Source organism: Nonomuraea sp. NPDC003560 (assembly GCF_042878785.1).
In the GTDB taxonomy this organism is placed as follows: Bacteria; Actinomycetota; Actinomycetes; order Streptosporangiales; family Streptosporangiaceae; genus Nonomuraea.
The window spans coordinates 1-103,003 of sequence record NZ_JBIAOF010000005.1 but is presented as its reverse complement, the minus strand read 5'-3'; the positions used below and the strand labels follow the sequence as shown (position 1 = coordinate 103,003).

The following is a 103,003-nucleotide window of genomic DNA, read 5'->3' as shown; positions in this document are numbered from 1 at the left end:
GTGCTCGTGCTCGCCGTGCTGGCCGCGGTGATCGTCGCCGGGCTGGCGGGGGACCGGCCGTCCGGAATGCCGGGCGCGGGGCTGCCCGGCGCGGGCCCGTGGGGCGTGCTCCAGGGAGCCGGGCTGCTGTTCTTCGCGTTCGCCGGATACGCCAGGATCGCCACGCTGGGGGAGGAGGTGCGCGATCCGGCCCGTGCCATCCCGCGGGCGATCGGCATCGCCCTCGGCGTCACGCTCGTCGTCTACACGCTGGTGGCGGTGGCCGCCCTGCGCACGCTCGGGGCGTCCGGGCTGGCCGGGTCCCCGGCGCCGCTGGCCGACGTCGTGCGCCGGGCGGGGGCGGAGTGGCTGGTGCCGGTCGTGGGGGCGGGGGCGGCGGTGGCCTCGCTCGGGGCGCTGCTCGCGCTGCTGCTCGGCGTCTCCCGCACCGTGCTCGCCATGGCCAGGGAGCGTGACCTGCCGGGCGTGCTGGCCGCGGTCGACCCAGAGCGCCGGGTCCCGCGCCGGGCCGAGGCGGCGGTCGGGGCCGCGGTGGTCGTGCTGCTGCTGGTGGCCGACCTGCGCGGCGCGATCGGGTTCTCCTCGTTCGGGGTGCTGGTCTACTACGCGATCGCCAACGCCTGCGCGCTGACCCTCTCGCGGGCCGAGGGCGCGCCGGTCAAGGCCGTGCCGGTGCTCGGGCTGGTGTTGTGCCTGGTGCTGGCGTTCACGCTGCCGGTCGCCTCCGTGCTCGCGGGGGTGGCCGTCTTCGCCGTGGGGCTGGCCGTCTGGGCCGTACGCCACCGCGCGAGCGGCTCACGGGCGTAGACTGGGCGTGATTCCTCTCGACGATGGCCCGGGCGTGCCGACGAAAGCGCCCTTCCCGTGAACGTTCGCGTAAGGAACCTCCGCCCGGCCGCATGAGCGGCATCCGGGTGCGCACCCCCAGAGAGCTCCGGGCCCAGCGGCGGCGCAGGCGGCCCCGATGCCTCGGCCATCTCACCGTCGCCCCTCTGTGGCCCATGCACGGCGTCAACCTCGGCACCCTGCTGCGCACCTGCGACGCGGCCGGCGCGTGCCTGGCCGTGCCCCGCCTGCCCTGGGTGCCCGAGGCGCTGGCCAGGGGGAACACCCTGCGGGCCGGAGCATGCGTCCACTGGGTCGATCCGCTGCCCTGGCTGGCCTCCCGGCGCGACCGCGTGCTGGGCGTCGAGCTGGCCGAGAACGCCATCAGGCTGGCCGACCTGCCCATGGCCCGCGAGCCGACCGTCGTCGTGCTCGGCCACGAGGCCACCGGCATCCCCGGAGAGGCGCTCGACCTGCTCGACGCCGTGGTCGAGATCCCGATGATCGGCACCGGGGCCAGCCTCAACGTGGCGGTGGCCGGGTCGCTGGTGCTTTACAAGCTGGCCGGGCTGGCCTGACGCCGGATACGATGGCGGACATGACGATCAGCGCGGTGATGATGACCCCGTAGGGGGTTTCACCGACGACGTCCTGTTGAGGCCCTGCGACCCGGGGCCTCTCGTCGTGTCGGGGCCCCTTTCGGGAGGCGACCGATGTACGTCACGACGACCATCCCCTACGTCAACGCCCGCCCGCACCTCGGGCACGCGCTGGAGCTCGTCCAGGCGGACGTGCTGGCCAGGCACCACCGGCGGCGGGGCGAACCCGTGCGGTTCCAGACCGGGACCGACGACAACTCGCTGAAGAACGTGCTGGCCGCCGAGGCCGAAGGGCTGCCGGTACGGGAGTTCGTGGACCGCAACGCGGCCGCGTTCGAAGGGCTGCGCGAACCGCTCGACCTGTCCTTCGACGCGTTCGTCAGGACGAGCAGCCACCCCGCCCACCGCGCCGGGGTCGAACGCATCTGGAAGGCCGTCGAAGGCGACCTCTACCAGCGGCACTACGAAGGGCTCTACTGCGTCGGCTGCGAGCAGTTCTACCCCGAGGGGCCCTGCGCGGAAGGTCACGAGGCGCCCCTGCAGGCGGTCTCGGAGCGGAACTGGTTCTTCCGGCTCTCCCGCTACCAGGACGCCCTGCTCGACCTCATCCGCGGCGGCGGCCTGCGCATCGAGCCGGCCGCCCGGCGCAACGAGGTGCTGGCGTTCGTCGAGGCGGGGCTGGCCGACATCAGCGTCTCGCGGTCGGCGGCGCGCGCCCGCGGCTGGGGCATCCCCGTGCCGGGGGATCCCACCCAGGTCGTGTACGTGTGGTGGGACGCCCTCGCCAACTACGTCACCGCCCTGGAGGGGGCGGACCACGACCGCTGGTGGGTGCGCGAGCCGGACAAGGTGCACCTGGTCGGGAAGGGGGTGATCCGCTTCCACGCCGTCTACTGGCCGGCGATGCTGCTGGCCGCCGGCGAGCCGCTGCCGTCGCAGATCTTCGTGCACGACTACCTCACGGTGAACGGCCGCAAGATCAGCAAGTCGTCCGGGACGGCCGTCGACCCGGTGGCCCTGGTGGACGCGTACGGCGTGGACGCCGTGCGGTGGTGGCTGCTGCGCGAGGTGCCGCGCGTGGGCGACGCCGACTTCACCGAGGGACGCCTGATCGCCAGGGCCGACGAGGACCTGGCCAACGGCGTGGGCAACCTGGTCAACCGGGTGGCCACGATGGTCCACCGGTTCCTGGACGGAAACGTGCCGGAGGTGCGCGAGGAGTTCGGGCCGGGCGACGTGCACGGCGCGCTGCGGGACTTCGACTTCCGCCGGGCCGCCGGAGCGGTGTGGCGGCTGGTGGAGGAGGCGAACAGGTACGTCGAACGCGTCCGTCCGTGGCAGCAGGCCGCCGGCGAGCGGGAGGCGTCGCTGGGCGTCCTGGTGGGGGCGTGCCGGACGCTGGCCGTCCAGCTGGAGCCGTTCCTGCCTACGGCGGCGGCGCGGGTGGCGGCGGCGGTGTCGGGGGAACGGCTGCCGCGGCCGGAGCCCCTGTTCCCGCGCCTGACCCGGTGAATCCCGACATGTGCCGACGCGCCGATCGGGGCTTCGCCGTGGACGGTTGACGGTGCGGCAGGGGCGGCCTACGTTGGGCGCACTTACTGACCAGTTGGTATGGAGGTCCCATGCCCACCGTCGAGACCGTCCGGGGCCCGATCGACGTCGAACGGCTCGGCCAGACGCTGATGCACGAGCACGTGTTCGTCGTGGCCGCCGAGCACGTGGACAACTACGGCCAGGGCGCCTGGTGGGACGAGGAGTTCCGGGTCGCCGACGCCATAGCCAAGCTCGGGGCGGTGGCGGCCAAGGGCGTGCGGACGATCGTCGACCCGACGGTCTGGGGCCTCGGCCGCCACATCCCGCGCATCCAGCGGGTGGCCGCCGAGGTGCCCGGGCTCAACATCGTCGTCGCCACCGGCCTGTACGCCTTCGAGGAGCTGCCCCACCAGTACGAGCACCGCGGCCCCGGCCTGTTCCTCGACATGCCCGACCCGATGATCGACGACTTCGTCCGCGACCTCACCGAGGGCATCGCCGACACCGGGGTGAAGGCCGCGCTGCTGAAATGCGTGGTGGAGCACAAGGGGCTGACGCCCGGCGTCGAGCGCATCTGCCGGGCCGTCGCGCGGGCTCACGTGCTGACCGGGGCGCCGATCACCGTGCACACGAACGCCTTCACCCAGAGCGGGCTGCTCGCGCTGGACCTGTTCGCCAAGGAAGGGGTGAACCTGGAGAAAGTAGTCGTCGGGCACGCGGGCGACAGCAACGACCTCGACTACCTGATGCGCCTGGCCGACACCGGCGCGACGCTGGGCATGGACCGGTTCGGGCTCGACGTCTACAACCCGACCGAGCAGCGCGTGGCCACGATCGCGGCCCTGTGCCGGCGCGGATACGCCGACCGCATGGTCCTCAGCCACGACACCGCCTGTTTCATGGACTACTTCGGCGGCGCGTGGGACGAGGCCAGAAACACGCTCGCGCCGAACTGGCGCTACGATCACATTCACGATGACGTTCTGGCCGCACTGCTCGGCTCTGGTGTCACCGATGACCAGATCGAACAGATGCTGGTGTTCAACCCGAGACGCTACTTCTCGTAAAGTGGTCGAGAAGTGACGACAAGTGGGAAACAACGCGGGTAGGTGGAGCTGGGTGACTTCGGAGCAGGCTTTGTCGATCAGCCTCGGACTCCAGGGCCCCTGCGTCATCGCACGCCTGACCGGGGATTTCGACTTCGGGTCCGCGGCCGAGGTGCGCGACCGGGTCACCAAGGCGCTCGACCTCACCCAGCCGCCGCTCCTGGTCATCGACATGCAGGCCGTCAGCGTCTGCGACTCCTCCGGCCTGTCCGTGCTGGTCTACCTGCACAAGGCCGTCACCGCCTCCGGCGGCAAGCTGCTGCTGTCCGGCCTGAACGGCCGGTGCAAGCACCTGTTCGCGATCACCGCGCTGGACAAGTTCTTCGACATCCGCAGCACGGCCGAGCTGGCCATCGCCGAACTCAACGAAGCCGGGAATTCGCCGCCGTTTACCGGGTAGTTGCCGGTGCATGTCGGCCGCAGAGCCCGACCTGCTCGGCATGTACCTGGAGCAGATCGGAAAGAACCCCCTGCTCTCCGCCGCGGACGAAGTCGACCTCGCCCGGCGGATCGAGGCAGGACTGTACGCGGGCCACCTGATCGAGCGCGGCGCCGCGACCCCGGAGCTCGAAGCCGTCGTCCGCGACGGGCGGCGGGCCAAGGACAAGCTGATCAGGTCCAACCTCCGCCTGGTCGTCGCCGCCGCCAGGCGGTACGCCTTTCGCGGGCTGCCGCTGCTCGACGTCATCCAGGAGGGCAACCTCGGGCTGATCAGGGCCGTGGAGAAGTTCGACTACACCCGCGGGTACAAGTTCTCGACGTACGGGATGTGGTGGATCCGTCAGGCCATCGAACGCGGCATCCACGACAAGAGCCGCACCGTACGGCTGCCCATCCACGTGGCCGAGGACCTGTCGCGGCTGCTCAGGGCCGAGCGGCGGCTCGCCGCCGACCTGGGCCGCGAGCCGACGGACGGCGAGCTCGCCGCATCGGCGGCGCTCACCGCCGGCCAGGTCGCCGCGTTACGCAGGCTCGGGCAGGAGGTGGTCAGCCTGGACCTGCCGGTCGGCGAGTCCGGCGAGAGCCGCATCGCCGACCTGATCGCCGACGAGGACGGGGCCGGGGTGCAGGAGATCGCCGAACGCCGCGCCATGAGCGCCGACGTCCGGGACGTGGTCACGTCGCTGCCGCCGCGCGAGGCGGTCGTCATCAGGCTCCGGTACGGCCTCACCGGGCAGAAGGCGGAGAGCTACGGCGAGATCGCGGACCGCCTCGGGCTCACCAGGGAACGCATCAGGCAGTTGGAGAAGCAGGCGCTGAAACGCCTCCGCCAGTACAGCCCTCTCCTGGCCTGGGCCTCATGACCTCTCACCGCGCCCCCTGCCACCCCTCTTACCTCGCCTTTTCATCCGCCGCCCCTGGACAGGGGGCGTCGTAGCGCGGTCATCCGGTCGGCCCCGGACAGCGGACGGGGGCCGAGCGCGTGCTCGGCCCCCGTTCTCCTCGGGTCTTGGGTCAGGCGGTGACGAGGAGCGCGACCCCGATCAGCACCGCAACCGGGACGAGCCACATGACGGCCTCGACAGCGAACTCCTTGTACATCGCGCAAGTCTCCCTCGAAACGCCCAAGTGGGGCACCGCTAAACGTCACTGCGCAGCATAGCCGCCCCCACCCCCGACTCGATCCACCCACATCCCGGCCGCCGCCCCCACGCCCCTAGGAGGCGCTCACAGCTGCCGGCGGGCGATGCGTTTGCCGAGCCCCGCCAGGGACTCGTCGGCCATCAGCGCGGGCAGGCGCGGGGCGTCCACGTCGATCTGGTGCAGTACGGCGGGATGGGCGCCGTTGAAACGGCTCCACGCCCGGACCACCTCCGGCATCGCCGCCACCGCCGTGTCCGACAGGATGGCCTCCCTCGGCAGCCACGACGTCAGGAACTGGCTCACCCGCGCCGGACTCCACCAAAGCGGACGCTCACCCACGAATTCCGCCAACTTCTCGAACGCCTCCCGCGCCCCCGGCACGTCGGGCAGATCGTGGAAATCGGCCATCGTGCCGTCGGGCGCCTGCCGTACGAGCCCGGGCACGGCCAGGGCCCGCGCGATGGCCAGCGCACGGACGGCGGGCAGCGTGTCGGCCACCTGAGCCCCCATGATCCGGTCGCCCAGCTCGAACGCGTCCAGCACCCGTCCGGCCACCACCCCGGGCTCGGCCGGGCTCAGGCCCAGGTCGTCGAGGAACTTGACCTCCTCGACGACGGCGTCCACCGCGAGGCCGCCGTTGGGCTGGTCGATGCCGACGACGAGGATGTGCGGCTCCTTGCCGTTCGCGTACCTGAAGGACAGGACGGCCAGGGTCTGCTCGCCGTACGGGTCGGCCTTGCCGTACCAGGCTCCTTCGCAGGTCACCTGCCCCATGCGCCGCACCCATCCGGGCAGCCCGAGATCGGCCTCCGCCGTCCCGGGAACCTCCACCCCCAGAACCCGCAACCCTCCTGCCCCGGGCTCCGCCCCCGCTGCCGCCTCCGCTCCCGTCTCGGACTCTGAAGAGGATTCCGCGCCGGGCCATCCGGGCCTGTCGACCGCGGCCAGGGCGGCGAGGGTGAGACGCGACTCAGCGCTGCCGTCCTCGGCCAGCTCGCGCAGGAACGGCCTCACCTCATCGGGCTCCAGAGCGGCGGTGAGCCGGGCCGCCCAGAGCTCGGTCCGCAGCGGCGAACGCCAACGAAGCAGGTCGCGGGCTTGGCCGACAGCCATGGAAAACACAGTTGTCCTCACCCTCCGACCGTATCGCCCCCCACCGGCAACCCCCCGCCCAGTGGGTGGCCGGGCAGCCCTGCCAGGGGGCCGGGTGTGGGGCCGGGCAGCCCTGACGGTGGGCCGGGTGTGGGACCGGCCCGCCGTCAGGGGGTGAGGTCAGCGGTTGTCGTTGCCGAGGCCTGCCTTGCGGAGGGCTTCGGCCATCGCGCCCATGGGAGCCGGACGGTCCTGGCGGCGCTGCCCGCCGCGCTGACCGTCGCCGCGGCCCTGGCCACGACCGCCGTCGCCACGACCACCCTGGCCGCGACCGCCGTCACGACCGCCGTCACGACCGCCACCGCTGCGAGCACCGTCACCCCGGCCACCGTCACCCCGGCCACCGTCGCGGCCGTCGCGGCCGCCCTCGCCACGGGGGGCGGAGCCGTCACGAGCGCTGCCGTCGCGGCGGGGCTCGTTGCGGGAGCCGTCCGAACGGGCGCCCGACTTGCGGGGCGGGCGGCCCTCCGAGGACGGCTGGGTGACGTCGTCCTCCAGGCGGAGGGTCAGGGAGATGCGCTTGCGCGGGATGTCCACCTCAAGGACCTTGACGCGCACGATGTCGCCCGGCTTGACCACGTCGCGCGGGTCCTTGACGAAGGTGCGGGACATGGCCGACACGTGGACCAGGCCGTCCTGGTGGACGCCGATGTCGACGAACGCGCCGAAGGCGGCCACATTGGTGACCACGCCCTCCAGGATCATCCCCGCCACCAGGTCGGAGATCTTCTCCACACCCTCCTTGAAGGCCGCCGTCTTGAACGCCGGACGCGGGTCGCGCCCCGGCTTCTCCAGCTCGCGCAGGATGTCGGTGACGGTCGGCAGGCCGAAGGTGTCGTCGGTGAAGTCCTGCGGCCGGATGGTGTGCAGGGCCGAGGTGTTGCCGATCAGCGACTTGAGGTCGGTCTGGACCGAGCTCAGGATGCGCCGGACCACCGGGTAGGCCTCCGGGTGCACGCTGGAGGCGTCGAGCGGGTCGTCGCCGCCCGGGATGCGCAGGAAGCCGGCGCACTGCTCGAACGCCTTGGGCCCGAGCCGCGAGACGTCCTTCAGCGCCGTGCGAGTGCGGAACGGACCGTTCTCGTCGCGGTGGCGCACGATGCCCTCGGCCAGCGTCGCGCCGATGCCCGACACCCGCGTGAGCAGCGGCGCGGACGCCGTGTTGACGTCGACCCCGACCGCGTTGACGCAGTCTTCGACGACGGCGTCGAGCGAGCGGGAGAGCTTGGACTCGGCCAGGTCGTGCTGGTACTGGCCGACGCCGATCGACTTGGGGTCGATCTTGACCAGCTCGGCGAGCGGGTCCTGCAGCCGGCGCGCGATGGAGACCGCGCCGCGCAGCGACACGTCGAGGTCGGGCAGCTCCTGGGAGGCGTAGGCCGAGGCCGAGTAGACCGAGGCGCCCGCCTCCGACACCACGATCTTGGTGATCGACGGCATGAGCTTGACCAGGTCGCCGGCCAGCTTGTCGGTCTCGCGCGAGGCGGTGCCGTTGCCGATGGCGATGAGCTCGACGCCGTGCTTCTGGGCCAGCGCGCCGAGCACGGCCAGCGACTGGTCCCACTGGCGCTTGGGCTCGTGGGGGTAGATGGTGGCGGTCTCGACGACCTTGCCCGTGGCGTCGACCACGGCCACCTTCACGCCGGTGCGCAGCCCGGGGTCGAGGCCCATGGTCGCGCGGGTGCCGGCCGGGGCGGCCAGCAGCAGGTCGCGCAGGTTGGCGGCGAACACGCGGACCGCTTCGTCCTCGGCGGCCTGCCAGAGGCGCATGCGCAGGTCGATGCCGAGATGCACGAGGATGCGGGTGCGCCAGGCCCAGCGCACGGTCTCGGCCAGCCACGTGTCGGCCGGACGCCCCTTGTCGGAGATGCCGAACCGGGCGCCGATGCGCAGCTCGTAGTCGGCGGTCTCGTCGGGCTCCAGCGCGACGTTGAGCACTTCCTCCTTCTCGCCCCTGAACATCGCCAGGATGCGGTGGGAGGGCAGCTTGGTGAACGGCTCGGTGAAGTCGAAGTAGTCGGAGAACTTGGCCCCCGCCTCCTGCTTGCCCTCGCGCACCTTCGACACGAGCCGGCCGCGGCTCCACAGCCGCTCGCGCAGGTCGCCGATCAGGTCGGCGTCTTCGGCGAACCGCTCGATCAGGATCGCCCTGGCCCCTTCGAGGGCCGCGCCGGCGTCGGCCACGCCCTCGGTGACGAACTCCGCGGCGACCGTGGCCGGGTGGAGCGTCGGGTCGCCGAGCAGCTTCTCGGCCAGCGGCTCCAGGCCGAGCTCGCGGGCGATCTGCGCCTTGGTGCGCCGCTTGGGCTTGTAGGGCAGGTAGATGTCTTCGAGCCTGGCCTTGGTCTCGGCCGCCATGATCTGCGCGCGCAGTTCGTCGTCGAGCTTGCCCTGAGACTCGATCGACTCCAGGATCGCCGACCTGCGCTCGTCGAGCTCGCGGAGGTAGCGCAGCCGTTCTTCGAGCGTGCGGAGCTGCGCGTCGTCGAGGGCGCCGGTGACCTCCTTGCGGTAGCGCGCGATGAACGGCACGGTGGCGCCGCCGTCGAGCAGATCGACCGCCGCCTGCACCTGCCCGTCGCGCACGCCGAGCTCTGCCGCGATCCGCTGGTGAATAGAGAGCACTTGCCTGCCTTTCGATGGTCCCGCCGGTCAATTGTGCAGGACTACGCCGTCTTTCATGACCAGAGTGCGCCGAGGGTGAACGACCACGGCCTCTCCGGGGCCGCTCGCGGGCACCACGACGAGGTCGGCCCGGTCGCCCGGAGCCAGACCGTAGCCGGGCAGCCCGAGGGCCAGCGCGCCGCCCACGGTCGCGGCCTCCAGGGCGAGCTCGATGTCCTCGTCGCGGCGGAACGCGCTGCGGTAGGCGAGGTGCATCGCGCGCTCCAGCATGTCGCCGGAGCCGTAGGGGCCCCACAGGTCGCGGACGCCGTCGTGGCCGCAGGCGACGGTGACGCCCGCGGCGCGCAGCTTCTTCACCGGCGGCACCGGGTAGCTGTAGACGGCGGCGGTGGCGATGGCCACGCCCGCGTCGACGAAGCCCTGGATCAGGCGATCCTGGGCGGCCTCGCCGAGCTCGCCCAGCGCGTACGCGTGGCTGACCGTGACCCGGCCGCCGAGCCCCAGCGCCTTGGTGCGCTCGGTGATCAGCTCCAGCTCCCAGCCGCCCAGCGAGCCGCCGTCGTGGAGGTGGAGGTGGATGTCGATGCGCGCGCCGAACCGGTCGGCCAGGCCGAAGATCAGGTCGAGGTGGCGCACGGGATAGCGGTCGACGCCGGCCGGGTCGAGGCCGCCGATCGCCTCGACGCCGCCGCGGAGCGCCTCGGCCAGCAGGTCGGCGGTGCCCCGGTTGGTGAGCACGCCGTGTTGCGGGAAGGCGACCTGCTGCACGTGGACGGGGGAGCGGGCGGCGGCCTCGCGCACGGCCTCCACGCCCCGCAGGCCCACCGACGGGTCGATGTCGGTGTGGGTGCGCACGTGGGTGGTGCCGGCCTCGCTCATCCGGGTCAGCAGCGCGGCGGCCCGCTCGGCGCTCGGCACCCCCAGCTCGGCGCGGCGGCCCAGGTCGTTGGCGATGCGGCCGGCCAGCGAGTCGTCGGCCGAGTGGGGGATCCAGGGGCCGCCGTAGAGCGTCTTGTCGAGATGGCAGTGGGCGTCGACGAGACCGGGCAGGACGAGCTGACCGGACACGTCGAGGACGAGGGCGCCGGGCGCGTCGAGGGACGGGCCCACCCGGTGGATGCGGCCGTCGCGGACGAGCAGGTCGGCGGGGGACGCGAGCCCCCAGGGCCGCCCGCCGCGGATCAGCACGTCGGTCATGCCCAGCACCCTAGAGGGCGGCACCGACGATTTCCGTGCCCCCGGACGTGAGGATCGTGAGCCGCCCGCGACGGCGGGACGGGCTAATCGGGGCGGGTGGCGAACAGTTCGAGGTGGTGGCAGGAGCGGCAGCGGTAGGCGTCGATCTCCCACTTGGGACGGCCCATCAGCCGGGCGCCGCCGAAGATCCCGCGTGACAGCGCCCCCTCGACCCAGCGGGCGTACCCCCGGGAGTGCTCACCCTGGTCCGCGACGAACCCGGGTTCGAGCCCCTCCGCGCCGCAATGCGTGCACCGTAAGTTGTCCATGCCGAAGAGCCTAGATCTCCGCGAGGTGCGCCACGTTGGCCACGTCGGCCGGATCGGTGCTGGGCCGCCCGCCGAACCAGGCGTCGAGGATCTCGCCGAGCACGACGTCGGAGGTCAGGCGGAGGCTGAGGGCCAGCACGTTGGCGTCGTTCCACCTGCGCGCCCCGTCGGCGGTGTAGGCGTCGGCGCAGAGCGCGGCCCGCACGCCGGGCACCTTGTTGGCCGCGATGGAGGCGCCCGTGCCCGTCCAGCAGCAGACCACCGCCTGGTCGGCCCGGCCCTCCGCGACGTCTCTGGCGGCCAGCTCGCAGGCCCACGCCCAGTCGTCGCGCTCGCCGTCGTCGAGTGCGCCGTGGGTCAGCACCTCGTGACCCCGCCCGCGCAGCTCGGCCACGATGCGCCCGGCCACCCCGTCGTTGCTGTCCGCCGCCACCGAAATCCGCATGGGCCCATCTCTACCAGCAATGTGGTGACGGGTGCGGGGATCGAACCCGCCTGGAGCGGCTTATGAAACCGCCGGGCACACCAGCGCCCCCACCCGTCTGGAACGGGCCGGGGGCCGCCGATCTCAACGGCGGGAGCCCCCGGACGGGTGCGGCATGCGCATTCGCCGGATGACGAGCCGGCTGACCAGCTGGATGACCATGGGCACGAGCATGCCGCCCGCGCCCCCGGCCCCGCAACGCGTTTTCTCAGGTGTACCGGGCGCGCATGCGCTCGCAGAAGTCGTCCGACAGCTTGGTCATCAGCCTGGACAGCTCGGCCCGCTCGGTCTCCGGCCAGTCGGACAGCACCTCCTCGAACCACTCGGTGGTGACCCGGCGGCACCTGCTCGCCACCTCGGCCCCCTCCTCGGTGAGCGCGATGCGCCAGGCCCGCCGGTCGTCGGGGTCGCGTACGCGCTCGACCAGCCCGCGCTGCTCAAGGGCCGCGACGTGCCTGGTCACGTGCGGGCTCTCGACCTGCAGCCCCTCGGCGATCATGCCGATCCTGCGGGGCTCGCCCGCGTCGAGCAGGTAGACGATGATCTGCACGTCGGGCCGGTCGAGCCGGATGCCGGCCGCCTCGGTGAGCCATTCGTGGGTCTTGGCGCGGTTGAGCGTGACGACCAGCCGCCGGAAGGCCGACACCGTCCTGTTGAGATCTTCGCCCATCTGTTTGCTTACCTAACTTACGTATGTATCATCGGTGCTCGGTTACTTACCTAAGTTATCTAAAGGAGCCGACATGGCGACAGCCGTCGTACCCGCGGCGCGTGAGACGTCGATGCGCAATCCCTGGCCCACGGTGGTCTCCCTGGCGTTCGCGGCCTCCATCGCCGCCCTCCAGAACACCGCGGTGGTCCCGTTGCTTCCCGTGCTGCAGCGGGAGCTGCACGCCTCGCTCTCGGCCGTGAGCTGGACGCTCACCATCAGCCTCCTGGTCGCCGCAGTCTCCACGCCGCTGCTGTCGCGCTTCGGCGACATGTACGGCCGGCGCCCGATGATCCTCGGCGCGCTGGGCCTGCTGGTGGTGGGTTCGGTCATGGCGGCGATGGCCACGTCGCTGACCTGGTTGATCGTCGCCCGGATCCTGCAAGGGGCGGTGTCCGCGCTGGTCCCGTTGTCGATCGGGGTGGTCCGCGACCTGCTGCCCAGGCAGCAGCTGGCGACCGGCATCGGCGTGCTGAGCGCGACGATGGGGTTCGGCAGCGGCGGCGGCATGATCCTGGCCGGGCTGGCCGCCGGTGACTATCACCTGGTGTTCTGGATCACTGGCGGGATCTCGGCGGTGGCCGTCGTGATCCTGGCCTTCCTCGTGCGGGACGTGGCGCCGGCCGGCAAGGGCCGTCCCGACCTCGCCGGGGCCGCGCTGCTGACCGCCTGGCTGGTCGCGCTGCTGCTGGCGATCAGCGAGGGCGGCTCGTGGGGCTGGACGTCGCCCGGCGTGCTCGGCCTGTTCGCCGCGGCCGCCGTGCTGGCCGCGGTGTGGGTGCTGGTCGAGCGCAGGGTGGCCGAGCCGCTGGTCGAGATGTCGATGCTGGTGCACAGGGGCACGATCGGGGCGACGGTCTCCTCGATGCTGCTCGGGTTCTCGTTCTTCACGATGCTGACCGGCATGTCGCAGTTCGCCCAGGTTCCGAAGGCGACCGGCTTCGGCTTCGGCGCCTCCACCCTCCAGGTCGGGCTGTTCCTGCTGCCGAGCACCCTGTTCATGCTGGTCATCTCCCTGTTCGCGGGGCGGATCATGCGCCGGTTCGCCGCCTCGTTCATGGTGGCGACGGGCGCGGGCGTGACCGGGCTCGCGGGGGCGTGGCTGGCGTTCGAGCACGGCAGCCCGGCCACCCTGTACGTGGCCTCGTCCCTCATGGGCGTCGGCCTCGGCGTCGGCTACGCCGCGCTGGGCACGATGGCCGTCGAGCACGTCGAGCCGTCCAGGACCGCGCTGGCCGCGGGCGTCAACGCGCTGGTGCGCATCGTCGGGGGCAGCGTGGCGGGCGCGGCCATCGCCGCGATCCTGGCCGCGCGCCCCGGCGTCCTGGGCTTCCAGTGGGTGTTCGGCACCGCCGCGGCGGCCGGGCTGGTCGCGGCGGTGTTCGCCACCGTCTACGGAATGCTGAACAGCCGGGCCGTCACAGCGCCTTCAGCCCACTGATCACTTCCAGCAGCACCTTGGCGTCCGGCGCGGGGGGCGGCAGCTCGACCTGGACGAGCTGCCGCGCGTGCAGGTCGCCGACCAGCACCCGGACCACGCCGATGGGCAGGTTCAGCTCGGCGGCCACGTCCACCAGCCGGGTCGGCTTGGTGCACTTCTGCATGATGATCAGGTGCTCGGGCCCGAGCCCCACCGGGGGCGTCAGCCCGCCGGCGGTGACGATGACCGCGATGAGGTCGATGGCCTCGCTCGCGGGCACCGTACGGCCCCTGGTCAGCAGGTAGGCCGGGACGATCGGACCGGCGTCCTCGTCCAGCCATCGCTCGTCACTCACTTGGCACCACCCGCATCACAGGACGGGCGGGCTCCTTCACGTCGGCCTCCGGTTCCGGATCGGCGACGTGCTCAGCCGGGATCAACACGATCGCGGTGGTCCCTCCATATGGTGAACCGCGTAGCGTCACGCGGATGTCGTGCCTGGCGGCCAGGCGCGAGACGACGAAAAGCCCCAGCTTGTCGCTGTCGGCCAGGTCGAACTCGGGTGGGCTGGCCAGCCGCTCGTTGAGTTCGGCCAGCTCCTGGGCGCTCAGCCCGAGCCCGCGGTCCTCGACCTCGAAGGCGAAGCCGCGGGCGGTCTCCTCGCCGCGCACGATGACCTGCGTGTGCGGCGGCGAGTAGACGGTCGCGTTCTCGATGAGCTCGGCGACCAGGTGGATCACGTCGCCGACCACCGGCCCGGCCAGGCGCTGGCCGGACATCGGCTCGACGGTGACCCGGCGGTAGTCCTCCACCTCGGCCGTCGCGCCGCGGGCCACGTCGAGCAGCGGCACCGGCTTGCTCCAGCCGCGGCCCGGGGTGGCGCCCGACAGGATGATCAGGCCCTCGGCGTGGCGGCGCATGCGCGTGGTCAGGTGGTCGAGGCGGAACAGGTCGTCCAGGGCCTCGGGGTCGGTGGCGCGGTGCTGCATGTCCTCCAACTGGATGCGCTGGCGGTGCAGCAGGGCCTGCGACCGCCTGGCGAGGTTGCGGAAGACGTGCCCGACGCCCTCGCTGAGCTGCGCCTGGCCGATCGCGGCCTCGACGGCGGTCTGCTGGACGGTGGAGAATGCCTGGCCGACGTCGCCGATCTCGACCGTGCTGGTGGCCACCGACAACTCCGGCATCTCCACCCTCTCGCCCTTGCGCAGCTTAGCCACCACGTGCGGCAGCCGCTCCTGGGCCACCTCCAGCGCGGCGAGCCGGAGCGCGCCCAGCTCCTTCGACAGCCGGTTGCCCATCCGGATCGAGAACACGATCGACACGATGACCAGCAGGAAACACGTCCCGGCCAGGATGAACGCCCGCGACAGCACCTGGTCGGCCACGGGGTCGGCGCGCGCGTTGAGCAGCGTGCTGGCCCGCATGAGCGACTCCCCGTACGTCTTGGAGATCGACTCGGTGGTGCTCAGCCAGCCGCGCGGCGGCACGGCGCCGGCGATGATCCGGTCCTCCATCAGCCGCATGCGCTGGTAGACGGGGGAGGTGACGAGGGAGACCTGGGTGTCGCGCAGGCTCGGGTCCAGCTCGCCGAGTCCCTGGTCGATGAGGAAGCGCCGGTTGCCGACGATCTGGGTGAACTGCCGGCGTTCCGACGGCGTGACCGGGCCGAGCGCGATGGCCTGCTCCCTGGTCAGCAGCTCCTTGGCGTAGCCCAGCTCGATGATCACGCGGGACTGCTCGTAGATCGGGATGTCGTCGATGAGCGCGACGCGCCGGTGCAGGCCGTAGAGGGAGTCGATCACGGTGTTGTACGCCTCGCCGGCGAGCAGACGGTCGGACAGGCCGTCGTCGATCTCACCCCGGATCGCGTCGAGCCTGCCGAGCTGCGTGTACACCGCGTCCACCTGCGTACGGATCTCTTCCGATCGGTCCTTGGAGTTGCTGGAGAGCCTTCTGAACTCGTCCCTGGCGGCGTCGGTGCGGGTGCGCTGGTCGGCCACGTCCTTCTGGGAGGCGGCCCGGCGCAGCAGCTTGGCCGAGGAGAGACGCTCGTGCTGGAGCTCGCTGATCAACTTGTACGCCGGATGGCGGAGGTTCGTCCAGAGTGTCTTGTACTGACGCAGCTCCAGGCTCTCGCCGGCGGTGACGGCGGTGATCACGCCCCACAACACGACCATGGAGGTCAGAGGCACGAGTAGTAGTCCGATGATCTTCATGCGGATCGTCCGGCTACGACCCATGGCACCTCACTCCGGTCGGTCCCCTGCTGGCAACCCCGGACGGGACAAGCCCAGAGGATAGCAATTCGATCACCCAATTGCCCAATTTTTCGGGACTTTTGGACATGTGTCCGTGATCTTGCAGTAGGTTTCCCCCAAATCGGTTACAGAGGGAGATGCGTTGCGCCGTCGTCTCGCAGCGGCCGCCGCGCTGGCGCTTCTGTCGGCCTGTTCCGGGCCCACGGAGGTCCCCCGGCCCCCCGCCGCCGAGTCGGTCTTCGTGTACGCGCAGAACCTGGACGTCATCTCCGACTGGGACCCCGCGAGCTCCTACTCCAACGAGCTCATCGCCTTCCAGAACGTCTACGAGACCCTGACCCTCTGGAACCCCTTCACCAAGAAGTCGGCCCCCCGCCTGGCTACCTCCTGGCGCTCGACGCCCGACGGCCGCACCTGGACGTTCACGCTGCGCCAGGGCGCGACCTTCCACACCGGCCGGCCGGTGGACGCCGCGGCGGTCAAGGCGTCGATCGAGCGCACGATGAAGACCGGCGCGGGCGCGTCCTACATCTGGGACGCCGTCTCCTCCGTCAAGGCCGAGGACGCGAGCACGGTCACGTTCGCCCTGAAGTACGCCGTGCCGCTCGACCTGGTGGCCTCCTCCGGGTACGCGGCCTACATCTACGACACGCAGGCGGCGCCCGACCTGCGCTCATGGCTCGGCGCGGGCAGGGACGCCGGGTCGGGGCCGTACACGGTGGCGGCCTGGCATCCGGGCCAGGAGGAGGAGCTGACGCTCAAGGCGTACCCCAAGTACTGGGGCGGATGGGACAAGCCGCACTACAGCACGGTCAAGTATCGCGTCGTGCCCGACCCCGACCGCGCGTGGCGGATGCTGGCCCGCGGCGAGGTGAGCTTCGTGGACCGGCTCAGCCCCCGGCTGTTCGCCAGGGCCGCGGTCACGCCCGGGGTGCGCACCAGCGAGCGGGACTCGTACCAGACGGCCATGCTGCTGTTCAACACCGTGAGCGGCCCGATGAAGGACGTGCGGGTGCGCCGCGCGGTGCAGCAGGCCGTCGACTACCGCGGCCTGGTCAGGGCGCTCAGGGGCGCGGTCGCGCCGGCCAGCGGCATCGTCCCTGAGGGACTGACCGGCCACGTCGCCGGCCGCGCGCCCCGGCAGGACCTGGCGGGCGCGGCGGCCCTGCTGGGCCGCGCCGGGTACGGACCCGCGGGCCGGCCGCTGCGGCTGCGGCTCACCTACGCGCAGGGCGACCACGACCAGCGGCTGCTGGCCACCAGCCTGGCGGCGGAGCTGAAGCCGCTGAACGTCACGCTCGACGCCCGCGCCATGCCCTGGAACGCCCAGTGGCAGCAGGGCAGGAAACACGGCCAGGACATCTTCGTCATGTACTGGTGGCCTGACTACGCCGACGGCTACTCGTGGTTCGGCAACGTCTTCCGCGCCGGCGACCCGCCGGTGTTCAACCTGGCCTACCTGCGCGACAGGACCCTGGACGAGCTGCTCGAAGGGCTGCCCGAGCTGAGCGTGACCGACAAGGAGGCCGCGCAGGCGGCGTACGAGCAGGCCACCGGACGCGTGCTCGACGTGCGGGCCGCCGCGGCGCTGCCCTGGGTGGTGCGGTACCAGCGGGCCTACCTGGGCGGCGTCCAGGGGTACGACGACAACCCGGCCTACCCCGACGTGGTCTTCGCCTACGAGCTGCGCCCGTCCGGCTGAGCCGACTCCGACGCCGACTCCGACGCCGACTCCGCCTCCGCCGCAGCCTCGACGCGCGCACGCAGCCGCGTCCTGATCTCCTCGGGCGTGTATGCCCGCCGCCTGCGTTCGGCGCGCGCGATCACCACCCCCGTGGCCGCGACCCCCGCGATTCCCGCCAGACCGAGCATCTTCCACCAGCGCATGTGCCTAGGCTAGCGATGTGCTGACTCTCGACGAGGCCGTCAAGGTGACCAGGACCGGCGATCTGTGGATCTTCCGCGGCAGGTCCGTGCCCGACCGGGCCATCCAGACGATGACCAACAGCCCGGTCAACCACGTGGGCATGGCGATCGTGATCGAGGACCTGCCGCCCATGATGTGGCACGCCGAGCTGGGCAAGTCGCTGCTCGACCTGTGGGCGGGCACCCACCAGCGCGGGGTCCAGCTGCACGACCTGCGCGACGCGGTCACCGTCTGGGCCGACCGTTACGGCCAGCGTCCCTGGCTGCGCCAGCTCGAACCGCAGGCCACCCCCGAGATGGAGGACGCCGCCCTGCGCGTGGTCGCCCGGCTCGACGGCACCCCGTTCCCGTCCACCGCCCGGCTGGCCGCCCGCTGGGCCAGGGGCCGGGTGCCGCGGCGGGCCAGGAAGGAGGCCACGCTGGAGAGCGCGTACTGCGCGGAGGTCGTGGCCGTCACCTACGAGGAGATGGGCCTGCTGCCCGGCGGCCGGCGTCCCAACTGGTACGACCCGGGCAGGTTCTGGAGCGGCGACGACCTGGAGCTGCTGGCCGGCCGCCGCCTCGGCCGCGAGATCACCGTGGGAGTGCCGCGTACGCGGGCCTGACCCTGGCCAGCGGGATCGCCGCCACGACGAGCGCGGCCACCAGCACGAACCCCAGCCGGTAGCCGGTGTGCCCGAGCACCAGCCCGAACCCGGTCGCGCCCACGCCCATCCCGGCGTCGTAGGCCAGGTTCCACAGGGCGCTGACGCGGGCCGGCTCGCCGCGCTGGAGCATCACCGTCAGCGTCGCGTTCTGCAGCACCCCGAACCCCGCCCCGAACAGCGCCATCCCGGCCACGACCGCGACGGGAGCGGCCGTCCACGCCTGAAGCGCGGTGCCCGCGGCGGCGGCGAGCAGGCCCGGCACGAGCAGCCTGGCCGGTCCGTGGCGGTCGCCGAACCGGCCCGCCCACCAGCGGGCCGCCGGTGTGGCGAGCGACTGGGCGAGCAGGGCCGCCGAGGCCAGCCCCGGCGAGCCCGCCAGCGGCAGGAACGTCACCAGCACGCCGACGGAGAGCGTGACCGAGGCGAAGACCAGCATCGGCGCGGCCAGCCCGCCGGTCCGCCCGCCCGTGCCGGTCGTGACGGGCCGGCCGGCGGGCAGGCCGGTCACCGCCACGAGCCCGGCCAGGGGCAGCAGCCCGGCGATCACGAGGACGGGCGCGAACCCGAGCACGTCGGACGCCCACAGGCCCAGCGGCAGGCCGGCGACCGAGGGCACGCCGACGGCCAGGCCGTACAGGCCGAGCCCTTCGCCGCGGCGCTCGGCGGGCACCAGGTCGGCGGTGAGCGCGGTGCCGGCGACCACGAGCACGCCGAGGCCGGCGCCGCGCAGCAGGGACACGGCCAGCACCACGGGCAGCTCCGCCGACAGCGGCAGCAGCAGGGCGGGCAGGCCGAGCAGGACCAGGCCGAGCGCCATCGCCGCCCGGTAGCCGTACCGGGACAGCAGCCAGGGGACGGCCAGCTCGGCGAGCACCGTGGACAGCATCATCGCGCCGGTGGCCAGGCCCGCGCCGGACGCGCCGGAGCCGCCGGTCGCCGCGTACAGGGGGACGGTGGAGAACAGCAGGAAGAAACCGAGCATCCCGGTCACCGAGGCGGCCATCATCAGGCTTAACGAACGCGTCATCACGCCTTCGACGATGACAAATCCCGTTCTGGGCGGGATCGGGCATGATGCGTAGCCGCCTCTTCATAATGAGGGGTGTGTTCGTGGGACGTGAGGCCGAACTGGACCGGCTGGCCGCCGCGTGGGCCCGTACCCCGAGTGCGGTGCTGGTCGTGGGCGAGGCGGGGATCGGCAAGTCCAGGCTGGTCGCGCGGTTCGCCGGTGACGTGGACGCGCTGGTGGCCGAGGGCGGGGCCGATCCGGGCGGGCCGGCGTACGCCCCGTTCGTGCCCGTGCTGCGCCGCCTGGTCAGGGAGTACGGCGCCGGGCTCGTGCCGGGCGGCGGTCGCAAGGGGCTGGCCTGCCTGCTGCCCGAGCTGGGGGAGCTGGACGACACGCCCGACCTGGGCCGGGCCCGGCTGTTCGAGGAGGTGCTGCTGCTGGTCGAGCGGGCCGCCGAGCGCCGTCCGCTGGTGATCGTGCTGGAGGATCTGCACTGGGCCGACCAGGCCGCCCGCGACCTGCTGGCGTACCTGCTGCGCAACCTGACGCGGCCGGGCGCGATGGTCGTCGCGACCTCGCGGGAGCCGCTGCGGCTGCCCGGCGCCGAGGTGGTCAGGGTGCCGCCGCTCGGCCGCGACGAGGTGGCCCGCCTGCTCGGCCGCGACGACGTCGACGCGATCGTGGCGCGCAGCGAGGGCAACCCGCTGTTCGCCGAGGCGCTGGCCGAGGCGGGCGACACGACCCCCGCCTCGCTGCGCGAGCTGCTGCTCGCCGGGGCCGAGAAGCTGCCGGGGCCCGGTCTCGACGTGCTGCGGATCGCCGCCGTGGCCGGGCGCAGGACGCCCCACGAGGTGCTGCGCAAGATCGCCGGGCTCGACGACCTCGCGCTCGACGAGGCGCTGCGGCCGGTCGTCCGGGCCCGGCTGCTGCTCGTGGACGGCGACACCTACGTCTTCCGGCACGCGCTCATCCGCGAGGCCGTCTACGACGACCTGCTCCCCGGCGAACGCCGCCGCCTGCACGCCCGCTGCGCCCCCGCCCAGCCCGAGCTGGCCGCCGACCACTGGCACGCGGCCGGCGACGGGCCGCGCGCCTTCGGAGCCGCCTGGCGGGCCCGCAGATGGGACCTGGTGCTGGAGCTGTGGGCGCACGCGGACGGCCAGGACCACGCCCAGGTGCTGGAGGACGCCGCCAGGGACGCCCTGCGCGCCGGCGACGCCCACCGCGCCGACGACCTGGCCGGCCGGGCGCTCGCCGAGGTCGCCGACCCGCTGCGCGCGGCCCACCTGCTGGAGCTGCGCGTCGCCATCCGCGACCTGCACGGCGAGGAGGGCCTGGACGACCTGCGCGAGGCCGTCCGGCTGGCCCCCCGCGAGTCCCGGCTGCTCGGCGCCCTGGCCTGCACGCTGGCCTGGCACGGCCAGGACGACGAGGCCCGCGCCCGCGCCGAGGAGGCGTACGCGCTGGGCGACGCCAGATCCCTGGTCACCCTGGCCGCGCTCGCCGCGCTCGACGACGACCTCGCCACCGCCTCCGCCCTGTACGCCCGCGCCCGGATCAGCGCGCCCGACGACGACACGCTGCTCGTCTCCTACGCCGGCGAGGCCGACGCGCTGGAGGCCGCCGGCGAGCACGCCAGGGCCGAGGCGGTCGCGCGGCGCGGCATCGCCGAGGCCGCCCGGCTGGGCCTGGCCCGCTCGCGCGGCGCCCACCTGGCCGCCAACCTGGCCGAGCCGCTCGCCTCGCTGGGCCGCTGGACGGAGGCCCGCGAGGTCGCCGCCCCCGCGCTCGCGCTCGACCCGCCGCCGATCTACCGCGCCTGGATCCTGCTCGTGCTCGGCACGGTCGCGGTGCAGGAGGGCTCGCTGCCGGCGGCCGGCGCGCTGCTCGCGCAGGCCAGGCCGCTCATGCGCGGGCGTTCCCGCGGCTACGACTCCTGCCTGGAGCCCGACCTGCTCGAATGCCGCCTGGCCGAGGCCGGGGGAGACCTGGACCGGGCGCGCCGGCTGGTCGACCACGTGCTGGCGGAGCACGACCTGAGCCGCAGCCGCCGCTACGCCTGGCCGCTGCTGGCCCTCGCGGCCCGCATCGGACGGGTGCGCGCCGCGCCCCCGGGCCTGCCCACCGTCGGGCGGCTGCAGGAGGCGTACCGGGCCACGTTCGAGGCCGAGCTCGGCGGCTCGTGGGCGGACGCGGTCGCCGCCTGGCGGTCGGTGGGGCAGCCGTACGGGCTGGGGCGGGCGCTGGTCGGCGCGGCCGAGCGGGACCCGGCGCGGGCCCGCGAGCCGCTGCGCGAGGCCCTGGCCATCGCCACCGCGCTCGGCGCGGAGCCGTTGCGGCGGCAGGCGGAGGCGGCGGCGGCCACCGCCCGGGTGACGCTGTCGGCGACGCCGGGGCTGTCGGCCCGCGAGCTGGAGGTGCTCGGCCTGGTCGCCGAGGGCCTGAGCAACAGGCAGATCGCCGAGCGGCTGTTCATCTCGGCCAGGACCTCCGGCGTGCACGTGTCGAACATCATGGCCAAGCTGGGCGCCGCCTCCCGCGTGGAGGCCGCCGCCCTCGCCCGCCGGACCGGCCTGATATGAACTCCGGCATGACCACCGTGAACGTCGCCCTCATCGGCGTGGGCAACTGCGTGTCGTCCCTCGTGCAGGGCGTCGAGTACTACCGCGACGGCCAGGCGCCCGGCCTGCTCAACCCCGTGTGCGCCGGATACGCCGTCTCCGACCTGCGGTTCACCGCCGCCTTTGACGTCGGCCGGGCCAAACTCGGCCTGGACCTGTCGCAGGCGATCTGGGCGCGGCCGAACAACTCCCGCCGCTTCGCCGACGTGCCGCACCTGGACGTGCCGGTGCGCGAGGGCATCCTGGCCGACGGCGTGGGCGAGGGCTCGGCCGAGCTGGTCGAGCCGAGCGGCGCCGCGACCGTCGCCGACGTGGCCGCCCACCTGCGCGAGACCGGCTCCCAGGTCGTGGTGAACTTCCTGCCCACCGGCGCTCAGCGCGCCGCCGAGCGGTACGCCGAGGCCGCGATCGAGGCCGGCTGCGCGTTCGTCAACTGCATGCCCGCCGTGCTCGCCCGCTCGCAACGGTGGCGCGACCGCTTCGCCGCGGCCGGGCTGCCGCTGCTCGGCGACGACCTCAAGAGCTCCTTCGGCGCCACGCTCGTGCACCGGGCGCTGGTCGACGCCCTCACCGCGAGCGGGGTGCGGCTGCGCGCCGGCCACCAGCTCCTGGCCGGGGGCAACATGGACTTCGTCAACCTCCAGGACCCGGCCAGGATGGCCGGCAAGCGGGCCACCAAGGCGTCCGGCGCCGGCACCTCCACCCACGTCGGCGCCCAGTACCTGCCCTTCCTCGACGACCGCAAGATCGCCTTCATCCGGCTGGAGGGCGAGGGGTTCGGCGGCTCCCCGCTGGAGGTCGAGCTGCGCATGGTGGTGGAGGACTCGCCGAGCGCGGCGGGGAACGTCCTCGACGCCGTGCGCCAGGCCAAGGCGGCGCTCGACGCGGGCGCGGGCGGCTTCCTGCGGGACGTCTCGGCCGTCCTCATGAAGGCGGTCTGACCACGGACGACGGGACCGGCCGTGGCAGGCTGGGAGGATGCGCCTGGCGACCTGGAACGTGAACTCGATCAAGGCACGGCTGCCACGCCTGCTCGACTGGCTGGCCGCGACCGAGCCCGACATCGTCTGCCTGCAGGAGACGAAGTGTCCCGCGGAGTCGTTCCCCGTGGCGGAGGTGGGCGAGCTCGGCTACGCCGCCGCCGCCCACGGAGACGGCCGGTGGAACGGCGTCGCCGTGTTGTCGAGGGTCGGGCTGGAGGAGGTGACGCCGAGCTTCCCCGGCGAACCGGGCTTCGCCGGGCTCGACGGGGTGGGCGCCGCCCGTCCCGAGGCCCGCGCGCTCGGCGCGACCTGCGGCGGCCTGCGGGTCTGGTCCCTGTACGCGCCGAACGGCCGCGCGGTCGACTCGCCGCACTACGCCTACAAGCTGGAGTGGTTCGCCGCGCTGCGGGACGCGCTGGCCGAGGAGGCCGGCTCGCCGCTGGTGGCCTGCGGCGACTACAACGTGGCGCCGACCGACGCCGACGTCTGGGACCCCGCGCTGTTCGCCGGCTCCACGCACGTCACCCCCGCCGAACGCCGCGCGCTCGCCGAGCTGCTCGCCCTCGGCCTGCGGGACGTGGTGCCGACGCCGATGAAGGGGCCGCACCCGTACACGTACTGGGACTACCGGGCCGGGATGTTCCACCAGAACAAGGGCATGCGGATCGACCTGGTCTACGCCAGCGCCGACGTCGCGGAACGGGTGCGGGGGGCGTACGTCGACCGCGAGGCGCGCAAGGGGAAAGGCCCCTCGGATCACGCTCCCATCGTGGTGGATCTCGACCCGATAAATTAATCAACAAACAGCTGCCAGACGAGTATCGTGAGTAACCAAATGTGCGGGGGCACGCTTCTTCTTCAAGACCGAAAAAGGGGGCCGTGTCGTGGAACCTGCCGATGGTCGTGTCATCCTGTTCGTCCTCATCGGGCTGGCCCTGTTCGCGCTCGGACGCCGCTTCCAGAACATGATCATGCTCAGGCAGGTCTGGAAGCAGACGCAGCGTCAGGTGACGGTGCGGCGGGAGACCGCGCACCATGCGGTGAAGGGTCTGGTCGCCGTCACCGCCGTCGCCGCATTCGTCATCTGGCTGGCGATCAATCTCAATCGGATAATGAGTTAACCGCCATTTAGCTGATTACCGCGATTATCCGGAATGGCGGCGGCGCAGGCCCCATGCGGTGAGCACGGCCAGCCCCGCCGCCGCCAGTCCGACCGCGCGGGTGAGCCGGGCGGCGCGCCGGATGTCCTTGACGTCCGGCTTGGGGCCGTCGCCCATCGTGGGGCGGTGTTCCGTCCTGCCGCCGTACACGTTCGTGCCGCCGAGGGTGACGCCGAGCGCGCCGGCGAAGGCGGCCTCGCACCTGCCCGCGTTCGGGCTGGGGTGGCGGTGGCCGTCCCGTCGCAGCATCCGCAGCGCCCGGACGGGGTCGTCGGCCAGCGCCGCCGTCAGCAGTCCCGTCACGCGTGCCGGTACGTAGTTCGCCACGTCGTCGAGCCGGGCCGCGGCCCAGCCGAACCGTTCGTAGCGGGGGGAGTGGTGGCCGATCATGGCGTCCAGCGTGTTGACCGCCCGGTAGGCCAGCAGCCCCGGCACGCCCGCCACCGCGCCCCAGAACAGCGGGGCGACCACGGCGTCGGAGGTGTTCTCCGCCAGCGACTCCACCGTCGCCCTGGCCAGCTCCGGCGCCTCCAGCCCCGCGGGGTCGCGGCCGCACAGGTGGGGGAGCCTGGCCCGGGCCCGCCGGAGATCGTCCTGCTCCAGGGCCTCGGCCATGTGCACGCCTTCGCGGGCGAGTGTCGTGCCGCCGAGCACGGCCCACGTGGCGAACGCCGTCACCGCCGTGCGGACGGCCCGGTCGCCGCTCCTCTGGGCCAGCACGCCCAGGGCGGCCGCGCCCCCGACGCAGATCCCGACATGGACCACCCCGCGCCACCTCGTGTCGCCGTACGACGACTCCTCCAGCTTCGCCGCCGCCCGTCCGAACAGGGCGACGGGGTGGGCCGAGCTTCGCGGATCACCAAGAACCTGGTCGAGTGCGACACCGAGCGCGAGACCTAGCGGGTCATACCAAATGGGCATGAAGCTCATCTTCGTGCACATCCAGCCACGCTGCCGCCCGGCGGATGCGTTCCCCGGCGCCGCCCGTCCACATCTTGGCCCAGTTCCCGCCCGCGCGGGCGCGGGTGCGCATGACGTCGTAGGAGCGGTGGAAGCGGAGCCTGGACAGCTCCAGCAGCCGCCGGCGTTCGCGGGGCGCGAGGCCGTAGGCGTCGCAGAACAGGCGGATCCTGGCCCCGACGTCGGTGTCGCGCTGGAGGGGGTGGCGGTCGACCGGGTCGGCGATCGGGGCCCAGTGGCGGAGGGTGGTGACGATGTCGAACAGCCGGGTGGTGGGCCGGGCGAGGTCGAAGTCGATCAGCGCGACGGGGGTGGCCGCAGCGGTGTCGGTGTCGTGACGGAAGATCACGTTGTCCGGCGTCAGGTCGCAATGTCCGATGACCTCCGGCGCGCGGTCGTCGTTCGACCCGCCTTCCCATCCGCCGGCGTCGAGCGGGAACCCGGCGGTCGCGTCGTGGAACTCCCTGACCAGTCGCGCCAGGTCGACCAGGAACGCGTCCGTCGAACCGGCCCGGCACAACCCGCTCCGCCCAGGGACGTACGTGAGGATCTCGCGTCCTAAGCCGTCCGTTCCCAGGACCCGCGGCGCACCCCCGAACCCGGCTGCCTCAAGGTGTCTGAGCAGGGCGTGCACGGCGGGCGTGGCCGGACCGACCGGCCTGCGCACCGTGTCACCGACGCGCACCACCCCGTCTGTCACGTCCCCGCCCTGCAGGGGAATCTCATGCAGGAGCGTCGCGACCATGCCACAACAGCTTAGCCCCATTTGCCCCACGGCCGCCTGCCCTTTACCCCGCCCCCTCCCTCCCCGCCCTGCCCCTCTTCCTCCTGCTTCCGGCAGGCCCTTCTCCTGGCTACGGGCCGCCCTGCCCAGCCGTACCGGTCTCCTCACCTTCGCTTTTGTCCCGAACCCACCCCCCGACGCCTGGCACCCGTCGGACGCTGACCGCGCAGGATCCTGAACCCGTGCCCTTTCGCGAGCCTGTGCAGTGTCGCGAGCCTGTCCCGAACGCGTGCCCTTTCGTGAACCTGGGCTGTGTCGCGAGCCTGTCCCCGAGCCCGTGCCCTGTCCCCGGGCCCGTGCCCTGTTCCCGAACCTGGGCTGTGTCGTGAGCCTGCCCCCGAGGTCGCCGGGTCCCTCCAATTCCGCGGCCGAGTGTCGTACCGCTCCCGCCCCCCAGCCACCCCCTAGCCTGAGGAACCGTGCCCATCCTGCTCTCCTTGGCGGCCTTCCTCATGACGCTGCTGGGCGGGCTGGTCGCCGACCGCGTCAAGAACAACCGCCACCTCGTGCTCGGCGCCGCCGCGGGCGTGATGCTCGGCGTGGTGGCCTTCGATCTCCTCCCCGAAGCCCTCACCCGGGACGCCGTCGACGTGCTCGGCGTCCCGCTCCCGATGCTCATGTTCGCCCTGGCGTTCCTCGGCATCCACATCGTCGAACGCTCCATGGGCATGCACGACGCGCACGAAGGCGACTACGCCGCCCACCGCCACGCGCGAGCCGGCGTAGGCGTCACGGCCGGATCCGCCCTGGTCGTCCATAGCCTCCTGGACGGCGCCGCCATCGGAGCCTCCTACCAGACGGACGCCTCGCTCGCCGTCGCCGTGGCCATCGGTGTCATCGCCCACGACTTCACCGACGGCTTCAACACGTACACAATCACGTCGCTGTACGGAAACGCCCGCCGCCGCGCCCTCACCCTCCTGGCCCTGGACGCCCTCGCCCCCGTGATCGGCGCCACCCTGACCTTCCTCATCGCCATCCCGGCCCACGTCCTGACCGCCTACCTGGGCCTTTTCGCCGGATTCCTCCTCTACCTGGCCATCTCCGACATCCTCCCGGAGGCCCACACAACCAGACGCGCCACCGGCTGGACCCTGGCCGCCACGGTCACGGGAACCCTCTTCATGTGGCTGGTGATCGCCCTGTCGGCCTGACACGACCAGAACGTGTGCGTGACAAGTCGCCGGATCATGCACAATAAGGCAGGAGCGCCCTTAGCTCAGCTGGATAGAGCACCGGACTTCTAATCCTGTTAACCGATCTGTGTGTGCCGACCTGCGTGTTCGCAGGTCGGCATTTCTGTGTCTGCAACGAATCCGATGCTGTAAAAGTTGGCTGGTCAGAGGCTGTTGGGTGATGCAGATGTGCCTCTGGCGTCAGAGGGGTTCACGGCGCGTCTGATGGGGCAGTGAGGAAGATTCGCGCTGACCAGTGACAGCAAGCGATCTTTTGGCTACGATCCGAGCTTTATGTCGCTCTCTGTGGCGAGGCAGAGGCCCGGACGTCGCACCGGTCCCGGGCGTCCTCCCCCCGGGAGACGCGGCAGCAACCGGGCCGGTGCGGCCCCGCAAGGGGGCGGGGACCCCGACAGGGTAGATGTCGGGGTCCCCTGTCCCTCTTGGGCGCACCGTCGCCCTTCCCCCTACTTCGCCGGATCGTCAGATGCGGGCGCCGGCTTGTCGGCCACGAAGCTGCCGAGGTGAGGCACGGTAGTGATCAAGCCTTCATCTCGCAACGCCTTGACCGCTTTGCGGATGGTGTTACGGGCTACGCCGAACTCCTCGACCAGTGTCGTCTCGCTGGGCAGCACTTGACCAGACCTGTATCTCCCCGCCGCTATGCGGGCTCGGAGTTCGTCTCTGACCTGCGCCCATACGTAGGCGTTGGGCTTCCACTCGATCACGGGAGAACCGTAGACGATCATGGTTGACCCTGCTCATGCGGCGACGTGCATGGACGTGCGTGAACGTGCATGCACAAGCGTGAACAAGCGGCTCGAACGTAGTTCCGAGGAGTGGTGGGGATACTGTCCGGAAAGGAAGGCTTTCGTTACCTTTACGCCGACCTGTCTACGTGTGTAGATCTACATTTAAACTATATTCCCAGGTAAACGCGTGGATGCGTCCTGTCAGGAATAATGACCCGTCTGTAATGATATTGGGCGGCAAAAAACATCCCTCGTGTCCTGTTCCATACAGTTGCGAACCTGTCCTACAGTCACATGGCTGCCGCGAATCCTGGGGAACGAAAGAATGTCGCAGTTGGCCGCCGCAGCTGCGTCATGCCACAAAGGGGTGGATGTGAAAGAACGCACCATGCGCTGGATCGCGACGAGCGTGGCCGGAGTCACTTGGGGGACGTTCATCGTCACGGCCACGATGATTCAGCCACACATCCAGGTGTACCAAGCCGTCTGGCTGGCGACTCTGCTCGTCAGTCTCGTAACTGTCGTCCTCTGGTTCACCCGGCCTGACCACGGGCGACTCGCCCACCTCCGCCTGAGCGGCAAGCTGCAGCGGCTCGAAGAGGCGATCAAAGAGGAGGCTGCTGGCCAGGCCGGCACGGACAAGGAATCGAACACCGCACAGGCGCGACTGAAGTCTGTCGTCTGAGAAGGGTTCGAGGTTTACGCGTCCCCGCCGATTTCTTCGCGAATTCTCTGGAGTCCTTCAGCGGCCCGATCCTCGATTTGCCGTCGCTGTCGCGCAGAAAGATGCGGGGATGCGATAATCCCCTCAACTTCACTCTGAAAAAGCGCTATTGCGTCTCTCGTGGGACTGTGGTCGCGGACCTGTAGCTCGTCTCGTTCGACCAGCCCCGATTCCAGGAGAAGTTCGGCGAGAGTCTGACCATGATGTTCAGCGATCACCCGTAGAGCGTTGATGGACGTGGTGAGATCTGCCAGCGAGATCCTGCGGCGACGGAGCTCCGTGAGGAACCATCGTTGGATTCCCGGCTCGGGAACGCTTGGGATGTCCGGCTCTGGCGTCGAGGTGGGCGAGGTGGCGGCGCCGGCCTCTACGGGAGGCTGGCCGGCAAGGATCAGATCGATACTGCCCGCTTGCCATGCGAGGGCGTCTTCGATGCCTCGCTTGGTGAGGGGCATCATGCGCCGGGTCTCAGTGCGGACGGACCGGAGTCCCTCCTTGGTGAGGCCTGCCTGCTGCGCTACCTGATTCCAGGTAAGCCGAAGCTGCTCACGGCGCTCGTTGATCGCTTCGGAGAGGCGCGCGCGGGCCTCGGGATCGGTGTCACTCGTCTGTGGCACGTACGCATCATGCCTGACTCTTGATGGCAGGTCTAGGCAGATCTGGTAAGAGCGGTGCAGGTCAGATCCCCCATGAAGCATTGACAACAGGAGTAACAGGGGCAACTAGAGGCAGACAGGGGGCAGATAGAGCCAAATAGGTCTTGTGATCTGCCTTGATCTGCCCTAGCTTCTTGCCATGGCCCAACTCACACAGGCCGACGGGACCAAGATCCGTCGCGAGCGCGAACGTCAGGAGCTCACCGTCGATGAGCTCGTGGCGAAGCTTCGTGAGCAGGAGGGGATCCAGAGGCACCCCGACTACATCCGCAACATCGAACTCGGCTACAAGCAGCCCTCCGTGCGCCTCCTCGGCGGCATTGCCCGCGTTCTCGGAGTGCCGCGCGAGCAGCTGGAAGGCGCGGAGAACCCCAAGCTGGTCCGGCGCGCCAGGCGGGTGACCCGATGAGCACCCGTTCCGAGCGCAGCACCATCGCCCGCATCGCCGCCAACACCCGGTGGGCCAACGAAGACGACCGCATCGGCGCGACCGCCAAGGCGCGGAACAACTCGCCGGCATCCATCGAGTACTGGATGAAGAAGGTGGACCCGGGCAACGAGATGCCCCGGGACCAGCGTCTCCGCCGGGCCGAGAACGCCAAGACCGCCTACTACCAGCAGAGGATGCGCGCAGCTCGCGCGGCCAAGGCTCGCAAGGCGGCGGGGGAGGCGGCGGCATGAGTGACATGCAGCTCTTCGACAACGGCGAGTTCGAACTCCGCATTCAGCCGGTCGGCGACTCCTTCAAGGTCGAGGCGCCCGGCCTGGCGCGGTCGCTCGGCATCCGTGACGCCTACCGCCTCACTGAGTCCATCCCGGACGAGGAGAAGGGGTACACGACAGCGTGTACCCCTGGCGGTGACCAGCAGGTTTGGTTCGTCACCGAGGCCGGCTTCTACCGGGCGCTCGGCCAGCGGCAGACCGCCCGGATCAAGAACGAGGCGACACGCTCTCAGGTGGCCCGCTTCCAAAGCTGGGTGTACCGGGAGGTGCTGCCGTCTATCCGCAAGACGGGCAGCTACACCGTCCCCTCCCAGCCACAGCAGTTCCAGATCCCGCGCGACTTCGCCGAGGCGCTGGAACTCGCGGCACAGCAGGCACGAGCCATCGACGCAGCCAACAAGCGGATGGCCGAGCTGGAGCCGCGCGCCGCTCAGGCTGACCTTCACCGGGCCGCTGACGGCCTGATGGCGGTGGGCGACTTCGCCAACAAGTTGAAGGCGTGGGCGAAGGATGAGCACGGCGTCCGGGTGCTGCACGAGGAGGTATGGGACTTCCTCGGAGAGATCGGCCTACTGATCCGCGGCAACACGATCCGCAAGAACCAGCGGACTGCGTTCGCCGCCGAGAAGGACTTCGTCCGCATGAAGGAGACGGAGTACCCGACCGCCTCCCACGGCATGAAGACCAGCTCGTCCCCGCGGCTCACCCCGGCAGGGGAGGGCTGGGCGTGGGATCGCGCAGTCCGCCGCATCGCCGATAACGGCACTCTCCGCCGGCTTCGCATGATCAGGGGCGCGTCGTGACCGCCGTCGAGCGGTGGGGAGCCGCCTACCTGACTCTGGGCCTGTCGATGCGGGTTTCGGAACTCGCCGAGATCGACCGGGACGACGCCAGGGACTGGTTCGTCCCCGCTCAGCGCACCCCTACCCCCTGACATGCCGCGAGGCCCAGCAACGCCATGCCGGACCTCGCGTTCGACCACCCGCTCCAGAACCTAGCTGACTGATCAGACAAGAGAGCGAGCAAGTCATGAACAAGATACCGCCCACGCTGAAGGACTGGCAGCGCCAGATCGAGTTCTTCGAGTGGATGAAGCGTGAGACGCCCGGCGTCTACCAGGCCGTCGTCACGGTGATCGAGCAGCGCCCGGAGCAGGCCCGATGAGCCCCGCCCTGGAGGCGCTCGCCGCCTTTGTCTACGAGCACCAGTACGACGCCGGAGGTCCTCGCCTGCGCACGTCGCTGCTCACCGCGATCCTCGCCGACCGGTACGGCCTCGACCCCGCCAAGGCGGTCCGTGTCGCTGACGGCGTCGAGGACGACGACAACGTCGACGCGGCGGGCGACCTGCGGGACCACCTGATCGAGCAGGCGCGGCGCGCTGGCCTGGCCGCCCAGATGGGCGAGGAGGTGCCCGCGTGAACGCCGAGACGATCCTGAACGCCGCGATCAGCGTCCTGAAGCAGAAGGGACGCCACCTGGGCGACTACGAGTGCGACGGCAAGGTCTGCGTGCTCGGCGCGATGGGCGTAGCTGCCGGGCTCACGCCGGACTACTGGTCTGAGGTCGAGGACGCCGACCTGGACGATCTGGAGCCTGTCGATGACGTCCTGCTGGACGCTGGACGCCTCCTCGTCCATGTGATCGCCCCGCACCGGGCGGACTACGACCACCTCCACCCGGCCGCGGTGATCGACCTGGTCGGCCGCTGGCATGACGGGCCGACCGAGCGTGCCGCTGACCAGGTGCGGTTCTTGGACCCGCCTTCGGACACGGCAGTGTTCGAGGCGCTGGCAGAGGCTGTCCGTCTCGCCGAGCAGGCGGGAGCGAGCGCATGAGCTTCGAGATCCGCTTCGAGGACCCTCCACGGTCCACCAGAAGGTGGGCGAAGGCTCTCCCGTTCGACTACGAGCAGGTAGCCGCCACCTTGTGCGCACGTCCGGGGGAGTGGGCGTTCATCGGCGCGACTGCCACGCCTACGCGGGCGGGCGGCGTAGCCCAGCGCATCCGCGACGGGGTGGTCGAGGCGCTGGCCGCACGCGGGAAGTTCGACGCTGTCTCCCGGACGGTTGATGGCGAGTACCGCGTGTACGCCCGGTTCCTGGGCGAGGCCGGCGAGGTGGCGTCATGACGGGCGTCTGGTTGACCCGTACCGCCGTCGCGAGACGGCTCGGCATCACGCGTGACCAGGTCGAGGACCTGATCGCCGCCGACGTGCTGCACCTGGAGTCGATCGCAGGCGACCACGAGGTGATCTCCGAGCAGTCCGTCGCCGACTACGAGCGCACCCGCGAGCGCCGGCCGTCCGTGCGCGGTGGCGATCCGCTCCCGCTGGAGATCGAAGACGAGTACTGGAAGGGGCAGGACACGTGACCGAGCCGATGGAGCCCGTGTTCGTTGACCCGCCGCCGGCTGGGAATGGCTCGCCAGACACCTCCATGTGGGCGGCAACCATCGCCGTCCTGATCGAGAACACCAGCCAGTGGGCGAAGGTCTTCGTCGGCGACTACAAGGACGCCAACCGCCTCGTGGGCCAGGTCCGCAAGAGCCGTGGCGCCTGGGCTGGCCACGAGTGGGAGGTCACCGCTCGGAACACGCTCTCGTCCACAGACGCCACGGTCTACATCCGTCACATCAAGCCCCTAGACACCCCCAACAACGAGAGAGACGAGCAGCAGTGAGCGAGTCCACCGAATTGGAGCGCCGACAGGTCAGCCTTGGGGCTCCACTGACCGATCTGGATGACGCCTACCGGCTCTCCAAGGCGCTGGCCATGGCCGCGCTCATGCCGGACGCGGTGCGCGGCAAGCCTTCGGATGTGCTGGCCCTGCTGCTGTACGGACAGGACCTCGGCCTGTCGCCAATGCAGGCCATCCAGGGCATCTACGTGGTGAAGGGCAAGCCGCAGCTCTCTGGCACTACCTGGATCTCTCTGGCGCGTAAGGCCGGCCACCGGGTTCGGATCATCGAGTCCACCGACGAGCGGTGCACGGTTGAGATCGTCCGTGCTGACGATCCGTCCAGCCCGCACCGAGAGACCTTCACCCTTCAGGACGCTGCCCGTGCGGGGTTGTGTGCCATCAAGGACGGCAAGGCGCACGCGCGCAGCAGCAAGGGCGATCCGCTGCCGTGGGAGTCCTACACCCGGACCATGCTGCGCAACCGGGCCATCTCCAACTGCGCCAAGTTCGCCTGCCCTGAGGTTGCGCTCGGCTTCGGTGTCGAGGGCGACTACGACTACATCGCCGACGCCGTGGTGGAGGTCACTCAGCCTGAGGTGGTCGAGGCCGAGACCGTGGTCGACCCGGAGAAGGTGGCCGAGGAGATCGGCAACTTGGCCGAGGAGTTCAACTTCGCCGACACGGTGGACGCCGAAGTGGTCGAGGGCCCATCCGAGGACTACCGGTGCGAGACGTGCGGCCTGGTGGGTGACCACTTCGAGGACGAGTGCCCAGGTGGTTCCCGTGCCTGACCTGCGAACCAAGGTGCTCGGCTATCTGCGTGACGAGAAGGTCCGCATCCTAGAGGCGGCCACGGTCAAGCCCGCGCTACGTCCCCATCTGGTGACCGCGCTCGTGCAGGGCTTTAACGGCCGCTACCTGGTTCTCTTCCTTCAGGACAGTTGGTCGTGCTCCTGCACGGGCGGCGACGGGTGCGCCCACATCGCCGCTGTTCAACTCGTCACCGGCTGGCCATCGGCGGCCAGCCGGACCTCCGCGGCGGTGGTGGCTACCTCATGAGGACGACATCGGAGCTGCTGCTCATCGCCGACCAGCGTCGGCCCCGCACCCAGCAGAAGGATATCGGCGTCTCCGACCTCGGCTCCTGCCGCCGCAGGGTCGGCTACAAGTTGGCCGGCGCTGAACCCGTCAACCCGTCGGGCAACATCCAGGCTGTCATCGGTTCGGCGATCCACGACATGGTCGCGCAGATTATGGAGAAGGTCGCCGAGCCGGGGGACCTGGTCGAGCATGAGGTGCGCTTCGCCGGCATCCTCGGCCACCTGGACCGGTTCGAGGCATCCACCGGCACGGTGGTCGACACCAAGACGACCGGGTCGCGCTGGCTGGAGCACATCAAGCTCCATGGTCCGGAGCATGCCCACCTGTGGCAGGTGTCGGTGTACGCCGCCGCGCTGGTCACGATGGGCTACGACGCCAAGCGGGTGCGGATTGAGTACCTGGCGCGCGACACGGGCGAGGAGTACCTGTGGCCCGGGCCGGACGGGGCGCCGCTCAACCCGCGCAACGTCCGCGACGCGATGGAGTGGCTGCAGCAGGTCCGTGACACGTCGCTGGACATGCTGCCGCGTGACTACGACCCCGACAGCGTGTTCTGCCTCGGCTGCCCGTTCGGCGGCCCGGATGGCGGCATCTGCTGGGAGGGCCACGTCCCGGAGCGGGACCGCAGGTCGGTGCTGTACTTGGACGACCCGAACGCCCAGAAGTGGGCTGACGAACTCTTCGACCTGCGTAAACAGATCAAGGATCTGCAGGACAAGGAGAAGCGCGCCAAGGGTGCGCTTGACGCGATCCGGCCCGAGATGGGCGGACACGTTCGCTGCGGCAACAAGACGATCGACTTCCGCCGCAACCCCAAGGATCCCACCAAGTTCTCGCTCTACTTCGTCGCCGGGGGTGAGTCGTGAAGTCGCCCGCGTGCGGATGCGGTCGGAAGGCGTTCCTGTCGGAGAAGGACGTCACCGCCCGTTTCGAGAAGATCCGGCGGCTCAACCTGCCAGGTGAGCAGCCCACGGGTTTCACGCAGTGCCATGGCGGCGTGTGGCATCTGAAGTTCGCTGAGTCGGACACCGGCCCGTCCCCAAAGCTCCGCTCTCTGGTGGAGGCACGCGACCAGGTGTGCGTCCGCTGCGGCCTCCAGGTGCCGCGGGATGAGGACTCGATCCACCACCGGATCCCGCGGGGCCGCGGCGGCGAGAACACGGCGGAGAACCTGCTGCTGCTGTGCGGGTCGGGGACGACGGGCTGTCACGGCTGGGTCGAGTCCCACCGGGCCGAGGCGTACAACGCCGGCTACCTCGTCCACACCGGTATCGACCCGCTGGACGTGCCTGTGCTGCTGCGCGGCACGAACTGGGCCTACCCAACCCCGGACGGCAAGTGGGTGATCTCCGGTCACGTCACCGGCCCGCACGGCAGCCCTTCGGACCTCTTTCCCGCCTGACCTCTGATCTTCCGCTTCCCTCGCCCCGACCGTATCGGGGGACGGGGCGAGGGGGCGGCTCTCCCAAGACCTCAACACACCCCAGGAGCTCAAGTGAGCAACAACGTCGCCGTCATCGAACCGCAACGCCTGGCCTACCGGCCGAAGGTCGTCGAGCTGATCTCGCAGGTGACTGAGCCGCAGATCCAGCAGGCCAACGCCGAGATCACCAATATGCAGGAGCAGGTCAACGCCCTCCAGGTGCAGATCGCAGACAGGAAGCGGTTCATCGCCGAGCTGAGGCAGGCGCAGAGCGACATAGAGGCAAGCGCGGACCTGCCGTTACCTCACCTGCCGCTGCAGGGGCAGGGCGATCCCGCGCAGCACGCGGAGTGGTTCGGCGGCCCACAGACGGGCGCGGTCCTGCCGAAGGGGTCGTTCCCGGAGACGGAGCCGGACGGCTACTGCATCCACTGCGGCAAGGCCGCCTGGCGGGTCGAGGCGTCCACGGTCTGCCCGAAGGGCGCCAAGCACTCCTACGGCGCCACCTGCAACCCCGACGACCCGGCCAGCAACGTGGCCGAGCTGGGGCCTGAGTCGTGAGCGCCGCCCTGGAGCTGGTGTGCCGGCTCGTACTGCCTGCGAAGGGCCGCCACGGCAAGCACCGCCGTCCCGCTCCGCTGGCCGTGTGGCCTCTGGCCGACGTCGAGGAGTGCCGGCCCACCGACCTGATCCCGTTCGCCCCTGAGCCCAACTCCCCGAAGGACGCCGCGTGAACGCCCTCGACAAGATCGCCCCCTCCCCGAAGGCGGCCGAGGAAGCCACCGCTGAGGCAATGGCCCGCCACTTCGCTGCCTTCGCCTCCCTTCACTGGCGGCTCGGGATGGACCACCCTGACGCGGCTCAGGCCCGCCACTCCACCAATCTGGCGATCGCCTATCACGGGCTCACCTGCCTGCTGCGTGAGATGCCCTCCCGAGAGGGCGACCGGGTCGCCAAGGAGTTGTGGGAGACCTGGGACTCCGATGGCGGTGCGGGTGTGGACCTGTGGAACTGGCTGGAGGAGTACGGCATCGACCACAAGGCGATCGACGCGATCGCCCGGCAGGTCACGGCCGCCAACCCCGAGGCCGGTACCCAGGCTGGGATGGGTGGTGCGGCATGAGCGAGATCACCCCCGCTGAGAACCTGCTCGGTACGGTCCGCCGCAAGCCGAACGGCTGTGTCCTCGCCGTGCTGTGGCCGTCCCCGCCGAGCCCCGCCCGCTGGATGGTCACCGACATGTGGGGGTCGTGCGGCTACGAGACCGACGAGGTCGTCAAGGACTGGCCGGTCGTGGGCGCTGTTCCGTTCAGTCCTGCTGCTGGGTTCCCTCTGGCGGCTCCCGAGAAGCAGGAGACCTCCCGATGAGCGAGATCACCCCCGAGAAGGTCGCCGCCACTCCTCCCACCCCGGAGAACGTCGCCGCCATGCTGACGTCCGGCGACAACGACTACCACGACGGCAACTACTGGCACCCGTCGATCGGTTCCATCGGCAATGTCGTCCACATCGGGATCACGCCGTACGCGGATGACGACGAGGGGACAAAGCTCCCCGAGGTGCACTTCCGGGCGGTCGTCGTCGAGGGCGAGACGGACCCGATCGTGCTGCCCCGCCCGGACACATCGTTCCTCGGGCTGGACTTCGAGGGAGGCGCGTTCGGCGACGACGATGCCGAGGGCTGGCAGGTCGTGCCCTACTCCACGCAGCGGAGGTGGACGTGCTCCGTGCAGGAAGCGAACTGCGTGGAGTTCAGGGGCGCTCCTGGCCGCATCTCCTTCGCTGAGGCTCGCCGCTTCGCTGCCGCTCTCGTGGCCGTAGCTGACGCCGCTGAGGCCGCTCAGGCAGAGAAGGGCGGCACCGATGCCTAAGCCGCTCACTTCCAACCAGTTGGAGAACGCCGTCCGCATGGCGGCGAAGGTCGTCGAGGTGTTCGGCGACGACTGGCAGCTCCACTATGACCCGGACGGCGACGAAGTCTCCTGCCGGACCGACGACGAGGGCCCGATCGAAGGCTCGTACGTGGAGGTGTTCTCCACCTCGCAGTGGCCCAGCGACCTCGACCATTCCCCGGTCGCCGAGTTCCTGTGCGCGTCGATCGTGATGGTGCCGGCGCTGGTCGGCGAGGTGGAGCGTCTCAAGGCTCTCCTCGCCGCCTCCGACTCAGAGCCGGGCGGTGAGTGATGGACGCTCTCCGCAACCTCGCCGACTGGATCGAGGTCGTGAACGTCGCCTCCGGGGGGACGTTCCTCCCGGTCGTCGCTGGCCTCCTGCTCGTGATCCTCGTCGCCGCGATCTCGTGGATGTGGCGCCGCTCCCGCCCTGTGGAGGAGATGGCGGACCCGTCCTACAACCCGGGCTTGGACCGCCACCAGAGGATCCTGCGCGAGGTGTTCCACGGCGAGGCGGAGCGCTACCCGGCCGACCTCTACGACGTGTTCGAGGAGGACGACCGTGGCTGACCTGACCGTGGACCTGTTCGCCGGCCCCGGTGGTTGGAGCGAAGCCATGCGCCAGCTCCGGCTGCGCGAGGTGGGTCTGGAGTGGGACACCGCGGCCTGCCTGACCCGGCGGGCTGCGGGTCATGCCACGATCCAGTGCGACGTGGCCGCCTACCCGACCGAGCCCTTCAAGGACCTCATCGCAGGGTTGGGCAGCTCGTCCCCGTGCCAGCCGTGGTCCCGAGCCGGCAAGGGGCTGGCCCGCAAGGACCAGCCACTCGTGCACGAAGCCGTCCAGGAACTGTCCCGAGGCCACGACACCCGCGCCAAGCTGCTCGGCGCCTGCCGGGACAAGCGCAGCCTCCTCGCCGCCGAACCGGTGCGCTGGCTGTACGACCTGCGGCCCGCCTGGACGGTCATGGAGCAGGTACCCGACGTTCTGCCGCTCTTCCAGCACATCGCAGACATCCTGCGCGGCTGGGGATACAGCGTGTGGGTCGGCATCCTCAACGCTGCCAACTACGGCGTTGCCCAGACGCGCCGGCGGGCCATCCTCCTCGCCTCGCGCACCCATGAGGTGGCCGCCCCCTTGCCGACTCACACCGAGCACGACCATGGCGTCGACCTGCTCGGCGAGCGCCGCCTCGGCTGGGTTTCCATGGCGGACGCGCTCGACCTGCCCGCCGGGATGCGGATCAACACCCGCGGAGACAGGAAGACGTCGGGCGGCAATGAGTTCTCCTGCGATGGCCCGTCCTGGGCGCTGACGGAGAAGGCCCGCTCCTGGTGGGTGCTGAGGCACAGCAAGCGCGCCAACGCCACCGAGCGCCGCCTGGACCAGCCCGCCGCCACGCTCGTCGCCGGCCACGCCCGCCACGACTTCCAGTGGGTTCGCGTGGACGGCCGGACCGATCTGGAGAAGCGGCCCCTGCTGCTGTCGGAGGCCGCTGTGCTTCAGGGCTTCCCCGCGGACTACCCGTTCCAGGGCAGCGAATCCAAGAAGTTCCTGCAGATCGCCAACGCGGTCCCGCCGCCACTGGGTGTGCATGTCCTGGCCGCGGCGTCCGGTGCTGGCCTCCCTGTGTCCGCGGAGGTGGCGGCATGACTGTCCCTGCCTACTGCTGCCAGAGGGCGTTCGTGGACGGCGAGACGGCTGAGGAGCACTTCCCTCGCTGTGACGCCAGGGCGGAGGACCCGCCTTTGGACGCCCTGTTCGAGATCACCCCGCCCGCTCGTGAGGAAGGAGGGCCACTGCTGTGACCGTTGATGTTCGGAGCGACGAAACTCTCGTCGCAGAGTTCCTCGCCGGCGAGAAGGACGCGTTCGCCGTCCTCTACGCCCGCTACGCGGCCCCGGTGGAGGGCTACATCTACAAGCGCAAAGCCCAATCCGCGCGCGAGGACCTCAACGAGCTCGTACAGGAGGTGTTCGCCGAAGCGCTTGCGCTGCTGGACACCTTCTGCGAAGGCGACTACGACGGCGCTCACCCGTTCCGGCAGTGGCTGTTCAACATCCCGGCCGGGAACGTGCTGTTCCAGGACCGCAAGCGGCACTGGGCCGAGCAGGAGCGCTACCTGAAGTCAGCCGACGACCTGGCGTTCAGGCTCCGAACCGACTTCGTGTCTGCGCCAACCGACGTGCAGCTCAGTGACAAGATGCGCGGCACACTAGACGCGCTGAGGCCGCATTACCGGCAAGCGATTGAGCTGCACATCCTCGAAGGCCAGTGGCTGATGACCGCAGCGTCGATCATGGGTCGAGACGAGTCATCCGTCCGCTACCTGGTGCGCGCTGGACTGGAGAAGCTACGTAAGCCCTTTATGCCTCAGGTTGCCTTCGGCGACGGCAAAGGGGCACTGATTGAGGCCGCTCGCCGGCTCATCGCCGAGCACGGTGTCGATCGTGTCTCTGCCAGGAAGATCGCCCTGGCGGCCGGCTGCGATCCCAGCCTCGTGCGGCACCACTTCGGCACCAAGCAGGCACTTCTAGACGCGGCATTGAACGGTACTGATCTGGCGGTGGCATCGTGACCACCCGCTTCCCCAGCCAAGACCAGCGCAGCGCAGAAGTGACGAAGCACTTCGCCGCCACGATCGAGCATCTTGGCCGAGCCTTGTACGCCCTGGAACGGGGCGACTGGGACAGTGCCCGCAACCACCTGACGCGCGTCGCGGAGCGCGCCTCCATCACGGACGTGTGCTTGAACGTCGGCTCCCCGGACGCCAAGGCCACCCTGGCGTCAGTACGGGAACGGCTGCCAAAGGAGTGGGCTGACTCGATCGCCGCGTTCCTGGCGGGTGGCACCGGCCGGGCCGCGACGGCGTCGGGGGAGTCCGGAACGTCTCGGAACGATCCGGAACAGCTCGACCCGGTCCCGTACGTGTCCGGACAGCACCGGACGGGAGACGCTGATGCCTGAGCCGTACTGGAGCGACGACACCGTCACGCTGTACGTGGGGGACATGCGGGAGGTGCTGCCCGCGCTCGACGTGGCCGCCGACCTGGTCCTCGCCGATCCTCCCTACGGCGAGACCAGCCTGAAGTGGGACCGCTGGCCGGACGGCTGGGTCAAGGTCGCCGCTGAGGTGTCCCGGTCGCTGTGGTGCTTCGGGTCGATGCGAATGTTCCTGCTACACCGCGACGAGTTCGAGGCTGCGGGCTGGAAGCTGTCCCAGGACATCGTCTGGGAGAAGCACAACGGGTCCGGCTTCCAGAAGGACCGGTTCAAACGGGTGCATGAGACAGCCACCCATTGGTACAGGGGGCAATGGCGGGACCTGCACACATCGGTTCCCCGCGTGCCGTCAACGCGTCCGCGTGGAGGCGATGTCCTCACGGGGCGCCAAGCAGCGCACATGGGTGCGATCGGAACACGCAGCTATGTGGACGACGGGATGCGGCTCATGCGAACCGTCATCCCTGTGCGGTCCATGCACCACAACGCGTCGCATCCGACTGAGAAGCCGATCGGAATCCTTACTCCGCTGCTCGAATACGCCTGCCCGCCTGCCGGTCTCGTTGTCGACCCGTTCGCCGGATCCGGTTCCACGCTCGAAGCTGCCCGCCTGTCTGGCCGCCGTGCGATCGGTATAGAGGCGGACGAGAAGTACGCCGAGAAGGCCGCTAGACGGCTATCTCAGGCCCCGCTGATCGGGGTTGCCGCCCCCACCCGAGACGAGGAGGAGACCCGTGGCAACGCCTAACTGGTCATGGCAGGAGCGGGCCGCATGCCGCGGGAAGGACCTGGAGCTGTTCTTCGGCCCCGCGGGGGAGCGGCAGCCCGAGCGTGACGTCCGCGAGTGGAAGGCCATGCTCCTGTGCCGGAACTGCCCCGTCCGCACCGCCTGCCTCAACTACGCCCTCGACAGGCCCGAGAAGTACGGGGTGTGGGGCGGGCTGAGCGAGGAGGAGCGGGCCACCCACCGCCGCCGGCGCATGCGGTACGCGACCTCCCACCCTGAACCCGCTCCCGCGCCGACCGTGGACGTGAAGGAGTGCCACGGCTGCCTGGAGACGCTGCCCGCGGCCGACTTCCCGCGGGACCGGCGCTCGAAGGACGGCCTCAACTCCCAGTGCAGAGACTGTGCGAACGAGGCAGGCCGGCGCCGTCGGCGAGAGGCCAAGCAGGCGGTGGCGTCATGAGGGTCGGCAACGACGACACCTTCGACTACTTCTTTATGAGATTCCGGAAGGGCTCATCGATCGAGAACCTGCAGGCCGATCGGTCGCCGCGAGGTGACAGTGCTACGCCTCGACCGTTTGCGCATACATTGATGACCAGCGCAAATGCTAGCGATCACGCCCTTGAGCTGCGCATTTCCAAACGGGTACTTCTGTCGGGTGCCTCGCGGACGATTAGAGCACCGTCATTTCCGGGAGGGGTGTGTCGCTGATGGCTTCCAGCGTTTACCACGTCGGTTTAGGGCTCGAACTCAACCTGACCGAACCAGACCTCGGGCATCCCGAGATCACCAATCTCTGGGAAAGGCTCTACGCCGACAAGCGGACGCCGGTTTCGCTGCGACAGCTCCAATGCATGGAGTGCCGGGAAGCGCGTCCGCACTGTCCCGAGTGGATGGTGTTGGTCGAAGTGCAGGGTCGTCGCCATGCCCGCCATCACAATCCGAGCATCCCCGACCATCCCAGCAACGAGAGCGACCAGCACAAGGCATTCAAGGAGCGAATCGCTAAGGCGGCCGAAGCGGGCGGCTTCAGCGTCGAGATAGAAGACCGTGCTGAACACGGTCGCCGACGCACTGACGTCCTTGTGAGGGGCGCTGGCGATCTCCTCGTCGGCCACGAGGTTCAGCTCTCCTACGCCGCGCTCCCGTCGGTGCGAAAGCGCGCCAAGCTCGCACGAGCAGACGGCATCACGCCTCTGTGGACGACCGTCGACGCCAACCGAGACTTTATCAACCAGGTGCCCTGGGCACTGACCGACGACGCCCCGTGGAAGGACATCTACGCGGGCCGGCAACTACAGATCCGCGGCGGCGTGCGCTCTCTGCAGATGGAGCGGTGCGACCTCACCAACCCCAAACCGTGTCCAGTTCGCGGCTACGGCAAGTGCGGCAAGCTCCACGGCAGATGGGTGCCCACCTACCCCTACGAGCTCGACGAGCTGGTGCGGTCCACCGCGTCCGGTGATCACGTTCCAGTAATCGTGCCGGGCAAGCGCATGCACTTCAGGTGGTGGGTCCGGGCGGTTGACCGCGAGAGGTTCGCCGACAGCGCGGGAGGGCTTCTTTCCGAGGATGACCTCACGCGCGCGAGGAAGCCGGCGACGGCTCCGGTGGCCCCTCGTCCGCTCGATGGCGAGTGCCGGTACGGCCAAGAGAGTGAGTATCGGGCGGCTCCAGCGCCGGCTCGCGATGACAGTGCAGACGTCCCCGTGCTTACCGAAGCGGCACAGTGGCCTACGCCGCCCCCACTTCCGATCATCCGGCGCGGGCATTGCGGCGCTGGCCCAGGCCCTTGCGGGGTTTCGCCTGCCAGGTTCTATGCCTGCGGCTGGCGCTGTGAGGAGCACCGGCCATGAGAGCGCCTCCCGGGTCCCGAGGGCCACGACAGGCCCCGCTTCCGTAGCCCACCCGCACGCACCGAGAGAAAGCCGCCCTACGTGAACGACGAAATCCTCAACAGCCTCAGCGACGGCACCTTCCGTGCGCGATGGCTTCGTGAGGTCCTCCGCACCGTGCAGATCACGGAGTCCGTCAAGGTGCTTCTGATCTCGATGGGTGTGGAGGAGATGGATCCGGCCGGTCGGGTCTCGGTGCCTCGCAAGGATCTCGCGGTGCGCATCGGTCGGTCGCCGGCGCGCGTGACGGATCGCATCACTGAGGCGATCGCCGGAGGGTTTCTCGTGCGCTTGTCGGCCGGCAAGAAGAGCAACACGGCGGTGTACGCCGCTGCGATTAAAGGGTCCGCCTGTCCGGACCTTATCGATGACGTGTCCGAGGAAGGAAAGGGTTCGGCTGCGCGGACCCAAAGTGAACACTTTGGGTCCGATCTGCAGGCACCTTTGGCCGAAGAGAAGGGTCCGCCTACCCGAACCGAAACAATGTTTGGGTCCGATCTGCAGGCACCTTTGGAGAGCGATGAGGTCCGGCTAGGCGGACCTATAGCCCCAATAAAGGGTTCGGCTAAGCGAGCAACCAAGGTAGTAGGGGGTGTGGGGGAGGAAGTTCCCCACACTTCCGAAGACGAAGAAGACTTCTTGATTGGGGAGGCCGCTGCGCGGCCGGCGCGCAAGCGCGCAAAAGCCTCCGCTACACCGAAGACATCCATCCCCGCAGATTTCGCGGTCGATGACGACATGAGGGCTTGGGCGTTAGAGAACTGCCCGCTCGTCAACATCGTCATCGAGACCCAGCTCTTCGTCCGCTACTGGCTGGAACGGCCCCAGAAGAAGCGCCCCGGATGGGTCAAGTCGTGGGAGAGCTGGATGCTCCGGCAGCAGGGCTGGGCCGAGGAGCGACAGAGCAACGTCCGCCAGCTGCGCCCACCCGGCACCGTAGCCACCCTCACACGCTCCACCACTGACGACCGGGTCGCCCAAGCGCAAGCGCTCAAGGCCAAATTCGCAGCCAGACAGACACATCCCGCAGTCATCCAAGGAGAGATCTCATGACCCCCGAAGAGGTGATCGACCTCCTCAGCACAGCCGCGGCCTACGACCGGCGCAAAGTCGGCGAAGCCGATGTGATCGCCTGGCACGCCGCGGTCAAGGACCTGGACTTCCTCGACGCCCAGGACGCCGTGATCGGCCACTACACCGAGACGACCGACTGGTTGATGCCCGCACACGTCCGTAAGCGGGTCAAGGACATCCGGGCCGCGAGGGTGGCGTTCGCCCCGGTGCCTGCCCCGCCGGCTGAGCTCGCGGACTCGCCTGGCGCCTACCAGGCGGCGATTCAGGACGCGGTGGCGAAGATCGCGCGTGGGTTTGCCCTGCCGAAGCAGATCGCGGCCAAGGCTGAGCCGTCGCAGGAGTACGCCGAGGTCCGCGGCGCCGACCATGACCCGGTGCGTATCGAGGCGATCCGGGTGTCGTGCCCGTGGCCGCCGTGCAAGGCGCTGCCGGGCGCGGTGTGTGTGGACGCGGACGGGCGCCGACTGACCGCGCCGGCCCACGAGGCGCGCCTGAAGGCTGCCGGGCTGGTCGGCGAGGAGGTGCCGTGAACGCGACCACCTACCGGCAGGGCTGCGGCACCCACATAGGGATGCTGCTGCACCAGTCCAAGGATGAACCGCCATGCGGGGAGTGCCTGCGCGGCGAGCTGCTGCGGCGGGTGTCAGCGGAGGAATGGCCGTCTCAGACCAGGCGGCGGCTCGGCCCGATCTCCAAGGAGCAGGCTGCGCGGAACCTGGCCGTGCTGATGGCAGCGATGGCTGGCCATCCGGACGACTCTGACCCGCTCCCCGTCCCTGTCCCGTCCCCCGCTAGAGAGGAGACCCCGAACCATGGCTGAGACCAAGATCGAGACGCGCGTCCCGTGCGGCAACGAGGACCACGACGAGCCCACCCCTGCGGTCGCGCGGCTGTCGTGGCCTGACGGCCGATACCGGCCGACGACGGTATGCCGCGAGGACCTGGAGGACATGCTTGGCGAGGCGGTCGAGGAGCCGCTGGCGCTGCTCATCGAGCCGATCAAGCCCGAAGGGGCGCGCAAGGGCCCGAAGGACTACACCGACGCGATCCGCGAGGTGGAGAGGGCGTACCGGGACTCGTACGCGGAGCCGGTGCGGGCGATCCCGCCGCTCCTGCTGTCGTCTCCGAGGTGGCCGAGTCGAGCCCGATGCTCACCACGTACGCCGACACCGTCCTTGAGGTGGAGGCGGCCGAGCTGGACGTGCTGGCTGACCTGGACCGGCTGACGTGTGGCGGGCTGTCGCCGTGGGAGGCGTGCGCCGCGCTGTTCGGCGGAAGCGGCGCGGAGGCGGGGGACGGCTCGGACGGGACCGGCTCTAGCGGGCCCCAGAAGGCCGCTACGGGACGAGAAGAGGCGTCTCCGGTCTCCCTGTAGCGGACGGGTGGCTGAGAGCCGCTTCGAAGGGCTCTCAGCGTTCCAAGATCAGAACTGGTGATCAACTTCTAGCTCGAATCGAAAGCCTCTCGGCTTCTGTTCGAGGAAGGAATCGAACGCATGACCAAGATCTTTTATGACACGGAGTTCCTCGAAGACGGTCGCACCATCGACCTGATCAGCATCGGCATGGTCGCCGAAGACGGTCGCGAGCTGTACGCCATCAACCGCGACATGCCGCACAAGCGGATCGCCAAGCACGACTGGCTGAGGGCCAATGTCGTCCCGTCGCTGCCGCGCATCCACGGCGACCGCCGCCACTACGTGAGCGCCAGACGTAACCCGCTCGCCCTCGACTTCGACCACCCGGCGATGATGAGTCGCGAGCGGATCGCCGCCGAAGTGGAGCACTTCATCGTCTCGACGCCCGACGTCGAGCTGTGGGCCTGGTATGGCGCCTACGATCACGTCGCGCTGGCATGGCTTTTCGGGCCCATGTCGAACCTGCCGTCCGGCATCCCGATGTGGACGAACGACCTGCGGCAGGAAGTGGCGCGCCTCGGCCTCTCGGGTGAGGACATGCCAGAGCAGGCCGACGGCCACCACAACGCTCTCGCTGACGCCCGACACAACCGGGTGATCGCCGAGCTCCTCGCCTCTCAGCAGTCTGGGGAGGCGTCCCGATGACCCGCGTCTCGCACCGTGAGGTGACCAAGACCTGGGTCGAGTACACGCTGCCGCTGCCGTGCGTGTGGGGAGACCTGACGGACCTGGTGGCGATGGCCCGTCAGGCGTTGGGCGAGGACGCCGCCCAGTGGGACACCGCCGCCGAGGTCATCGCTACGGACGAGGAGCTGATCGTCCGGTGGGAGTCCCGGTGACGGGCTACTGGCCGGCGGGAGGCGTCTTGCGGGGGCGGCCGACTTTGGGCTTGGCGGGCGGCCAGTGCGGCTCTACGAGCTTCAAGGCGGCGTCGAGGTCTTCGCGGGCTAGGCGGAGGAAGGCGCGCAGGAAGTCGTCCATGGTGCGTTGCCGCTCGGCGAGCCCGTCTTTGACGGGGTCGTACTCGTCTGGCTGGGGGCGGAACGCCTTGGCGCTCAGGCGGTGCTCGGTCGGCATGAGATCAGTGTGCCAGAGGGGCTAGCCACCTTCTAGGGGGCATGCTATGTTCATCTCATCGGAAGGTGGCTAGCCACCATAAGTTGAGGGAGAACGAGATGCAGGTCCTGACCAAGGGAAGCCGAGTCGAGTACCACGACCCCGCGTACGGGCAGGGCACGATCCTTCGGGCCCGCATCGACGGCAAGGGCGAAGACGCCGAGTACCTGATCCGGTGGGACAACGACCCCGACCAGGAGGGCCCCACCTGGTCCTGGTGGATGGAGATCGTCCCCGTCTAGCAGACCTAGGGCCCCGAGAGGGGCCCCACCCCTCTCCCTGATCACCCGCAGACGTAGGAGACCGAACGACATGACCTTCAAGATCGGGCAGCGCGTCCGGACCACCGTTGACGCCCCTGCTGCCGAGGGCTTCGACTACTCCGCTCCCGTCGGATCCCTCGGCACGATCACGGACGTGTTCGACACGTTCGGCGAAGCCTACGGAGTGCTTCTAGACGAAGACCCCGATCAGCTTTCCGCCCACTACGCCGCGGACGAACTGACGGCGCTCGACGCCTGACTCTCCGGGCGGGACCTTCGCTGTCCCGCCCGCCCCTGACCCCAAGACCCCCTGAACGGAGAACCGAGATGAGCGACGAGGAGCACAAGGGCTGCCGAGTGTGCGGGCGCGTCGATGTGGGCCTGAAGAAGGACGGCACTCTGCGCATGCATGTCCGCGCCGACCGCAAGGGCAGCTCCTTCCTCGGGCCGACCAGCAACCGCTGCCACGGCGCAGGAGAGCCACCGAAGGGCGTGCTCGGCCACTACGCCCAGCGCGTGGTCGCCAACCTGCTGCCGCACTTCGACGATCTGAAGGACCCGGTCGTCGCCGCAGTGATTGGCGAGGCGGTCCAGCGCCACCACACCAGCCCCGACGAGACGTTCGAAGCGATCCTTGACGGCTCGGCGAACTGGCGGCTGAAGCCCGACGGGCGGGACACGGGGCGCGTCCGTCTGTCCTGCTACCGGCTGTACGAGCGCGACGAGGACAGCGCCTTGGAGAAGCAGGTCAACGCCGCCCTGTCGGAGATCCACTACCGCTGACCCGCGCCCTCTCCGCCTACACAGGAGAGCGCAACCCAAGACCGCAGCAACGACAAGGAGAGACCGCGATGAAGCGCCTGTTCGGTGATGAGGACCTGAGAACCTGCCTGATCGCCGCGATCATCAAGGACGGCGGCAGCCTGGAGGTGTCCTTCGACGCGTTCGGAGAAGCCGCGTTAACGGCCAAGATCGACGACGTACGTCCGACCGTAGAGCGGACAGCGACGGGCCTGCGGTTCACCCTCACCCGGAGAGAGGAGGGCTGACCCAATGGGCTTCACGATCGACGACGACGCCGGCCGGATGGTGTCCGACGAGTGCGAGACGGTGGCAGTCCGCTGGCCCGACCGTGGCTGGACCGTCACCGGGCGGAGAGGCGTCTACTCCCGGAATCAGGCCATCTCGGCGATGACGGTTGCTGAGCTGCTGGCGACAGGTGACGAGCCTGACTCGCCGCTTGTACGGACCCTGGAAGCCGAGCTGGTACCACCCGCCTACGGCTACGTAGAGGAGGACCCCCGTGGCTGAGACCCGAGAGCCGAAGCGCATCCAGAGGCGACGCAGCAAGGGCTACAAGCTCCCCGAAGGGGCGGTCTGCGTGGACCGCACGACCCACTGGGGCAACCCTTTCCGCGTGGGAGATCCTTGCCCGCTGTCCGTCCTCAACGTCACCGTCAGCGGCGCGCCGCTCGCCAGACGGGGCGTCGTAGAAGACCGGAAGCACGCGGTCGAACTCTTCTCCTACTGGCTGATGGCCGAAGTCCCGTATACAAGCGCGGACATCCGGCGTGACCTCGCAGGCCGTGACCTCGCATGCTGGTGCCCGCTGCCTGAGCCTGGAGAGGCCGACTGGTGTCATGCCGCCCTGCTGCTGATCCTGGCGAACGGAGAGCCCGATGCCTGACCTTCCCGAGGAAGCCCTACAAGCCGCCGCTCTGGCGCTCGCTGCCTACTACGCAGGGCAGGACGGCGATCCGAGCCTCACCGCTGCTTCGTTCGAGGAAGAGGCCAGGGCTGCCCTGGAAGCAGCCTTGCCGGCCCTGGAGAACCACCTCCGCCACGAGTTAGGCGCGTGGCTGGTCCGCGTGGGTCAGCGTGCGATGAGAGACAAGTCCACGGCCCCAGGGTGGGACAACCTCGACATGGGCTGGGCGGGGGCCTTCATCGGTGCTGGCGTCCTGGTGGAGGGCGGATACCCGAAGAGAGGAGAAGCCCGTGACTGAGCCGCTGACGCCCGACGAGTTCGGTGCCTTCCTCAACGACGTCAGGTCATGTCGTGGCCCGTCCGAGGAGGAGATCCGTGCCGACGAGCGCGGCAAGGTAGCCGAAAAGATCGCCACCGCCATCGAGGCCCGCCGCTGCGATCAGGGCTCAACGTTCTGCAAGGACTGCATGTGCCGCCGAGAGGATGCTGCCCTCGCCCGCCAGATAGGAGAAGCCCGTGCCTGAGGACGTGACCATCGTCGTGGACGAGACAGAGGGCAGCCCCTTCGATCGGATCCGCCGCATCGCTGTCGGTGCTGCTAACGGCTGGGCGCTGGGACCGAACGGCTTCTACCAGCAGCCACGGATGACGGGTGCTGACATCGCACATGGGCAGGTGCGTGCGGCTCTGCTGCACCTGCTGGAGCTGGGGCTCATCAGCATCGACGAGCAGCGTCTCAACGAGCTGCGCATGTACAAGCCGTGGAGGGAGGAGGACCGTGGCTGAAGACCTCCGCCACCGCCTCCGCTTCGCCGCCTCGCTGACCTTCTGCGGGCTCCTGGCCGACTTCGGCTACGTCATGGTCGAGGCCGCCGCCCGGTTCTCTCTCGACAAGCGCTGGCCAGAAGCCGCCGCCTACTTCGTGCTGGGCTTGTGGTCCATGTTCGCGGCATTCCGTGGTGCTTCGTTACGGGTCCAGAGGGAGCTTCGTCATGGCCGATGACCTCCGCCGCCGCTACGCCGAAGCGATCCGCTCGGCTGCTGACTTCTCCATCATGGGGGAGTGGATCTGCTGCGACCCGATCAACCCTGACCACGAGCTGTGTGTACAGGGCGGCATCGCCCGCCAGATGCTCGCCGCTGTCCTTACAGACGACCCCGAGCGGCTGTTCGTGCCATCCAAGCTTGTAAATGCTGTGATGGCCGTACGAGACGAGGGGATGGAGTCGCTGCGGGAGCTGGCAGCCGACTACGCCCGTATCGTCTCCCGTCTCCAAGACGCCGCAGACCGCGCTCGCACCCTGGCCGGCGAGCATGCCGAGTGTGACGACCCCTGCTGGGAGCACATGCCTGCCATCGTGGCCGCTCTCGACGCTAGCCTGCCCCCAGAGGAGGAGACGTGAGCGCCGACGCGACCTCGATGAGCCGTACCGCTCGCTGGAAGGCAGCCCACGGCAACCACGAGCTTGAGTCGGAGACGGTCAGAGGCCACCGGCTGACGCTATGCCGCACCTGCGACGACCTCCACTGCGAGGACTGCTTCTCAGGGAGCTTGGAGGGTGCAGCGCCATGAGCACACCAACCACTCCGAACGAACTGGACGTTCTGAAGAAGCGCCTCATGCACGGGCCGCCAATTCCGATCAAGTGCGGCGGCACCCACACAGAGTCTCGCCGCCTATGCCAGATGCCAGCAGAACGCCTCCTCTTCGCTGGCTGCGTCCACGAACACATAGACGCACACTTCGTCTGCTCAGGCCACAGCAACGTGATCGAAAAGGGCTGCACCGCCTGCTGGGAGGCTGGCCACGAATGCCCGCTCATCGAGATCGCGAACCCCGACGTCGACGTTGACGCATGGCTCACTGACAGGCTCAGGCTGCGCGACTCGGCCGACGTCGACGAGGAGGAGTGGCGCTCCTTCGTTCGCGAGCACCTACACGAGCTGATACCTGAACACCTACGCACTCTGTGAGACGATTACTGTCGTTCCCGCCGCTCCGACATACGCCAGAATCTCAGTAGACAGCGAAAGCGGCCCTCCGCACCACCGGAGAGCCGCCTCGTCCCACTAGTCCCTCGCCGACCCTCCAGGCCCTCAACCCACTCAGGTCTCCCAAAAGCGTACAAGCTCGTCAGGGGGAACTTGTGGCTCTGGACTGCCCGGTCAGCATCTGCGACCGCACTATGCCCGGCTCGGCCCGCATCTGCGGAGCCTGTGAGGCCGAACTCGACCGCGAACTAGCCGCGGTCCCCGAGCTCGACGAAGACCTCGATCTCGCCATCACCAGGCAGACCCGCCTCACCAGCGGGGGAGTCGGCGGACGCGGCAACGAGAAGCCACTCCCGTGGAACGAACGAGCATCGGAAGCGGCTGACCATCTCGCCGTGATCCTGCTCGGCTGGGCCCGCGTCCTCGTCGCATCCGTCCACCCCCTGCAAGGCCCCGTCTGCGCGTCCTGCGACCACCCGTCGTGCACGTACATCCACCTCGGCCGCGAACCCCACCACGACCCCGTCCACGTCTCTCGCTGGCTCCGCAGGCACGCCGGCCCGCTCATCGCCCACCCCGCCGGCCCCGACGCCGTCGAGGAGATCCTTCTCGCCGTCAGGAACGCCCGCTACGCCACCGACGCCCCACCGCGGGATCTCGTCTACGCCGGCCCGTGCGACGCCTGCCAAGGCGACCTGTACGCCCGACCTGGCGCGGTGTCGGTCTGCTGCCGCTGGTGTGTGGACGAGGACGGGCAGCGGCCCCGCTACGACGTCCACGCCCGCCGAGAGTGGATGCTGAAAGCCCTCGAAGACCGGCAGCTCGGCGCTCCGACGATCGCCCGCGCCCTGACGTCGCTGATCCGCCCCATCAAGCCCGCCCTGCTGCACACGTGGATCTCGCGCGGGAAGCTCCAGCCGACAGGGTTGGACGAGTCGGGGCGGATGGTGTTCCGGGTGGGCGACGTGATCGACCTGATGGCTGCGGGCGACACGAGGGGTCGTCAGCGTGACCTGGTAGTTGCGTAGACAACGATCAGGTGACATGATCCCTGGTGATAGCTTCGGCGAGAGCCGTCGAGAAGCCCGTCCATCTCCTCCCCGAGTGGACGGGCTCTCGCCATTTCGGGGCTCCTATACGCCGCTAGAGACTTCAAGACGCGCGCCCTGTGCTGGAGGCGCGCTGCTCGCGCGACCCCCCTGCCCCCGTAGGTGACTGTCACGCGAGCCGGGTTGGCGGCCCATGTCCCGGCGAGGGAGCGGGGCCGCCAACCCACCCCATATGCGTGCGGCCCTGACTAGCTGGGGGGTTGGGTCCAGGGCCGCACAACAACCCCCTACAGCCCCCTGGAGACGCCATGCCGACCCAGTCAGCTGAATACCACTGGATGATCACCTACCTCGTGCCGAAACTCGGTGGCTTCTACTTCCGACAGAAGTCCGGTCTCTGCCAGCCTGAGGGGCGGACGCGGGGCGAGATGTTCGAGGTCCTGGCTCAGCAGGTCATGGACGAGGACGGGCTTGCGGTCGCTGACTTCTCGGTCGTCTACTTCGGCCTTGAGCCCAACAGGCTGGACGTGGCCTGATGGCCATCCACTGCGACACTACGCAGGAAGCGCACCGCACCATCGCCCTCCCGCCTGGCCCGGCGATCCTGTACATCACCGAAGGCGACGAGCCCACCGTGACCATTCTCGACCGTGCCGACCTCGGTCTCATGCGACACCGGGACCGGGCTATCTGCCGTGCCCTCCTGGCGTACGTGACGGAAGCCGTGGACATCGAGGTGGAGAACGGATGAGCGCCGACCTGCTCTCATGGCTGAGATCGGTCATCGAGGGCGACAAGGCAGCAGCCATCGCCGCCGACAAGGCGTCTCCGGGCCCGTGGGTAAACCGAGGCCAGGCAGGCGAAGGCAGCGCGTGGCAGATCCACGGCGCTCTCACGGACGACTCGGAGACGGAGTGGGACGAGGAGCGGCAGGACGTCGTCAACATCGGCATCCGCGTCGCCACCCTCAACTACTCGGACGGCGGAGGGGTGTGGGAGCGGGAAGCCGCTGACCACATCGTGTTGCAGCAGCCGAGGGACACGATCGCCCGCTGCACGGCAGAACTGGCGCTGCTCGACGAGCATCCCGAAGCGGCAGGCACGTACCTCCCCAACTGGGCTGGACGGTGCCAAGGATGCGGCGAGCGGACGCCCTGCACGACTGTGAAGCTGCTCGCGTCTGGTCGCCGCCACCGTCCCGGCTTCAACCCTGAGTGGGTGAGCGAGTGATGCGGCTCCGCTTCTGGCGCAAGCCCTGGCTCGTCTTGGACGGCAAGGACGCCTACGAGCGAGTCCTGACGCCCCAGTACCAGACCGCCCTGTCGTGGATGCGCGCCGAAGGGCTCGTCCCTGAGAACATCAAGCGCATCGAGGTGTACGGCAGTCGGCGTCCATGCGCCAAGCTCACCGTGTACGAGCGGGACGGCGACGGCCGGTTGGTCTACGACCCGGTGACATGGGAGGCCGTGACTTACACGGAGCGAGTCCGCCTGTCGTCGCTGCCTCCTCTACGGGAGGTCTGATGCCGTACGTCACCGTACCCGAGGGCATGGAAGACACCGTGTGCCGCTGCTTCCGCCCGCTGGTTCTGTGGATGGACGACGCCCCTGGCGGGCGCACCATCCGGGGCAGGCACTGCGCGAGGTGCGGAGGCGTGCTCACTCCCGACGACCTCGCGCACATCGATGCCGAGCTGGGCATCTCCTAGTCCTCCGGGCGGGTATGAGGACACACCTACCGTGTGCGCTTTCGCTGGGAGCGCCCGCCCGGAACAACCCCTCACCCTGGAGCCGGCATGGACGCTCTACAGCTCGACCTCGTCACGCTGGTAGGCCGCCTCCAGCAGGTACAGGACGAAGGCGGCTGGGAGCGCGCCTGCCCGATCGTGCTGGACCGCATCCTCACCTGCGACCTGCCCCGCCTGCGCGAGCACCTCAGCGTGGAAGCTGCCGCGCTACTCGACACCAGCCGCTAGCCCGACTCGAATACACGTTCGCTTCGCTGGGTATCCTCGACCCCGTGCAAGACCAGGCCCCCTCAGTGATCCTCCCCGGCCACCCAGCCGAAGCAGGACTACTGCTGGAATGGCGCCTCAGCCCCCACGGCGAATGGTGGGCGTACGTCTACTGGACAGCACTTCTGCCCGGCTTCAAAGGCGGCATGGACCCGCGCCAGACCTGGTTCCACGAAGGACGCGTCGAGAAGATCCCCGGCGAGAACTACAAGCAGGTGCCCGCCACGTACGCCGGCCCGCTACTACCCTGACCGTCACTCTCGGTACAACTCGTCACCGGCGGGAGACGGCATCTCCGCTACATTCCGTCATAAGCCCAGGAACGGAGAGACCTTGAACATCCTCATCATCCTGGCCCTCGTAGCCCTCCTCGCCGGCGCCATCATCGCCCTCACTCAGAAGGCGTGGCCCATCGCCCTCCTGTGCACCGGCATCTTCCTCGCCGTGCTCGCCGATGCCGGCCTCATCCCCAGCTAGCCATGCCAGCGCTCAAGGTGTGTAGCACCCCAGGCTGTCCCGCCCTGTGCGCCAAGGGCAGGTGCGACGGGTGCAAGGCCAAGGCGGAGCAGGCCCGAGGCACAGCAGCACAGCGTGGATACGACAGAGCATGGCAGTGCACACGCAAGGCGTACCTACGCACACGCCCACGCTGCGAATGCGACACCTGCCTAGCCCTACCCCTACAGGCCAGACCCATGGCCACCGACGTGGACCACATAGACGGGCTCGGCCCTAAGGGGCCGCGTGGCCACGACCACACCAACCTCAGGGCCATGAGCCACGAGCATCACAGTGCACGCACGGCACGTGATCAACCTGGTGGCTGGCACTCGCAGTCTTGCGGGTGAGGTCGACACACACGAAAACGGACATACGGGACGAGTGGCGTTTCCGCAGGTCAGAGGCCGTGTCGTGTTTCCGCAGGTCAGAGGGGGTGGGGGTATGCCCCCTATGTCCGATTTACAGGAGACCGCGGGGGAGGGCGCTCCCATGTGCGGAGGGTTCAAACGTTACGGCCTGTCACGCAAGGTGACTGGCTGGCCTGATGCCGCGCAACGCGGCGAGGGAGTAGTGATCGAGCATGGCCCGTGGAGGTGCCCGGAACAGGTCTGGGCCTCGCCCTGACGAGTCGTCTGGCAGGTCCGAGCAGCGCGGGGTGGTGTTCACCGCCCTGCCGGCGCAAGGCTACGACGGAGACGCCCCCGACTTTCCGCTTCCGCTGGCGAACGATCGCGAGCTGGAGGTGTGGGAGGAGGCGTGGCGCACTCCGCAGGCCGCGGCGTGGTCGGTTCAGCCGTGGCGTTGGCGGACGGTCGCCATGTGGGTGCGCTGGTCCGTGCGGATGGAAGCGGAGGATGCTTCAGCGGCGCTCGGGAACGTCGTCGTGCGGTTCGCTGACCAGATCGGGCTCACGCCCGCGGGGCTGAAGGAGAATGGCTGGAAGATCGCCGAGGATGACCTTGCGGTGAAGCGGCAGGAGCGTGACGAGCCTGTCGACGACGTCGAGGACGTCCGGTCGCGGTTCACGGTCGTGACTCATGGCGGCGGCTGACAAGTACGTCGTCGACTTCCCGACCCTGTTCATCGTTCCCGCCTGGAGTCAGCGGCACTGCATCGTCCCGGACGGCTTTTCCAAGGGCCGCCCGTTCCGGCCGTACGACTGGCAGCTGTGGTGCACTCTCAACCACTACCGGATCAAACCGGACGCCAAGGCGTACGACCGGAACGGCATCCCGACCCGTGGTGCGGCGTTCTTCTACCGCCGCTCGCAGATCATCGCCCCGCAGAAGACTGGCAAGGGCCCGTGGTCGGCGACGATCGTCTGCGCGGAAGCGGTAGGGCCGGTCCTATTCGCCGGCTGGGCTGAGGGTGGTGAGGAGTACCGGTGCGCTGATCACGGGTGCGGGTGCGGGTGGACGTACACATACCGGCCTGGCGAGCCGATGGGCATGCCCTGGCCGACCCCGCTGATCCAGCTTCTGGCCACCTCCGAGGACCAGGTCGACAACGTGTACCGGCCGCTGCAGGCGATGGCGAAAGGGCCGCGGCTCGCGGAGCTGATGAAGGTCCGTGAGGGCTTCATCCGCCTGCCGAACGACGGAATCATCGAGGTCGTCACCTCCAGCGCCATGTCCCGCCTGGGCAACCCGCTCATCTTCTGCCTTCAGGACGAGTCGCAGCTGTACAACGCGACGAACAAGCTGGTGAAGGTCGCCGAGACGATGCGCCGCGGCGCCGCCGGCATGGGCGGCCGGTCGATGGAGACGACGAACTGCTTCAACCCGGCCGAGCAGTCGACGGCGCAGCGCACGTTCGAAGGGAAGGCGAAGGACGTCTTCCGCTTCTACGAGCCGCCGCCGGCGAACCTGTCGTTCAAGAACAAAGCAGAGCGCCGCAAGATCCTTCGGTTCAACTATGCGGGGTCTCCGCACGCGAGCGTCCCGATGATCGAGGCGGAGTGCGCCGAGCTTGCCGAGACCGATCCCGCTCAGGCGGAGCGGTTCTTCGGTAACCGGATCGTCTACGGCGGCGGCTCGTGGATGGACGGCGACGTGTGGGACGGCCGCGCGATGCCGGAGCAGGTGCCGGATGGGACGCCGATCGTGCTTGGCTTCGACGGCAGCGACAGCGACGACTGGACCGGTATTCGGGCCGAAACGGGCGACGGGTTCCAGTTCACGCCGACGTTTGGCCCTGACCAGGCTCCGACGTTCTGGAATCCCGCTGAGCATGGCGGCCAGGTGCCGCGCCTCGAAGTCGCTGCCGCGGTTGACGAGCTCATGGCCCGGTACAAGGTCGTGCGCATGTACTGCGACCCGCCGGACTGGAAGACAGAGATCGACGGCTGGGTGGAGAAGTACGGCGACAAGGTCGTCCTGCGGTGGGAGACCTACCGGCCAGTGCAGATGCATGCGGCGACGCAGCGCCTTCTCGTGGACGTGACCAAGGCAGAGTCGGCGTTCACGCACGACGGCTGCAAGACGACGGCGATCCACGTGAAGAACGCCCGAAAGGCGCCGCGGCCGAACCAGCGGTACGTGCTGGAGAAGCCAGCACAGACACAGAAGATCGACCTCGCCGTCTGCTCAATCCTCGCCCACGAGGCTGCAGGCGACGCTCAAGCCGCCGGCCTGTTTCGGAAGAGACGCCCCTCCAAGGTGATCGTGATGAGGTGACATGCGCACGGAGAAGCAGTGGCTCATGCACCTGATCAAGTGCCACGACAAGGACCTGCCCGAGCTGAGGAAGTGGGACTCCTACTACGAGGGAGAGCAGCCTCTCTCGTACATGGCTCCCGAACTGCTGCAGGAACTCGACGAGCGGGTCCGGCAGGTCGTGGTCGAGTGGCCGCGCCTGGTCGTCGACTCCCTTGAGGAACGCCTGGACGTTGAAGGCTTCCGGTTCGGCCGGCAGGCCGAGGCCGACGACGAACTATGGCGCATCTGGCAGGCCAACGACCTGGACGAGGAGTCGCAGAAGGCACACGTTGACGCACTGGTGATGGGCCGCTCCTACGTGATCGTCGGCGCGAACGAGGACGACTCGCAGACGCCCATCGTGACGGTCGAGTCGCCGTTGGAGGTGTACGCCGAGCACGACCCGCGCACCCGCAAGGTCGAAGCCGTGGTCAAGCGGTGGACCGAGGAAGACGAGGACGGCAAGGTCGAACACGCCACCCTCTACCTGCCCAAGGTCACCATCTGGTGGGTCAAGCGGGATGGCGACTGGATCGAAGACCCCGACCACGAGCGGGACGAGCACGATCTGGGCGAAGTCCCGGTCGTGCCCATCGTGAACCGGCCACGCACCAAGCGGTCCCACGGGGTCTCCGAACTGAAGCCGATCGTCCCCCTGTCGGACGCAGCCTGCAAGATGGCCACCGACATGATGGTGTCCGGCGAGTTCCACGCCGTGCCGCGCAGGTGGGCGATCGGTGTCGACGAGTCGGACTTCCAAGACGAGCAGGGCCGGAAGATCTCCGCTTTGAAGCGGATCATCGGGCGAGTCTGGGCGATCCCGAAGCACAAGCAGGAGGACGGCGTCGAGGTCGGCCAGTTCCCCGAGGCGAACCTGTCCAACTTCCACGAGACGCTGAAGCTGCTGGCGATGATGGTTGCCTCTCTCGGCGGCCTCCCATCCCGGTTCCTCGGACACACCACCGACAACCCCGCCTCAGCGGACGCCATCCGATCGGATGAGTCGCGCCTGATCAAGCGAGCCGAACGCCGGCAGCGCTCCTACGGAGGCTCGTGGGAGCGGGTGCAGCGGCTCGTGCTGAAGGTCCGAGGTAGCGAACCGGAGGACGCCACGAGCCTGGAGACGCTGTGGCGTGACGCGGCAACGCCGACGATCGCACAGAAGGCGGACGCAGCGGTGAAGCTCCATGTGGCGAAGATCGTGCCTCTCCGTCAGACGCGCGAGGACCTTGGATACACGCAGGTCCAGATCGAGCGTATGGAGGAAGAGGACGAGAAGGTCGCCGAGTCCGCGTTCGAGCGGGTCATGGCGGGCGACCTTGCCGCACTGACCGGCCCCAAGCCGCCTCGGGAGAAGACCGAGCAGCCTCAGCCTGAGCCAGTGCCCTGATGTCCGTCGAGCAGGTCGCTGCCGCGCACTACCGGGCACAGCAGACGATCGCCCGCGGCACGGTCGAGCAGGCGCAAGCTCTGTGGGGGCAGGTCCAGCCGAACGCAGTGCTGGATTCGTGGCTGGCGGTTCTGGACGCGCTGATCCAGCTCCTCACCACAGGGCAATACGCTGCCGCATCGCTGACACAGCCTTACCTGAACGCCATCGCGCTGCAGCAGGGCATCACAGTCGCCGCCTCGGCGATCAATCCTGCAGCGTTCGCCGGCGTGGCAGCGGGCGGTGGGACGCTCGCGAAACTGCTGATGCAGCCCGCCCTGAGGACGCTCGGGCTCCTGGCTCGCGGCGCCGACGACCAGGAGGCGCTCCGGTCTGGTCTGGCGTCTCTCGTCCGGATCGTCGACACGGAGATCTCCGACGCCTCGCGCGCCGCCGATCAGGTGGGGATCACCGCGAACCGGCGGTGGGTGACGTACGTCAGGCATGTGACGCTGCCCGCTTGCGGCAGGTGCATCATCCTCGCCGGCCGCACGTACTCCTACTCGACCGGGTTCCTGCGCCATCCTCAGTGCGACTGCACGATGGTGCCCTACCACGAAGGCGACACCCCGCCTCCGTTGCCGGACACGCTGTTCGCGCAGATGACCGAGGCCGAGCAGAACCGCGCCTTCACGGTAGGTGGGGCAGAGGCGATCCGCCTTGGCGCTGACGCCGGACAAGTGGTCAACGCTCGCCGCGGCATGCAAACCGTAGGCGGCAAGCGCATCACGACCGAAGGCACGACTGTACGCGGCGTCGCGGGCAAGAAGCTGGGGAACTTCAAGCGGCTGCCTGGCGAGCGATACCGGCGATCACAGGTGCCGCGGCCTATGCCTGAACAGATCCTTGCGGATGCCGGTGGCGACCGGGACGAGGCGATCCGGCTGCTGGAGAAGTTCGGGTACCTGGACCAGTACAGCGCAGGCAGGAGAGCACGCAGGGCGACTGAAGCTGAGACAGCACGCATCGAGCCTGGGCGCTCGTCTAACCAGTGGCATCCGTCCCTGGACGGCATCGAGGACCTGGCCCGAGCGGTCGAATCCGGCAAGCCGCCGAGGAGCCGCGAGGTGCTGGCTGGTGGCGAGTCCGCAGTCACGGAACTGCTCACACTGGCCGACGGCACCCGCGTTGTCCACAAGTCCGGCACCAGCCTGGCTACGGCAAACGATGCCGAACAGCTCTCTTCTTTGGTCGCCCGCGCGCTCGGGCTACGCGCGCCGCGCGTGTACCGCAACGCGAACGACTCCATCTACATGGAGTACGTCGAAGACGCGGTCACTGCGGACGAGCTGCGCGAGAGCCAACCGAGGGAGTGGGAGGCTCGCGTCGCCGCGGCTCTGGATTGGAACGACGGCAACCTGGTCGGCCTGCTGGACGTGCTGATCTCCAACAGCGACCGGAACGCCGGCAACTGGATGCTCGCCGCGGACGGGCGGACGATTCCGATCGATCACGGCCACGCCTACACGGTGCCGTCCGACGACCTGGAGACGTACCAGCCCGTCCCAGAAGGGCCGGTGGAGCGGCTCACGGGGCAGGGACCGTTCGCCGATGCCTACGCCGACGGCTCCAACCCCATGACCAAGGCCGACGCGGCCGAGGCACGTCGACGCCTAGAAGCCCTACGGCCTGACTTCGAGCTCATCGGGCGCGGTGCTTGGCTGGACTACTCGTTGAACGTCCTCGACAAGCTGGAGCGAGAAGCATCAGGATTCGGCTCCGTCTTCTCCGAGGAGCCGCCGTGATCATCATGCGGATCGTGTCAGTCCGAACCGGTGCCGAAGTGTCGCGCGCCGAGATCGCCGACGACGGCACCATCACCTACTCCGGTGGCGAATCCGCGCAGGCAGCAGTGCGCAACCGGATGCGCGAGCGCGGTATCGACGAGGCGGCAGCCGTCTCCGAGTTGGCGCGCGACGGCTGGTCCAACGGCTACTTGAAGGTGCCGTTGCCTCCGCACATTTAGACGTCCCTCCGCCGCAAGGGCAAGAGGGCTGATCCCGCAACGGGAGACTCATGTACATCGAACGACCCTGGCTGTTCGACCTCTCGCGGTTCGACGACGAGCCAGAACCTGAGCCGGAGCCTGGCAACCAGGACCCCGACCCGGAGCCCGAGCCCGAACCGGAGGACACTCCGGAGCTCGGCGACAAGGGCAAGCAGGCGCTCGACCGGATGAAGGCCGAACGTGCCGCCGCCAGGCGGGAGGCCGCCGCGGCGAAGAAGCGGGCCGACGAGCTGGCGGCGAAGGTCGCAGAGTTCGAGGACCGCGACAAGAGCGAGACCGAGAAGCTCGCCACCCGCGCAGAGAAGGCGGAGCAGAGGGCGCAGGCGGCCACGCACCGCGCCGTCAAGGCAGAGGTGAAGGCGCTCGCGGCTGAGTCGTTCGCTGACCCGACGGACGCGGACCTGCTCGGCGACCTCACGAAGTACGTCAGTGATGACGGAGATATCGACCTTGACGCCGTGCAGGCGGACCTCGACACGCTTCTGGAGCGCAAGCCGCATCTGCGCAAGCAGGCCACGCCTCCGCCGCCGAAGAAGACCCCCAAGCCTGATCCGTCGCAAGGGCCTCGCAAGGAGCCCGACCCGGTCGACTTCCGCACCGCCGACAAGGCCACCGTTGACGCCGAACTGCGCCGATTGGGGATTCGGCCCCGGTGATCCGTATCCGCGCCCAACTGGGGCCGGGACACACCTTGATCGAGGTGGACGGACACGAGGGCCACGCCGAACAGGGCCGCGTGTGCGCCGCGGTGTCGGCCATCGCACAGACCGCGCTGCTCGGGCTCGAAGAGATCGCCCGGCAGCACCCGGACCTCGTGTCCATACAGATCACACAGGAGTAACCACATGTCTGCTTCGTCCGCCCGTTGGGCGTTCCAGCTCGACCGCCATGACGTGCGGTCGAACGTTCCCACCGCGATCCGCGCCATGCTGCAGAACGGTCTGCTCGACCGGACCTTCCAGGATGCGCTGCGGCCCGAGTTCATCTTCCCCGCCATCGCCGACAGCGAGTCGTGGATGGGCGGCGTCGGTGACACCAAGACGTTCACCCGTAAGGGCCTGCTCACCCCGGTCACCACGCCGATCACCGGCTCCGACCCGTCGGCGGCGACGTACGGCATCGAGCAGTGGTCCGTCACCATGGACCAGTACGCCAACTCGGTGGACACCAACCTGCTGTACTCCTCGATGGCGCTGCAGTCCAAGTACCTCGCGGACGTGCAGACGCTCGGCATCAACGCCGGCCAGTCGCTCAACCAGATCGCCCGCAACAAGCTGTACGCCGCCTACGCGGGCGGGCGCACCTGGTGCACCACGGCGGGCAGCTCCGACTCGTCGATCATCGTGCAGTCGGTCAACGGCTTCACCCACGTCATGGTGAACGGCGTCCCCACCCCAGTGTCGGCGTCGAACCCGCTGAACGTCACCATCGAAGGCGTCGCTAACACCGTGACTGGCGTCAACACCAGCACGAACACGCTCACGCTCGGCACCGCCCGCGCTGACGTCGTCGGCGATTACCTGGTGGCGGCCAACGCGCCGACCACGATCCGTCCGACCGGCGACACCGCCTACGACCTGACCGCCTCCAACACGGTCACGTTCGCGCACTTCCGCGCCGCGGTCACCCGCCTGCGGAAGATGAACGTCCCCACCGTTAACGGCTACTACGTCGCTCACGTCGACCCCGACACCGAGGCGCAGCTGTTCGCCGACTCCGAGTTCCGCGACCTGTACCAGGGCCGCGGCGACAGCGAGGTGTACCGCGAACTGTCGATCGGCCGGTTCGGCGGCATCGACTGGGTGCGCAACAACGAGTGCCCGACTCTGCTCGGCGGCAGCGCTGGCAACGTCACCGTGCACCGGCCCATCATCATGGGCGCCGGCGCGCTCATCGCCGCTCCGTTCGCCGAGATGGGCAGCCTGCTCGGCGGCACCGGCGTCGAGGACGTCCCGGAGATCACCATGGCGAACGTCGCCACCGGCGTCGACGTCGCGCTGATCGTCCGCCCGCCGTCCGACCGACTGCAGCAGAACGTGTCCACCACCTGGTCCTGGGTCGGCGACTACGGCGTCCCGTCGGACTCGCTCGTCAACAACGACGCCGCCCTGTACAAGCGGGCCGTCGTCATCGAGCACGCCTGATCGGGGGAACGATGCGCATCAGGGCACGCGAACCCATCAAGGCGTACTTCAACTACCAGGTGCACGAGCTGGAGGAAGGGCAGGTCGTCAAGGGCGGCTTGGCCGAGTACCTCGCCGAAGACCCGCGGGTCGAAGTCCTCGACCAGCCCACCCCAGCCCCTCAGCAGGACGGTGCGCTGGATATCGAGGCCACGATTCCCCAGGTCCTCGAATGGGTCGGCGACGACCCCGAGAAGGCTGCAGAGGCGCGGGAGGCGGAGTCTGCAAGGGACAAGCCCCGCTCTACCCTGCTGGCCCAGCTCGACGAGATCATCAACGACTGACGGGAGGCCGCCGTGTCCCTGCCTCCGCTCGCCACGGTGGCCGACCTCAACACCCACCTGCAGACGACACTCCCAACAGCTCAGGCCGAACTCGCCCTCAAGCGGGCGTCGGCCAGAGTGAGGTCGTACACCAGGCAGCAGATTACGTTCGTCGCGAGCGACACGATCGACGTGGACGGGGGAGATCGCGTGCTGAGGGTGCCGCAACGGCCTCTCGTCGTCGATGACTCCAACCCGCTCACAGTCATCGAGCTCGGCGACTTCGGCGGCGTGGACTACACGCTGACCGAAGGTGTCGACTTCGAGCGGCTCGGCGACGAACTTACCCGCGGCTACCCGTGGTGGGGGACCACCCGGCTGATGGGCTGGCCGTGGAACCGAGTGCGTGGAGTGTGGGCTCCCAGAGTCCGGCTCATCTGCAGCCACGGCTACCAAGAGACGCCCGACGACATCATGGACGTCGTGCTCGCGCTGGCTACCACCAACGTGAGCAATCTCCTCGGCCTCCGGTCTGAGTCGATCGACGACTACTCGGTCACGTATGCGACCGAGACGGTTGGAGATGCTCGGCTCAACAAGGACCAGAAGGACGAGCTCCGCGGCTATCGCAAGGGCGCGTTCAGCGTGACGCTCTCATGAGCGTCGAGAGCGTTCTTGGCGCCGGCCGTGCTGCGGCGCTCCGCCTGATGCGGGACACCTGCACCGTGGAGCGGCGCGACGGCGAACCGGTGCTTAACGAGGAGACCGGCCAGTACGAGCAGACGTACACGACGGTCTACAGCGGCAAGTGCCGGATCAAGCCCCGCTCCTCCTCGGAGACGGAGTGGGGAGAGCGTGAAGTCACCTTGGGGCAGTACGTGGCTGTGCTGCCCTGGGACGCCGCACCGGATATCCAGCGTGAGGACCGGCTGACCGTCTCCGCATCCGATGACGCCTGGCTGGTCGGCAGGCCGCTGGAAGTCATCGGCATCAACCTCGCCGGCACATCCACAGCCAGGCGGTTGCTTGTGGAGGACAAGGAGGGCTGATGTCGGACATCGACGCCAGCGACCTGGACCGCCTCATTACCGTCCTGGAAGGCGCGGAGAAGGAGGCCGCCAGCAAGACCTACCCCGTGGTGGAGCGGCACGCCGAGGCGCTGCGCGATCTGTGGCAGAAGAACGCACGGCGGACTGCGAAGAAGCACGGCAAGAGGTACCCGCGGACCATCACCACTGAGCAGGTTCCTGTGGCGGATGCGATCGAGTGGACGGTCGGCCCCGAGTCTGCCCTGCCGCAGGGCGGGATGGGGCGCGGGTTCGAGTACGGCAGCGCCAACCAGCCGCCGCACCTCGACGGCGCGGGGGCCGCGGTCATCGAGGAGCCCAAGTTCATGAAGAGCTTGGACGAGATCGTCAAGGACCTGCTGTGACTCCGCTGCCCTCCAGGCCCCTTGTGGACGCGCTCCTGGCTGCGTGGCGGGCCGCCGTGCCGGCCACGCTAGCCATCCACGACGGTGAGGCGCTGCCGGATGCTGATCCGCCGTACGCGGTCGCCTATTTCGATACCGGCATGAAGTCGGGGTTCCACCGGAACCTTGTCAACGACGGCCCGAACGAACTGCGCTTCCAAATCACCAGCGTTGGCAAGACGCGCGATCAGGCGGCGTGGGTGGCCGACAAGATGGCCGCCGCGGTGCTCGGAACCGTCCCCACGGTTGCCGGTCGTCGCGTCTGGCCCGCGGTCGAGGAGGGTGCGCAGCCCATCAGGCGTGAGGACGACTCGACCGCGCTGTTCTACGCCACCTCCCAGTACGTGACCAGGTCGGATCCAGTCTGACCTCGTCTGTCCCCAGCCCGCCACGGCGGGCTTTTTTCATGCCCTGAGGAGAGCCCGCATGGCTACCTACAACGCTCAGGCGGCGACGATCACAGGGACCGTGCTGACGGTCCGCAATGCCGCCTCCGGCGACAAGATCACCCCCGACGAAAACCTCGCCCTAGTCATCCTGAACGGCTCGGGCGTGCCTGTCACCGCGACCCCGGCCGTGCCGGGCAACACCGATTACGGCGTTGCACTGCCTGATCCGGTTGCGACCATTCCCGCTTCCGGTGCGGCATTCGTCCGGCTGAAGAAGGAGTGGGCTGACCCCGCGGACGGCCTGATCGCGCTCGCCTGGTCCGCCACCACGTCCGTCACCTACTACGTGGTGCGGGTGTAGCCGATGAGCACTCGGACTGTCCGCGACATGTACGGCAACACCTTCGAGATCGACGCCACCGCCCTCCGCTACTGGCAAGACCGCGAGGGCTACACGATCCTCGACGACCCCGAGACCGGCGATGAGCCCAAGCCCGCCGAGTCCCCCAAGACCAGCAGCAAGGCCGTTCGGCCTGCCCAGGATAAGGAGTAGCAGGCCATGGCCAAGCGCCTCACTGATGGAAACACCAAGGCCACGTTCGTGCCGTCGATCGCGTCGATCACCGCGCCCACAGTGTCGGAGCTGACCGACTCGGCGATCGTCGCGCTGGAGAACACCGTCACCGACGACGGTCTCGACATCTCGTTCGATGAGGGAACGGTGGAAGGGAACGTCTTGGCGTCGACCCAGGACTTCGAGTCGCCCGGTCGCAGCAAGGCCCAGATCGAGCTCACGTACTACAGGGACAGCTCCGCCGGCGCAGACCGCATGTGGTCGGTTATGACCCGCGGCACGGCGGGCTATCTCGTGGTGCGGCGTGGCGTGGCTGCGGCGACTGGCTACGCCGCCTCGCAGAAGGTCGAGGTCTACACCGTGACCTGCGGCGAGCGCCGACCCATGGCTCCCGAGCGCGAGAGCTATGAGAAGGTTCAGCTCAAGCTGTACTCCAGCGGGACCTACACGACTGAGGCGACGGTGGCCGCGTGACCTCGACCACGCCTGCGGCTATCGCGGACATCATCGGACGGGTCAAGCGGCCGGAGAAGACGGTGTCGATCTGCCTGGCCGGTGACCTTCAGGCGGAGTTCGAGGACCTGGAGCGAGACCTGCAGATCGCCCGCGACCAGCCCGCCGACGGCACGCTGGCCGGGGGAGCCAACCCGATGGCTACCCAGATCGCGCAGCAGATCATGGAGCTGCGCGAGCGGATGCGCGAGCACACCACCGTGTTCAAGTTCCGCGGCCTGCCCCGCAAGGAGTACTCCGATCTCGTGGCGGCGTGCCCGCCGAGCGACGAGGAGCGGGAGAAGGGCGCCGACGTCGACTGGGAACTGTTCCCCGTCCAGCTCGTGGCCGCCTGCTGCGTCTCCCACCAGATGACTCCGGAGGAGGCCGGCCTGCTCGCTGACGAGCTGACCGACGCTCAGTGGGAGAGCCTGTACGTCGCCGCTTTCGCTGTGAACAAGCGGGCGGTGGACGTCCCTTTCTCCTTCGCCGCCTCCGCGATTCTTCAGACCTCCAGGAAGAGCTCGAAGTAGCCGCCATGTGGGGCGTCCCACGCAGTGAACTGCTGGGACGCCAACCGCAGGCTACGACGGAGTTCGTGTACGAGGGCGACCGGCTCGTTCGCACGGTGACGACGTGGGAACCTCGCTGGCTGCCCGAGGACGTGTCGTGGGCGCAGGCGTGGCGGCGGTGGGTCGCAGGCAAATGCCCGAACTGCGGCCTCCAGTTGGAGGAGACCACGGCGATGAAGAACGGCGAGCCTGTTCACAGCTTCCACGTGCCGGACCCGGCCCGCTGTTACGGATGCGACGAGCGAATCAAGGCGCGAGACGAGCGGGCTAAGAAGCCGACGGTCCGACCTGATGCTTTGCTCGATCACGTGGAACAGGTGTCCTAGCGGCGGCGGGCGCGCTTAGAGCTGATGTAGATCGTCGCGCCCACGATGGCGCCGAAGAACAGCAGACCAACGATGGCGATGACGATGAGTTCGGACGGCCCAATGTTCGGCATCTGGCACTCCTGATGTCGCGCGGATCCCCCGATCCGCAGCGATGATGCCACGTTCCATCACCCCATCTGACTCAAACGGCTCAAATCGTGATCTGAGGGGCGGTGGGTCGTGGCCGATCGCTCCATATCGATCAACCTTCGTGCTCGTGTCAGCGGCTTCGTTGCGGGCATGCGGGAGGCGAAGGGGGAGACGCAGAACCTGTCCCGTCAGATGACGGAGACGGGCGCCTCGGCCGATCGGATGCGGCAGCGCCTGGAGGCGGCGACTCGCGCCCTACCGAAAATCAAGATCGATGCGGATTCGACCGCTGCCGAGATCAAGTTTGCGCAGCTCCGCTCTCAAATGGATTCGCTCGGCGACAAGAAGATCGGCATCGACATCAGCGCTGCCGACGCGATGGCGCAGATCCAGGAGATCGAGCGCGAGCTGGAGAAGCTGGAGCGCGCCGAGACCGACATCAACGTCAAGGCCGACATTGGCGCCGCCCTCGCCGAGCTGCGCGCCGTGGACGCTGAGGTGTCCCGCCTCAACGGCAAGGACGCGCGGGTCGAGGTAGACGCAGATGTCGCCGGCGCGCTGCGCAGCATCGCCATGGTGGGCGCGGCTCTCGCGTCCCTGCCTGCAGTGACGACTCTCGCAGTCGGCGTGACAGCGCTTGGCGGTGCGTTCGCCGCAGCTGGCGCGGGCGCTGCAGCCTTCGGTGCCGTGGCGGTCCCTGCTCTGTCGCGGATCAACGAGGCGCTAAAGGCCCAAGAGTCGGCGGCCAAGTCGGCGGGCGGTGCGACAGGCGGTGCTGGCCAGTCCGCGGCTCAGGCGGCTCAGCAGGCCATGCAACTGGAGCAGGCCGAGCGCCGACTCAAGGACGCCCAGAACGAGGAGCGGGCGGCCCAGGAGGACCTGACCAGGGCGCGCGAGGCTGGTAGGCGAGCCCTGGAGGACATGAACTTCAGCCTCGAACGCAGCATCCTCTCCCAGAAGGACGCCGCTCTGGCCGTGCGCGAGGCCGAGGCTCGGCTGGCCGAAGTCCAGGGGAAGCATGACGAGGGCAAGGCGTCTGACCTTGAGCTTGAGCGCGCGATGCTCTCGCTGGAGCAGGCGCAGCAGCGCAGTCGCGAGCAGGAGGTCAAGACCCAGCGGGCCCGCAAGGACACCGCAGAGGCGAACAAGGCCGGCGTCAAGGGCACCAAGCAGTACCAGGACGGCCTGGACAAGCTCAAGCAAGCCCAGGACAAGGTCGCGCAGGCGGAAGCACAGCTCAAGCAGCTGCACCTGCAGCAGCAGGCGGCGATGTCCGGCGGCGGCGGTGGAGCGTCCAAGCTGGCGGACGCGTTCGCCGGCCTGAACAAGCAGGAGATCGAGCTCGCCAAGAACATCAAGAAGTTCAAGGACGAGTACGTCGCCTGGCAGCGCAGCCTGGAGCCGAACGTGTTCCCGGTCATCGCTCAGGGGCTTGACCTGATGCGACTGGGGCTGAACGAAGCTGGTCCGCTCGCCAAGAGTGCCAGCGCCGCCTTCCTGACGCTTGGACAGGACGCCGAGAAGGCGTTGACCGGCCCGTTCTGGCAGCAGTTCCTGTTCAATCTCAACACCCAGGTTCCCGGAGCTCTAACCGGCCTGGGGCGCTCGTTCCTCAACGTCACCACCGGGGTAGCCGGGATCATCGACGCGTTCCTGCCCTTCACGCCCACAGTCGTTGGCGGGATCGAGAAGGCCAGCCTGGCGTTCTCGCAGTGGGGACAGAACCTCAAGAACTCTCCCGAGTTCCACGAGTTCATCGCCTACGTGAAGGAGAACGCTCCCGAGGTGCTGGAGCTGGCGAAGAACCTCGCCAAGTCCCTCGGCAACATTGGCGAGGCGGTCGCCCCGCTCGGTGTGGGTGCCTTCAGCGGCCTTAGCCTTCTCGCCAAGCTGACGGCCGGGATGGACCCTGAGCACATCCGATTGATCGCTGTGGCCATCATTGCTATCAAGGCCGCCCAGGCCGGACTTGGGATCGCACGGTTCTTTCTGGACATGCCTGGCAAGCTTGGCGCCCTGCGGGACGGATTCGATAAGGCCAAGACGGGAGCGTCCAAGCTCGGTGATGCAGTTGGCGGTCTTGGGGACAAGCTCGGCGGCGTCGGTGCCATCGCTGGAGGAGCCGCGACTGCAGGCGGATTGATCCTTCTGGAAGAGAGATTTGCGGCGGCCACGGAGGCTGCAGGTAAGTTCGTTGACGTTGTCAAGGCCGGTGCTGGCGACAACCTCGACCAGCAGATTGCGGCAGTCACGAAGGCGCTGAAGGAGCAGGAAGCTCAGCAAGGCGCCAATATCGCTGAATGGATCTACTTCACCAGCGCTGGGAAGACCGCCGGCGACAGGGTTGACGCGCTCAGCGAGGAGCTGGACAAGCTCAACCACCAGAAGGAGATTGCCGCGATCCGTGCCAAGGCGGCGGGGGATTCGCTCACGTCGATGGGCGGTGCGGCAGGCGGTGCGGCAGACAAGGTGGGTGGCCTGAACACGACGCTCGATACCTTCGCTAACCGGACGGACGCCATCCAGGCGATGAACGGCCTGAAGGCGGCATTCAACGAGGCAGAGAAGGCAATCGCGGCTGCGAACGGCAAGCTGGAGATCAGCGCCGGCATGACGGACAAGCAGCGGGCAGCGGTCGCTGCAGCGCGCGAGCAGTTCATCAGCTATATCGACAAGGTGAAGGCGGCGGCTGACGGGGCGCAGACGCTGAGCGGTCGGACGACCGACGGCACTCGCGCCATCCTGCAGCAGCTTCCGCAGTTGGCTGCTCTGGCTGGCAAGAACAGCGAGGCCCGTGAGCAGATCCTCAAGCTGGCCGAGGCGTACGGTATCTCCCGATCCGACGCGGACAAGGCCATGGGCTCGGCGAAGGGTCTCAGAGACGTCCTCGCGCAGCTCAAGTCCAAGGAACTGAAGATCACGGCTGATACGACGGCAGCGCAGCAGAAGCTTCACGACCTGCTGCAGGCGTACATCAAGCCGTACGACATCCCCATCGGCATCAAGGCCCCGTCAACGCCACCGAAGAAGAAGGCCGCGGGCGGTATCCAGGCTGGCGGCGCCGATCTGATGGCAGCCGGCGGCATCAAGCCGATGGTCGCGAATCAGGCGACGTTCGTGTCCGGCAGCAACACCGTGTTCGGTGAGGCCGGGAAGGAGGCGTACATCCCGTACGCGTCCCAGTACCGGGACCGGGCGATCGCGATCCTTGCGCAGGTCGCGAACGATTTCGGCCTGCAGCTCGGCAACCAGAAGGCGGCTCAGTCTCTGTCGGATCTGTCGGTGACGATCGACGCGAGCGGCATGCAGGTGGCCGGCGGGTTGCAGGCGGTCATGGGGTCCCTGCAATCCACGATGGGTCAGGCGGGCAGCCTGACGTCTTCGATCGGCAAGGTCGGGGCGTCGGCGGCGGAGCTTGACCAGTCGTGGCTGTCGGGATCGCAGGTGATCGGGGACAGCATCGACCTGCTCGGCACTGGCGTCGCGGACATGTCCTCGACAGTGGCCGGCTCAGTGGATGGTCTGACGGGCAGCGTGTACGAGCTGACGCAGACCATGGCTTCCATCAAGGAGGAGGTCGGGGCGTCGGCGAAGAAGTCGACAGGCTCCACGAAGGCCGGCTCGTCCAAGAGCGGGGCGGTCGGTGCGACTGCTACCAAGTCGATGGGGTCACTGAAGGGCAAGAGCGGCGGGTTCATCGCGGGCAACCAGCCGACGAAGAAGCCGGCCGGCGGCATGGTGTCTGGCTCTCAGCCGGTCTCTGGGTATGCGAGCGGCCCGGTGAACGCGTCGAAGGTGTCCAAGCCTCAGCAGATCTCGGGCAGCTATGGCGGGCTGGGCGGCTCGTACGGCGCGGGCTCGAACGGCTCGGGGAGTGCGAGCGTCGCCCCGCAGGTGACCAAGACGGTCAACTTCTACGGGACCACCGTGAAGGAGACGGTCGACTCCGACATCTTGTGGGCCAAGGCCGACCTGTACACGCGCGGCTGAGTCCGCCCTTACCAACATCAACGAAGGAGGGCGGGCTCAGCCATGCCTGAAAACGAAGCCGAGGACATCCCGTACGCGGAGCGGCTGCGGCAAAAGAACATCCAGACGCGGCCTTCCGGGTGGACATCCGCCACACGGGACGAAGTGGCCGAGGGGCCGACTCCTGAAGGTGGCCGGTTCAAGGCCACCCGGGACACGGCCGGCCACATCGTGACGGAGGAGACCACCCCGTCAGGCAAGCAGCGTAAGCACGTCACGATCAACCTGGCCTGAGGGAGCGTCATGGCCATCACTCAGGACGGCTGGTTCAACGACACCTTTATCAAGGTCGTCCGCCAGCAGATCACCATCGACGTCGGCAGCACCACGCCTGGCGTTTTCAAGGGCGCGCTGTGGACGGGCAGCGTCACCCCCGACTTCTCGCAGGTCAGCCCGGCCTACGGGACGGCGCCGTGGAATTCGGGAGAGACGACCGGGCCCGGATACACAGCGGGCGGAAGCAGCCTCACCGTCGTGTCGTTTGCCGAGCTGGCCGGTGCGGCGAACAAGGTCGGATGGCGGTTCTCCGCAGTGTCGTGGACGTCGGCGACGATCGCCGCTGACGCTCTGCTCGTGTACGCGTCGAGCCTGTCGAACAGGGCGTTCATGCTGCGCTGGTTCGGCGCCACCTACGACTCCAGCGACGGCACCTACACAGTGACGCCTGACACGACCGGCTTGTGGCGGACCGTGCTGCGCAACGCCGCCTGACCCCCGTTTCGACCTCAACGCCCGCCCTTGATGGCGGGTTTTCGCATGTAAGGAGGCCGTTTCGTGGCCAAGAGCGGATACAGCATCACAACAGAAGGCGCGGTCGCGCTGGGGGCGGCGACAGCGAAGACGATCCTGGGCGTCAAGTCCGGGGCGACGACGGCGAACCACGGCGTGGACCTGAAGAAGTTCCGGGTCTCTTTCGACGGGGTGACCGCTTCGGCGGTTCCCGTGGTGGTCGAGGTGTGTTTGTGCTCCTTCAGCGCGAACGCGCCTGGCACGAACAGCACGGCACTGGCGACGCCGGGCATCGTGCAAGCCTATGGGCGCGCCCCCGCCACGGGCTTCACTGCGGCGAAGAACTGGACGACAGAGCCGACGGCACTCACGGTGATCGAGTCGTTCCTGCTGACCCCGAACGGTGGCGTCGTCTTCTACGACTGGCCCCTCGGGGACACGCCAGATTCGGCGCTCGGTGAGGGTTTCGCGATCCGCTGCACGGCCCCCGCAACGGTCAATGTGCGCGCTGGCATGCTGTTTGAGCGCTGCTGATGGCGATCGCGATCGCCACGTCGCCGCCGCTCGTATCCACCGCCTCGGCCACGTCCCTGTCGACCGCTGCGTTCGACGCGCCCGCACAGAGCCTTCTGGTCGCCTGCACGATGATCGGCGGCCTGGCGGCGCTGTCCAACTCGGGTGCCGCGCTGACGTGGACTCAACGGCACATCACCGCCGATTCCAAGGACGCGATCTGGACTGCTCCAGTTCCGGACGCTCGTACGGGGATGACCGTGACGGTGGCGCGCGACACGGCGGCCACGTTCGTCGGCGGATTCAGCGTCTACGTGGTTACCGGTGCCGGGCTGGGTACACCGATCGGCGCGACCGGATCGGGCAGCAGCACCACGAACAACATCAGCCCGACCGGCTACAACAGCACGGTGGCCAACAGCCGCGGCCTGGCCGTGGCCCGCGACACCGCCGCAGGTGGCGCCCCCACCTCCACTGACGACGAGCAGGTGTGGGTGCGCGGCATCAACACGGCCGGCATGAGTGTGGTGAAGGCCGCCAACACCGCTGTGATCGGCACGGGCGTGACGTTCAACTTCGACGCCTTCAGCACCTCGGCGGCGTCGTGGACGTGGATCGCGGTCGAGGTGATCGAGGAGCAACCCGTTCCGCCGAACCGTGTCTGGACGCCGCCGACCGCTGTGCATCGCGCCGCATCCTGGTGAGGGGGTGACCGGTGGCCCGCTCCGGACGCGCATATCCCAACCGTCCGATCGTTGTCCGCCACCCGCGCATGTGGGATCGGCCGATCGGGCTGGTGCCGTTCGAGTCGGTGTCGGAGTGGCCTGCGGTCAGCGTCGTCACCCCGAACGCCAACGTCAACCTCTCGGTGTTCGAGTCGATCAGCGAGTGGCCGGCGATCACGCTCCATCGGGACCAGGTGTTCACCCTCCCGCCGTTCGAGAGCGTCTCGGAGTGGCCGGCGATCTCGGTCACCGTCCCGATCAAACCCGGAGACAGTCTTACCGGGGCTAACGGCGAGGTGGAGTGGAACGGCACCTTGTGGGGGCCCAGCACGAGCGTCAGAGTGCTGCTGCCGGTGCAGGGGTGGATGGGCACCCCGAACATCGACAACCTCAACGAGGAGAGACCGAACCGGCACGGCGCGTGGGACGCGCGAAAGCTCGCCCAGCAGCGCCTGGTGACCTTGAAGCTGCAGCCGGATTCGGCTGCGGATCCGACGCAGATCGACGCCGTCATCGATCAGCTCGCGGCGGCGACCGGCATCCCGGACTCGGAGGATCCGCTACCGCTGGTGATCAAGTCGTATGGGGCTCCGACGCTCGCGTACGGGCAGGTCATCGCCCGCGACATCGACCTGGATGGCGACTACAACGTTGGCTTGCCGACCGTCAGCCTGTTGATCGCGTGTGCGGATCCTCGCCGGTACTCGCTGGAGCGGTACGGCGTGACCGTCCCGCTGAACACCACCACCGGGCTCGGCAACGCAGGTAACGCCGCGTCTCATCCGCTGATCCGCATCGAGGGGCCGGTTACTAATCCGGTGCTAACGAACCAGACGTCGGACCGGACGTTGCAGTTGTCGATCACGCTCACGTCGGGGCAGGTGCTGGAGATCGACACCGACGGCGGGACGATCACCCTGGCCGGCGTGTCCAAGATGAGTGCGCTCACCGGCTCCTCAGTGCCGGTGCAGGACTTCGTTCTAGGCCCCGGCTCGAACACGATCCTCTACACCGCAACGTCGGGTGGCGGCGAGGGCGCGGACTTCTTCTGGCGCGACGCCACTCTCTGACCTGCACGACACGTGGTGAGGCGGTGGATCGTTGGCCGCCGTTATCCGCTCATGGACGCAGGGCATCGGCCAAACGGGGGCGTGGCAGGTCAACGCCCCCGCCGGCGTCACTTCCGGGATGAGCTTGCTCGCTTTCCTGACGGTGGACGGCGGAGGGGTCGCCAACCTCTCGGGCGGCGGCACCTGGACCAGGATCGGCCACATCGAGGGCCTGGCCGGGGTCCTGTCGGCGGTGGACGTGTGGTGGCGGCTCGGCACCAACGCCGAACCCGCCCAGTACACGATCACACAGGGGGGCACCGCCGACGGCGTGTGTGTCGTCGTCGCGATCGCCGGCGCGGTCACCACTCAGCCGCAGGTGGGGCTGGGGAGTGCGTTCACGAACAGCCAGGCGGCGATCTCGCCCAGCATCGTGCCGGCCACGTCGAGCGGGCTGGAGTTTCGGTTCGCTGCCGGTACTCCGTCGAATGCGGCGGTGTCGTGGTCGGTCCCGGTGGGGTTCGCCGAGCTGGCGGACATCCAGTCCGAGGATGACGTGTCCGGGCAGGTCGTGTGGCGCAACGTCGTGTCCACGACGGCCACGGGGCAGCAATTCCACCTGGCTAGCACGACCCTGTTGGCGTGTGCGGCGCTGGTCGTCGTGGTGGAGGCGTCCACAGCCCAAGTCCCGGACCCGCCGCCGAGCCAGCCGTTCACCCCAGGCCGCGGCACGTCCCGCTACAGGTACTCGTTCATCCGAGTCCTTGACCGGCAGTATCTGGGCGACCTGGACTTGAAAGGCGTCTCGTTCGACAAGCGGCTCCTTCAGGCTGGTTCGTTCTCGGCCAGCATCCCGATCCCGAACCGGAAGGTACGGGCGCAGGTCGCTGACATCATCCCGCTCGACGACACCGTCCTCGATCGCGGGCCTGGCGTCATCTCCTGCCAGATCCTCAGAGACGGCGTCCCATGGGGTGAGTACTGGATCACGGCGGCGACGATCGGACGGTCCCGCCGCGGCATCCCCACTGTGCAGCTCAGGGGCTCCACTCTGGACGCCTATCTCAGCCATGTCGAGATCCAGACGGACCTGTTCTACACCGGTATCGATCAGGTCGAGATCGCCCGGCAGCTCCTCAGCCACGCGATGGCGCAGGCCAACGCCAACATCGGACTGGTGCTCCAGGCCGGCACCTCAGGGGTGCTACGAACCCGCTCCTACTTGGACTCGGAGGGCGGCACCTACGGGCAGCGGCTCGTGGAGTTGGCTCAGGTCGACAACGGTTTCGAATGGGTCATCGACCTAGCTCTCAACTCGGGGGTGCTGGAGCGGCAGTGGCGGTGGGGCTACCCGACGCTCGGGCAGTCGGATCCGCAGCACGTCCTCGTCGACTCCTCTCACGGCGGCGACATCCTGGAATGGTCGGAGGAGATCGACGCTCTGCGAGGGGCGACGAGGTGGCGGGCGCGCGGCTCGTCCATCTCGACGGACGCTTCGACGTCGGCGACTCCGCTCGTGTCCACCGTTGCCGCCGCGACCGCTCATCTGGCCGCAGGGTGGCCGAGGCTGGACCGGACGATCTCGTACCCGACGGCGACCGTGCAGGCCACGTTGGACGATTACGCCGCCTTCTGGGCAGCGCGAGCTCCCGGCGCGCTGCGGGTGGATCAGGTGACGATCGCTCTCGGCGCCAACCCGACGCTCACGCCGAACAGTCTCGGCGACACAGCAATGATCAAGCTGGACAACGAGTGGCACGTCCGCGAGTCCAGGCTCCGCCGAGTGATCGGGATGCGCGTCACCCCTACTTCCCGTGACAGCGGCAAGGAAGAAGCCCAGTTGGTCTTGGAAGGACAGGAGGCCCCGGGTGCCTGACGTTTTCCCGAACGATTTGATGGGCGAGATCCGGGCCCTGCAGAAGCGCGTCGAGGACCTGGAAGCGCAGCTCAAGTCACGGCCCGCGCTCACCGAGGCGTCGCAAGGGTGGATCATGCGCGGCATGGCCGCCCCCGACACCGGCAGCATGCCAGCCACTGATGGTCGGATCTACATCAAGGGCGGCCGGCTGACGTTCCGGCCGGGCGGCAACGGCTCGGAGGTGCAGCTTCGCCCTCCCACGACTATCGGCGACCCGGGAGACGTCACCGCAGGCGACGCCGGCTCCACCTACAGCAGCTTCGAGCAGGCGCTCATGAACCAGACCAAGTCGAGGTTCAACGCGCTCCTGTCGACGATGCGGCTCAACGGCTTGATCGTCTAACCCACCCGTTCGTGGCCGTCCGCGTGGGCTTGCGCTTCGCCCCGGTCGACCATCATCAGTACCGGGGCTCCGAAGCCGCACAGGGCTTGAATCACGATCAACGGCAGACTCGCGTCCAGCGGAACGCCGCCCGACATGTTGATGACGAGCAGCGCGATGAACACCGACGTCAGGAGATTCGCCCAGCCGGTGAGGCGCCCTGGACGGCGCTTGTAGCGCCGCGACATCCACGCAGGCGGATGGCCCTTGATCACGGTGTAGGCCCCCAGAAAGGTGTTCACGGTGGCCGCCGCGAGTAAAACCCACACGAGTCCTGACATCACCTGATCATTATCCACGGCCGCTCTCGCCCCTCATAGTCGTCGGCCCTGTGGCCTCACTGTCACTCATAGATGTGCCGTCCCGCTGCTGAGGATGCGGGCGGGACGGCACCCCAATCCAACTCAAGATCGAAGGTACGCGTGTGCAGGACCCGAACATCATCGGCATCCTCCTGAACGCCGGTCTTGCTGGGCTCGCATTCGTCCTCTTTCTCAAGGGCTGGATCGCGCCGAAACCGTCTGTGGACCGGCTCACCAAGGAAGCCGAGCAGTGGCGCAAGTTGTACGAGATCGAGCGGCAGGCGCACGACCTCACCCGTAAAGGTCACGCCGAAGAAACCCGCGCAGCGTTGCAAGCCGCGGCCGAGGGCAGCCAGACAGCAATGGCGCTGCTGGAAGAGATACGCAAGCGCCAGAGCGAGGCTCAGCGATGACGCCAGAGGAAGAGATGAGACGCGCCGAGCAGGAAGCCGCCGAGTCGAAACTCCGAGCTCAGCAGGAGTTGCGGCAGGCACGCGAACGCGCCAGACGAATCCGGTCGATCACTCAACGGCTGCGCGAGCTGCGGGAGGCGAACGGGTTCGCCGCCCTGCTGGACGACGCGTTCGGAGGCGGCCATGCATGACCCCCTGTTTCTGATCGGGAACGTCCTCCTAGTCGTCACGGCCCTGATCGCATTCGCCTGTGTGGTCTCGCAGGCGCTGCTGGCCCGCTGGTGGGAGACAGCCGCAGGCAGGCATGTGATGGCGTTCCAGGCCGAACTCGCGGTCCTGGCCGGCTTGTGGGCGTTGCGGGTGTGGTTCCCCGACAACGACGTCATCCGCGCCCTGCGTTCGATCGCGTTCGTCGGCCTGCCGGTGGTGCTCGGCTGGCGTCTTCTGATCATCCTCAAGACCTGGCGCGCCAAGCGCCGCAAGCACAAGGAGGCGCTGTGAAGGTCATCACTCGGGCGGGCTGGAACGCGCGTGACCCGAAGAACCGGCTCACGGTGCCCTGGTCGACGAGGACGGAGTTCTTTGTCCACCACACCGACGGTCCGCCAACGCAGACGCTGAGGTCGATCCAGGACTTCCACATGGGCACCTCCCGAGGCTGGTCGGACATCGGCTACAACTTCCTCGTCGACGACGACGGCGTCATCTACGAAGGCCGCGGCTGGCTCGTCGTCGGCGCCCACTGCCCCAACCACAACAGGACGGGCATCGGCGTCGCCTACATCGGTGAGAACGACCCCACCGACGCGGCGAAGCGGTCGATCCGCCGGCTGTACGACGAAGCCTGCCGCAAGGCTGGGCGCCCGCTGAAGAAGCTCGGCCACGGTGACCGCTACCCGACCGAATGCCCCGGCTCCAAGCTGCAGGCGTGGGTGAACGCAGGCATGCCCGCCGAGCTCGTCGACGCGCCAGCCAAGAACCCTACGGAGGACATCGTGAACGCTCTGCCCGTTCTGTCGGTTGGCGCTGACTGCTACGACGTGAAGACCGTGCGGGCGCTGCTGTTCGCCCGGGGCGGCCTCAACGAGAAGGTGTACGGCGGCGCTGTGGGCTTGCGCTCGTGGCAGGAGTCCACCAAGTACGACGCCGCCCTCTGCGAGGACGTGAAGGCGTTCCAGCGCCGCTCCAAGCTCGCCGATGACGGCGTGGTGGGCCCGCTGACCTACGCGGCTCTGCTGAGGGTGTCGTGAGCGACGGCCTGTTCTCCCGGCTGTGGGCTCGCTGGAACAGCCCTGAAGGCCCCCTCTACGACGCGCTCGGTGCCGTCGATCAAGACGGTCTACGCGAGCACGCTGAAACGTCTCTAGCTGGGGCCTGGGCTGACGGCCTGGTGCCCGGCTGGCACGACGAAACCAACTGATCTACGACTGAGAAACGTCGTCCTGAGCACGGTTCTCAGTCACCCGAGGCGGTCCCACAGAGGGGCCGCCTCTTCTGTATCCCCATCCCCGAGGAGCATCCTCAAAATGCGCATCACCAAGAGCGCGATCGTCCTGTCCACTGCCGCCCTCGCCGCCGGTCTCGTCGGCGCTATCCCGGCCTCCGCTGACGTGCCCATCGGTGCGCTCCAGATCGTGGAGGTCGGCACCGACGCCATGGGCAGCGACACGTTCGCCAACCGCAACCGCGAGTTCGTCACGTTCAAGAGCAACTCCCGCCTGCCGGTCGACATCACGGGCCTGGTCGTTCAGGACAACTGGTCGCACGGCAACAGCGGCCCGCACACCTGCAACAAGTACGTGATCAACGCTCTGCCTGGTCAGGCTTCCGGTGCTGTGCTCGGTGTCGGCGAGACCGTGACCGTGTTCAACGGCGCCCGTGTGGGCGGCAACTACAAGACGGCCTCCGGCGAGTATCGGCTGTTCGCGGACAGCGACGTCGACTGCGGCACCGCGGGTCACGTCTTCAACAACGACGCGGACACGGTGTGGCTGACGTCTGGTGTCACGGACGTCCACAGCAAGAGCTGGGACTGGAACGGCGGCTACACCGTCAAGTAGGAGGCTGACATGAAGATCTTCGGTCGTGAGCCTGCAGTCATCCTGCACGCCATTCAGGCGGTCCTCGCCTTCCTCGTCACCGTCCCCGCAGTTCAGGCGTGGGGTCTGACGGAGACCATCGCTGATGCGGTGGTGACGATCCTCGCCGGCGTCGTGGCTGTCTGGGTCGCGTTCGCCACTCGTCCGATCGTCGCCAGCGCTCTGACCGGTGCGGTGCAGACGATTCTGACGGGCATCGTGGCCTTCGGGTTCGACATCTCCAGTGTCACGCAGGCTGCGCTCCTGGTGGCGCTCAACGCCGCGCTGATGGTGCTGATGCCGCTCGGTCTCACGCCCGCCGCGGACCCCGCTCCGGGTTTCGTGCGGGCTGAGAAGGCTGTCGGTCGCCCGTACTAGCCTCCGATGGATGGAGCGCTGGTTCTGGGTGTCGCTCGCGTACGCCACGTTCGCGATCGTCGTGCGTGATGGTCGTGTTGTGGACGCAGCACCTATCGCCAGGTGGGCGATAGGGAAGCCAGAGCAGCGGGTCGCTGACTACTACAGGCGTAAGGGCGCGGAGTTCGCCGAACTCCGGTAACAGGCTGAGCACGAAGAGGGCCGGGTCACCTACGGGTGGCCCGGCCTCTTCCTCGTTTAGGAGGATGTTGGGAGGATGCCTCTCATGAGTGGAAGGTTCTCGGGCGCGGACTACTAGGGCCACGCCAGACCGACTGGCGGGCCCGAGAGGGTTCGCATGTCCCGCACCGACAACACCATGCCTTACCGGGTCCAGAAGCAGGACAGGCCAGCGTGGATGAGCTGGATGCGCTACGGCGGCTCCTTCGCTGGGATCGGCAAGGACTGCAACCTGTACGATCGCCGAGCACGGCAGCGGGTACGGCTCGCCCTGCTGAAGGGTGTCGAGCCTGAGCCGACCCGGCATCGAGGCCACGCCAAGTGGATGTACTGGTGATCAGCCATCAAATGTCCATCAAGAGGGCTGACCAGCCGAGTTTGATGCGCTTTGGCGTCACGGAAACAAACTAATCAAACAGCCGCAAAACGCTTCGCCCCGCTCAGTCCTTCGGGACTGGGCGGGGCTTCTTCGCGTTGTATAGCGGCTACTTCGGGACCTGGCCTGTGCCACCACACGGCCGGCAGTTGACGCGCTTCTGGGTGGTGACCGTGCCGCCGGACGGAGTGGTCACCTCGACCGTCTCGTACCAGTAGCCCTGGCCTCCGCACCGCCCGCAGTCCTTCGTGTCGGCGCTTTCGACTGGGCGGGGGATGGGATCGGCGGGCGGCCCGTACTGGTCGGCCACGCCCTGGGCCTGTTCAGCAGTGAGGTTGGGGATCACAACGACACTGCCGGAGGGGGTAGTCAGCTGTGCGAAGTGGTCACGGTCTCGGTCCATGCCTCGACGGTAGGGCTGTGAACCGCGTTCGGCCACCGAAATGACAAGCCCCCGCCCGGTCCTCGCGGATCGGGCGGGGGCTTGTTGGCGTTATGCGGGGAGCGCTGTCTCAGAGAGAACTGCGGCGGCCAGTCACGTAGGTCGGCCCGGTGTTGATTAGCTGCGTCTCCACGTACGTCTCGCCCTTGTGCTGGGTAAAGATGATGGCGAACTCGCCCTGGCACCCATCGCACCAGCCCGTCAGAGCGATGCGGTGACGCCGGCCGACGCCGATCTTGCTCCCGACTGGGGCCTCCTCGCTGTCGTGTCTCACTTCCCCGGTGATGCCGTGGACATGGATTTCCTGCGGTTCGCGGTCTTCGCGGCGAGCGGATACATAAGCGGTGTTGACGTGGGTGCCGTAGGTCTCACCGCAGGAGGGGCAAACGAGGAGGTTGCCCTTGAGTAGGAGCAGTCCTTCGGGTGGCGGGTTCGACATGGCCATGAAGGTACAGAGCGCCGAGTCCTCGCCGTAGGGCATTCGCGCGGGCGAGCTATACCGGCCAGCCAAGTGTGCCGATCTGGTCACAGACTACGCGCCGCTCCGACTCGTAGATCCAGAAGTTGCAGACGACCACTTGGCCGTCGTGGAACGTCCACGGAATCTTCGCGAACCAGTAGTTGTCATCGACTGGTTCCCGACGTGCGCCAGCGTACGGGTCGCTGAACCTGCTCATGATCCAGTCGAGTACAGCGATGCGCCTCTGCTCCGAGATGGCCGAGACGGGTTCGTTCTTCTCCCAGATCTCCATCCACTCGATGAAGCCTTCAAGCCTGTACGGTGAGGCGTCGTTAGTAGCCACGGGCGGCTGCCAGCATGGCGCGGAGCTTCTCGGGGTCGTCTGGCTTGCGCGGGATGTGACGCCGCTCCTCGACTCCAGCCATCCATGCGCGTACTTGGTCGGAGTCGAGCCGGATGCCGTCCTCGTCGTCGGCGTCTTCCGCTGCGGCGAAGTACTCTCGGATGGCTTCCACCTCGATGCGGACACTTCCGCCCGGCATGCGGCGCTCGTTGGCGTCCAGCCATGGATCCTGGCTGTGGGAGAGGTTCTCCAGGTCTTTGCCGCTCAGTCGGCCGTACCTGCTCAGTACGTACCCGACCGTGTTGAGCTCAGCTTCGCTGAGGGGAGGCGCGTACGTCTCCTCGCCGACTCCCTGATACCAGGCTTCGCCTGTCTTCTCCTCATGCCACAGCGTGGGCACCACGGGCCCCATGTCCCAGGCGCAGATCGTGTCGCTGAACAGTGGCCGGCCGAACGTTGCGAGGTGGTGTCCCTGGGCGAAGTACAGGAGTTTATGTACCTGGACGCGGCCCAGTCCTGGGTGCCGCTCGCGGAGGGCGGCTGCTACGTCGCGAGCTGAGACTGGCATGGGCTCAGGATAGGCGTCTGATCTTGGCTGGTGAAGGCCCTGCCTGTTTCCGCGCGTCTCGCTCATGTGTTCGATTCTCTCCCGATCGTGTCTATAACGGAAGAGCGTTATGTCCTGTTCTAGGATTCCCTTCGCATCAATTTGAACCGGGGGAGACCGCCATGGCTGACTACGAACTGCCCGACGACCTGATCGAGGCACAGCGAGCGTTCTACGCGGCCGAGAGGCGCTGCCAGGAGTTGGTGGACGCTGAGCCAGCGCCGACCGCCATCACCGCGCTGGAGGCGGAGCTGAGCGACGAGCAGCGTCAGGCCCTAGCCGCAGCGCGGGAGGAGCGGCTGCAGGCGGTCGAGGCGTTGCACCGGCATCCGTTCTGGAAGGATCTCCCGGCCGGCGACAAGATGAAGGTTCAGGCGAAGCTGCGTGAGGCCGCCAAGGGGTGAGCCCCGGCCCCATCGTGGGAAGGCCGGGGCTCACAAGCCGTCGAGCGCTACTGCTGAGGGACGAGCGGTGTCGTCGTGATCTCGCCAGTGCCCCTACACATCGAGCAGGTCATGCCGTCCTTGACCTTGGCGCCCTTACAGTCCCAGCAGGTCTCGCGGATCTGGTCGATGCTCACGGTGGTCTCCTCGTGTTGAGGGTAGGGATCTAGCGGTGCGAGAGAGGGTTCTTGCCGGCGTCCTGTGTGTGAGCCGGCCGACGGTTTCACGGCTGGTAGCCGTGCCGCTCAAGAGCGGCCTCCACGAAGTCGACCTCCGCTTGGGTGGACCCCTTCAGCGCCCGGTAATACCGGTCCCGGTTCGCCACGAAGTCGTCGCCATCAGGGTCGCCGGCGAGCCACTTCATGCCAGCCGTGAGCGCTTCACGTACGAGGTCCGGCCGCACCGGCGGCGGGTCGGGGGCATTGCTCTTCTTGCTGCTGAACAGTCCCACAGGTGTCCTCCTCCGTTGGGGAGCTGGCTGCTCCGGGCGTCCGCCACGCCCCCTCGTCGTGGCGGACACCCGCAACAGCCACCTGTCAGGCGAGGACGCTGGTGAAGAACACCGACAGTTGGTTGGCCCCGTGGACGATCCCGTCGAAGACGCCGTGCACAGCTGTGGCGGCCTGGGCGGGACGGGTGAATAGGTAGAAGATCGCGAACGCGGCCAGCAGGTACAGGCTGAACTTCCTCTTGCGGTTCATCGCTGCTCCTTAACGGGAGAAAGAGGTCCGCACCCTGTGGGCGGCCTGGGCTACTAACTTCTTGGCCTCGTCCGCGCCGACGGCGTCGACGAGCTGCTGCCACGCCGCACGCTTGGCGTCCCGGCTCACGCCGAAGCCGTTCGCGATCTGAGCGAGCTGGTTGCGCGTGTTCGTGGTCTGGCCCTGGTCTTTGGCGTGGGTGAGCATCTCCGCCGGCATGGTGCTGCGGGCGCCGGCGTTGGCGACCTTGTCGAGGAAGCTGAACACGATGCCTTCTTTCTTGATCGGCAATGAAGGAGATGGAGGAGCGGGGTGCTCCGGACGCCCTCCCGAACCGGTCGGGGGAGCCTCCGCAGCCACCGCGTCCGGTTAGCTGAAGGCGACGAAAGCGACTAACACGGTTAGTGATCCCACCTGCGGGTTAGTGCGCCTAGAAGTGGGCCGTGACCTGCGAACTGTTAGCCCGGTTAGGTGGTTAGGAGAGGTGAGGCGAGCGCGATGAAGGGGCCATTTCGAGCGCCTTTCGGGGCACGCTCACCTCACTCACCCGCCCTGCGCTGGTCGCGTACTCGCCGCAAATCGGCAGGGTCGAGATGGAGGACGTTGTGCGGGTTGGTCACCCTCACGCCGTACTCGCGGGTGAGGATGTCCTTCAGCTCGATACCGGTCAGGTTCTGGTAGGGCAGCCAGTTCGGGGCCAGCCTCCGCAGCCGGGCCGGCAGGTCGGCCAAACGCTCGCGATCACTGCCCAGAACCTCGTCCAAGTCGTCCAGGAGGTCCCTGGCTTGCAGATCCGCGGCCCTGCCCGTCCCATAGCCGGCCTTCTCGCGGATCTTCAGGGCGCGATGCACCACGGGAACGGCCTGGGTCTGGGAGACGAAGTAGGAGCGCAGGAGGCTCGGCTTCGGGGTGAAGCCGCGCCCCATGAACGTTCCGACGTCACCGAGGCTCTCGTCGGTCTTCGGCTCTAGGCCGACCGCGGAGATGCCGGCCTTGTAGGACCCGGTGCCCAAGATGGCGTCATTGCTGGTCTGGTCACCGATGGCGAAGCACGCCTTGTTCGAGGTGATGGCGATGAGTCTGCGAGGCAGGGAGTCAGAGGACGCCTCAGGTGTCGCGTAGACGATGGTAACCGCGTACTTGCGGGCGGCGTTCTCGGTCTTCACCGCGATCTCTAGCGCCTTCTGGCCGAACTTCTCGTGCAGGAACAGCGCCTGACACTCGTCCACCACGATCACGCGGGGACGCAGCCGCTCGTCCTTCTCCGCCAGCGCTCGGCTCGCTGCCCGGACCCCGTGCTCCTTGAGCGCCTTGCCGCGCACACTGAGCTCGTTGTAGATGTCGTTCATCGTCGCCAGGCAGTGCTCGGCGACGTCCTCGCCAGTCCCGGTCCTGAGCGTGCGAAGGCGCGGGGCCATCGGGTCGTAGTCAGCGTTGTCGGCCATGCAGAACACGTCCGCGTCGACCAGCGGGTCCAGGAGTGCGCCGAGCAGAAGGGTGATGATGAGGCTGCTCTTGCCCGATCCCATCATTCCCGCGATCGCGTAGTTGGCCTCGAACAGCCGGCCGTTGATCGGGCGGCGGCGGATATCAACAGCGCAAGGGACGCTGGCGAAGTAGTCGGTGCTGCCACCATGCAGGAGCGGCCAGTCGGGCACGGAGCCTGACAGTGCGCCCTGGTCGGCTACCCACAGGTCAAGCACGCCGGGCATGGTGCGCGGCTCTGTCGGCCACACCTCGATCGGGAAGCGTGACAGGTTGTGCGCCAGCGTCTTCTTCTTCTCCACGATCATCTCGACGGTGACGGACATCGGCAGTTCGAGCTGGGAGTGGTAGCCGTTGCCGTCCCGTTCGGTCGGAAGGATCCAGCGGGGCCGCCAGCCTGCCCTGAACGCCTTGTTGAGCGGGGCAAGCTCCAGGTGGCGGAGTGCCTGCAGGATGGCACTCTCATCGGGAATCGAGTCCTTACCGGACGTCTCTCCGGAGACCTCTCCCGCTTCTTTGGCCAGCCACTTAGGCGGGATCGTGTCCTTGCGTCGCCCCTCTCGCCGCCCTGCTACGACGGCCACGATCGGCGCGGCGACCAGGGCGGGGATCCACAGGAACGCTATGGCGTCGAACAGGAACCGGATGACTGAGCCGACCCACCGGAACACGTCGATCCCGTTGCCGCCGGTCATCCACACCAGCAGGGCGACAAGCGGAATCAGCACCAGCAGCAGGGCGACGATGCTGACCGCGACCTTGAGCACGCTGAGCCCGACCTTCGGCAGCTCCAGCAGGCGGGCCCGCCGCCGCTCCACCGCCTGCTCCTTGCGGTCCTGCCACAGCGCGAGCGCTTCGGCGTTACCGGTGGCGTCGGCGATGCGGATCTGCTTGCGGTAGACGCCGAGGGTGAGCCCGTCCCAGGCGCGCACCCACCAGGAGTGCCAGCCCTGCGCCACAGTGACACCCTCACGGACTACCAATCGGGCGACCTTGACGGTGGTTTCGGATGGCTGCACGCGGACGAGGGGGCCGGGCCTGCGGACCGCCACCTCGCGCGATGAAGCGGTCGGCTCCTCGACGATCTCGGTGTCGTAGACGATCTGCTCCAGTTCCTTGCCAGGCTCGTCGCCATCAGGGAGCGGGGGAGCGTCGTCGGTGCTGCGCACCAGACGCAAGGGACGGCTTTCCAGGCTCATGAGGACACCGCTCGCAATCCATCCGTGCGGACCAGCCTGTAGCGGCGTCCATCAGCGGAGAAGGCGGTGGCGACCTTGGCGAGGAACCAGGCGGCCACAGCTGACAGGTTGAACACGGCTGAGCGGAGCGCCCACCAGCCGGCCACGCCGAGCGGGGCCAGGCCAACGCAGAGCGGCCACAAGGGGAACTCCCACCAGCGTGCCGCGCGCACGCGGGCGGCGATCTGCGAGGGGGTGCGGGCTTGAGCGGTGGGCTCACGCAGCGTGCATCCGGGGAAGGCCACCAGCGCCAGGATTGCGATCAGCAGATGGGTGTTCATGGCGTGCCTCCGGTCACGGGGTGGAGCGGGGTGCTGAACCGTTCGGGGAGACCTGCTCGGCGTCACGCTGTTCGCGCCACTGCCGGCGTCGAACCGACATCGGCGGACCGCCGAGCACCTCGGCGGGAGTCAGGCCGGCGGTGAGTTCTTCATCGGTCGGTTCAGCCTCGGGCGTCTCTGAGACGGACTCCTGGCCATGTACTAGAGCTGCCGCCACAGAGGCGGCGTAGCGCTGGGCTTCTGCCAGCTTCGCTTCGCGCTCCTTGCGCTCAGCCTCCAGGCGCGCTTCCTCCTCGCGGCGAAGTTCGGCCTCTTCGCGGTCTTGCTCGACCGCCTTGCGGACGCGTACGGCTGCGCGCGGGGAGATGCCGCAGACGCGGGCGAGCTTGTCGCGTCCGACCGCTTGGTCGAGGTCGAGCAGGACGCTGTAGACCTTCTTGGCGATCTCCTCGGGGTCGGGGTCCAGTACGGTCTCCACGACCCGTACAGGCTCCTCAACGCGGATGGGCTCGGGCGTGCTCTCGTTGCCGTGTTCGGGCTGGTCGGCGTGCGTACCGGGGAACAGGTGGCGGAGAGCGAACACGATCAAGTGGGAGCCGAAGAAGATGGCGCCGATCACCTGTCCCGCGATCAGCGCGACCACCGGCCACGGCAGGTCCGGCACGGCTCCGGACACGGGGTTCCGGGTGAACTGGCCGAGCCCGTGCAGGTGGTTGATCACGAACGAGGTGAAGGTGAACAGCCCCACCACGAACAGCGCGTAGAGCCGGGCCTTGCGGGTGTGGCGGAGCACCATCGCCGCGATCAGTGCGATGACGATCAGTCCGTCCGGGGCGAACGGGTACAGGGCGGCGCCGGTCGCGTCGAAGTGGCTCGCGAGCGCCGCGTCGCGGTGTGCGGTCCACGATCCGCGGAACGCGACGGCGATGATTCCGAGCAGCACGATGCCCAGTCCGGTCACGGCGAGGAAGGCGCCGGTTGACAGTTTGGGGCGTACTGGCCGGCGCTCGGCCCAGTCGGTGACGCGGCGCTCGGGGGCGGACTCGATGCTGTCCGCTATGTCTCTAGCCTCGCCCGCAGGCTGGCTCGTAGGATCACCCATTGATCGGGCCTTCCGGTGTAGACGGGAGTCCGGTTGCAGGGCCTCTCGCTCGGGTTGCAGCCTGAGCGAGAGGTCCTTATTCGGTTGTGGAGGTTGGTGGCCGTCCCTGGGGAGGTCCCGGCCCGCAGCGAGCGCCAGCGGCGGAACTGGCGGCGCGAGCCCTCCCCGAAGGACGGCTTGAGTGCCCCCGCCCCGGCATCCCCCTCCGGCTACCAGGGCGAGGGCGGTCTAAGGGGTCAGCGCCGAAGGTGGCGCAGGTACATGCCGTACGCCCGTTGCATCAGCGCGACGCGTAGATCCTGGTCGGAGATGCGGAGCTTCGCCGCCGCCCTGGCGTACTCGCCTGTGATCGGCACGGGCCCCAACTGGTTCAGCATGTAGAGCAGAGTCACTGCGGCAAGCACGTCACAGTCCTCGGCGGGTCGCCACGGCTTCGTCTGGTGGCCTCGCCGGCCAGCCTCGGTGAGCCACCAGCCGCCTTCGGCGTCGATCTCGAAGGAGTAGACGGCGCCTTCGGGAGCGATGGCGGCGAACTCGTCGCGGTAGTCGCGGGGGATCACTGGTCCTCCCGGTCCGGGATGACCTGTTCGACGAGATGGCCGTCTGCGCGCTTGCGGCAGGTGGTGCCAGTGGGGCCTTCCCACTCCCCGTAGGCGTTCTCGCCGATGCTGTCACCGCACGCCAGGCAGAACACGAAGCCCATCACAGGTCTCCCGTCTGTCTGCAGGGAGTGACGCTGCGACGGAGCCGGGCTGCGGTGAGGCGGCGCCACCGCTCGAAGATGAGCAGTTCGTCCTCGGCGCGGGTGCCGGTCAAGAGGTCGTCGTGACACAGGTCTTCGACAGCGGGGGGAGGCCCGTCATCTCCGCCGGAGGTGACCGGGCTCTCCCGGCTAGGCAAGTCGGGGAGGGCCATGCCAAGAAGGTACTCCTAGACGAGCTATCTGGTCTACAGGTAGATATAAGTTGTCCTGCAACACTTAAGATCTCGACAAGAAGCATGTAGTGGTTCAATAGGGCACCAGATAGCTCATCTACCGTGCCCACGTGCTCAATCGTGAGGGACCCGTGCCGCTCTATCAGCAGGTTGCAGCCGAGATCAGGCGCCGCATCGAGAGCGGTGAGATACCGCCTGGCCACGCCGTCCCGAGCGAGCAGGAGATCGAGGACGAGTTCGACGTCTCGCGCATCACGGCGACGAAGGCGCTCCGGCTGTTGCGTAGCGAGGGTGTCGTCTATCTCGTGCCGGGCCGCGGGACGTTCGTCGGCCCTGAGGACGCGCCTCGCGTGTCGAAGGCGACGAAGCCGTATGAGCGGATCGCCGGCGAGGTGGCCGAGCGGATCAGGGCGGGGGAGTTGCGGCCTGAGTCGCCGATCCCGAGCGAGAAGACGCTCATGCAGCAGTACGACGTAGCGAAGGGAACTGTCCGCCGAGCGGTAGCCCTCCTGCGCGAGCAGGGGTGGGTGTTCACGGTCGAGAAGCGTGGCAGCTACGTGTCACCCAAGAAGAACTGGCCTAAGAGCTGAGCGCCGCTACATGGAAGCCCCCGGCTTGGGTGTCCGGGGGCCGCTGTTTTAGCGAGTCATTCAATCGCCAAGTGTGAGCTCCAGTGGCGTCTTCACCTGGGCCGCGGTGAACTGGACGCGTCCACGGTGGCTCACTTCCACGCCATAGAAGTCGTGACCTGCTGGCGCTGACACCGCAAACGGAAAGACGCAGTGCCGGTCGAGGGCGTCCGGGCCGCCCGGCCGGCGCATCTTGCCGGGTCCAAGCGCGGCAAGAGCGATGGTCTTGCTGGCCGCGTCCGTGACTACAACTTGGACCCCCTCCTGGATGTCCTTGAATCCTGCTCCGGTGGTCGTGCAGGGCTCCCCGTCAAGGCCGTTCTGAGAGACCCCGCCGCGGACTGCGATCGTGCCGCTGATGTCGAGCGTTGCAGACGGGGAAGACTTGGGGACGGGCAGTATGCTCCCGCATCCGGTGATGAGTGTGGCGACTGCGGCCAAGCAGACCGTGCGTAAGCGCATGGCGTGACTCCAGAGACGGAAGGTCCGGACGAGAGAAGACGCACGCCTTGCTCGTCCGGTGTACCCGTCCGGTCAGATACGGTCGCCGGGAGAGAGTCGAGCGTGAGCGATCCGAGCTCGCCGCTCAGCCGCGCTCGCCCCGTACCGGCGCACCATGGCATGCGACTTCCAACCGGCGATGCGCATCAGGTCGGAGTCGCTGCCGCCGGCCTCAGCCCAGTCGTCGGCGAACGTGTGCCGAAAGCGGTGCGCGTGCACGTTCGTCACCTGCGCCTGGACACCGCGGCGCTTGAGCATCTGCTGGATACCCGACTTCTGGAACTGGCCCCGCTTGCCCAGCCACAGCCATTCGCACTCGGCATCGATGTGGCGGATCCGGGCCCTGATGTAGCGGTCGAGGTCGCGGGCCGTCTTCTTGCCGATCGGGACCTGGATGATGTCGCCGCCCTTCAGGCGGACGCGCAGCAGCTTCTGGGGGAGGAGGACATCGTTGAGTTCGGGGTCGCTGCTGTAGCGCAGGCCGGCCACGGAGGAGACGCGCAGGCCGGTGTCCATGAAGATGCGCATGATGGCGGTGTCGCGCCGGTCTACGAGCGAAGTGCCCGAGCACGCCTTGAGGAGCGCCTTGAGCTCGTCGTCACTGAAGGTCTCGGTCGGCGCGGTCGGCACCTTGGGCCGGGTGACGTTCACCATCGGGTGGACGGCGGTCCGCTCGCCCTCGCGGATCACCCAGTTGAAGTAAGCCTTCAGATTTCGGTAGTGCTTGTCGGCGTTGCCGGGGCTGCTGCTGCGCACTCCGCAGTCGCAGGGCAACTGATGGTCGGTGTCTTTCCAGCAGCCGTTCAGGCATGCGGCAAGGAAGGAGCGGATCTGCTCGGCAGTGACTCCCTCCACCCGCTCGGGCATGGAATGATGCTCCAGGTAGGTCGAGAACAGACGACCTGTCGCCATGTAGGAGGCGATCGTGCCATCGGAGCGGTTTGCGGATTCTAGGGCGAGAGCCCACGAATCCAGTAGGTCGCGCACGCGTGGTGATCTATCCTGTTTTGGGGGCCGGGGCATGCTGCGGATCCTATGCTCTACTCTGTGCGTGCACACGGGGTTCTGTGGCAGAATCTTCGCGGAGTCCCTGGTCAGATAACTAAATCGAGCGCCCTTAGCTCAGCTGGATAGAGCACCGGACTTCTAATCCGACGGTCGCAGGTTCGAATCCTGCAGGGCGCGCAACCAGGACCAGGCGATCTGTGGGTTGACCTGGTCTTTTGCATGATCGACGGTCTTGGCTCGTAGGCAGGGTGAGGCGGCCGAGAGCAGCCCTGTGCCACTGCTCGCGGAACATACGCGGAATGCTCGCAGGCCCGTTTTCCCAGGTGGTGCGGTGGTTTCGAGGGCCGGAAACGACGAAAGGACCCCGAGATGTCCTGGGGGCCTGCCGTGGCTGTTGGTCATGCAGCGAGCGCATCCAAGATCCGCCCGTTGGCGACGTCCCGCTGGCCGTCGATGCACTTGGCGTAAACACGCAGCATCACGTCAACACCATGTCCCGCCCGTTCGGCCGCTTCTGGGGCGTGTACGCCCGCGTTGAGCCACAGTGAGACGGCCGCGTGCCGAAGGTCGTACGGCCTGCTCGCCAGGGGAGACGCGGCCTGCTCAGGCGTCAGGGCGTACGTCCGAGCCTCCTGCCAGACCTTCGCGTAGGCCGATCCGGAGATCACACCGCCCGTGCGAGTGCGAAACAGCCGGCCGTCCGGTCCGACCCCGAACGTCGCGATGTGCTGGCAGAGGATGGCCACCAGTTCGGGCGGGATGGGGACGGTGCGGGTCTGCTTCACGTCCCGGTGCTTCAGGCCGCGCTCGTCGTGGGCCTGCCCGGAGTCGGTGAACCGCTTGTTGCTCTGGGGCCTGGTCTTCTCCAGCGTCAGCAGGCCCCAGCCCTTCGCCGGGAGGTGGCAGTCCTTCTGCCGCAGTCCGGCCGCCTCAGCCGGGCGTAGGCCGCCGAAGTACATGCAGGCGAACATCGCGGCCAGCATCGGCCCGCGTGACCGTCCCACGTAGGTCACCGCAGTGAGCAATTCGCGGGCTTGCCGCGGATTGACCACCGAGCGCCGGTCAACCTCGCCACTCACCTTGGCCTTGCGGAACTTGACCTTGTGAAGGGGATTTCCCGAAAGCTCCTCCAGCTCCACGGCGTATTCGAGCACGTGGTGGAAGACGGCCCGCTTGCGGCGGTAGGTCGAGGTCGCCGCAGGCTTGCCGTCCAGACAAAGCGCCAGGGCTTCCAGCGCCGCACGGGCGTGCTTGGTCTCTTCCAGAGCGCTCAGTGGAAGCGACGCGCTCTCCAGCCAGCGCAAGGCCCGTGCGATCTCCGGTGTCGGCGTCGGCCTGCGATCTTCGGGCAAGAACGAGTACACGCGCAGTGCCCGCCGGATGATCTCGTCGGATGGTCGGCTGGGAGCGTCGCCGACGAGGACGCGGGTCACGGTGGCGAGTGTGTCGGTCATCCCCTCCCGGGACTTGGCCGCCGCGTGGGGCCACCAGGCGTGCACGTAGGCGACGGCGAAGGAGTACCAGGTGCGAGCCTCCTTGGCCTTGACCATCGATGTCGGAAGGCCGGTCTCCACATCGAACGCTTCGCCCTTCTTGGCCGCCTGGCGGAGGTCGGACAGGAAGCTCTCGGCCAGGCCCTTGGTCTTGAAGGTCGAGGACTTCTCTCGGCTGCCGACCGTCCAGCGAACGGTGTGGGAGACGATCCGAGGCTTCTTGCTCTTGCCGTCCGGCCTGGTGTTGGTGCGGATGTCCCAGAACTTGACCTTGTAGGAGGTCGTCATGCTGTCCTCCGGAGGGATTCGAGCCAGGAGTCGAGGTCGCTGCGGTAGATGCGGAGTTCGCCGTTGGGCAGGCGGATGCCCTCTGGTGCCTTGCCGATCTCGCGCCAGCGGTAGAAGGTGCGGCGGGAGACTCCGCCGAGCTCGGTGAGGACCTGGCGGACGGTCAGGAGTTCGTCGTGCTTGGTCATGCGGCCCTCCCCATGTCCTCGGTTGCCGAAAGGTCTTGTCCGGCTGCTCTGGCCTCCAGGTCTCTGAGGTGTGCTCGCCAGCGTTGGCGTTCGGCCACGGTGCGCAGGAGCCGGATGGCGAGTGGTGGCACGTTGGCGTCTCCGGCCGGTACGGGTCTCCAGACGTAGCGGTGTGGGTCAGGCGTCTCGTCGCTCTGGCCGAGGGCTTCCAGGACCCAGGTGCGGCGGTCCTGCTTGTGTTCGGTGAGGGTCTTGTTGCTCCACTTGCGGGAGACGAGGATGCGGCGTCCGGCGTAGCCGAGATGCTCAGGCTTGTGGGCCTTGCTGCGGCAGTGACCGGGGGGCATGCCGGGCTTGGCCCCCTTGGGTTGGATGCCGTAGCGGAGCCAGTTCGGGCAGGTGGGTGAGCAGGGTTCGTAGCGGAGAGCGTCCAGCATGCGGGTGGCGTGCTGTTGCTGGGCCTGGCCGCCGTCGAGGGCGTCGCCGATGGACTTGGTGAGGTACTTGGACAGGTAGCGGATGCACTGGTCGGCGTCCGGGGTGCCGGCGAGCACGCCTTGAACGTCTACTTGGTCGCCGAAGCGGATGACGTGGAGAGGTTCGGCGTCCTCGTCGAGAGCGTCGAGGGCTTCGTCCCAGGTAGGCAGGACTTCGCCGGTGGCCGGGTTGAGGTAGCCGGTGCCGTCTTCCCAGACCGGTAGGTGGTCGCCGTCGAAGATGACTTCGTCGGCCTGTGGCCACCAGACCTGGTGGTAGGTGGCGGCGGCTATCTGCTTGATCTCGGCGCGTGGGAGCGTTCCACGGATGGCCATGTGCAGGTGTGGGGCTAGCCGCTTCTGAGGCTCCACTGCGGCGAAGTACTGCATGTCGTAGCCTGCGACGCGGCGAAGGTTCTGGACGAAGCGGTCGATGAGCTTGGAGAAGTGCAGGGCGTCTCGTGCGGCGCGGCGGTAGTCGTAGGTGTCGGGGTCGATGGGTGCGCCTTCGCGGACCTTGCCGTACGAGGGCAAGGTGAGCGTGACGAACAGGGACGGGCGGTAGGTTTTGCCGTCCGGTGCTTGGAACGTGCGTCCGAGGGTGGTGTTGGTCATCTTGCGCTTGGGCAGGTCGGGCGCGTCCTGCCGTCGTCTGGTGGAGCGGGAGCGCTTGGTGGTCGTACGGCCGAGGAGGTTGCCGCGCATTCCTGCGGCGTTGATCTCTTCGTCCAGGCCAGTGATGATCGCGTCGAGTTCGGTGGTGTCGTCGCCGGCCTTTTCGGCGGCGTCGCGCTGGGCTTGGTAGTCGGCGCGGAACTCGACGAGCCAGCGCTGCTCTTCGTTCGGGTCGTCGGGTGTGATGGTGGGTTCGGTGTCCAGGTGCCAGCCTTCGCGGCATTGAGCCTTGCGGAGCTGCTTGTTGCGCTTGGCGCATGGTGGGCATTTGCTGTCGAGGGTGGCGCCGCACGGTACGTCGATGATCTCGGACTTGCCGGTGACGGTGTCGAGGCGCTTGAGCGGGATGGGGCGGATGCAGACGCCGTGTTGCTTGGCGACTTCTACCAGTACGTCGTGTGCCATCGGCATGGCCTGGCGGACGGCTCGGGGGAGTGCGCGGTCGTGCGCAGGGGTCATGCGGTCCTCCCTTCGTCGGGGTCGGGGACGATGAGCGCGGTCTGGCCGCACTCGGTGCACTCGACCAAGGCGCGGACCGGGTCGAGGCGGAGAACGTTCAGGTGAGGCAGGTGGCGCAGCGGAGGCCGTCGAGCAGGTGAGTGAGCGTCATGCGGCCTGCCGGTAGTAGGTGACCATGTCGCGGATGTCGGCGTCGGAGACGTAGGCGGCGCGGACTCGGATCGGTTCGGGTGAGGTCTCCAGCCGCATGTACGCCACACCTGCGCCCAGCTCGGGAATCGGTGAGATGTGGTCGGCGAGTGCGCCCCGGTCGCGTGCCCCGTCGCCGAGGACCATGTCCACTTGTTCGGATTCGTCCAGGCGGAGGGCGATCTTGTCGGGGAACAGGTTGCGGATGTTCAGGACTTCTTTGCGTGGGTCTTGGAGGGCGGCCATGACGCCGACGCCGACTGAGCGGCCTTGGGTCGCCAGGGTGGCCAGGGCGGCGGAGATGCGTTGCCGGAGGTGCTTGTCGGGCTGGTAGGCGGTCAGGAACGCGACTTCGTCGACGAGTACCAGGACGAACGGTCCTCGACGGTCGGCGTGTGGGAGCGCTGGAGACCGGCGAAGCGGGAGGCGCGCTTCTGCATGACGCTGACGGCCTCGTCCAGTAGGTCGGCGCAGTCGGACGGGTCGGCGGCGTAGCGGCCTTGGAACAGCTCTCGACCGAGGGACAGTTCCATGTGCTTCGGATCGAGCGCCCAGACTTCGGCCAGACCCGCCCGCATCGCAGGAAGCAGGCCGCGGATCGTGTCCCACAGGAAGGAGCCCTTGCCGGCCCCGGTCGCTCCGGCGATCAGGACGTGGGTTCCGTGGACTTTGAGTCGGAGAGGTCGGCCGTCCTCCTGCTTGCCGATCTCGACCGGGCCGACGGAAGGTTCGTCCGGGATGGGAAGGGCGGGCATGGGGGCGGCCAGGGGATCGCTGCGCGGGAACGTCAGCAACAGTCGGCCGCCCTTGATGAGCGCGAACCGGCAGGAAGGTGCTCCGAAGCCCTGGGCGAGGTTGTCGAGGCGGTCGGACCAGTCCTTGACCGCCTGACCTGCAAGCATGCGGACGGTGATGCGGTCGGCCCATCCGTCGCAGGTGATGCGGATCAGGCGAGGTAGGTAGACGCGGCCGTTGATGCGTCTGGCCAGGCCGGAGACGTCCATGACCGATTGCCAGTGTCGGCGGTAGACCGACATCAGCCGCCACCAGGCCAGCAGGCGGAAGCCGACGAGGCGGGAGAAGGAGTCGGGCTCGGTGAAGGCCCAGGCGAGCAGGGACAGGACGGCGAAGCCGAGCATGGATGCGGTGGCGGGCCAGCCGTACCAGTACCAAGCAACACCCAGGACGACCGGCAGGCCGACTGCGATCGGATGCCGCCAGGTGGTGCGGACGAGGGCGGTCAGGAAGCGCAAGATGTAGATGAGGAAGGTGATGATGGCGGGTGTCTTGACGACGGCCGGGCGGAAGACGACGGCCGTGTCGGGCGTGGTGGAGACGAGGTTGCGCGCCTCGTCGCCAGGCAGCCGCTTGAACATAAGCTGGGAACCTCTCGTGATGTGGAGTCAGGGGAGAACCGAGGGGCCGCCGGAAGTTGCCGCTTCCAGCGGCCCCGCCTCATGTCAGGTCGCCGGGCCGGTGGTGTCCGCGGTGGCGTCCTTGTCGGCCTGTTCGGCGTGCAACTGCTCGCAGTCGGCCAGGTAGCGAGCGGCAGCGGTGAAGATCTCGCGAGCGGTGCTCAGGTCGGCGTCGGTGACCGGGCCGGCCCCAGTGGTGGAGATGTGGACGTTCGCCTCGGTGGAGTAGAGCTCCAGGTACGGGCGCGGGCTACTGAGCAGGAGACCAGCGCCAACCTTGAGGTCGGACGTGTGGAAGGAGACGCCGACGTGCGGCGTGGACTCCGGTCGCAGGGACAGGGTGACGTAGGTGTACGGGCGGGCACTCATGCCGCGACTCCTTTGCCGTCGGGCAGGTCGTAGAAGCTGCGCTCGATGGAGCGGGCGAAGCGGTTAGCTGCGTGGGCGAGCTGGCGGGCGAACTGCAGGTCCTCCACCGTCACCGGTCCGCTGGTGGTGACCAGGACGGAGGTGGCGCCGAAGTCGAGCGCCAGGACGGGCTCACGGCGGGTGAACGGGTGGTTGAGGGTGCGGGCGGCGTGCCCGGTGGTCAGCCGGATCACGCTGTTGCGCGGGGTACGGCGTCGGGTCATCAGGCGGCGTCCTTTCCGGCCGAAGCCTTGTTCTGAGCGGGTTGGGCAGTCTGGCGGGGCGCGTACATCTCGCGAACTTTGATCGAGTAGGCGAGGCGGCCGGCGGCGTTGACGTACGGCGTGATGGCGATGCCGTTGAACTCGACCGGCGTGAACGGAAGCCCCGGCATGGGTTGTGGGGGGACCGGCTGGACCGATGCGAGGATCTTGACCGCGACGGTCTTCTGGGCGGGCTTGAGGGTCGGGTCGCCGTCCATGACCGCGACCTGCCAGACCAGCTCTGCGGTCTGCTTGTCGCGGGCCTGCACGAACCGGCCGTTGGACGAGGCGTCGAAGTCCTTGACGGGCTCGACCTCGCCGACGATGTAGCAGCCGTGCGGGAAGACCATGGAGAAGGTGACGGGGATGGGGCCTTGCAGAGCCATGGCGGCTCTCCTCTCTTGACTGACAGGCACTTAACCTATCAAGTTGATGCTCCGAGATTACGCAGCTCAAACTTGCTAGGTCAAGTGCCTAAGAGAAATTCTGGCGCGGAATCGTGAATCCCCTGTGCTTTATTCACGCTAAATCGGACGAAATAGTCACAATTGTGGAGACCGTAGAAACGGAGCCCGGCGCCATTAGCGGCATCGCCCTCGGGCTGTTAGCGCTCATCTGGGTTTTCGGGGTACCGCTCTGCCTCATGCAGGCGCTTGAGGCCAGCATGACGTTTCCCGAAGTTGATCAGGCAAGTGTGAGCGGATGGCTGACCGCAGCCGCATGGATCTTCGCTGCGGCGCCAGTTCTCGCCACGGGAATCTGCCCGTTCACTGACAGGCGCGTCGGTGCATGGATCTTCGGCGTCATCGCAGCGGTATGCGTGATCTTCGTCCTGGGATCCGTACAGGCCCATGAGGCGAAGCTGCACCCTGTACCGTCTCCCTCGCCGTCCAACCATTGCATGGAGCGCAGCGGTGGAGGCAATGACTGCCCAGGAGGGTAGGCGTCGCCTCAGGCGATCGGGTAGGCGTCTTCCAGCTCGTGTCGGTCGGCGGGAAGCAAGACTTCCACGACGATGAGAGGCCGGCCGGAGGCGTCGCGGACCGCGCCGAAGACAGCCAGGAGTGGCTGGTTCTTCGGCATCGCGAGCTGCCTGGCCTCGTCAGGGGAGGGCATGCGAGCGGTGATCTGCTCCACGATGTGATCGAAACGGACGCCCTTGCGCGCCTGGAGGTGTTCCCGGAAACCCTGTCTTAGGGGTTCCCCGCTGGTGAGATCTGTTCCTTCGGAGAGCTCCAACGGCAGCCAGAGCGACACCAACTCGGTCGGCTCACCATCGCGTGTGATCAGACGCCGCCGTACGAACGTCTTGCTCTTGGGCTGGAGATCGAGCAGAGCGCTGATCCGATTGGGGGCGGTCACCGCACCCACCTCGACAACCTCGCCCGTGGCGTCGGTCTCCGGCTTGGTCAGGTACGCCTGCCCGGGCCGCTTCTGCTCGACGGAGGCCATCGCCGGTCGGCCGCGTACGAAGCGGCCCTTGCCCTGCTGGGACTCGATCCATCCCTGCTCTCGCAGCACACGGAGGGCGGCGACAACGGTAGGACGGGAGACGCTGAACTCCTGGATGAGCTGGTTCTCGCTCGGCAGGAGCGTGCCCGGCAGGTACTCTCCCGACTCGATGCGCCTTTGGAGAGTCTGCACAAGCTGCGCATACTTAGGCGGCACGGACTCTAGCGACATCATGACCGTCCAACAGCCGACAGGTTGTTTTACCAAGTTTGAGCGTAACCGGCTTGCCGCCGGCTGTCCACGTGGTTCGCTGAAGCGGAAGCCGTACATGAAGAACCGGCAGGCAGCGCAGCGACCGGGCTGGGAAGGGTGCCGCGGGGGATGCCACTGCAACTGCCTGCCGGGGAAGGCATGGCGAGACCAGACGGTGACCCTCACCCCCCTTCGGAAAGGATCACCCCTGCCTCGCCGTGCCCGTCATCACCTGGCGACGTACTCAGCCAGGACGTTCGCCGCGCCCTCCGGGTCGCTGGTCGGATGCCGCTTCTCGGCGTTCTGCCAGGAGTAGTAGGCGCCGCCGTACCCGACGAACACCCACACCGGCAGCCCTTCCACCGGCCTGTGCACCAGAAGCACGCTGTTGTTGTCACGCAGCTCGGCATTGACGCCGAGGCCCGTGAGCCGGTCACGCAGCCGGACGAGCATGATGCCCTCGGCCTCGCGCTGCGGGAAACCCGCCTCCACCGCCTGAATGATCGAATTCATTTCACGCTCCCTTCGGCCCGGCCGCTTCCGAGGCAGTCGAGACACTCCTGCTCCCCACTCAAGGTCTGATCTCCGTCGTCGTCGCCGATGAGGAGCGCACGGCGTGAGTCACGCAGCTTGATCCCGCGTCCCCGGCAAGCGGGGCAGCACGACGTCTTGCTTGTCTCGTCTGGCCGGGTCACCGTCGCCATCTCCTCGTTCATCCGGCGTTCCCTGTGGCGGGAGGCCGCGTGACGTACCGTGGTTGCTTGATGACAAGTCCACCGGCAACCGCGTTTCTGCAGGACCCCTGAACGGCCCCCTCATTTCCCCTTTCGAGCCCCCAGCCGGGAGGAAGACCCGCAGATGCCCGACTACATCCCGAACGTGCGGCTTCGGGCCTGGCGCAACGAAAAACACCTTTCCCGCGCCCAGATGGCCGACCAGATCAACGCCACCCCCATAGGCATCGCCGAACGCCTGGCCTGCGACGAGGAACGCGTCCGACGCTGGGAGGCCGGCGAAGTCCGATGGCCCCGCACGCCCTACCGGCTCGCACTGAGGCAACTGACCGGTCGGGAACCGGAAGCACTCGGCTTCTCACCCACCAAACAGACCGGCAGCCGCCTCATCGAGGCCCAGGTCATCCCGGCCGACGCCCTACGAGCCGAAGCAGACCTGTACGGGACGATGGAACTCGCCCAACAACTCCAGGCGTCTGACGTCGGAACCGGCACCTTGGAAGCGCTTGCCGAGGCCGTCGATCTGTTGTGCCGCGCCTATCCCGTCGTGCCCGCAGGCACGCTCAGGGATCGCACCCAGAAGCGCTTGGCGCAGATCAACCGTCTGCTTGCCGGACGCCTCACCCTTGATCAGCATCGCGAACTGCTTGTGATCACCGGCTGGCTCACCGCCCTGCTGGGCTGCGTTCACTACGACCTGGGGGAGAGGGAAGAGGCCGAGACCGCAAGACGGGCAGCGTTCGAGATGGGCCGCCAGGTCGGACATGGCGAACTCATGGGCTGGGCACACGAGATGTCAGCATGGTTCGCCCTCGTCGAAGGCCGCTACGAAGACGTCGTCACCGCCGCCCGCATGGGCCAGGCCGTCGCCGGCACCAGCAGCGCAATGGTTCAACTCACCCTGCAAGAAGCCCGCGGCCTGGCCCGAATCGGAGACCGTCGCGAAGCCGACCGCGCCCTGACGCGCGGAGCGGAAGTCCTGAGCAGCCTGCCCATGCCTGATCACCCAGACCACCACTTTGTCTTCGACCACGCCAAGTGGGTCTTCTACGCCGCCACCTGCTACACCTGGCTCGCCGACGACGACCGCGCCGAAGAACACGCCCGCGAAACCATCCAGATGCACACCCGCCCAGACGGCACCTCAAACGCCCCCATGCGAGTCGCCGACGCACACATAGACCTCGGCATCGTTCACGCCCGTCGAGGCGAACTCGACGCAGCAGTCGACGAAGGCCTAGCCGCATTCGACATCGACCGCCGATCCCTCACGGATCTCGTGAACCGCGCCGGAGACCTTGACCGCGTACTACGACAGCGCTACCGACGGGAAGCACTTGCCGAAGAGTTCCACGAACGCTTCGTAACCGCCCGCAGAGCCCTAACCAGCCGCCGTCCTGACCTACTCGATTGAGCGCAACTCGGATCTGCTTGCTGGTCTGCCGAATTGCCGAGTTGTTCTCTTAGGTATCAAGCGGCGGCGCGGCGCGCCGCCGTACCTCCGGCCCTCCGCCCGCCCGCCGTCCGGGCGTGCGGCCTGGGGGCCGGTCCCGGACGGCGGCGGGACACCAGGCCGGGCACCGCACGCCGCCCCGCCGTACCAATCGAACGCGCCGACCGGGGTTGCCGCGCCGCCGCACAGATGCAGCCCTACGATCGCCACTGCATGGCTGGACGCCGTACATGCTTGGGGCGATCGACGATCCGTGCTTCGTTCCTCAGCACGGCTCACCGGATGGCGTGGCCGGCCACCATCACTGGTCGATGTGGGCACTACTGCGGCTCAAAAGGGCGGGTCATCGCTGCACCCTCCTGCTGTCGAGAGAATGCACTCCAAATCTTCCTGCTTGACCAGCGAGGCGGTTTCTTCGCCCCATGCGCGGAGGCCTCCTACCGCGATGGCCTGGTAGCCCCGGTCCAAGCTGGTAGCCAGAACGCTGCGCACGATTGGTGCGATGCTGGCTTGATGGTGGGCGAGTTCGGGGGCGTCCAAGAGCGGTACGGCTGCGGCGAGGGCCGCTTCCCGTACGGGGAGATTGGGGTCTTGGAAGAACGCGGCCACGGCGCGGAAGAGCGTTGGACGAAGGGCCCGGACTTCCGTGAATTCCGGGTCTTTCCCCGGCAGGAGGCCCAAGCGCACCAACACCGCTTCGACATCGTTGCTGACTCCGTCAGTAATGGATCCCAGCCACTCCAGCAGCTCCTGACGTAAGGGATACCACTGGCCATCCTCGCGACTTGGCACCAAGGTGTCGGTCCGCGGATCGCTGAGGATCGCAGCGACGTACAAGGCTGCCGGGCCTGTCGCGGAGTAGAGAGTATCTTGATGGTGCACCGGGTCGTTGAGGTGGCGGACGGCCTTGGCTTGGGCCTCCGGAGTGCCAAGGAGGAGGTCGGCCAGCGCGGCAGGGGTATCGTCAGCCGGACCCAACGCGTGTTCGAGCGAGGCCCAGTCGGTCTGCTTGATAAGCGCAAGTGGATCTGACGGAGGATCCGTCACATTGTTGATCGCCACGTTTGCAGTATGGCTGCTGATCTCAACATGCAGAGTGTGGGCCGCACGGAGAGATAGGGCGGACCTATGTTCGCCGGGCCATTAGCGGGCCATTAAGAGGGGTAACGAGGGGTCAACCACGGTCGCTCAGGACCGACCTGCCGCCCAGCTCAGCGCCTCAGTAGGCCGTGATCGATACAGTTCCCAAGCTGACAGCGCCGCTTTCGTCTCCTTCACCATCAGCTCGGGAGCACGGAGTTCGCTAAGGTAGCAATCTTCGGATGACGCAGGTTTCCGGAGTCTTTGAAAGCGAACGCTCGTGACGAACCTTGACCAGACGTCCGCGCGACTCCGTCTCGACGCCGCGTTGAACCGCATGGCCGTCACCTTCCGCGGCATGACCGCACATCCTGATGAGTACAACTGTGAGTGCCACTGGGGCAGCGCGGAAGAGCTCGCGCAGTTGAAGGTGCCGGAGGTGGAGCTGGACCTTGATCTCCTGCGTCGCGCTTGGCAGCCCAGCGACTGGGATGACCATGCATCCGTGTTGCGCCGCGTTCTGCCCCAGTTGTCGAGGGCTCTCGTCGGCGGTCTTGTCGAGCCGCTCTTCGGTATGGAGGAGGTCGGACGTTCGTTTGCTCGCGGCGAGTGGCAGCAGTGGCCCGACGAGCACGTTGCAGCGGTCTGGGAATTCCTGAACGCCTGGTGGGCCCACACTCTCATCGACCCGGATCCCGCTGTTCCCGCGCACGAACTTCTCGCACTGTGCAATGAAGCCTCCGCCACACTCAGCCCCTGGTTGCACGTCTGGGGAGCGCAGACGTCCAGCGTGGCCGACCACCACCTAGCCAAAGCGGTGGCGCATTGGGAGTACGACTTACTGGGAGACCAACTCCCCTGGGAAACCCGGGAGGACGAGGAAGAGACGCGTATCGAGTTGACGGCCTGGCTGATCCGCAATGCCCCTGCCCGGCTCCGTACCCAGTACGCCCCTGTAGAGCTGCTCCATCGGATACGACTGCTCGGCCTCGCCGGCCCTGCCCGTTGGGAGGACCCCCACTGGCCTGGCCACTGCTACTGAGGGAGCGCCCATCGCGAAATAGTCGCGGCTGCGGACCGTCATGCGAACAAGATCCGGAACATGCGCGGAATGACCTTGCCCCAGTTGAGAGGCATTGGGCGATCACACGCAGGTCAGTACGTTGTTGGTCCGCCAAAGGACGATCCACTTCTAATCCGACGGTCGCAGGTTCGAATCCTGCAGGGCGCGCTTTGATCATGGCCTGACCTGCGGATATGCGGGATCGGACGCGTTCTAGAACTTTCGTCTAGCGATTACGTGCTCCGTGCGTGCTCGGTTGCACCAACCCTACACACACCATGATCATCCGGCATCTCCGAGCCTGTGCGGCAAGAGCAGCGGCCCCGCCTCGCCGCGAGCGGGCGGCGAATGCGGGGCCGGATGCTTGATCCGACTGTCAGCTCCTCAGCGAGACCACTCTCCCGCTCTCGCCCTGCTCTTCCTTGCCGAACAGCAGGGCCGCGGTCTTCTCGGCCGCTCGCGGTGGCCACCTGCGGGTCGACGGCCAGCATGCCTTGCGCCTGGGCGCGTAGGAAGGTCCTCCACGAGGTGTCGGTGCTTCGTGGAGCCGGGTCGACCCTCCGGGGCCGCAGGATCCGGCGTACGGTCGCCTCACTGACCTGGGGGCCGAGCAGGACCAGTTCACCGTGCACCCGGCGGTTTCCCCAGGACGGGTTCTCATGCGTCAGGCGCACCACCAGCTCCTGGATCTCCTTGCTCATCCGGGGGGCGGCCGGACCGGTGCGGATGCATCCATCGGTGCTGGACCAGGCGACGTGCCAAGCCAGCAGGGTGTCCGGTGTCACCAGCCGGTAAGCCCGCACCCCAGGTGGTGAGAGCCGGGACAGCGCGGCCAGGATCGCTCGATCGGCCCAGTCCGGCTTCGGCCGCGTGACTTGCCTTCGCAGTACCGCCACCTCATGCCGGAGCACCATGGTCTCGACGTCCTTCACTGCCTTACCTCGGCCCAGCAGCACCAGCCAGCCGAACAACCGAGTCATGATCAGATACAGGAGATGGAAAGACACAAGGACCGATCTTGCCCGTATCGGCGGATCAGGCCGACCTGGAGGTCAAGCCCCTGCGAAACTTTTGAAGCGGTACGGGGTGTGAATCGCCCCGGGTTCGGTGGAGACTCTCTCTCTTGAGAGGATCGAGTCCATGCCAGGTAAGTCTCCCTACCCCGCCGAGCTGCGCCGTCGAGCGGTGCGGATGGTCGCCGAAGTACGGCCGGATTACCCGACCGAGTGGGCCACGATCAACGCGGTCGCGACCAAGCTCGGCATCGGCACCGCGGAGACACTGCGCACTTGGGGTCCGCCAGGCCCAGACCGACGAGGGCAGCCGGCCAGGCCGCACCACCGATGAGTCGGCCGAGCTGAAGCGGCTGCGCCGGGAGAACGCCGAACTGCGGCGGGCGAACGAGATCTTGAAGGCCGCGTCCTTAGATTCAAAGAGTCAAGGCAACACATTGGGCCGGGGTTCGGTAGCCGAGGCACTTGCGTGGGCGGTTGTTCAGCCGGGCGGCCAGGGCGTCA

General features: G+C 68.2%; 150 protein-coding genes, 2 tRNA genes and 3 pseudogenes (1 of these 155 cut by a window edge). 112 read left to right on the top strand and 43 right to left on the bottom strand.

The annotated features are described in order from the left end of the window. The 6 genes from ACFYUV_RS21045 to ACFYUV_RS21020 all read left to right on the top strand — a co-directional run. On the top strand, positions 1-807 hold the 3' portion of the coding sequence (locus ACFYUV_RS21045; protein WP_387670647.1) for an APC family permease. The gene continues 441 nt to the left of window position 1, outside the view; 807 of the gene's 1,248 nt are visible here — the last part of the coding sequence; its start codon lies off the left edge, out of view; it ends in the stop codon at positions 805-807. Between the two features lie 92 nt (positions 808-899). After that, entirely contained in the window at positions 900-1,403 is a 504-nt protein-coding gene (locus ACFYUV_RS21040; protein ID WP_357998948.1) for a TrmH family RNA methyltransferase, read from the top strand. A 135-nt stretch (positions 1,404-1,538) separates the two neighbouring features. Continuing rightward, positions 1,539-2,936: a methionine--tRNA ligase gene (locus ACFYUV_RS21035; protein ID WP_387670645.1), complete on the top strand. Its 1,398-nt coding sequence runs from the start codon at positions 1,539-1,541 to the stop codon at positions 2,934-2,936. 110 nt (positions 2,937-3,046) lie between these two features. Continuing rightward, on the top strand, positions 3,047-4,024 hold the full coding sequence (locus ACFYUV_RS21030) for a phosphotriesterase (protein ID WP_387670643.1): 978 nt from the start codon (positions 3,047-3,049) through the stop codon (positions 4,022-4,024). Positions 4,025-4,076: 52 nt separating this feature from the next. Continuing rightward, positions 4,077-4,463, top strand: coding sequence for an STAS domain-containing protein (locus ACFYUV_RS21025; protein WP_352327166.1), 387 nt, complete (start codon positions 4,077-4,079; stop codon positions 4,461-4,463). A 10-nt stretch (positions 4,464-4,473) separates the two neighbouring features. Continuing rightward, positions 4,474-5,367: an RNA polymerase sigma factor RpoD/SigA gene (locus ACFYUV_RS21020; protein ID WP_387670641.1), complete on the top strand. Its 894-nt coding sequence runs from the start codon at positions 4,474-4,476 to the stop codon at positions 5,365-5,367. 364 nt (positions 5,368-5,731) lie between these two features. On the opposite strand, the gene ACFYUV_RS21015 is transcribed toward ACFYUV_RS21020, so the two are convergent. From ACFYUV_RS21015 to ACFYUV_RS20985, 7 genes are all read right to left on the bottom strand, one after another. Beyond that, complete coding sequence (locus tag ACFYUV_RS21015; RefSeq protein ID WP_387670640.1) at positions 5,732-6,760, bottom strand: hypothetical protein; 1,029 nt, start codon at positions 6,758-6,760, stop codon at positions 5,732-5,734. 159 nt (positions 6,761-6,919) lie between these two features. Continuing rightward, a complete protein-coding gene (locus tag ACFYUV_RS21010; RefSeq protein ID WP_387670639.1) occupies positions 6,920-9,424 on the bottom strand; it encodes a Tex family protein in 2,505 nt (834 codons plus the stop codon). 27 nt (positions 9,425-9,451) lie between these two features. Then, positions 9,452-10,621 (bottom strand): amidohydrolase, encoded by a 1,170-nt coding sequence (locus tag ACFYUV_RS21005; RefSeq protein ID WP_387670637.1) that lies wholly within the window; start codon positions 10,619-10,621, stop codon positions 9,452-9,454. 83 nt (positions 10,622-10,704) lie between these two features. Then, on the bottom strand, positions 10,705-10,929 hold the full coding sequence (locus ACFYUV_RS21000) for a hypothetical protein (protein ID WP_352328727.1): 225 nt from the start codon (positions 10,927-10,929) through the stop codon (positions 10,705-10,707). A gap of 10 nt (positions 10,930-10,939) precedes the next feature. Then, positions 10,940-11,374 (bottom strand): RpiB/LacA/LacB family sugar-phosphate isomerase, encoded by a 435-nt coding sequence (locus ACFYUV_RS20995; RefSeq protein WP_357978224.1) that lies wholly within the window; start codon positions 11,372-11,374, stop codon positions 10,940-10,942. A gap of 22 nt (positions 11,375-11,396) precedes the next feature. After that, positions 11,397-11,472: transfer RNA gene (locus tag ACFYUV_RS20990), tRNA-Met, on the bottom strand. A 149-nt stretch (positions 11,473-11,621) separates the two neighbouring features. Continuing rightward, positions 11,622-12,083, bottom strand: coding sequence for a MarR family transcriptional regulator (locus ACFYUV_RS20985; protein ID WP_352351891.1), 462 nt, complete (start codon positions 12,081-12,083; stop codon positions 11,622-11,624). Positions 12,084-12,156: 73 nt separating this feature from the next. Here ACFYUV_RS20985 and ACFYUV_RS20980 point away from each other — a divergent pair, with 73 nt between their 5' ends. After that, positions 12,157-13,563 (top strand): MFS transporter, encoded by a 1,407-nt coding sequence (locus ACFYUV_RS20980; protein WP_387670635.1) that lies wholly within the window; start codon positions 12,157-12,159, stop codon positions 13,561-13,563. Here ACFYUV_RS20980 and ACFYUV_RS20975 read toward each other — a convergent pair. Next, positions 13,541-13,897 carry a DUF742 domain-containing protein gene (locus ACFYUV_RS20975; RefSeq protein ID WP_352328721.1) on the bottom strand — a complete coding sequence of 119 codons (357 nt, stop codon included), beginning with the start codon at positions 13,895-13,897 and terminating at the stop codon, positions 13,541-13,543. The two genes, ACFYUV_RS20980 and ACFYUV_RS20975, sit on opposite strands and share 23 nt — an antisense overlap. Further along, positions 13,890-15,734 (bottom strand): nitrate- and nitrite sensing domain-containing protein, encoded by a 1,845-nt coding sequence (locus ACFYUV_RS20970; RefSeq protein WP_387670634.1) that lies wholly within the window; start codon positions 15,732-15,734, stop codon positions 13,890-13,892. The genes ACFYUV_RS20975 and ACFYUV_RS20970 overlap by 8 nt, the downstream gene beginning before the upstream one ends. Positions 15,735-15,942: 208 nt before the next feature. Here ACFYUV_RS20970 and ACFYUV_RS20965 point away from each other — a divergent pair, with 208 nt between their 5' ends. Further along, positions 15,943-17,502: an ABC transporter substrate-binding protein gene (locus ACFYUV_RS20965; protein WP_387670632.1), complete on the top strand. Its 1,560-nt coding sequence runs from the start codon at positions 15,943-15,945 to the stop codon at positions 17,500-17,502. Here the strand turns inward: ACFYUV_RS20965 and ACFYUV_RS20960 are convergent. Then, positions 17,478-17,687: a hypothetical protein gene (locus ACFYUV_RS20960; protein WP_387670630.1), complete on the bottom strand. Its 210-nt coding sequence runs from the start codon at positions 17,685-17,687 to the stop codon at positions 17,478-17,480. The genes ACFYUV_RS20965 and ACFYUV_RS20960 overlap by 25 nt on opposite strands. 20 nt (positions 17,688-17,707) lie before the next feature. Here ACFYUV_RS20960 and ACFYUV_RS20955 point away from each other — a divergent pair, with 20 nt between their 5' ends. Next, positions 17,708-18,331: a hypothetical protein gene (locus ACFYUV_RS20955; RefSeq protein WP_358289060.1), complete on the top strand. Its 624-nt coding sequence runs from the start codon at positions 17,708-17,710 to the stop codon at positions 18,329-18,331. Here the strand turns inward: ACFYUV_RS20955 and ACFYUV_RS20950 are convergent. Further along, positions 18,300-19,400 (bottom strand): MFS transporter, encoded by a 1,101-nt coding sequence (locus ACFYUV_RS20950; RefSeq protein ID WP_387670628.1) that lies wholly within the window; start codon positions 19,398-19,400, stop codon positions 18,300-18,302. The two genes, ACFYUV_RS20955 and ACFYUV_RS20950, sit on opposite strands and share 32 nt — an antisense overlap. Before the next feature lie 77 nt (positions 19,401-19,477). On the opposite strand from ACFYUV_RS20950, the gene ACFYUV_RS20945 reads away from it, so the two are divergent. From ACFYUV_RS20945 to ACFYUV_RS20930, 4 genes are all read left to right on the top strand, one after another. Then, positions 19,478-21,964 (top strand): ATP-binding protein, encoded by a 2,487-nt coding sequence (locus ACFYUV_RS20945; protein ID WP_387670626.1) that lies wholly within the window; start codon positions 19,478-19,480, stop codon positions 21,962-21,964. 8 nt (positions 21,965-21,972) lie between these two features. Next, a complete protein-coding gene (locus tag ACFYUV_RS20940) occupies positions 21,973-22,944 on the top strand; it encodes an inositol-3-phosphate synthase (protein WP_387670624.1) in 972 nt (323 codons plus the stop codon). A gap of 37 nt (positions 22,945-22,981) precedes the next feature. Continuing rightward, positions 22,982-23,782, top strand: coding sequence for an exodeoxyribonuclease III (locus ACFYUV_RS20935; RefSeq protein ID WP_387670622.1), 801 nt, complete (start codon positions 22,982-22,984; stop codon positions 23,780-23,782). Between the two features lie 88 nt (positions 23,783-23,870). Further along, the gene (locus ACFYUV_RS20930) at positions 23,871-24,107 is read left to right on the top strand and encodes a hypothetical protein (RefSeq protein ID WP_357978197.1); all 237 of its coding nucleotides are present in this window, start codon (positions 23,871-23,873) and stop codon (positions 24,105-24,107) included. A gap of 24 nt (positions 24,108-24,131) precedes the next feature. Here ACFYUV_RS20930 and ACFYUV_RS20925 read toward each other — a convergent pair whose 3' ends face one another. After that, positions 24,132-25,067 (bottom strand): cobalamin biosynthesis protein, encoded by a 936-nt coding sequence (locus ACFYUV_RS20925; RefSeq protein ID WP_387670619.1) that lies wholly within the window; start codon positions 25,065-25,067, stop codon positions 24,132-24,134. After that, positions 25,051-25,851: a phosphotransferase gene (locus ACFYUV_RS20920; RefSeq protein ID WP_387670617.1), complete on the bottom strand. Its 801-nt coding sequence runs from the start codon at positions 25,849-25,851 to the stop codon at positions 25,051-25,053. Before ACFYUV_RS20920 ends, ACFYUV_RS20925 begins: the two co-directional genes overlap by 17 nt. A 458-nt stretch (positions 25,852-26,309) precedes the next feature. Between ACFYUV_RS20920 and ACFYUV_RS20915 the strand changes: the two genes are divergently transcribed. Continuing rightward, complete coding sequence (locus tag ACFYUV_RS20915) at positions 26,310-27,044, top strand: ZIP family metal transporter (RefSeq protein WP_358287884.1); 735 nt, start codon at positions 26,310-26,312, stop codon at positions 27,042-27,044. A gap of 488 nt (positions 27,045-27,532) precedes the next feature. On the opposite strand, the gene ACFYUV_RS20910 is transcribed toward ACFYUV_RS20915, so the two are convergent. Then, entirely contained in the window at positions 27,533-27,793 is a 261-nt protein-coding gene (locus tag ACFYUV_RS20910) for a GntR family transcriptional regulator (protein WP_387670615.1), read from the bottom strand. Between the two features lie 397 nt (positions 27,794-28,190). On the opposite strand from ACFYUV_RS20910, the gene ACFYUV_RS20905 reads away from it, so the two are divergent. Next, a complete protein-coding gene (locus ACFYUV_RS20905; RefSeq protein ID WP_387670613.1) occupies positions 28,191-28,502 on the top strand; it encodes a hypothetical protein in 312 nt (103 codons plus the stop codon). Positions 28,503-28,516: 14 nt separating this feature from the next. Here the strand turns inward: ACFYUV_RS20905 and ACFYUV_RS20900 are convergent, their stop codons facing one another. Continuing rightward, positions 28,517-29,158, bottom strand: coding sequence for a hypothetical protein (locus ACFYUV_RS20900; RefSeq protein WP_387670611.1), 642 nt, complete (start codon positions 29,156-29,158; stop codon positions 28,517-28,519). A 178-nt stretch (positions 29,159-29,336) separates the two neighbouring features. Here ACFYUV_RS20900 and ACFYUV_RS20895 point away from each other — a divergent pair, with 178 nt between their 5' ends. The 34 genes and pseudogenes from ACFYUV_RS20895 (at position 29,337) to ACFYUV_RS20730 (ending at position 45,972) form a co-directional block, all read left to right on the top strand. After that, positions 29,337-29,606 (top strand): helix-turn-helix domain-containing protein, encoded by a 270-nt coding sequence (locus ACFYUV_RS20895; protein ID WP_387670609.1) that lies wholly within the window; start codon positions 29,337-29,339, stop codon positions 29,604-29,606. Next, on the top strand, positions 29,603-29,878 hold the full coding sequence (locus ACFYUV_RS20890; protein ID WP_387670607.1) for a hypothetical protein: 276 nt from the start codon (positions 29,603-29,605) through the stop codon (positions 29,876-29,878). The genes ACFYUV_RS20895 and ACFYUV_RS20890 overlap by 4 nt, the downstream gene beginning before the upstream one ends. Next, positions 29,875-30,723, top strand: a complete 849-nt coding sequence (locus ACFYUV_RS20885; protein WP_387670605.1) for a phage antirepressor KilAC domain-containing protein — start codon at positions 29,875-29,877, stop codon at positions 30,721-30,723. The genes ACFYUV_RS20890 and ACFYUV_RS20885 overlap by 4 nt, the downstream gene beginning before the upstream one ends. Continuing rightward, positions 30,720-30,854 (top strand): hypothetical protein, encoded by a 135-nt coding sequence (locus ACFYUV_RS20880; protein ID WP_387670603.1) that lies wholly within the window; start codon positions 30,720-30,722, stop codon positions 30,852-30,854. The genes ACFYUV_RS20885 and ACFYUV_RS20880 overlap by 4 nt, the downstream gene beginning before the upstream one ends. A gap of 95 nt (positions 30,855-30,949) precedes the next feature. Next, entirely contained in the window at positions 30,950-31,084 is a 135-nt protein-coding gene (locus ACFYUV_RS20875; RefSeq protein ID WP_387670601.1) for a hypothetical protein, read from the top strand. After that, positions 31,081-31,341, top strand: coding sequence for a hypothetical protein (locus tag ACFYUV_RS20870; protein ID WP_387670599.1), 261 nt, complete (start codon positions 31,081-31,083; stop codon positions 31,339-31,341). Before ACFYUV_RS20875 ends, ACFYUV_RS20870 begins: the two co-directional genes overlap by 4 nt. Then, complete coding sequence (locus ACFYUV_RS20865) at positions 31,338-31,757, top strand: hypothetical protein (protein ID WP_387670597.1); 420 nt, start codon at positions 31,338-31,340, stop codon at positions 31,755-31,757. Before ACFYUV_RS20870 ends, ACFYUV_RS20865 begins: the two co-directional genes overlap by 4 nt. Beyond that, positions 31,754-32,050 (top strand): hypothetical protein, encoded by a 297-nt coding sequence (locus ACFYUV_RS20860; RefSeq protein WP_387670595.1) that lies wholly within the window; start codon positions 31,754-31,756, stop codon positions 32,048-32,050. The genes ACFYUV_RS20865 and ACFYUV_RS20860 overlap by 4 nt, the downstream gene beginning before the upstream one ends. Then, entirely contained in the window at positions 32,047-32,292 is a 246-nt protein-coding gene (locus tag ACFYUV_RS20855; RefSeq protein WP_387670593.1) for a hypothetical protein, read from the top strand. The genes ACFYUV_RS20860 and ACFYUV_RS20855 overlap by 4 nt, the downstream gene beginning before the upstream one ends. Then, a complete protein-coding gene (locus ACFYUV_RS20850) occupies positions 32,289-32,600 on the top strand; it encodes a hypothetical protein (RefSeq protein WP_387670591.1) in 312 nt (103 codons plus the stop codon). Before ACFYUV_RS20855 ends, ACFYUV_RS20850 begins: the two co-directional genes overlap by 4 nt. Further along, on the top strand, positions 32,597-33,391 hold the full coding sequence (locus ACFYUV_RS20845; RefSeq protein WP_387670589.1) for a hypothetical protein: 795 nt from the start codon (positions 32,597-32,599) through the stop codon (positions 33,389-33,391). The genes ACFYUV_RS20850 and ACFYUV_RS20845 overlap by 4 nt, the downstream gene beginning before the upstream one ends. After that, complete coding sequence (locus ACFYUV_RS20840) at positions 33,384-33,659, top strand: SWIM zinc finger family protein (RefSeq protein WP_387670587.1); 276 nt, start codon at positions 33,384-33,386, stop codon at positions 33,657-33,659. Before ACFYUV_RS20845 ends, ACFYUV_RS20840 begins: the two co-directional genes overlap by 8 nt. Continuing rightward, positions 33,656-34,567 carry a PD-(D/E)XK nuclease family protein gene (locus ACFYUV_RS20835; protein WP_387670585.1) on the top strand — a complete coding sequence of 304 codons (912 nt, stop codon included), beginning with the start codon at positions 33,656-33,658 and terminating at the stop codon, positions 34,565-34,567. Before ACFYUV_RS20840 ends, ACFYUV_RS20835 begins: the two co-directional genes overlap by 4 nt. Then, on the top strand, positions 34,564-35,103 hold the full coding sequence (locus ACFYUV_RS20830) for an HNH endonuclease (protein ID WP_387670583.1): 540 nt from the start codon (positions 34,564-34,566) through the stop codon (positions 35,101-35,103). The genes ACFYUV_RS20835 and ACFYUV_RS20830 overlap by 4 nt, the downstream gene beginning before the upstream one ends. Positions 35,104-35,196: 93 nt before the next feature. Then, a complete protein-coding gene (locus ACFYUV_RS20825; RefSeq protein ID WP_387670581.1) occupies positions 35,197-35,685 on the top strand; it encodes a hypothetical protein in 489 nt (162 codons plus the stop codon). Further along, positions 35,682-35,858, top strand: a complete 177-nt coding sequence (locus tag ACFYUV_RS20820; RefSeq protein WP_387670579.1) for a hypothetical protein — start codon at positions 35,682-35,684, stop codon at positions 35,856-35,858. The genes ACFYUV_RS20825 and ACFYUV_RS20820 overlap by 4 nt, the downstream gene beginning before the upstream one ends. Then, complete coding sequence (locus ACFYUV_RS20815) at positions 35,855-36,247, top strand: hypothetical protein (RefSeq protein WP_387670577.1); 393 nt, start codon at positions 35,855-35,857, stop codon at positions 36,245-36,247. Before ACFYUV_RS20820 ends, ACFYUV_RS20815 begins: the two co-directional genes overlap by 4 nt. Next, positions 36,244-36,492 (top strand): hypothetical protein, encoded by a 249-nt coding sequence (locus tag ACFYUV_RS20810; protein ID WP_387670576.1) that lies wholly within the window; start codon positions 36,244-36,246, stop codon positions 36,490-36,492. Before ACFYUV_RS20815 ends, ACFYUV_RS20810 begins: the two co-directional genes overlap by 4 nt. Continuing rightward, complete coding sequence (locus ACFYUV_RS20805) at positions 36,489-36,995, top strand: hypothetical protein (protein ID WP_387670574.1); 507 nt, start codon at positions 36,489-36,491, stop codon at positions 36,993-36,995. Before ACFYUV_RS20810 ends, ACFYUV_RS20805 begins: the two co-directional genes overlap by 4 nt. Beyond that, positions 36,988-37,308 carry a hypothetical protein gene (locus ACFYUV_RS20800; RefSeq protein ID WP_387670572.1) on the top strand — a complete coding sequence of 107 codons (321 nt, stop codon included), beginning with the start codon at positions 36,988-36,990 and terminating at the stop codon, positions 37,306-37,308. The genes ACFYUV_RS20805 and ACFYUV_RS20800 overlap by 8 nt, the downstream gene beginning before the upstream one ends. Further along, the gene (locus ACFYUV_RS20795) at positions 37,308-37,586 is read left to right on the top strand and encodes a hypothetical protein (protein WP_387670570.1); all 279 of its coding nucleotides are present in this window, start codon (positions 37,308-37,310) and stop codon (positions 37,584-37,586) included. Before ACFYUV_RS20800 ends, ACFYUV_RS20795 begins: the two co-directional genes overlap by 1 nt. After that, positions 37,579-38,670 (top strand): DNA cytosine methyltransferase, encoded by a 1,092-nt coding sequence (locus ACFYUV_RS20790; protein ID WP_387670568.1) that lies wholly within the window; start codon positions 37,579-37,581, stop codon positions 38,668-38,670. The genes ACFYUV_RS20795 and ACFYUV_RS20790 overlap by 8 nt, the downstream gene beginning before the upstream one ends. Then, positions 38,667-38,825, top strand: coding sequence for a hypothetical protein (locus ACFYUV_RS20785; protein WP_387670566.1), 159 nt, complete (start codon positions 38,667-38,669; stop codon positions 38,823-38,825). Before ACFYUV_RS20790 ends, ACFYUV_RS20785 begins: the two co-directional genes overlap by 4 nt. Next, the gene (locus ACFYUV_RS20780; RefSeq protein WP_387670564.1) at positions 38,822-39,595 is read left to right on the top strand and encodes a TetR family transcriptional regulator; all 774 of its coding nucleotides are present in this window, start codon (positions 38,822-38,824) and stop codon (positions 39,593-39,595) included. The genes ACFYUV_RS20785 and ACFYUV_RS20780 overlap by 4 nt, the downstream gene beginning before the upstream one ends. Further along, positions 39,592-39,984, top strand: coding sequence for a hypothetical protein (locus tag ACFYUV_RS20775; protein WP_387670563.1), 393 nt, complete (start codon positions 39,592-39,594; stop codon positions 39,982-39,984). Before ACFYUV_RS20780 ends, ACFYUV_RS20775 begins: the two co-directional genes overlap by 4 nt. Continuing rightward, positions 39,977-40,768, top strand: a complete 792-nt coding sequence (locus tag ACFYUV_RS20770) for a DNA-methyltransferase (protein WP_387670561.1) — start codon at positions 39,977-39,979, stop codon at positions 40,766-40,768. The genes ACFYUV_RS20775 and ACFYUV_RS20770 overlap by 8 nt, the downstream gene beginning before the upstream one ends. Further along, positions 40,755-41,018 (top strand): annotated as a pseudogene (locus ACFYUV_RS20765) (WhiB family transcriptional regulator); the annotation flags it as partial. The gene ACFYUV_RS20770 and the pseudogene ACFYUV_RS20765, both read left to right, overlap by 14 nt. Before the next feature lie 439 nt (positions 41,019-41,457). Further along, the gene (locus ACFYUV_RS20760) at positions 41,458-42,603 is read left to right on the top strand and encodes a hypothetical protein (RefSeq protein WP_387670559.1); all 1,146 of its coding nucleotides are present in this window, start codon (positions 41,458-41,460) and stop codon (positions 42,601-42,603) included. Positions 42,604-42,684: 81 nt separating this feature from the next. Continuing rightward, positions 42,685-43,695: a hypothetical protein gene (locus ACFYUV_RS20755; protein ID WP_387670557.1), complete on the top strand. Its 1,011-nt coding sequence runs from the start codon at positions 42,685-42,687 to the stop codon at positions 43,693-43,695. Beyond that, positions 43,692-44,246, top strand: a complete 555-nt coding sequence (locus ACFYUV_RS20750; protein WP_387670555.1) for a hypothetical protein — start codon at positions 43,692-43,694, stop codon at positions 44,244-44,246. Before ACFYUV_RS20755 ends, ACFYUV_RS20750 begins: the two co-directional genes overlap by 4 nt. Further along, positions 44,243-44,536, top strand: coding sequence for a hypothetical protein (locus ACFYUV_RS20745; RefSeq protein ID WP_387670553.1), 294 nt, complete (start codon positions 44,243-44,245; stop codon positions 44,534-44,536). The genes ACFYUV_RS20750 and ACFYUV_RS20745 overlap by 4 nt, the downstream gene beginning before the upstream one ends. Continuing rightward, positions 44,529-44,942 (top strand): hypothetical protein, encoded by a 414-nt coding sequence (locus ACFYUV_RS20740; RefSeq protein WP_387670551.1) that lies wholly within the window; start codon positions 44,529-44,531, stop codon positions 44,940-44,942. Before ACFYUV_RS20745 ends, ACFYUV_RS20740 begins: the two co-directional genes overlap by 8 nt. A 269-nt stretch (positions 44,943-45,211) precedes the next feature. Beyond that, positions 45,212-45,778: a 3'-5' exoribonuclease domain-containing protein gene (locus tag ACFYUV_RS20735; protein WP_387670550.1), complete on the top strand. Its 567-nt coding sequence runs from the start codon at positions 45,212-45,214 to the stop codon at positions 45,776-45,778. Beyond that, complete coding sequence (locus tag ACFYUV_RS20730) at positions 45,775-45,972, top strand: hypothetical protein (RefSeq protein ID WP_387670548.1); 198 nt, start codon at positions 45,775-45,777, stop codon at positions 45,970-45,972. Before ACFYUV_RS20735 ends, ACFYUV_RS20730 begins: the two co-directional genes overlap by 4 nt. A 4-nt stretch (positions 45,973-45,976) precedes the next feature. Here ACFYUV_RS20730 and ACFYUV_RS20725 read toward each other — a convergent pair whose 3' ends face one another. Continuing rightward, positions 45,977-46,210 carry a hypothetical protein gene (locus tag ACFYUV_RS20725; protein ID WP_387670546.1) on the bottom strand — a complete coding sequence of 78 codons (234 nt, stop codon included), beginning with the start codon at positions 46,208-46,210 and terminating at the stop codon, positions 45,977-45,979. Positions 46,211-46,308: 98 nt separating this feature from the next. Here ACFYUV_RS20725 and ACFYUV_RS20720 point away from each other — a divergent pair, with 98 nt between their 5' ends. The 39 genes from ACFYUV_RS20720 to ACFYUV_RS20530 all read left to right on the top strand — a co-directional run bounded on the left by ACFYUV_RS20720 (position 46,309) and on the right by ACFYUV_RS20530 (position 66,179). Beyond that, on the top strand, positions 46,309-46,491 hold the full coding sequence (locus ACFYUV_RS20720; RefSeq protein ID WP_387670544.1) for a hypothetical protein: 183 nt from the start codon (positions 46,309-46,311) through the stop codon (positions 46,489-46,491). A gap of 70 nt (positions 46,492-46,561) precedes the next feature. Then, entirely contained in the window at positions 46,562-46,771 is a 210-nt protein-coding gene (locus tag ACFYUV_RS20715; RefSeq protein ID WP_387670542.1) for a hypothetical protein, read from the top strand. 68 nt (positions 46,772-46,839) lie between these two features. Continuing rightward, on the top strand, positions 46,840-47,295 hold the full coding sequence (locus ACFYUV_RS20710) for a hypothetical protein (protein ID WP_387670540.1): 456 nt from the start codon (positions 46,840-46,842) through the stop codon (positions 47,293-47,295). 68 nt (positions 47,296-47,363) lie between these two features. After that, positions 47,364-47,561, top strand: a complete 198-nt coding sequence (locus ACFYUV_RS20705) for a hypothetical protein (RefSeq protein WP_387670538.1) — start codon at positions 47,364-47,366, stop codon at positions 47,559-47,561. A 4-nt stretch (positions 47,562-47,565) separates the two neighbouring features. Further along, positions 47,566-47,823 carry a hypothetical protein gene (locus tag ACFYUV_RS20700; protein ID WP_387670536.1) on the top strand — a complete coding sequence of 86 codons (258 nt, stop codon included), beginning with the start codon at positions 47,566-47,568 and terminating at the stop codon, positions 47,821-47,823. Further along, a complete protein-coding gene (locus ACFYUV_RS20695; protein ID WP_387670534.1) occupies positions 47,816-48,199 on the top strand; it encodes a DUF4326 domain-containing protein in 384 nt (127 codons plus the stop codon). Before ACFYUV_RS20700 ends, ACFYUV_RS20695 begins: the two co-directional genes overlap by 8 nt. Continuing rightward, the gene (locus ACFYUV_RS20690) at positions 48,192-48,518 is read left to right on the top strand and encodes a hypothetical protein (protein ID WP_387670532.1); all 327 of its coding nucleotides are present in this window, start codon (positions 48,192-48,194) and stop codon (positions 48,516-48,518) included. The genes ACFYUV_RS20695 and ACFYUV_RS20690 overlap by 8 nt, the downstream gene beginning before the upstream one ends. Next, the gene (locus ACFYUV_RS20685; RefSeq protein ID WP_387670531.1) at positions 48,511-48,744 is read left to right on the top strand and encodes a hypothetical protein; all 234 of its coding nucleotides are present in this window, start codon (positions 48,511-48,513) and stop codon (positions 48,742-48,744) included. Before ACFYUV_RS20690 ends, ACFYUV_RS20685 begins: the two co-directional genes overlap by 8 nt. Further along, positions 48,737-49,006 carry a hypothetical protein gene (locus ACFYUV_RS20680; protein WP_387670529.1) on the top strand — a complete coding sequence of 90 codons (270 nt, stop codon included), beginning with the start codon at positions 48,737-48,739 and terminating at the stop codon, positions 49,004-49,006. The genes ACFYUV_RS20685 and ACFYUV_RS20680 overlap by 8 nt, the downstream gene beginning before the upstream one ends. Then, entirely contained in the window at positions 48,999-49,223 is a 225-nt protein-coding gene (locus ACFYUV_RS20675; RefSeq protein ID WP_387670527.1) for a hypothetical protein, read from the top strand. Before ACFYUV_RS20680 ends, ACFYUV_RS20675 begins: the two co-directional genes overlap by 8 nt. Continuing rightward, on the top strand, positions 49,213-49,623 hold the full coding sequence (locus ACFYUV_RS20670) for a hypothetical protein (RefSeq protein WP_387670525.1): 411 nt from the start codon (positions 49,213-49,215) through the stop codon (positions 49,621-49,623). Before ACFYUV_RS20675 ends, ACFYUV_RS20670 begins: the two co-directional genes overlap by 11 nt. A 166-nt stretch (positions 49,624-49,789) precedes the next feature. Further along, positions 49,790-50,194, top strand: coding sequence for a hypothetical protein (locus ACFYUV_RS20665; protein WP_387670523.1), 405 nt, complete (start codon positions 49,790-49,792; stop codon positions 50,192-50,194). Positions 50,195-50,367: 173 nt separating this feature from the next. Further along, a complete protein-coding gene (locus tag ACFYUV_RS20660; RefSeq protein ID WP_387670521.1) occupies positions 50,368-51,240 on the top strand; it encodes a hypothetical protein in 873 nt (290 codons plus the stop codon). A gap of 359 nt (positions 51,241-51,599) precedes the next feature. Beyond that, entirely contained in the window at positions 51,600-51,797 is a 198-nt protein-coding gene (locus ACFYUV_RS20655) for a hypothetical protein (protein WP_387670519.1), read from the top strand. Further along, positions 51,797-52,012 (top strand): hypothetical protein, encoded by a 216-nt coding sequence (locus ACFYUV_RS20650; RefSeq protein ID WP_387670517.1) that lies wholly within the window; start codon positions 51,797-51,799, stop codon positions 52,010-52,012. The genes ACFYUV_RS20655 and ACFYUV_RS20650 overlap by 1 nt, the downstream gene beginning before the upstream one ends. After that, positions 52,009-52,491: a DUF6221 family protein gene (locus ACFYUV_RS20645; RefSeq protein ID WP_387670515.1), complete on the top strand. Its 483-nt coding sequence runs from the start codon at positions 52,009-52,011 to the stop codon at positions 52,489-52,491. The genes ACFYUV_RS20650 and ACFYUV_RS20645 overlap by 4 nt, the downstream gene beginning before the upstream one ends. After that, entirely contained in the window at positions 52,491-52,784 is a 294-nt protein-coding gene (locus ACFYUV_RS20640) for a hypothetical protein (RefSeq protein WP_387670513.1), read from the top strand. Before ACFYUV_RS20645 ends, ACFYUV_RS20640 begins: the two co-directional genes overlap by 1 nt. A gap of 26 nt (positions 52,785-52,810) precedes the next feature. After that, the gene (locus ACFYUV_RS20635) at positions 52,811-52,969 is read left to right on the top strand and encodes a hypothetical protein (protein WP_387670511.1); all 159 of its coding nucleotides are present in this window, start codon (positions 52,811-52,813) and stop codon (positions 52,967-52,969) included. A gap of 87 nt (positions 52,970-53,056) precedes the next feature. Continuing rightward, positions 53,057-53,236: a hypothetical protein gene (locus ACFYUV_RS20630; RefSeq protein ID WP_387670509.1), complete on the top strand. Its 180-nt coding sequence runs from the start codon at positions 53,057-53,059 to the stop codon at positions 53,234-53,236. A 44-nt stretch (positions 53,237-53,280) separates the two neighbouring features. Beyond that, positions 53,281-53,526: a hypothetical protein gene (locus ACFYUV_RS20625; RefSeq protein ID WP_387670507.1), complete on the top strand. Its 246-nt coding sequence runs from the start codon at positions 53,281-53,283 to the stop codon at positions 53,524-53,526. Positions 53,527-53,608: 82 nt separating this feature from the next. After that, on the top strand, positions 53,609-53,752 hold the full coding sequence (locus ACFYUV_RS20620; protein WP_387670505.1) for a hypothetical protein: 144 nt from the start codon (positions 53,609-53,611) through the stop codon (positions 53,750-53,752). A gap of 679 nt (positions 53,753-54,431) precedes the next feature. Then, entirely contained in the window at positions 54,432-54,827 is a 396-nt protein-coding gene (locus tag ACFYUV_RS20615; protein ID WP_387670503.1) for a hypothetical protein, read from the top strand. Further along, positions 54,814-56,451 (top strand): hypothetical protein, encoded by a 1,638-nt coding sequence (locus ACFYUV_RS20610; RefSeq protein WP_387670501.1) that lies wholly within the window; start codon positions 54,814-54,816, stop codon positions 56,449-56,451. Before ACFYUV_RS20615 ends, ACFYUV_RS20610 begins: the two co-directional genes overlap by 14 nt. 1 nt (position 56,452) lies before the next feature. Beyond that, positions 56,453-57,862, top strand: a complete 1,410-nt coding sequence (locus ACFYUV_RS20605) for a phage portal protein (RefSeq protein ID WP_387670499.1) — start codon at positions 56,453-56,455, stop codon at positions 57,860-57,862. Next, entirely contained in the window at positions 57,862-59,646 is a 1,785-nt protein-coding gene (locus tag ACFYUV_RS20600) for a hypothetical protein (protein WP_387670498.1), read from the top strand. Before ACFYUV_RS20605 ends, ACFYUV_RS20600 begins: the two co-directional genes overlap by 1 nt. Further along, positions 59,643-59,867 carry a hypothetical protein gene (locus ACFYUV_RS20595; protein ID WP_387670496.1) on the top strand — a complete coding sequence of 75 codons (225 nt, stop codon included), beginning with the start codon at positions 59,643-59,645 and terminating at the stop codon, positions 59,865-59,867. Before ACFYUV_RS20600 ends, ACFYUV_RS20595 begins: the two co-directional genes overlap by 4 nt. A 50-nt stretch (positions 59,868-59,917) precedes the next feature. Beyond that, positions 59,918-60,565, top strand: a complete 648-nt coding sequence (locus ACFYUV_RS20590; protein WP_387670494.1) for a hypothetical protein — start codon at positions 59,918-59,920, stop codon at positions 60,563-60,565. Positions 60,566-60,609: 44 nt separating this feature from the next. Beyond that, the gene (locus tag ACFYUV_RS20585; RefSeq protein WP_387670492.1) at positions 60,610-60,750 is read left to right on the top strand and encodes a ribosomal-processing cysteine protease Prp; all 141 of its coding nucleotides are present in this window, start codon (positions 60,610-60,612) and stop codon (positions 60,748-60,750) included. Between the two features lie 4 nt (positions 60,751-60,754). Continuing rightward, positions 60,755-62,053: a hypothetical protein gene (locus tag ACFYUV_RS20580; RefSeq protein ID WP_387670490.1), complete on the top strand. Its 1,299-nt coding sequence runs from the start codon at positions 60,755-60,757 to the stop codon at positions 62,051-62,053. A gap of 11 nt (positions 62,054-62,064) precedes the next feature. Beyond that, complete coding sequence (locus ACFYUV_RS20575; protein WP_387670488.1) at positions 62,065-62,376, top strand: hypothetical protein; 312 nt, start codon at positions 62,065-62,067, stop codon at positions 62,374-62,376. Between the two features lie 36 nt (positions 62,377-62,412). Beyond that, complete coding sequence (locus tag ACFYUV_RS20570; RefSeq protein ID WP_387670486.1) at positions 62,413-63,015, top strand: hypothetical protein; 603 nt, start codon at positions 62,413-62,415, stop codon at positions 63,013-63,015. Beyond that, entirely contained in the window at positions 63,012-63,404 is a 393-nt protein-coding gene (locus ACFYUV_RS20565; protein ID WP_387670484.1) for a DUF6093 family protein, read from the top strand. Before ACFYUV_RS20570 ends, ACFYUV_RS20565 begins: the two co-directional genes overlap by 4 nt. Then, entirely contained in the window at positions 63,404-63,787 is a 384-nt protein-coding gene (locus ACFYUV_RS20560) for a hypothetical protein (protein WP_387670482.1), read from the top strand. The genes ACFYUV_RS20565 and ACFYUV_RS20560 overlap by 1 nt, the downstream gene beginning before the upstream one ends. Further along, positions 63,784-64,194, top strand: coding sequence for a hypothetical protein (locus ACFYUV_RS20555; protein ID WP_387670480.1), 411 nt, complete (start codon positions 63,784-63,786; stop codon positions 64,192-64,194). The genes ACFYUV_RS20560 and ACFYUV_RS20555 overlap by 4 nt, the downstream gene beginning before the upstream one ends. A gap of 58 nt (positions 64,195-64,252) precedes the next feature. After that, a complete protein-coding gene (locus ACFYUV_RS20550) occupies positions 64,253-64,576 on the top strand; it encodes a hypothetical protein (RefSeq protein ID WP_387670478.1) in 324 nt (107 codons plus the stop codon). Positions 64,577-64,579: 3 nt separating this feature from the next. Next, complete coding sequence (locus tag ACFYUV_RS20545) at positions 64,580-64,768, top strand: hypothetical protein (protein WP_387670476.1); 189 nt, start codon at positions 64,580-64,582, stop codon at positions 64,766-64,768. A 6-nt stretch (positions 64,769-64,774) separates the two neighbouring features. After that, entirely contained in the window at positions 64,775-65,263 is a 489-nt protein-coding gene (locus ACFYUV_RS20540; protein ID WP_387670474.1) for a hypothetical protein, read from the top strand. Next, on the top strand, positions 65,260-65,814 hold the full coding sequence (locus ACFYUV_RS20535; protein ID WP_387670472.1) for a hypothetical protein: 555 nt from the start codon (positions 65,260-65,262) through the stop codon (positions 65,812-65,814). The genes ACFYUV_RS20540 and ACFYUV_RS20535 overlap by 4 nt, the downstream gene beginning before the upstream one ends. 65 nt (positions 65,815-65,879) lie before the next feature. Next, the gene (locus tag ACFYUV_RS20530; protein WP_387670470.1) at positions 65,880-66,179 is read left to right on the top strand and encodes a hypothetical protein; all 300 of its coding nucleotides are present in this window, start codon (positions 65,880-65,882) and stop codon (positions 66,177-66,179) included. Here the strand turns inward: ACFYUV_RS20530 and ACFYUV_RS20525 are convergent. Then, complete coding sequence (locus ACFYUV_RS20525) at positions 66,176-66,292, bottom strand: twin-arginine translocase TatA/TatE family subunit (protein ID WP_387670468.1); 117 nt, start codon at positions 66,290-66,292, stop codon at positions 66,176-66,178. The two genes, ACFYUV_RS20530 and ACFYUV_RS20525, sit on opposite strands and share 4 nt — an antisense overlap. A 109-nt stretch (positions 66,293-66,401) precedes the next feature. Between ACFYUV_RS20525 and ACFYUV_RS20520 the strand changes: the two genes are divergently transcribed. From ACFYUV_RS20520 to ACFYUV_RS20485, 8 genes are all read left to right on the top strand, one after another. Continuing rightward, complete coding sequence (locus tag ACFYUV_RS20520; protein WP_387670466.1) at positions 66,402-70,301, top strand: hypothetical protein; 3,900 nt, start codon at positions 66,402-66,404, stop codon at positions 70,299-70,301. Positions 70,302-70,343: 42 nt separating this feature from the next. Next, entirely contained in the window at positions 70,344-70,574 is a 231-nt protein-coding gene (locus ACFYUV_RS20515) for a hypothetical protein (RefSeq protein ID WP_387670464.1), read from the top strand. A 9-nt stretch (positions 70,575-70,583) separates the two neighbouring features. Then, positions 70,584-71,051: a hypothetical protein gene (locus tag ACFYUV_RS20510; RefSeq protein ID WP_387670462.1), complete on the top strand. Its 468-nt coding sequence runs from the start codon at positions 70,584-70,586 to the stop codon at positions 71,049-71,051. A 63-nt stretch (positions 71,052-71,114) separates the two neighbouring features. After that, positions 71,115-71,603 (top strand): hypothetical protein, encoded by a 489-nt coding sequence (locus ACFYUV_RS20505; RefSeq protein ID WP_387670460.1) that lies wholly within the window; start codon positions 71,115-71,117, stop codon positions 71,601-71,603. Next, positions 71,603-72,286, top strand: coding sequence for a hypothetical protein (locus ACFYUV_RS20500; RefSeq protein WP_387670458.1), 684 nt, complete (start codon positions 71,603-71,605; stop codon positions 72,284-72,286). Before ACFYUV_RS20505 ends, ACFYUV_RS20500 begins: the two co-directional genes overlap by 1 nt. 11 nt (positions 72,287-72,297) lie before the next feature. Continuing rightward, the gene (locus ACFYUV_RS20495) at positions 72,298-73,377 is read left to right on the top strand and encodes a phage distal tail protein (protein WP_387670456.1); all 1,080 of its coding nucleotides are present in this window, start codon (positions 72,298-72,300) and stop codon (positions 73,375-73,377) included. Positions 73,378-73,408: 31 nt separating this feature from the next. Next, positions 73,409-75,232: a hypothetical protein gene (locus tag ACFYUV_RS20490; protein WP_387670454.1), complete on the top strand. Its 1,824-nt coding sequence runs from the start codon at positions 73,409-73,411 to the stop codon at positions 75,230-75,232. Continuing rightward, positions 75,225-75,617, top strand: a complete 393-nt coding sequence (locus ACFYUV_RS20485; RefSeq protein WP_387670453.1) for a hypothetical protein — start codon at positions 75,225-75,227, stop codon at positions 75,615-75,617. Before ACFYUV_RS20490 ends, ACFYUV_RS20485 begins: the two co-directional genes overlap by 8 nt. Here the strand turns inward: ACFYUV_RS20485 and ACFYUV_RS20480 are convergent. Beyond that, complete coding sequence (locus tag ACFYUV_RS20480; protein WP_387670451.1) at positions 75,614-75,937, bottom strand: hypothetical protein; 324 nt, start codon at positions 75,935-75,937, stop codon at positions 75,614-75,616. The two genes, ACFYUV_RS20485 and ACFYUV_RS20480, sit on opposite strands and share 4 nt — an antisense overlap. A gap of 143 nt (positions 75,938-76,080) precedes the next feature. Here ACFYUV_RS20480 and ACFYUV_RS20475 point away from each other — a divergent pair, with 143 nt between their 5' ends. From ACFYUV_RS20475 to ACFYUV_RS20435, 9 genes are all read left to right on the top strand, one after another. Continuing rightward, entirely contained in the window at positions 76,081-76,371 is a 291-nt protein-coding gene (locus tag ACFYUV_RS20475) for a hypothetical protein (RefSeq protein ID WP_387670449.1), read from the top strand. Positions 76,372-76,385: 14 nt separating this feature from the next. Further along, complete coding sequence (locus ACFYUV_RS20470) at positions 76,386-76,562, top strand: hypothetical protein (RefSeq protein ID WP_387670447.1); 177 nt, start codon at positions 76,386-76,388, stop codon at positions 76,560-76,562. Next, on the top strand, positions 76,555-76,872 hold the full coding sequence (locus ACFYUV_RS20465) for a hypothetical protein (RefSeq protein WP_387670445.1): 318 nt from the start codon (positions 76,555-76,557) through the stop codon (positions 76,870-76,872). The genes ACFYUV_RS20470 and ACFYUV_RS20465 overlap by 8 nt, the downstream gene beginning before the upstream one ends. Next, positions 76,869-77,621, top strand: a complete 753-nt coding sequence (locus tag ACFYUV_RS20460) for an N-acetylmuramoyl-L-alanine amidase (RefSeq protein WP_387670443.1) — start codon at positions 76,869-76,871, stop codon at positions 77,619-77,621. Before ACFYUV_RS20465 ends, ACFYUV_RS20460 begins: the two co-directional genes overlap by 4 nt. Continuing rightward, positions 77,618-77,791 (top strand): hypothetical protein, encoded by a 174-nt coding sequence (locus ACFYUV_RS20455; protein ID WP_387670441.1) that lies wholly within the window; start codon positions 77,618-77,620, stop codon positions 77,789-77,791. The genes ACFYUV_RS20460 and ACFYUV_RS20455 overlap by 4 nt, the downstream gene beginning before the upstream one ends. Before the next feature lie 106 nt (positions 77,792-77,897). Further along, positions 77,898-78,431 carry a hypothetical protein gene (locus ACFYUV_RS20450; RefSeq protein WP_387670440.1) on the top strand — a complete coding sequence of 178 codons (534 nt, stop codon included), beginning with the start codon at positions 77,898-77,900 and terminating at the stop codon, positions 78,429-78,431. Positions 78,432-78,440: 9 nt separating this feature from the next. After that, a complete protein-coding gene (locus tag ACFYUV_RS20445; protein WP_387670438.1) occupies positions 78,441-78,827 on the top strand; it encodes a hypothetical protein in 387 nt (128 codons plus the stop codon). Positions 78,828-78,837: 10 nt separating this feature from the next. Continuing rightward, positions 78,838-79,008: a hypothetical protein gene (locus ACFYUV_RS20440; RefSeq protein WP_387670436.1), complete on the top strand. Its 171-nt coding sequence runs from the start codon at positions 78,838-78,840 to the stop codon at positions 79,006-79,008. A 156-nt stretch (positions 79,009-79,164) separates the two neighbouring features. Then, complete coding sequence (locus ACFYUV_RS20435; RefSeq protein WP_387670434.1) at positions 79,165-79,383, top strand: hypothetical protein; 219 nt, start codon at positions 79,165-79,167, stop codon at positions 79,381-79,383. Positions 79,384-79,531: 148 nt separating this feature from the next. Here the strand turns inward: ACFYUV_RS20435 and ACFYUV_RS20430 are convergent, their stop codons facing one another. The 4 genes from ACFYUV_RS20430 to ACFYUV_RS20415 all read right to left on the bottom strand — a co-directional run bounded on the left by ACFYUV_RS20430 (position 79,532) and on the right by ACFYUV_RS20415 (position 81,301). Next, entirely contained in the window at positions 79,532-79,768 is a 237-nt protein-coding gene (locus ACFYUV_RS20430; RefSeq protein WP_387670432.1) for a hypothetical protein, read from the bottom strand. A gap of 166 nt (positions 79,769-79,934) precedes the next feature. Continuing rightward, complete coding sequence (locus tag ACFYUV_RS20425) at positions 79,935-80,303, bottom strand: hypothetical protein (RefSeq protein ID WP_387670430.1); 369 nt, start codon at positions 80,301-80,303, stop codon at positions 79,935-79,937. Positions 80,304-80,358: 55 nt separating this feature from the next. Next, a complete protein-coding gene (locus ACFYUV_RS20420) occupies positions 80,359-80,667 on the bottom strand; it encodes a hypothetical protein (protein ID WP_387670428.1) in 309 nt (102 codons plus the stop codon). Continuing rightward, the gene (locus ACFYUV_RS20415; protein WP_387670426.1) at positions 80,657-81,301 is read right to left on the bottom strand and encodes a Panacea domain-containing protein; all 645 of its coding nucleotides are present in this window, start codon (positions 81,299-81,301) and stop codon (positions 80,657-80,659) included. The genes ACFYUV_RS20420 and ACFYUV_RS20415 overlap by 11 nt, the downstream gene beginning before the upstream one ends. Positions 81,302-81,396: 95 nt before the next feature. On the opposite strand from ACFYUV_RS20415, the gene ACFYUV_RS20410 reads away from it, so the two are divergent. After that, positions 81,397-81,678, top strand: a complete 282-nt coding sequence (locus tag ACFYUV_RS20410; protein ID WP_387670424.1) for a hypothetical protein — start codon at positions 81,397-81,399, stop codon at positions 81,676-81,678. A gap of 47 nt (positions 81,679-81,725) precedes the next feature. Here ACFYUV_RS20410 and ACFYUV_RS20405 read toward each other — a convergent pair whose 3' ends face one another. From ACFYUV_RS20405 to ACFYUV_RS20365, 9 genes are all read right to left on the bottom strand, one after another. Then, positions 81,726-81,854: a hypothetical protein gene (locus ACFYUV_RS20405; protein ID WP_387670423.1), complete on the bottom strand. Its 129-nt coding sequence runs from the start codon at positions 81,852-81,854 to the stop codon at positions 81,726-81,728. 86 nt (positions 81,855-81,940) lie between these two features. Further along, entirely contained in the window at positions 81,941-82,168 is a 228-nt protein-coding gene (locus ACFYUV_RS20400) for a hypothetical protein (protein ID WP_387670421.1), read from the bottom strand. Positions 82,169-82,253: 85 nt separating this feature from the next. Then, positions 82,254-82,418 carry a hypothetical protein gene (locus ACFYUV_RS20395; RefSeq protein ID WP_387670420.1) on the bottom strand — a complete coding sequence of 55 codons (165 nt, stop codon included), beginning with the start codon at positions 82,416-82,418 and terminating at the stop codon, positions 82,254-82,256. A 9-nt stretch (positions 82,419-82,427) separates the two neighbouring features. Then, on the bottom strand, positions 82,428-82,685 hold the full coding sequence (locus ACFYUV_RS20390) for a hypothetical protein (RefSeq protein ID WP_387670418.1): 258 nt from the start codon (positions 82,683-82,685) through the stop codon (positions 82,428-82,430). A gap of 272 nt (positions 82,686-82,957) precedes the next feature. Beyond that, positions 82,958-85,102 carry a hypothetical protein gene (locus tag ACFYUV_RS20385; RefSeq protein WP_387670417.1) on the bottom strand — a complete coding sequence of 715 codons (2,145 nt, stop codon included), beginning with the start codon at positions 85,100-85,102 and terminating at the stop codon, positions 82,958-82,960. Further along, positions 85,099-85,422: a hypothetical protein gene (locus ACFYUV_RS20380; protein WP_387670416.1), complete on the bottom strand. Its 324-nt coding sequence runs from the start codon at positions 85,420-85,422 to the stop codon at positions 85,099-85,101. Before ACFYUV_RS20380 ends, ACFYUV_RS20385 begins: the two co-directional genes overlap by 4 nt. Before the next feature lie 13 nt (positions 85,423-85,435). Then, the gene (locus tag ACFYUV_RS20375; RefSeq protein ID WP_387670415.1) at positions 85,436-86,383 is read right to left on the bottom strand and encodes a DUF2637 domain-containing protein; all 948 of its coding nucleotides are present in this window, start codon (positions 86,381-86,383) and stop codon (positions 85,436-85,438) included. Positions 86,384-86,760: 377 nt separating this feature from the next. After that, positions 86,761-87,084, bottom strand: a complete 324-nt coding sequence (locus ACFYUV_RS20370) for a hypothetical protein (protein ID WP_387670413.1) — start codon at positions 87,082-87,084, stop codon at positions 86,761-86,763. Continuing rightward, the gene (locus tag ACFYUV_RS20365; protein WP_387670412.1) at positions 87,081-87,227 is read right to left on the bottom strand and encodes a hypothetical protein; all 147 of its coding nucleotides are present in this window, start codon (positions 87,225-87,227) and stop codon (positions 87,081-87,083) included. The genes ACFYUV_RS20370 and ACFYUV_RS20365 overlap by 4 nt, the downstream gene beginning before the upstream one ends. Before the next feature lie 343 nt (positions 87,228-87,570). Here ACFYUV_RS20365 and ACFYUV_RS20360 point away from each other — a divergent pair, with 343 nt between their 5' ends. Then, positions 87,571-88,050: a GntR family transcriptional regulator gene (locus tag ACFYUV_RS20360; protein WP_387670411.1), complete on the top strand. Its 480-nt coding sequence runs from the start codon at positions 87,571-87,573 to the stop codon at positions 88,048-88,050. Positions 88,051-88,110: 60 nt separating this feature from the next. Here ACFYUV_RS20360 and ACFYUV_RS20355 read toward each other — a convergent pair whose 3' ends face one another. Together ACFYUV_RS20355 and ACFYUV_RS20350 are read right to left on the bottom strand one after the other, a co-directional pair. Further along, positions 88,111-88,551, bottom strand: coding sequence for a hypothetical protein (locus tag ACFYUV_RS20355; RefSeq protein ID WP_387670409.1), 441 nt, complete (start codon positions 88,549-88,551; stop codon positions 88,111-88,113). A 72-nt stretch (positions 88,552-88,623) separates the two neighbouring features. After that, positions 88,624-89,577 (bottom strand): tyrosine-type recombinase/integrase, encoded by a 954-nt coding sequence (locus ACFYUV_RS20350; protein ID WP_387670408.1) that lies wholly within the window; start codon positions 89,575-89,577, stop codon positions 88,624-88,626. Between the two features lie 124 nt (positions 89,578-89,701). Between ACFYUV_RS20350 and ACFYUV_RS20345 the strand changes: the two genes are divergently transcribed. Then, positions 89,702-89,775: transfer RNA gene (locus ACFYUV_RS20345), tRNA-Arg, on the top strand. A gap of 221 nt (positions 89,776-89,996) precedes the next feature. Here ACFYUV_RS20345 and ACFYUV_RS20340 read toward each other — a convergent pair. The 7 genes and pseudogenes from ACFYUV_RS20340 to ACFYUV_RS20310 form a co-directional block, all read right to left on the bottom strand. After that, complete coding sequence (locus ACFYUV_RS20340) at positions 89,997-91,379, bottom strand: tyrosine-type recombinase/integrase (protein WP_387670406.1); 1,383 nt, start codon at positions 91,377-91,379, stop codon at positions 89,997-89,999. Continuing rightward, positions 91,376-91,567: a helix-turn-helix transcriptional regulator gene (locus ACFYUV_RS20335; protein WP_387670404.1), complete on the bottom strand. Its 192-nt coding sequence runs from the start codon at positions 91,565-91,567 to the stop codon at positions 91,376-91,378. The genes ACFYUV_RS20340 and ACFYUV_RS20335 overlap by 4 nt, the downstream gene beginning before the upstream one ends. Then, positions 91,564-93,177, bottom strand: a complete 1,614-nt coding sequence (locus ACFYUV_RS20330) for a replication initiator (RefSeq protein WP_387670402.1) — start codon at positions 93,175-93,177, stop codon at positions 91,564-91,566. The genes ACFYUV_RS20335 and ACFYUV_RS20330 overlap by 4 nt, the downstream gene beginning before the upstream one ends. 147 nt (positions 93,178-93,324) lie before the next feature. Further along, positions 93,325-94,742: pseudogene (locus ACFYUV_RS20325) on the bottom strand (FtsK/SpoIIIE domain-containing protein). A gap of 84 nt (positions 94,743-94,826) precedes the next feature. Then, a complete protein-coding gene (locus tag ACFYUV_RS20320; RefSeq protein ID WP_387670401.1) occupies positions 94,827-95,150 on the bottom strand; it encodes a hypothetical protein in 324 nt (107 codons plus the stop codon). Continuing rightward, positions 95,147-95,413: a hypothetical protein gene (locus ACFYUV_RS20315; protein WP_387670399.1), complete on the bottom strand. Its 267-nt coding sequence runs from the start codon at positions 95,411-95,413 to the stop codon at positions 95,147-95,149. Before ACFYUV_RS20315 ends, ACFYUV_RS20320 begins: the two co-directional genes overlap by 4 nt. Beyond that, positions 95,413-95,838 carry a plasmid replication, integration and excision activator gene (locus ACFYUV_RS20310; protein WP_387670398.1) on the bottom strand — a complete coding sequence of 142 codons (426 nt, stop codon included), beginning with the start codon at positions 95,836-95,838 and terminating at the stop codon, positions 95,413-95,415. Before ACFYUV_RS20310 ends, ACFYUV_RS20315 begins: the two co-directional genes overlap by 1 nt. A gap of 164 nt (positions 95,839-96,002) precedes the next feature. Here ACFYUV_RS20310 and ACFYUV_RS20305 point away from each other — a divergent pair, with 164 nt between their 5' ends. Further along, entirely contained in the window at positions 96,003-96,395 is a 393-nt protein-coding gene (locus tag ACFYUV_RS20305; RefSeq protein ID WP_387670396.1) for a hypothetical protein, read from the top strand. An 8-nt stretch (positions 96,396-96,403) separates the two neighbouring features. Here the strand turns inward: ACFYUV_RS20305 and ACFYUV_RS20300 are convergent, their stop codons facing one another. Next, positions 96,404-97,096 (bottom strand): GntR family transcriptional regulator, encoded by a 693-nt coding sequence (locus tag ACFYUV_RS20300; RefSeq protein WP_387670394.1) that lies wholly within the window; start codon positions 97,094-97,096, stop codon positions 96,404-96,406. 288 nt (positions 97,097-97,384) lie between these two features. Then, the gene (locus ACFYUV_RS20295; RefSeq protein ID WP_387670392.1) at positions 97,385-97,669 is read right to left on the bottom strand and encodes a hypothetical protein; all 285 of its coding nucleotides are present in this window, start codon (positions 97,667-97,669) and stop codon (positions 97,385-97,387) included. A gap of 345 nt (positions 97,670-98,014) precedes the next feature. Between ACFYUV_RS20295 and ACFYUV_RS20290 the strand changes: the two genes are divergently transcribed. Beyond that, the gene (locus ACFYUV_RS20290; RefSeq protein ID WP_387670390.1) at positions 98,015-99,304 is read left to right on the top strand and encodes a hypothetical protein; all 1,290 of its coding nucleotides are present in this window, start codon (positions 98,015-98,017) and stop codon (positions 99,302-99,304) included. A gap of 369 nt (positions 99,305-99,673) precedes the next feature. On the opposite strand, the gene ACFYUV_RS20285 is transcribed toward ACFYUV_RS20290, so the two are convergent. Next, positions 99,674-100,405, bottom strand: coding sequence for a hypothetical protein (locus ACFYUV_RS20285; protein WP_387670388.1), 732 nt, complete (start codon positions 100,403-100,405; stop codon positions 99,674-99,676). Between the two features lie 298 nt (positions 100,406-100,703). Between ACFYUV_RS20285 and ACFYUV_RS20280 the strand changes: the two genes are divergently transcribed. Further along, positions 100,704-101,465, top strand: coding sequence for a hypothetical protein (locus tag ACFYUV_RS20280; RefSeq protein ID WP_387670386.1), 762 nt, complete (start codon positions 100,704-100,706; stop codon positions 101,463-101,465). 1,161 nt (positions 101,466-102,626) lie between these two features. Beyond that, positions 102,627-102,912: pseudogene (locus tag ACFYUV_RS20275) on the top strand (transposase); the annotation flags it as partial. Positions 102,913-103,003: the final 91 nt, after the last annotated feature.

Excerpts from the sequence above, each read along its gene's own strand:
- ACFYUV_RS21040 (WP_357998948.1), top strand. The coding sequence starts at position 900 with ATGAGCGGCATCCGGGTGCGCACCCCCAGAGAGCTCCGGGCCCAGCGG.
- ACFYUV_RS21035 (WP_387670645.1), top strand. The coding sequence starts at position 1,539 with ATGTACGTCACGACGACCATCCCCTACGTCAACGCCCGCCCGCACCTC.
- ACFYUV_RS21030 (WP_387670643.1), top strand. The coding sequence starts at position 3,047 with ATGCCCACCGTCGAGACCGTCCGGGGCCCGATCGACGTCGAACGGCTC.
- ACFYUV_RS21020 (WP_387670641.1), top strand. The coding sequence starts at position 4,474 with ATGTCGGCCGCAGAGCCCGACCTGCTCGGCATGTACCTGGAGCAGATC.
- ACFYUV_RS21015 (WP_387670640.1), bottom strand. The coding sequence starts at position 6,760 with ATGGCTGTCGGCCAAGCCCGCGACCTGCTTCGTTGGCGTTCGCCGCTG.
- ACFYUV_RS21005 (WP_387670637.1), bottom strand. The coding sequence starts at position 10,621 with ATGACCGACGTGCTGATCCGCGGCGGGCGGCCCTGGGGGCTCGCGTCC.
- ACFYUV_RS21000 (WP_352328727.1), bottom strand. The coding sequence starts at position 10,929 with ATGGACAACTTACGGTGCACGCATTGCGGCGCGGAGGGGCTCGAACCC.
- ACFYUV_RS20995 (WP_357978224.1), bottom strand. The coding sequence starts at position 11,374 with ATGCGGATTTCGGTGGCGGCGGACAGCAACGACGGGGTGGCCGGGCGC.
- ACFYUV_RS20985 (WP_352351891.1), bottom strand. The coding sequence starts at position 12,083 with ATGGGCGAAGATCTCAACAGGACGGTGTCGGCCTTCCGGCGGCTGGTC.
- ACFYUV_RS20980 (WP_387670635.1), top strand. The coding sequence starts at position 12,157 with ATGGCGACAGCCGTCGTACCCGCGGCGCGTGAGACGTCGATGCGCAAT.
- ACFYUV_RS20960 (WP_387670630.1), bottom strand. The coding sequence starts at position 17,687 with ATGCGCTGGTGGAAGATGCTCGGTCTGGCGGGAATCGCGGGGGTCGCG.
- ACFYUV_RS20950 (WP_387670628.1), bottom strand. The coding sequence starts at position 19,400 with ATGACGCGTTCGTTAAGCCTGATGATGGCCGCCTCGGTGACCGGGATG.
- ACFYUV_RS20940 (WP_387670624.1), top strand. The coding sequence starts at position 21,973 with ATGACCACCGTGAACGTCGCCCTCATCGGCGTGGGCAACTGCGTGTCG.
- ACFYUV_RS20935 (WP_387670622.1), top strand. The coding sequence starts at position 22,982 with ATGCGCCTGGCGACCTGGAACGTGAACTCGATCAAGGCACGGCTGCCA.
- ACFYUV_RS20925 (WP_387670619.1), bottom strand. The coding sequence starts at position 25,067 with ATGCCCATTTGGTATGACCCGCTAGGTCTCGCGCTCGGTGTCGCACTC.
- ACFYUV_RS20920 (WP_387670617.1), bottom strand. The coding sequence starts at position 25,851 with ATGGTCGCGACGCTCCTGCATGAGATTCCCCTGCAGGGCGGGGACGTG.
- ACFYUV_RS20895 (WP_387670609.1), top strand. The coding sequence starts at position 29,337 with ATGGCCCAACTCACACAGGCCGACGGGACCAAGATCCGTCGCGAGCGC.
- ACFYUV_RS20890 (WP_387670607.1), top strand. The coding sequence starts at position 29,603 with ATGAGCACCCGTTCCGAGCGCAGCACCATCGCCCGCATCGCCGCCAAC.
- ACFYUV_RS20885 (WP_387670605.1), top strand. The coding sequence starts at position 29,875 with ATGAGTGACATGCAGCTCTTCGACAACGGCGAGTTCGAACTCCGCATT.
- ACFYUV_RS20875 (WP_387670601.1), top strand. The coding sequence starts at position 30,950 with ATGAACAAGATACCGCCCACGCTGAAGGACTGGCAGCGCCAGATCGAG.
- ACFYUV_RS20870 (WP_387670599.1), top strand. The coding sequence starts at position 31,081 with ATGAGCCCCGCCCTGGAGGCGCTCGCCGCCTTTGTCTACGAGCACCAG.
- ACFYUV_RS20860 (WP_387670595.1), top strand. The coding sequence starts at position 31,754 with ATGAGCTTCGAGATCCGCTTCGAGGACCCTCCACGGTCCACCAGAAGG.
- ACFYUV_RS20855 (WP_387670593.1), top strand. The coding sequence starts at position 32,047 with ATGACGGGCGTCTGGTTGACCCGTACCGCCGTCGCGAGACGGCTCGGC.
- ACFYUV_RS20835 (WP_387670585.1), top strand. The coding sequence starts at position 33,656 with ATGAGGACGACATCGGAGCTGCTGCTCATCGCCGACCAGCGTCGGCCC.
- ACFYUV_RS20810 (WP_387670576.1), top strand. The coding sequence starts at position 36,244 with ATGAGCGAGATCACCCCCGCTGAGAACCTGCTCGGTACGGTCCGCCGC.
- ACFYUV_RS20805 (WP_387670574.1), top strand. The coding sequence starts at position 36,489 with ATGAGCGAGATCACCCCCGAGAAGGTCGCCGCCACTCCTCCCACCCCG.
- ACFYUV_RS20800 (WP_387670572.1), top strand. The coding sequence starts at position 36,988 with ATGCCTAAGCCGCTCACTTCCAACCAGTTGGAGAACGCCGTCCGCATG.
- ACFYUV_RS20795 (WP_387670570.1), top strand. The coding sequence starts at position 37,308 with ATGGACGCTCTCCGCAACCTCGCCGACTGGATCGAGGTCGTGAACGTC.
- ACFYUV_RS20785 (WP_387670566.1), top strand. The coding sequence starts at position 38,667 with ATGACTGTCCCTGCCTACTGCTGCCAGAGGGCGTTCGTGGACGGCGAG.
- ACFYUV_RS20770 (WP_387670561.1), top strand. The coding sequence starts at position 39,977 with ATGCCTGAGCCGTACTGGAGCGACGACACCGTCACGCTGTACGTGGGG.
- ACFYUV_RS20760 (WP_387670559.1), top strand. The coding sequence starts at position 41,458 with ATGGCTTCCAGCGTTTACCACGTCGGTTTAGGGCTCGAACTCAACCTG.
- ACFYUV_RS20750 (WP_387670555.1), top strand. The coding sequence starts at position 43,692 with ATGACCCCCGAAGAGGTGATCGACCTCCTCAGCACAGCCGCGGCCTAC.
- ACFYUV_RS20740 (WP_387670551.1), top strand. The coding sequence starts at position 44,529 with ATGGCTGAGACCAAGATCGAGACGCGCGTCCCGTGCGGCAACGAGGAC.
- ACFYUV_RS20735 (WP_387670550.1), top strand. The coding sequence starts at position 45,212 with ATGACCAAGATCTTTTATGACACGGAGTTCCTCGAAGACGGTCGCACC.
- ACFYUV_RS20730 (WP_387670548.1), top strand. The coding sequence starts at position 45,775 with ATGACCCGCGTCTCGCACCGTGAGGTGACCAAGACCTGGGTCGAGTAC.
- ACFYUV_RS20725 (WP_387670546.1), bottom strand. The coding sequence starts at position 46,210 with ATGCCGACCGAGCACCGCCTGAGCGCCAAGGCGTTCCGCCCCCAGCCA.
- ACFYUV_RS20720 (WP_387670544.1), top strand. The coding sequence starts at position 46,309 with ATGCAGGTCCTGACCAAGGGAAGCCGAGTCGAGTACCACGACCCCGCG.
- ACFYUV_RS20715 (WP_387670542.1), top strand. The coding sequence starts at position 46,562 with ATGACCTTCAAGATCGGGCAGCGCGTCCGGACCACCGTTGACGCCCCT.
- ACFYUV_RS20710 (WP_387670540.1), top strand. The coding sequence starts at position 46,840 with ATGAGCGACGAGGAGCACAAGGGCTGCCGAGTGTGCGGGCGCGTCGAT.
- ACFYUV_RS20705 (WP_387670538.1), top strand. The coding sequence starts at position 47,364 with ATGAAGCGCCTGTTCGGTGATGAGGACCTGAGAACCTGCCTGATCGCC.
- ACFYUV_RS20700 (WP_387670536.1), top strand. The coding sequence starts at position 47,566 with ATGGGCTTCACGATCGACGACGACGCCGGCCGGATGGTGTCCGACGAG.
- ACFYUV_RS20690 (WP_387670532.1), top strand. The coding sequence starts at position 48,192 with ATGCCTGACCTTCCCGAGGAAGCCCTACAAGCCGCCGCTCTGGCGCTC.
- ACFYUV_RS20670 (WP_387670525.1), top strand. The coding sequence starts at position 49,213 with ATGGCCGATGACCTCCGCCGCCGCTACGCCGAAGCGATCCGCTCGGCT.
- ACFYUV_RS20665 (WP_387670523.1), top strand. The coding sequence starts at position 49,790 with ATGAGCACACCAACCACTCCGAACGAACTGGACGTTCTGAAGAAGCGC.
- ACFYUV_RS20655 (WP_387670519.1), top strand. The coding sequence starts at position 51,600 with ATGATCACCTACCTCGTGCCGAAACTCGGTGGCTTCTACTTCCGACAG.
- ACFYUV_RS20650 (WP_387670517.1), top strand. The coding sequence starts at position 51,797 with ATGGCCATCCACTGCGACACTACGCAGGAAGCGCACCGCACCATCGCC.
- ACFYUV_RS20645 (WP_387670515.1), top strand. The coding sequence starts at position 52,009 with ATGAGCGCCGACCTGCTCTCATGGCTGAGATCGGTCATCGAGGGCGAC.
- ACFYUV_RS20640 (WP_387670513.1), top strand. The coding sequence starts at position 52,491 with ATGCGGCTCCGCTTCTGGCGCAAGCCCTGGCTCGTCTTGGACGGCAAG.
- ACFYUV_RS20635 (WP_387670511.1), top strand. The coding sequence starts at position 52,811 with ATGGAAGACACCGTGTGCCGCTGCTTCCGCCCGCTGGTTCTGTGGATG.
- ACFYUV_RS20630 (WP_387670509.1), top strand. The coding sequence starts at position 53,057 with ATGGACGCTCTACAGCTCGACCTCGTCACGCTGGTAGGCCGCCTCCAG.
- ACFYUV_RS20610 (WP_387670501.1), top strand. The coding sequence starts at position 54,814 with ATGGCGGCGGCTGACAAGTACGTCGTCGACTTCCCGACCCTGTTCATC.
- ACFYUV_RS20605 (WP_387670499.1), top strand. The coding sequence starts at position 56,453 with ATGCGCACGGAGAAGCAGTGGCTCATGCACCTGATCAAGTGCCACGAC.
- ACFYUV_RS20600 (WP_387670498.1), top strand. The coding sequence starts at position 57,862 with ATGTCCGTCGAGCAGGTCGCTGCCGCGCACTACCGGGCACAGCAGACG.
- ACFYUV_RS20590 (WP_387670494.1), top strand. The coding sequence starts at position 59,918 with ATGTACATCGAACGACCCTGGCTGTTCGACCTCTCGCGGTTCGACGAC.
- ACFYUV_RS20580 (WP_387670490.1), top strand. The coding sequence starts at position 60,755 with ATGTCTGCTTCGTCCGCCCGTTGGGCGTTCCAGCTCGACCGCCATGAC.
- ACFYUV_RS20575 (WP_387670488.1), top strand. The coding sequence starts at position 62,065 with ATGCGCATCAGGGCACGCGAACCCATCAAGGCGTACTTCAACTACCAG.
- ACFYUV_RS20565 (WP_387670484.1), top strand. The coding sequence starts at position 63,012 with ATGAGCGTCGAGAGCGTTCTTGGCGCCGGCCGTGCTGCGGCGCTCCGC.
- ACFYUV_RS20560 (WP_387670482.1), top strand. The coding sequence starts at position 63,404 with ATGTCGGACATCGACGCCAGCGACCTGGACCGCCTCATTACCGTCCTG.
- ACFYUV_RS20550 (WP_387670478.1), top strand. The coding sequence starts at position 64,253 with ATGGCTACCTACAACGCTCAGGCGGCGACGATCACAGGGACCGTGCTG.
- ACFYUV_RS20545 (WP_387670476.1), top strand. The coding sequence starts at position 64,580 with ATGAGCACTCGGACTGTCCGCGACATGTACGGCAACACCTTCGAGATC.
- ACFYUV_RS20540 (WP_387670474.1), top strand. The coding sequence starts at position 64,775 with ATGGCCAAGCGCCTCACTGATGGAAACACCAAGGCCACGTTCGTGCCG.
- ACFYUV_RS20525 (WP_387670468.1), bottom strand. The coding sequence starts at position 66,292 with ATGCCGAACATTGGGCCGTCCGAACTCATCGTCATCGCCATCGTTGGT.
- ACFYUV_RS20515 (WP_387670464.1), top strand. The coding sequence starts at position 70,344 with ATGCCTGAAAACGAAGCCGAGGACATCCCGTACGCGGAGCGGCTGCGG.
- ACFYUV_RS20510 (WP_387670462.1), top strand. The coding sequence starts at position 70,584 with ATGGCCATCACTCAGGACGGCTGGTTCAACGACACCTTTATCAAGGTC.
- ACFYUV_RS20500 (WP_387670458.1), top strand. The coding sequence starts at position 71,603 with ATGGCGATCGCGATCGCCACGTCGCCGCCGCTCGTATCCACCGCCTCG.
- ACFYUV_RS20480 (WP_387670451.1), bottom strand. The coding sequence starts at position 75,937 with ATGTCAGGACTCGTGTGGGTTTTACTCGCGGCGGCCACCGTGAACACC.
- ACFYUV_RS20470 (WP_387670447.1), top strand. The coding sequence starts at position 76,386 with ATGAGACGCGCCGAGCAGGAAGCCGCCGAGTCGAAACTCCGAGCTCAG.
- ACFYUV_RS20465 (WP_387670445.1), top strand. The coding sequence starts at position 76,555 with ATGCATGACCCCCTGTTTCTGATCGGGAACGTCCTCCTAGTCGTCACG.
- ACFYUV_RS20450 (WP_387670440.1), top strand. The coding sequence starts at position 77,898 with ATGCGCATCACCAAGAGCGCGATCGTCCTGTCCACTGCCGCCCTCGCC.
- ACFYUV_RS20445 (WP_387670438.1), top strand. The coding sequence starts at position 78,441 with ATGAAGATCTTCGGTCGTGAGCCTGCAGTCATCCTGCACGCCATTCAG.
- ACFYUV_RS20440 (WP_387670436.1), top strand. The coding sequence starts at position 78,838 with ATGGAGCGCTGGTTCTGGGTGTCGCTCGCGTACGCCACGTTCGCGATC.
- ACFYUV_RS20435 (WP_387670434.1), top strand. The coding sequence starts at position 79,165 with ATGTCCCGCACCGACAACACCATGCCTTACCGGGTCCAGAAGCAGGAC.
- ACFYUV_RS20425 (WP_387670430.1), bottom strand. The coding sequence starts at position 80,303 with ATGTCGAACCCGCCACCCGAAGGACTGCTCCTACTCAAGGGCAACCTC.
- ACFYUV_RS20415 (WP_387670426.1), bottom strand. The coding sequence starts at position 81,301 with ATGAGCGAGACGCGCGGAAACAGGCAGGGCCTTCACCAGCCAAGATCA.
- ACFYUV_RS20410 (WP_387670424.1), top strand. The coding sequence starts at position 81,397 with ATGGCTGACTACGAACTGCCCGACGACCTGATCGAGGCACAGCGAGCG.
- ACFYUV_RS20395 (WP_387670420.1), bottom strand. The coding sequence starts at position 82,418 with ATGAACCGCAAGAGGAAGTTCAGCCTGTACCTGCTGGCCGCGTTCGCG.
- ACFYUV_RS20385 (WP_387670417.1), bottom strand. The coding sequence starts at position 85,102 with ATGAGCCTGGAAAGCCGTCCCTTGCGTCTGGTGCGCAGCACCGACGAC.
- ACFYUV_RS20380 (WP_387670416.1), bottom strand. The coding sequence starts at position 85,422 with ATGAACACCCATCTGCTGATCGCAATCCTGGCGCTGGTGGCCTTCCCC.
- ACFYUV_RS20365 (WP_387670412.1), bottom strand. The coding sequence starts at position 87,227 with ATGGGCTTCGTGTTCTGCCTGGCGTGCGGTGACAGCATCGGCGAGAAC.
- ACFYUV_RS20355 (WP_387670409.1), bottom strand. The coding sequence starts at position 88,551 with ATGCGCTTACGCACGGTCTGCTTGGCCGCAGTCGCCACACTCATCACC.
- ACFYUV_RS20340 (WP_387670406.1), bottom strand. The coding sequence starts at position 91,379 with ATGACGACCTCCTACAAGGTCAAGTTCTGGGACATCCGCACCAACACC.
- ACFYUV_RS20335 (WP_387670404.1), bottom strand. The coding sequence starts at position 91,567 with ATGACCAAGCACGACGAACTCCTGACCGTCCGCCAGGTCCTCACCGAG.
- ACFYUV_RS20330 (WP_387670402.1), bottom strand. The coding sequence starts at position 93,177 with ATGACCCCTGCGCACGACCGCGCACTCCCCCGAGCCGTCCGCCAGGCC.
- ACFYUV_RS20320 (WP_387670401.1), bottom strand. The coding sequence starts at position 95,150 with ATGAGTGCCCGCCCGTACACCTACGTCACCCTGTCCCTGCGACCGGAG.
- ACFYUV_RS20315 (WP_387670399.1), bottom strand. The coding sequence starts at position 95,413 with ATGACCCGACGCCGTACCCCGCGCAACAGCGTGATCCGGCTGACCACC.
- ACFYUV_RS20310 (WP_387670398.1), bottom strand. The coding sequence starts at position 95,838 with ATGGCTCTGCAAGGCCCCATCCCCGTCACCTTCTCCATGGTCTTCCCG.
- ACFYUV_RS20295 (WP_387670392.1), bottom strand. The coding sequence starts at position 97,669 with ATGAATTCGATCATTCAGGCGGTGGAGGCGGGTTTCCCGCAGCGCGAG.
- ACFYUV_RS20290 (WP_387670390.1), top strand. The coding sequence starts at position 98,015 with ATGCCCGACTACATCCCGAACGTGCGGCTTCGGGCCTGGCGCAACGAA.